Source organism: Psychroflexus montanilacus, assembly GCF_020164535.1.
Classification (GTDB): domain Bacteria; phylum Bacteroidota; class Bacteroidia; order Flavobacteriales; family Flavobacteriaceae; genus Psychroflexus; species Psychroflexus montanilacus.
This window is the reverse complement of record NZ_JAIQZC010000001.1, coordinates 461371-576713: the sequence shown is the minus strand read 5'-3', so window position 1 is coordinate 576713 and position 115343 is coordinate 461371. Positions and strand designations below refer to the sequence as shown.

The window sequence follows — 115343 nt, the reverse complement described above, 5'->3', positions numbered from 1 at the left end:
TATTGATAATTTGTTTTCAACATTGGCTCATGCCCAAAAAGAGAGAGTTATAGGGATTGTGCTTTCTGGTAGTGCTGATGATGGTACGCTTGGTATAAAAAAAATTAAAGAGGAGGGAGGGCTGACATTTGCACAAGATAGCTCTGCAAAATTTACAAGTATGCCAAAGTCTGCCATAGAAACAGGAATGGTTGATTTTATTTTGTCTCCAAAGGAAATAGCCAGCGAATTAATGCGTCTGAGTCAGCATCCCCTAATCGATAGCACTGGCAGTGAGTCTGGTAACAACATGTTTGATCATGCAAAGGTCGAGAAAAATAGTCCAGAGCTAAAAACTATTATTGATAAGTTGGAGACTCGTAAAGGGGTTGACTTTAGTATTTATAAATTAAGCACCATCGTTAGACGTATTTACAGGCGGATGCTTGTTAATAAATCTAGATCTCTCAAAGATTATTCTGACTTAATTTTAACTAAAGAAGCAGAGATCGATATTTTATTCAAAGATTTATTGATTAATGTAACGAGTTTTTTTAGAGAACCTGAAACCTATGATTATCTAGAATCTCATCTCTTTCCTAAACTTCTTAACCAGAAAAAAAACAATGATCCGCTTCGCGTATGGGTGCCCGCTTGTTCTACAGGTGAAGAAGCATATTCCATTGCCATGATCTTGTCTGAGGTATTAGAAAAACAAGCTTCCAACCAGTCTATCCAGATTTTTGCTACAGATTTAAGTAAATCTTCAATTACAAAGGCTCGAATTGGGATTTACACCAAAGAAGAACTTAGAAACGTTTCTGGTAAACGTATAAAGCGATATTTCTCAAGCTCAGACGGTAACTACAGAGTTAATAAAGAGATAAGAGCAATGTGTGTGTTTGCTTATCACAATATTTTACGAGATCCCCCTTTTTCAAGGCTTGATTTTGTAAGTTGTTGTAATTTGTTTATCTACTTTGATACCCTTGCCCAAAAAAAAGCAGTTAATATTTTTCATTATGCACTAAATGATAATGGATTTCTAAAGCTAGGTAAATCAGAAAGTATAAGCCATTCCATTAACTTTTTTGGAGATTATAGTAAGGAGCAAAAAATTTATATCCGTAAACCGGGGACTGAAGCAAGACGACTGCCTGAACTTATCCCAAGTTTTGAGCATCAACGCTTAAAGGTAGGAGATACAGTAGAGCCGAATAAAAATCAGACAAAAAGTAATATTTCAGTTGATGATAAAGGCCTTGAAACCGCTATTGATAGGTTGCTCATCGCCGATTTTATGCCTCCAAGTGTAGTGATCAACCATCAAATGGAGATCATACAATTCCGTGGTAATACCGATTTATTTCTTTCACATCCTAAAGGTAAAGCGACTTTCAATATTTTAAGAATGGCTCGGCCGGAAATTGCATTCGAACTAAGAACTGCTATACCCAAAACTATACGTTCTCAAGAACACACACGTAAACGTGGAATTGAAATGACTACAGGTTCTGTGATCAATGTTATTAGTCTTGAAATTATTCCACTTGAAGTGGAACGAGATGAACCTTTACTGCTCATTCTGTTTAATAAAGAAGGTCAATTAAAAACTTATGCTCAGGAATCTGGAGATGGGGAAGAAAACTCATCGCCCAAAGACCGAAGGATTAAAAAATTAGAACAAGAACTTACTTTAGCCAAAGCAGATGCGCTTTCTTCTATTGAAGAACAAGAGACGTTTACACAGAAATTGCAGAGTGCTCATGAAGAGGTACTGTCTACCAACGAGGAACTGCAGACGGTTAACGAAGAGTTGGAAACCTCTAAGGAGGAACTGGAATCCTCCAATGAAGAGCTTACCATTACTATACAAGAATTGCAAAGCCAAAACGAGCTCCTAAACGAATCCTATGAATTTTCAAAGGCTGTTGTAAACACTATGCACGACCCTCTGCTTATTTTAAGTAATGATTTACGTATAAAATCTGCAAATGATGCTTTTTATAAAAAGTTCACTACTGCCAAAAGCGAAACTGAAGGAGAACTTTTATTCAACTTAGAAAATAAACAGTGGGATATACCAGCACTTAGAAAACTTTTAGAAAATACTATTCCAAAAGATACTCAATCGTTCAATTATGAAGTCAAACAAACATTTTTGGATTTGGGAGAACGGACCATGTCACTCAATGCTAGGCGTATTGTTCAAAAATCACATAGAGAACACTTAATTCTACTTGTTATATCGGATATCACTGAAGTGAGGCAATTACTTGTAGAAAAAGAGCTAAGAGAAACAGAGTTACTCAACAAAGAATTGAACACACGTAAGGAAGAAAAACAGAAGTTAGAAAAAGCTGTTGAAGAAAGAACCCAACAACTCAAAGAGGCGAATATCTCCCTTGAAGATAATAACACAGCCTTGGAAAATATGAATGCAGAATTGGAAGCCTTTGCTTATGTAGCTTCTCACGATTTGCAGGAACCATTAAGGATGGTAAAAAGTTATATGGACCAATTGGTGAGAAAATACGGCGACCAATTGGATGAAAAAGCTCATAAATATATTTATTACGCTGCAGATGGTGCCGAACGAATGAAGCGTATCATCCTTGATTTACTTCAGTATTCCAGAGCCTCCAATCCTACAGAGGAAGTGGAAGAAGTTGACATCAATGAGATAGTTGGTGAGTTCAAACAGTTGAGAAGGAGGCTTATTAGTGAAAAGAAAGCGACTATCAATTCTGATTCACTTCCGCAAATCATTACCCAAAAGGCTTTTGTAAGACAAATATTTCATGCGTTATTGGATAATGCACTTGTGTACACCAAGGCATCTGTTCCGCCTGTAGTCGACATCTCAGTTTTCAAAAAAGAAACCGAATGGGAGTTTCAAATTAAAGATAATGGTATTGGCATTGACCCTAAGTTTCACGATAAAATTTTTATGATTTTTCAAAGACTTCACAACAAAGAACAGTTTGTTGGAACAGGTATCGGCTTGTCGATTGCCAAAAAATTAATAGAAGCTTTAGGAGGAAAGATTTGGCTAACTTCTGATAAAGATGAAGGTTCAATATTTTGTTTCACATTTCCAATAAAAGAATCAGTCTAAGCAAAACGGGGAAATATGAAATTACCAGAAGTTTTATTAGTTGAAGATAATGATGGAGATATTTACCTAATACTTGAAGTACTTTCAGAAAACAAAATTGAAGCACAAATGCGGTTGGTGAAGAATGGACTAGAGGCTCTGGATTATTTGTTTTGCAAGGGCAAATTTGAAAGTGCTTCTAAACCAGATTTAATATTGTTGGACATGAATATTCCTGTGTATAGTGGTCTTGAAGTTCTCTCTGAGATTAAGGAAAGCGATGAACTTAAGAACATACCTGTGGTCATGTTTTCTACTTCAGAATACCATGAAGATATTAAAAAAGCCTATCAAAGGCATTGTAATAGTTACATTGTAAAACCCAGCCAAGTAGAAATATTTCAAGATTTAATCTTAAAAACCTTAGACTACTGGCTTCAATTGTCAACCCTTTCAACTTTAAATAAAGCTGATGAATATTAAAACTGATAAATGTAATTCTGTTTTAGTCATAGAAGATAACCAGAGTGATTTCTTTCTTCTGGAAGACTTTTTGATTGAAAAGTATCACAATATTAAGATTACTCATTCTGATGATTTTCAGGGTGCGGCTGATTTTTTGACGTGCAATACATTTGCCTTAGTCTTACTTGATTTACATCTACCAGATTTAAGTGGGCTTGAGTTGATAAAAAAAGTTTTACATCATAGTTCAAAGACTCCAGTCATTATTCTTACTGGCTACTCGGATATTAATTTAGCACAAAAGAGTTTAAAATTAGGAGTGTTTGACTTTCTGGTAAAAGACGAAATCAACCCTACACTCTTGCATAAAAGTATCGAATTTGCCTTAAGCCGAAGAAGCTATATTGAGCAAATAGAACAGGAAATACATAATTATGAGCGATTGTTCAATTTTAGCCCGCAGCCAACCTGGCTTTTGGATCTCAACAGCTTAAGAATTATTAATGCGAATTTTTCAGCTACTTCACATTACGGTTATTCTTTGGCTAAGTTTAAAAAAATGTCATTCTTGGATTTACATCCGAAATGCGAGAAAGAGATTGTTGAAAAGAAAATGAAAGCTAATGTAAAAGATAAAAGGAATTACGATTACACACATGTGCTTCAAGACGGAGAACACATTGATGTTAAGATTTATTGTGGTGAGGTCAAAAAGATATCTCAGGGAGATGTCATTATTGTCCAAACTAATGATATCACTGAAACCCTAAAATATATTGAGACAATCGAATTGCAAAACGAGAAGTTAAAAAGTATAGCATGGACTCAGTCACACGAGGTAAGAGCGCCATTAGCAAAGATCTTGGGCATTATCGACTTGATAAATTATCAAAATGAAACAGATCCAGAAACTCAATTCTTACTGGAACAATTAAAAGCCTCTTCGTGTGATCTTGATCAAATGATAAAAAAAATTGTCAATAAGATTTGAGAGTCCTAAGATGTAAAGCTTTGGTTGAGATTTTCGATAAGATGAAAATCTAATATTTGATTTTTTTTTTTTAAAATTTTCATTTTTCTTTTGTAATATGTGTTTAAGTCATTTATTATCAATATATTATAAGGTAATAGAGTTTGATTAGATTTTCAAGATAACTTGTTTAATTGACCCTGTTGCCTTGGTATATAGCATTAAATACAGAGGGCTTCAATTTTTTAATCATTAGTAATAAGTTGAATAAGGTTTGTTTAGGTAAGTCTCCAAATACAAGAGTTTGAAAACGGGATAATTCATCGCTTACAGAATAGAATTCTTACTTGAATCGGGTCTCAGGCGTATTATTTTTAAAGGCATTATATGAAAATATTCATCCAAAATATGGTTAGCCGAAGATGTAAGATGATGGTACAATCCAAATTGGAAAAGTTAGGCATTGATTTCAAATCTATAGAACTTGGTGAGGTGGATTTAGTAGAGCCTCTCTCAACAGCATTGAGAAGCAGACTTAAAACTGAATTACACAAGTCTGGCCTGGAGTTGATGGAAGACAAAAAAGCTATATTGATTGAAAGTATCATCAACGTCATAGTAGAATTAGTCCATTATTCAGACGACTTGCCTATAAAGAAATTCTCAGAGTTTCTTCAGGATAAATTGCAACAGGACTATCACAAAATGGCCGAAATCTTTTGTAAAACAAAAGGGACTACTTTAGAGCACTTTATCATACTTCACAAAGTGGAAAGAATAAAGGAATTGATTACTTACGAAGAACTTAACCTGACTGAAATTTCTTACCAACTAAATTATTCAAGTGTTGCTCATCTCTCTAAACAATTTAAGCAAGTTACAGGACTGACGCCTTCATTTTTTAAATCACTCACTAAAAGAGAACGCAACAACTTGGAAGACCTATAAAAAAGCTCGCTTTCTAATTGTATAAGTATTAGCTATAATTATATAAGCACAGTGTTAAAAATAAAATTAAACTTCACGTCATTAATTTAGTAAAATCTTTGATCACTTTTTTTATGAAAAATGAAATCATATGAAAGAGCTGATCATGATAAACAAATTGAAGCGACCATTTCTTTATAAGTGATAGTTATTAAGTTTTCTAAGAATTCCAGGCTAACCTAAGACAAGTAGAGTATAGAAATCTACACGTTAATTAAATTATCAAAAATCTATACCTTTTAAACAAGAAATTAATAACATAATTACAATAAATCAGATATGATGGAAACAACTAATTTGGTGCTTATTAATCGCTTTTGTTCTAATTGTGACTTAGAATATTCCTTTATTAACTCCCTACGTGAATGTGGACTAATCGATATCATCGTTATAGATGATAAAAAATACATTTTGGACAAACATTTTAAAAAAATTGTTCAAGCCATATATTTTCACTTTGAATTAAATATCAATATAGAAGGTATTGATGTGATTCACAACTTACTTGACCAAATCAATAATTTACAGGATGAATTGAAGACCACAAAAAATAAATTGGACTTTTATGAATTTGGGTGAGTAGATAATAGAGTTTGGAACTAAAGTGTAAAGATTGAGCATTTTCTGTTAAACCAATACAGCCATGCCAGTTAGAGACTATTTACTGTCATCAAGTTTGTTTGTGTAAAGTACAACTGAATAATATCTAATCTATCGATTTTTAAAACACATCATAAAAGTAGATCTTAATAATACAAAAACACACAAAGAATTTATTGACAATAACTGATTATAAATTAAACTAATTATGGATTGGATATATAGTAATGACGACCCTCTCGTAAAGACGTTGATAGGATGTGTCGTTATATTCTTAGTCATTATTATTTTAACTAGACTAATCGGTCTTAGAACCTTTGCAAAATTTACGGCCTATGATTTTGCTTTCACTGTAGCTGTAGGTAGCATCATTTCTTCTTCACTCACATCTAATACATCTTTAGTTCATGCTACAGTAGCCATCACTGGGCTTTTGATTGTTAAATATGTCGTTTCTACATTGCAACGAAAATATTGGCATTTGAATGATTTAATTTCTAACTCACCACTTCTTCTTATGGAAGGAAAAACAATCTTCTATGACAATTTGAAACACGGTCGAATTCAAGAGGAGCAACTAGTTGCAAAATTAAGAGAAGCCAATGTTCTTAACTACGATCAAGTCTTTGCTGTCGTTCTTGAAACCACTGGCGATATCTCTGTCTTACATAAATCTAACAGCAATAGCGAGGAGATATTTGATGCCAAATTACTCGCTGGTGTAAGAAGAATACCATGAATAATACCCTTAATTTATCTCCATTATTTAAATGCGCTTTAACCTAACTCAATGTTCAGAAAAATTATAGTTGAATGTAGTCTTCTCATATGGCTTTTTCTTTGATCAGTGGTTTGGACTTAATCTGTTTTAAGTAAAATCCGTGGTAAACTATCTATTTGAGAATACGGCGTGCATCCAGGTACTAATCATTAAACAGAGATTGGTTTAATTTAGTTAATACCTCTTTATTGCTAAATATTCACTTTTAATGTTAAATAATTGATTTATAAAAATAGATTCGTATTTAATTGTATAAATAATGATGATTATTATGTAAATCGTTAGATAATGATATCTCTATCTTTGATTAAAGTTTGAAGTTACTAGCTATTTTTTGACCTTAAAAGAAATTGATAATTGTAAAAACTTCATGAACCTGATCTATCTCTAAAACTCAATTTAAGATTGATTCAAGAATTAAATACTAGTGAATAATTAAATTAAACAAAATGAAAAAAAAGAACTTTTTAAGGGAGCTCTTAGTTTCGGTGAGTATAATTGCGATAATTCTAATCGTCTCATGCGATTTTTCTAAAACATCTCCAGATAGTAAAAAAGTTGCTCAAGAACGCAACGATGAAAAATTTGAAGAAGAGCAACAGGAAAAAGACGCTGATTTTCTTGTGAATGCTTCCGAAATTAATTTAGAAGAAATTCAATTAGGACGTTTGGCTCAAAATAAAGGAACATCCTATGATGTGCGGCAATTAGGAAAATTAACGGAAGAAGCTCACACTAAATCTCAGGATGATTTGAAAGTGCTAGCCAAGAGTAAAATGATAATCATCCCAAACTCATTGACTAGTGATACCAGAACTCATTATAAGAATTTAGAAGAAAAAACTGGGAAGAACTTTGATGAAGCTTATCTCGATAGGGTGGTGAAAAAGCATAAAGACGCGATCGGAACTTTTAAAAACGCATCAGAAGATAGTCATGATATTGATATTAAAAATTGGGCGAAAAATTCCTTACCGGATTGGCAAGAGCATCATAAGCATTCAGTTAAAGTGCAAAAAAAACATTATAAAACATCATGAAGAATATTGTATATAATCGCAGTAATTCTTATCATATTTTGGGTATTTGGTTTTTTTGTCTACAGTGCAGGAGCTATTATACATTTACTTCTAGTAATAGCAGCAATAGTTGTCTTGATAAAAATTATCCCTAGAAATAAATAAATCAAAAAGGAAATAACATTTAAATACAAATAAAATGGAAAACAAGAACACTATCGAAGTATTAAACAGACTCGTCACTATCAATAACGATAGAATTGAGGGCTATAAAAAGGCAGCAGAAGAAACAAAAGATACAGAATTTGAAACTCTATTCTCACGTTTTATTTCTAATAGTCAAAATGCTAAACGAGATTTAGTCGTTGAAGTAAAAAAACTAGGAGGAGAAGAAGCAGAGGGAACTAAAGCCTCTGGGAAGTTTTTTCGAGCTTGGATGGATGTGAAATCTGCACTTACAGGTAAAGATCGTGAAGCCATACTGGGCTCCTGTGAGCATGGTGAAAATCAGGCACTAGATGCTTATAATGATGTTTTAAATAATGATATAAATCATTTAAGTGATCAACAACATAGCATAGTCTCGGGACAAAAACAATTGCTAATGTCTGATCGAGATGATATTGTGACTTTAAAAAAAGCAATTTAGTTTAAGTCAATTGTTGGCTGTAAATCAAACTTCTCCAAGTGAGGATTCGCAAATTCTGACCTGAAATATTATAGAGTAATACAGCAAATTGATTCATCAGCTTAATTCATAATAATTATTCAAGACTTACTAGGACTTCACAACTCCTTTAGGTTGAGCTGTCAAAAGCCATAGAATATTTACTCGGATGTTTTCTTATTAAAGGATAGTAGCATTCAACATGAATTTAATTTTAAACTTAAGAGTTATATAAAATGACTCTTCAATGGTTAAACTTTGAGAAATCAATGAGAAATTGACTCATAAGCTTTGTGCTATTCTCTAATAATAACTCTTAAAAACTTTAGCAATGGATTCTGTAATCAAAAATTTAGCAACTCCACTAAATGGTAAAAACACGAATAAGCAAACCTATTTTTCAAAAAAAATGAAATCTTCACAATTGATGAAATTATTTGAGGATGGATTAAAAGACATGTATTGGGCTGAAATAGCTCTAACTAAAGCTATTCCAAGCATGATTGAAAACTCTACATGTACAGAACTTATTGAAACCTTAACATATCATCTCGGGGAGACTGAAGGACATGTAGGGCGTTTAGAGCAAGTGTTTGAAATGCTTGATGAAAAGGCAGTTGCTGTAAGGTGTGAAGCTATGTCAGGTCTAATAAAAGAAGCCTCTAAAATTATAGAAGATTGTGAAGTAGGAGCCATGCGAGACGCAGGTATAATTTCTGCAGAGCAGAAAATTGTACATTATAAAATTGCTTCTTATGGGTCACTTCGTCAATTTACCGAAACACTAGGATTGAATGATGCTTCAGCTTTATTGAAAAACAATCTTGATGAAGAAATAGTGACCGATGAAAAATTAACAGACGTAGCCTTGTCTGCGGTCAACATAGTCGCCTCGAAATTAGAATTTAAAAATTAAATTTTGTCCCAGATTAAAAAGTGTAGTGCTTAGGCATACTACACTTTTTCCTCTAAAAAAAGTCTTTGATAGAGAAAATACTCATAAACATCAATCCAAATGGAACTCAGTCCTATCTATTTAGTACTCGTATCAGGATTAGCAGCAACACTCGTGATGACGATGGTAATGTATTTGTATGCGAGCTTAAGTCGTAAAAACACAAAAGTTGTTCATATTCTAGGTTCAATGTTAACAGGATTTAGAATGTTCACCCTAAACAGCAAAACTAAAGTACTGATTACAGGTGCAATTGCACATGTATTTATTGGACAATTATTTAGTTTTATTTACTTTATAATGTGGAGTTGCGGACTATTCGACATAACTTTATGCAATTCTTTGATCATAGGAGCTGTGAGTGGAATTGTCGCTATATTTTTCTGGAAAGCCTATTTTATGGTTTATCAAAATCCAATTCAAGTTCCTTTGTTACACTATTTTATCGCTTTATTTATTTCACACATTGTTTTTGGTATCATTGCGATTTATATGTTTAGCTCAATTACTATCAGCACGGCAAATGTCTCCCCTGCTTTTTTTGATACAGCTCTATGATTTACTCATGCTCAAATTGAGACCTCTCAATTAAACTGTGGCCTTATTCAAAACGTATAAAAAACATAGAATCTCAAAACTGATACTGAGTTTTGTTTTTATGTATAGCTTTTTGATCAGTCTAAAGGTTTTAGGTTTTCGAGCATCGTAGGGAGCAGTTCGCTTACAGTAGGATGAATGTGTACAGCGTCCCGGAGTACTTTATAGTCCTGATTAGCATACATCTGGTCCAGTATGAGGTGTATAAATTCATCAGCTCCAACTCCCAAAAAAGTAGCTCCTAAAAACTTATTCGATTTACATTCTATGTAGATGTTGAGCAAACCATGGGTTTCTCCCATTTCTTTAGCTCTGGCTATTTCACTCATAGATTTTGTAGCTATTTTAGCTTTTATCCCTGCAGCTTTTAGGTCTGCTCTATTCATTCCTACTCGTGCTATAGGGGGATCTATAAAAGCAGCGTAGCAGGTGAATCGGTCGGATACATAGCGTTTTCGGTCTTCAAAAAGGTGAGAAATCACAATTTGACAATCATTATATGCCGTATGAGTAAAAGCTCCTTGGCCATTACAATCTCCGAGCGCCCAGATATGCTCAGCAGATGTTTTTAGTTCATCATCCACATCAATGTAGCCTTTATCATTAAGGTTCACGGACGTATGTTCTAAGCCTAAATCTTGCGTGTTTGGTTGTCTTCCAGTTGCCAAAAGAATATGAGAACCGCTTATGACCCTTTCACCAGCATTTACTTTTACTGTAATCTGATGTCCTTGTTGTTCAGTTTTGGTACATTCAGAGTTTAACGCAATGGTGATCCCTTCTTGTTCTAAAATGTTCTGAATGGCCTCTCCAAACTCTGGATCCTCTTTTTTAAGCAATTGACTGCCTCTTTCCAAAATGGTAACTTTACTTCCAAAGCGACTAAACATTTGTCCAAACTCCAAACCAACGTAACCTCCACCTACAATCATAAGATGTTCAGGGACTTCTTCCAATTCGAGAATAGATTCATTAGTCAAGTAATTGATGTTTTCGAAGCCCTTAGGAATACTTGGTTTTGCTCCTACATTGATATAGAATTTATCTGCGTAATACGTTTCTCCATTGACTTCTAATGAAGAATCATCTGTAAAGCTGGCTTTACCTTGAATTAGAGTAATGTGCTCATTACTATCAAACAGTTTTTTTAATCCAGTTTTGGAGTCGTTTACGATGTTGTCTTTTCGGTTCTTAATTATTTTCAAATCGACTTCAACAGATCCTTTTATTCTTACTCCAAGAGGTTCGCTGCTTCTTGCCATAAAAACTCGTCTAGCACTAGCCATATAAGCTTTGGTTGGAGTACAGCCTGTATTCACACAGGTTCCTCCTAAATCTGCTTTTTCAATGATAGCTACTTTTAGGCCATGACTAGCTAGACTTGCCGCTAAAGATGGTCCTGCTTGTCCTGTTCCGATGATGATGGCATCATATTTCATAAGTTGTTGATTTTTGGAAACTATATTTTCTGCTTGGAGGCGTTGTTAAGCTCACCACTGCCATCAAGGCAATTGTATTAATACTGTTTTTATTGGTGCTGTATATCAATAGTTTGAAGCAGTGTTGATTTTTGGAAGCTGTTTTATTTGTTCTAAATTGATAACCAACACCTTAAGTTAGGCATTATTTTTAAAAGACAGACAATGGCTAATCATTTATTAATAAATTTAACAGCAAATTTAGCCTTCAAGGACATTCCTTTTGTACTTTCAAACGATAATCAATCATTATGAAATTATCCAAGGGCAAAATGATTATTCTTTACGGTAGTTTAGGTATTGTAGGACTCTATTTTCTTTTCTTAACATTTGTTGAAATTAAGGGAATTTTAGCCCCATTGCTAACGGCTGTGATTTTATCATTGGTTATTTTACCACTTTCCAATATATTGGAAAAAAAGGGGATGAAAAGAGCGATCTCTTCTCTTATAAGTGTGTTTGTCCTTTTTACAGTATCCCTGGGTTTTTTAGCTCTTATTTCATTTCAAATTCAAAACTTTATCGATAGTTGGCCTAAAATTGAAGACACGATGAAGCCCAAAGTCGGCCAGCTTAAGGACTTTGTTTATCAGCATACCTTTTTTGATGCAGGGGATCTCAAAACTTCTGAAAAAGACAGCAAAGAATTGGTGGAAGGAAACGTTGAAAATGCTGGCAAAAAAGCTTTGGAATTTTTGAGCAGTACACTTGGTTTCTTAAGTAATTATTTACTTACCATGATTTATATTTTCTTTTTATTAAACTACAGGAAACATTTCAAAATATTTATGTTGAAATTATTTCCGTCAAAACAAAAGAAAGAAGTGGGAAAAGTGATACACAAAGTCGGACAAGTTGCACAACAATATCTCGTTGGAAAACTCATGCTCATTACTTTTTTAGGAGTTTTGTATTCGATTGGTTTGGGTATTTCTGGAATTCAAAATTTTATTCTCATCAGTATAATTGCAGCTCTGCTTACCTTGATACCTTATATCGGAAATATCATTGGATTAGCTCTGGCCTTAGTATTTGGCTACCTCATTACAGGTGAACTTAATGTTTTAATCGGTATCATTATTACATTTACAATCGCTCAATTCGTAGAGAGTTATATCTTACAGCCTTATGTCATTGGAAATAAAGTCGATTTACATCCTTTCATAGTTATTTTGTCGGTTATTGTTGGTGGAGCACTTTGGGGAATTACGGGGATGATTCTTGCCATACCGTTCACTGCGATTCTAGGACTTATCTTTCTTCACGTTCCAGCCTTATATCCTTTTGGATTTTTGTTCAGTAAAAATGAAGAAGATAGCTGAACCCTTTTTTTACTTAAAAGAAACGTTCACCTCGTTTTCAATTGTAACAAGCCCTAATAAAGATGATTGATAAAATAGCCAATTCAAAAGCTTAGATCGTCAATTGTAAGAGATTTCATTTCAATTGTCCTTAGCTATCCTTTTAAAAAAAATACACGCCCACTTCATTTTGATGTTTGTGAATGCAGAACATCAAATTTAAACACCCATCATTAAAGTGGGGTATTAAAATTTATTCTTCATTTTTAAAATCTTTGAATTCATAGTGTTCTTTCTTCTCTTCTAAACTCAAGTTCACAGACAACTCAAACAAATGCGCTTGCGTTTCAAAAAAATGCATCATATACCCAGCGGTGTTTACAAATCCTATAACGTCATTAACTTTTGGTAAATGAGGCAAAGTGATTTTTCGTTTGAGAACAATGTCTCGCTCTAAGCAGTATGCTCCAGTAAAATAAGCATCTACTGGATCTTCCTCGGCTATTTCAAACGCGTATATCGGATCTAGTAAAAAGTCGGCGCTTGAACTTTGCAATTGGCTCATATTCATTTCCAAGCCGACTAGCCACCTCCCATACATGTCTTTTTTTCTAAACACTACTCTGGCAAGCGTCAAGCCTACTTGGTCGAGTAGGGAGCGCCCTAGCTCCATGCGGATTTCGATAGCCTTATCTTGAAGTAATTCTGACAGGTTTTGATAGTTAAGTATTTTTTCAATAAAAATAGCACTGTTGTTTTCATTGTAAAAGGGGTAGGTTGCCAAGTCTCCTTCCAATTTGTTTTCTATCATTTGGTATCCCAAACCATCGTTGTTAAAAGTGAGTTCTTCTCGCTCGCCTTTTACTGCTTTTTTCAGTTCTTCTTTGAAGTTGATCCACTCTGTTTTATCGCTTAAATAATTCATCAACACACCACCGCCAATATCGATAAACTCGGTATGAAAACCTTTTGCCTTAAGTTCTTCAGATAATAATAGGCATTGACACAAGGCAGCTCCCCGTTCTTGCGTAGAATAAGCGTTTAAGTGAAAATGCAAGCCGGTATAATTTAAATGCGTTTTGTTCTTAGGCTTACAATTGGAACTTATTATAAACTCAACCTTGTCTATATCAAAACCAAATCGGCTGTAAAGTTTTTTTGAGCCTACAAGAAATCCACTTACTCGAAAGCCTACAGGGGTTTGTTTATTTAGTTTTTTTGCAATGCTGCTCAATAAGTCACATTCGTCTTGATTGTCAAGAATTACAAGGACCTCATTTTCGACAGCTAATTTTAGTAGTTTTTTAGACTTAATAGCTGCCGTCACCACTAAACGTTTTGGGTTGACACCTGCCTCAAGCGCCTGTTGCAATTCCCTAAAACTGGCAGTATCCACACCAATACCGTTTTGTTCAGCTCTTTTGACTAGACTTTTACTCTTATTGGCTTTCCGTGCATAAAACAATTTAAATGGGATGTGATGTCTTTTAAAGACCTCTTGAAAAAGGCTTACATTTTTATCAAAGTTAGGCAGATGATGGATGTTGATGGGAGATCCATAGGTTTCAAAAAGTTTGTCGATCAGTCCTTTATTTCCAATAAGTTGTAACATCCAGTCACTTTGTAGTGGCGATAGTTTTGGTAAGCTGTTGTTTGTTTTCATGTTGACTATTCATTAATTGATTCATGACTTCTTGAGCCCAGGGTGTAGCAAAATTATTACGTGTTCTAGACAATGTATCGTTGTCGTGTACTATTCCTTCTGTAGGTGTGCCATATAGACTAATGTTTTCTTTATGGCCCTCTGTGTTTATCAGATTACCTTTTTTGTTAATTTCAACAGAACCAGGTTCATAAGTGGTTTTGCCATGCATGTTAATATAAGGACGAGACAGGAGGTTTTTACATAAATTTTTATATAAACCAGAAGCCTCTTTTGCTATGTCATTTTTTGGAATTCGAGCATCAATCAACACACTACAATGTGTTTCTGAAGTTGAGCTCTTCAGCTTGTACCCCTTCTCAAATGGGAACACCTCAGGATTTTTTGCATACTGAAAATCAATATACCCTGCATGTGCTAAGGCGAGTATCTTTCTTAAATTAACAGGCGGTGGACCATAAGCGATACGATTCAACTTTTTGAAATAATACTTGTCAAAATCCTTATGAGATTTAGCGTCAAGTCCATTGAAAGCATAAAGCTCATTAAACACAGGGCTTATTTTACGCCAAATGGCACCAGCTCTCAGTTTTGCCTGATCTTCAATTTTCAGTTTTTTAGGATCGGTATAATCTGAAAGTCCAGTTACGATAGTTTGATGAACACTTTTACCTGAATTGAACTCAGGTTCAAAGAAATGCTTTGCTGCAAAAGCCTTATATTTAGGATACTTTTGATGAAAATTCTTGATGTGACACCTAACTACATCGTAATTTGAATGAAAATTTAGGCTTTCATTTTCATGCGTAAATAAAGTTTTATAATAAGCCAATTCCATATCCTGTTCTAAAAGCGGTAGAATATCATTTTTAAAATTCAGCTTTTTAAAAGGGTAGGGGGTGAGGTTTTTTATATAGAGGTGTTGACTATCCTCAAAGCTATATTTTGGCCACATGAGACAACCTGAGGTAGAGAAAGGGAACATACATTTGGGTTCATTACCAGAGGCTTTGTAAGTCAAACCACCTGCTTTAGTTGCGGAAAATTTACCACCTTTACCTTCCGTAAGTGCCAGCGCTGCATCTATAAAAGTTAAGCCCATTCCTTTTATGGCTACGGAATCATTTTTTGTAATGTTTTTCAATTGTTTTTCTATGGGGTAAATGAAGTCAACTTGCGCGCGTCTAACTTTTTCTCTACGGCCTTGGTGTCCCGTGCAGATCAGTATATTTTGAAAATCATTTATTTGAAAAACCCCTTCTTGCTGTTTAAAACTGATGGAATAGCTACCGGCATTTTTCTTTATGGAATTGACTTCAGAAATAAGTTGATTAATACTTACATTATCTGGAAGGTTTTGACAAAGTTGTTCAAATCCATTTTCTAGATATTCTCCTACGACTGCTCTTGAAGAAAATAAGGGGTCAAGCTTCTCTTTGATTTTTTGATTTATTTTGGCGAGGTATTCAGATAAATTCATAGGAAGATCGATGACAGCTTTTGGGCTTTCTTTAGTCCATAGCTGAATATGTTTATTGGAAAAATTCATCAATAAATACTTTGGCTGATCACTTCTGTAAACATCCCCAGAACCCCAAAATTTGGTTTTATTGAAGAGGTATATACTTACTGTCCTGTGAATAGGAGTGGCCTTTAATTCAGCTAAGAGTCGTTCAAAAGCGTATAGCCCCTTAGGGCCACATCCAACTATTGCTATTTTAAATGGTTTACTACTCATAACTTTATTTAACTTTTTCCTGAATTTGTTCCTTTGGAAACACAAAATCAGGAAAGTGTTGCACTATCCATTTTTTGTTAAATATCGTATCTAAATAACGCTCACCTCTGTCGCAAAGAATAGCTACACACTGAGCTCTAGCCTCTATTTTTGGAGCATACCTTTCAATTGCAGAAATAACAGCTCCAGAGGAACCTCCGCAGAGAATTGCTTCTTTTTCCAGCAATTTCCAACAACCTTGAACACTGTCTTCATCTGAAACGTGTACAACATCATGAATATAAGCAAGGTCTAAGAAATTAGAGGGTTTGCCTGAACCATGTCCAGGGATAAGTCTTTTGGACTCCTTTTTACCAAAAGTGATGCTACCCAAAGCATCAACGGCAATGATTTTTGTTTTTAAATTATTTTTATAAATATAAAGTGCACATCCCATGAGTGTACCGCAGGTGCTGGTGCTTATAAATATGTAATCTACATGTTGATTTAGCGCTTCTGTAATTTCCTTCATGGTTTGTAGATGAGTTTGTGGATTGGCAGCATTTTGATACTGATTCAAACAATAACTGTGAGGAAATTTATCTAAGAGTTCATTTACTTTTTGAATACGGCTTTCCAAGTAACCCCCTTTTGTCTTGGGTTGATCTACTTTTACAAGCTTAACCCCATAGGTCAGTAGTATTTTTTTGGAGTGATTATTTAGTTTAGGATCATGGACGATGATAAGATTTATGTTATAAAATTTACAAGCTTGAGCTAGACCTAAAGCCATGTTTCCTGAACTGGACTCAATAATCGTATCACCAGGCTCCACTTCTCCAGACTCCATGGCTTTAGACAACATATTAAGTGCTGTTCTATCCTTTATACTTCCTCCTGGATTAAAACTTTCCATTTTCCCATAGACATGACATTCCATTTGGCTAGAAAATCTTGCCAATCTAATCAATGGCGTGTGACCTATAGATGACAATATGTTGGAGCGATATTTTGGAGTTTTTAATGCAGTTTCAGTTGCTTTCATAAGGTTTAATTAGAAGATTAGAATTATATAAAAAGTTAACCTTAATATGCTTTGATTACTCTAATTATAAGCCAATTGTGATAATTTTCTTTTTTACACCCATATTGTTAAAAAAATAAACAGTAAATTTCAAATTATAAATTTTAAGTTATTCATAGTCAATGAGATAAATTCAATCTGAATAGAGCTTAAGTCGATAGGATCTACATTAGATTAAAGTGATATCCGAGCTGAAAATTGTCATTGATTCAACTCTATAAGCAGTTATCTTTTAGACCGCGAATACTTTAAAACAAGGCTATAAAATAGCATATAAGAAGATGCTTGCTTTGAACTAATTATCTTATAACTCAAAGCAATATGAAAATTATCCTAAGACTTTTTTTAACCATGAGTTCGGTTTCCTTTTTTTTGGTTGTTTTTTTGATTCAAAACGACATCAATCCTTTAAAAGGCCAACTTGGAATTAATGACTGGGTTGTACATCTAGGTTACGCTTTAATTCCATTTATTACTGTATTTATTTCGCTTGGTATATGTAAACTTTTACCAGTCTCAAAAGTCAGTCAGATTAAATCGATCAATCCTTCAGAAAATAATTTTCTCGATAACTATTTTGCTTTCTTTTTTGTTGCTTTAAGCGTCAGAGGCTTAACTGCTTTTTTTGTCATTTTTGGTCTCACCATCATTTTTACTTTTGTTTCTCGAGTGTCCTACTTTAACCCTGTGTTTTTAGTCTTTGGTTATAGATTCTATTACATCGAATCGGATGAAAGAGTGAAAATTATGTTGATCAGTAGAAAAAAAATATTGAGCCCAAAAACCTTTGAATCTATTCCTGTGAGACGAATTAATAATTATGCTTATATAGACATATAGCTTTCAAGGCGAAATCTTGTAAAACGATTTATGTTTACTGAATGTCTTAAAGTATTCAAATCTTTTTCAAAACTGAATCATCCAGAAGGACCTAAAAGATCTTCCAGATCTTTCTAGTATGATTTTTTGAAAATTTATATCGAGCTTACGGATAAGGCTTTGTCTTAAATATATTTTAAAGATAGGTAGGAGCATAGTGATATTTAAACCAAGAGATCACATAATTGTAATAGAACTATATTTAAGCATTTCAAGGGTTCATTTTAGACTAGCCTATTTATATATAATTTAAAAATGCCTCTTTTAAATTGTATTTTAAAAGAGGCATCATTAACAAACTTACTCTAAACTTAAAACTTATCTCTTCATCACGCTTTTGACGTTCACAAATTCTTTCAATCCAAAACCACCGTGTTCTCTTCCATAGCCTGAATCTTTTACTCCGCCAAATGGCATGGCAGGATCAGCTAAGCCAAAGGAATTTATGAAAACCATCCCAGTATCAAAATACTTTTCTGCCATCTCAATTGCAGCATCTTCGTTTTTAGAAAAAATTCCTCCTCCAAGACCAAAACGGCTATCATTGGCAATACGCATCGCATCTTTATTGTCTTTAGCTTTGATGAGTGAAGCTACAGGTCCAAAAAACTCATCGTCGTAAGCTGGCTGGCCAGGCTTTACATTGACCAAAACTGTAGCTGGATAGAAGAATCCTTCTCCACTTGGAATTATTCCTCCGCAGACGATCTCAGCCCCATTTTTGACACTTTCCACCACCTGATTATGTAATTCCTCGCGAAGATCTTCTCTAGCCATAGGTCCTAATTGAGTACTTTCTTGATTAGGATCTCCTGTTTTTACTTCACTCATGGCTTTGACAAATTTATCTCGGAATTCATCATACACCTTTTCAGCGACGATAAAACGTTTCGCAGCAATGCAGGTTTCGCCATTATTATAAATACGTCCACGCACACATGTTTCTACCGCTAGATCCATGTCGGCATCTTCAAATACAAGATAGGCATCATTACTCCCCAGTTCTAAGACTGTTTTTTTCAATTCCGCACTAGCTTTTTGACCAATAGCTCTTCCTGCATCAGGACTTCCTGTAAGGGTAACTCCTCTTACTGATTTGTTTTTGATCACCTTATTCGATTGGTCGTGATCGATGATCAATGTGGTAAATAAACCTTCAGGCAATCCAGCTTTTGAATAAATGCTTTCTAGCAGTTTGCCTGAACCCGTCACATTGGAAGCATGTTTTAAAAGAATAGCATTACCTGCCATTAGATTGGCTATAGAGTAGCGCACTACCTGGTAACTCGGGAAATTCCACGGCTGGATGCCGTAAATCACTCCAATAGGCGCGTAAGACACACGGCCACGTTCTCCGCTAATCATAGCTCGCTCTTCGGTTTCCAACTCTTTAGGACCTATCTTGGCCGTATATTCACAAATCGCCACACACAAGTCTACTTCTTGTAGGCTTTGTTCCAAGGTTTTTCCCATTTCATCGGTCATGAGTTGAGCTAATTCTTGTTTGGCATTGCTCAGCGCTCTACCAACGGCTTTTATCGCTTGTGCCCGATCTTCTGTGGATATGTTTTTCCATTTCTCAAAAGCCTGCTGACATTTAGAAATGGCTTTATTTACCTCTTCTTCGGTCATATAACTGTAATGCTTAAGACATTTTCCTGTTGCAGGGTTGATTGTCTCTATGTCTTTTTTAGTTTTTATATCACTCATGTTGTGTTGCGTTTTTGTAATTATAGTTATCCTTGATCTGTGGGCATTAAGTAAACATCGTTAACGTTGACTCTGTCTGGCTGACTTAGCGCATAGAAGATCGCATTGACGATGTCTTCCGCCTCCAGTTTTGTCATTTCTTTCATATCTTTCAGTTTATCTTTGATGTCTTCATCGGTAATGCTTTCGAACAGACTTGTGTCAACAGCACCTGGTTCTATAGAAGTTACTTTGATGCCATATGCTGACGTCAACTCCTGTCTTAATCCTTCCGAAAACATCTTAACAGCAATTTTGGTAGCACTATACACCGCTCCACCTGGGAAATAGCGATGAGCTGCTGAAGATGATATATTAATAATATGACCGCTTTTGTTTTTTCTCATCGTTGGTAATACGGCGGCCACGCCGTTAAGAACACCTTTGATATTGACATCTATCATTTGGTGCCATTCATCAGTTTTCAGTTTTTCGATGTAAGAAAGCGGCATCAATCCAGCGTTGTTGATCAATACATCTATAGTGCCGTATTTTTCAAGTATTTGAGAAACAGCATTTTTAAAATCATCTGGCTTGGTGACATCAGTTTCAATAATCAGAGCTTTTCCTCCATTTTTTTCAATTTGATCTTTTATTTTATTAAGCTTATCTACACTTCTAGCGCACAATACGACTGAAGCTCCTTTTTCGGATAAAGTCATCGCTGTAGATTCCCCTATGCCACTTGAAGCTCCTGTAATTAGTATAACTTTGTCTTTTAATCTCATTACTTTTCTTTTATAATCTTATGATGATTTGGATTGAAACGCTTTCAATCGCTGTATTGAAGGAATTGAAAACTATACTTTTTTCAAACCGTATTAACTGACGGAATGTTTGGAGTAGTGAGATTTGCCTAACAGATCAATCAGTAGTGAAATAAAACTGCTAATGATCTGAAGTTCTATATATATCGCTCTCGTCTAATAAGTACCAATTAATATTGTAGACTGATAGTTCTACTCCAGTGTTTGAATCCTCATCAAACAGTGACTTAAAGTTTCTTTTGAAATCTATTGTATGAATCTATTGTTTAGCAGCTTCGTTTTCTTCAGATTTAGCACCCATTCTGTTAAAGGTATACATCGGTGCAAATTTTAATTTTAATGCAGCTATTTTTCTATTGTCCTCACCAGTTAACCCCTCATTTTCTACTGTGTTTTTTCTTGAATCGATACCCTCGTACATCAACTTAATCTCATCCCACTGTTCTCTTGTGTAAGAGTCTTTGTTTTCTATAACTGTATTTACAAAATTTTGATAAACACCTAAAATATTGTTTTTATTGATCCAAGTATAACTAATATCAGTGTTATCAAAATCTTTACCTAGTAGAGTTTTACGAATCATCTGTTTTGAATTTGATGCAGATTTTTCAGTGATTTCTTTTTTCATTTTTAATTTGAAATCCTCAAACTTTTTGCTTGTTTTATCAATAGTGTTTTGCATTTCAGAATCATTATTAATCGTTGAAAGGGCATTATTGGCATCCATTTTATAAGTTCTGTGGTTGGCCTTTACAGCTTCCCAATTCATTGCAATATCTTTTGTTTCAACTTTGCTTATTGAATCTACATAAGAACTGTAGTTATCCACTTTTTTTTGTGCAATAGAATCTGGCGATTCATCACATGAAGTCATAACAGCAACCATAACTGTGCTTGCGATTAATATTTTTATTAAATTCATTGTTTTTAGTTTTTAAGTATTGTTTATAGTTTTTTTATGGGTAGTGATTGTATTCAATTTTTTTGAAATAAAGTTTGACACTACAAATTGTAAAGCATATCCTACTAAAGTTCTAGTTAGAGTTTTGGATTTACCAACCACAATTTTCTTTAAAAAATAGCCACCCATTAAACTAATGGGAGTTTCTAAAATATTGTTCTTTTGAATTGCAGACCCTCCGAGGTCCTTGACGACTTCTTTTATAATATTCACCGGTTTATAGTCATCAACAGTTTTAGACAGCTGTTTTTTTAAATCTGTAAATTGGAATTCACTTCTATGCTTTAGACAAGTCACTGTATCATCTAAAGTTTTAATTTGATTTTTAGCTTGGCTCATTTCCATTCCTTTTAAATTTATCAGCCAAAGATGTCCCCGACTTTTTTGACAGTAATAATTTGGAGATAATTAAATTGGCTATGGGCGTTTCTATAAGGTTTTTTCTAAAAGCAAACAATACAATGGCTACTATCAAATAAAAAACAGAAACTATCAAAAAACCTAAATAATAATGATCCAATTGCTCACCAACATATAGACTAATTGCTACGTTAAGAAACAAGGTCAACATGGTCACAGCAAAAGCAATAAAAATCCGAGAGGCAAAGCTTGATAGAACTTCCGCAACTTTGTCAATAACGTTAAGCGTCAGCAAGTTAAGATTTGTTTCTGCGAATATCTTTGCTTTATCAAAAAGCATTTCTATGCTATTTGCTGAGTTGTCCATGTCATTAGGAATTTTGTGACTCTTTTAATCTTGCTTCTGCTTTAGATTTTGCTCTTTTCATTTCTTTCTGAATATATTCATCCCCTTCGTCTAAAATGGATTCTCCATTTTCTACAATTGAATTGTACTTTTTAGAGGCAGCATCGATAAAATCATCAAATTCTTCTTCGATAAGGTCTTTTACATCACGCGATTTGTCCTTAATTTTATTTCTTGTAGTTGTTCCCTTTTCGGGTGCGTACAATATCCCAATTAAGGCTCCAATACCAATTCCGGCTAAAACGTCTAATACATTTGTTTTCATAATTTTTGGATTTAAGATTTATTTTATTGTTGACTCAGTTCGTTATGATTTGTTTTAATAACAATTTTTAAATGTGTGTTCTTACCAAATTCGCTAAGCCTTTTTAATAACATTAAATATTATAGCGATGATTGCAATTACAAGCAAAATGTGAATTAGAGATCCTACGCTATAGACAAAGAATCCAAAAACCCAACCTATTAACAAGATTACGGCTATTATGTACAGTAGATTTCCCATGGTTTATATGTTTTAAATTATTAAAAATTAATGTGTAACAAAGGTGAGGTACTTCTTAACCTCTTATGTTATAGAATTTTGTCAGATTGTTATATAAAAGCATTCTGTGAAGTTTATTTTCTACACTTAATATTAGAAGTAAGCCCACATATCGTAAATAATCAGGTAGGTTTTCTTATTTGTTTAAGGATGGATTGGAATATAAATCGTAAAGACCGCACCTATATTACTTTCCCCTTTAGAAAAAATATAGCCTTTGTGATTTTCAACTATCTTCTTGCAAATGGAAAGCCCAATGCCTGTTCCAGAGTAGTCTTGCTTATTGTGAAGTCTTGTGAAAAGTTCGAATATTTTATTGGAATACTTCTGCTCAAAACCAATACCATTATCAGTAACGGTTATTTTATGGTAACTTCCTTCCACTGCTTTGGATAAGTGAGATTCAGCGGCAGATATTACTTTTGAATAGTTAATTTTTATAATAGGTGAGGTATCTTTTTTACTATACTTAAGGGAATTGCTTAGCAGGTTTGAAAACAATTGCTGTATTTGAAAAGCTATAATCCTTGCCTCTGGTAATTTATCTGTGATTATTTCAGCCTTTTTTTCTTCAATAATTTCAGCTAAATCTTTTTTTGCATTTTCAAAAAGTGTGTTTAAATCCTTACGAACATAGACTTCATGAGGTTTGTTTGCCTTAGAAAAATGAATTAAATCATCTATCAATAAGCGCATTCTAACGACAGCTGATTTTATACCCTCAAAATATTGAATACCTGTAGCAGAGATGTTAAGCATTTCTTTTTCTTGAAGTCTAGATACAAACGTTTGAATTTTCCGCAAGGGTTCTTGCAAATCATGACTAGCAGCATAATTAAAGGCCGTAAGCTCTTTATTATTGCGTTCAAGTTCTAGATTTCGCTCCTCTAACACTAACAAGTTTTTAGTTTCTTCGGTAATATCTGTTGTCGTTCCGAGTACCCTTTTTTGCCCGTCTAATCCATATATCGATTTTGCATAAGCTTTTAAATATTTTATGGAACCATTCTTTTCTATAATTCTATAATTGATAAAGGGTAACTCCTTCGAATCCATCATTTTGTTTAATCCGTCAGTGAGTTTTTGGACATCTTCAGGATGAACGAATTTTAAAAAATTATGAGGAGATGCTTCAAAAGCATTGGGCTCTTCTCCTAACATCCTATAAAGATTGTCAGAATATTGAAATGTATTTGCCTCCACATGCCAGATCCAATTACCGTATTTACCTATAATTTCAGATTGGTTTGAAGATTCTTTGGAGATCAAAAGGAGTTCATTTTTTGCTTTTATTAATTTTAGATCATTACTGATTTTAATGTAAGCCATGACTATGAACATAAGAATAACCAGTAGAGTCAAAAAATAAAACAGTGGTGTAAACTCTATATAATTCGTGTATTCTTCTTCTTTCTGGTATGTCGTAATGAGATGTTCGTTCTCTTTATTGTACATTATATCAGTTTGATTTATAATGTCATTCATTATTAATCTTTCTTCATAATAGAGTGAATTATAGATTTTCGTATCGACTGAATCGTTTTCTGTGAACGTATTGATTTTAGAAAAATGGAGATAAAGATCATTAATCAATTGGTCTAAAGTTTTTAAGTTTTGGCTTTGTTGGTTTGTTGCGCCAATGAGGTTGTTGAGTTCCTGAACTGTCGTGTTTACGCTTTTTTTAGTGTCTAAATAGGTATTGACATAATACGCGTCTTTCGTTAAAATGTAGTTTTTGTGCAAATTTTCAGCTCGCCTTAGTTGAGAAACTAATTGCTTTAATTGAAGATTGACATTATAGGTTTGATTAACCAGTTTCTGCGAATACGTTAAGTTGGTTATATACTTGTATGTAAAGCCACCAATTAAAAGAATAATAAAGACGCTCAAAATGAGGATAGCTTTCAGTGATACTTCAGACTTTAAATAATTTTCAAACCTCATTATAGGCGCAGTAAAAAGCTATTCTTATTCAAATTGTTGGTGTGGTATTGCCAGTTAATCGATACAACTTTTGAAAGTACCTTTTTGAGTTTTATAAAATCAGCTGGTTTTTTTATGTAGATGTTGGCACCGAGTACAAATGTTTTTTCAATATCTTCCTCGGAGGCTGATGTAGAATAAATAGCAACGACAATCTCAGACATTTTTGGATTATCTTTAATTTCAATTAAACACTCTAATCCAGACTTTTTAGGCATATTTAAGTCCAAAAAAAGTATATCAGGCATCAAGGCGTCTTCAGTAGTTAAGTAGTCCATAAGTTCAATTCCATCTTTAAAAACCTTGACCTTAGTTTTAATTTTCAAATTTTCAAAGGCATCGGTGAAAAAAAGAATATCATCATCGTCGTCGTCGGCGAGAATTATATTGATGTAATCGTTATACATAACTTAGGTTTTCATGGTTTAGTTTTTTGTCAAGCATCATTTTTTCTTTTTAAAATGATGCGTTGAAAGGCAGTAGGAGTTAAGCCTGTTACGCTCTTAAACTGTGAACTTAAATGCGCTAGACTAGAATAATTAAGTTTAAAGGCGATTTCGGATAGGTTCAATTCCGTATTTAAAATATGATGTTTGGCATATTCTGTTTTTTGAATTATGGTATACTGCTCAACGCAGGAATGTGTTTCATCAGTAAATATCTTGGAAAGATATCCATAGCTGTGACTTAATTTTTCTGACAAGTACACTGAACTTTTGATATTTAGAGACGAATCTTCATTAAAAATGAGTTCTTTAATAGCATCTTTAATTTTTTGAACCAAAACTACTTTTGGGTTTTCTACAACTTCAATTCCATATTTATTTAAGGCTTGGTTCAAGTCCTTAAATTGCTGAGGTGTTACTTTTTGTAAAAGCTCTATTTCACCTAAGTCTAAAATTTTGTATTTTAAACCTAGCTCTAAAAAGGTATCCTCTATTATCTTATTGCTAATTGAGTAGATGTCAAATTTTAGATAGAGTTTCATATCAGTATAAATTACAATTAATAAGAAGTCAGAAATTTATTAAAGGTAGTGAGGTCTTTCAGTTAAAATGCATTGTAAGGGATATGATTTATATTACAAAAGCTAATACTTAACAAGTATAATTATAAAATGCACGAAATCAATGACTTAAGATGATTTATTTTTAATATTTAGTTAAAATTTGAAAAAAAGTTTTTATTTAAAGTGTTAAATTTCAGTCAATTATATATTTATAAGTCTCTATCTTTATGTATTATCTAACTTCATATTAGCTAATGGATAGAGACCTCCTCGATCTAAATTGTTTAGATCGTAAATATCTGCTTAGATCTGACAGGAAGGAGATTAAGGTTTAATGCTTTATTAGCAGAACGATGGAATGATTTTCAATGGCGCATTATTTTGAAGTTTAAATATTGATACAAACATTTTAAATAAAATGCGGAAGTATCTTTTTAGTTCTTGTTGGATTATATTTTAATACTCACTGGGATACTGCAGTTATATAGCACGGGTTAAATAGATGCTATCTAGTTAAGTGAGTAAGTTTATACAACGATGCTTAATTTTCAACTGCAATCTGACTCTTTCTTTATAGATATTTAGGAATTGATTTAGCATAATGTTTCAACTAGCTACAAAAGAGTTGTTTATAATGTATATTTTTAGTTATTCACAATTTTTTGAATACGCTCAGATTTATCTTGCTTGGTTAATGTTAGTCGAACAATGCTATTTTTTTTTGCTTTTAAGTCGTGAGGCACATTTGATTCTAAGGCGATGAGGTCTCCTTTTGCCATATGTTTAATATCTCCATTGACACCCAAATATATTTCACCATCATAAATTTCAATAACGATGGGAAAAGATGTTTTATGTTCTTTCATTATCGTGCCTTTATGCATGGTAATTCTGATTTCTTTGGTAAATTCAGTTTCAAATAATACTCTGGTTAACGGTTTTTCTTTATTGAATTCGAGGTCTTGAGTCAATGAGGCTGTTTTCATAGTTATTATTATTTAGAATAATTAAAATTAATTAATACTGTGACAGTAAGACATGATTAAAGTCATGTTTTGAAAGCTGAACTACAATAACGGGTATAATTTTAGAATTGAAAATGGAAGCATAACAGTTGATGAACCTGTTGACAATCAGGAAAACTATTTTTTTAATCTGTTAAAGTAGAACTGTCAATTGTTTAATGTAAAAAACCCACTCTATTATTAAAAAAACAAGTCAGAGCAATAAGAATTTACCTTACAATTATAGACATGTCGACGCGTCTTGCATTTGCTTCTAATGAGGTTTTATCTTCACCTCTAAAAGAGATGAGAATGCGTGTCTTGTCTATACTATTATTTATTAAAGCTTGCTCTACAGCTTCAGCCCTGCGCATAGAAAGTGCTTTATTATGATTGACTTTTCCAACAGGACTTGCCCAACCCTCAAGTAAGACCTTAGCTTCTGGATAGTCAATTAAAATCTGGGTAAGGTCTTGAATGTTTGGATAAAATTCAGCTTTTATAGTTTCTGAATTATTGTCGAAATATACCTGTTGTTTAAAATAGGTTTTTTCTTCCCTTAGATCTTCTGTTTTTGATAACTTATTGCCCGCAATGAATTTAGATTCCAAACTATCCAATTGTCGTCTTACTTCAACAAGATTTTCTTTCATAATATTCAAATTATCGTCTGCATTATTCAATCCAACACGTTTCGATTCAGCATTTTTCATTTGAGCATTTTTTAAAGAATCAATTCTACTCTCTAATTCTTTAATCAAATTGCTATTTGATGGAATTACAATTGGAGCGCTGCGCTCATTTGGTTGATTTAAAGAACCAGGGGCTGAATTGTTAGACAGGATAATTGTAGAATCATCTCTACTCTTAGGTGATGCAGTACTATAAGGACTTAAATCATCAATTCTTTGGTTCAGATAACGTAGTTCTTGTAAAATTCGTTGATAGGATGCATTGTCGTATGCACCACTGCTAATCTCAGAATGATCCTGGTGTTTCAACCTAAGCTCGGCTAAATACTTTTTTTGTTGATCACCTTCTCTTTCATTTAACTCTGTGCGTCTTGCATCTCCAATGCTGCTCAGAAACGAAGTCAATTCCGATTCCGTCATTATTACGGTGCTTTTTTTAGAAGCCTTTTCGCTTTGCGAGAAAAGACTAGCTGTAAATAATATGCATATCACAACCAAAAATGACCTTATTTTATTTTTCTCGTTTAATTGTAGCATTTTATTAAAATTTAAATTTATATCCAACAGAGATTCTATGAATATCGATGAAATTATGAGCAGTATAATCTGCAAATAACTGACCGCCTAAAACATTAAAGGATGTTCCTAAGATCAGATTAGGACTAAATGTACTTTCGCCTGCAACATCATTATAACCTAAACCTAGACCAGCATATGGGTTCAAAATCACACCCGAATCAATATTAAAAGGAATCACAACGTTAGCATTTATTCCAAATCCAGTATTCTTACCTGGGGCTAAATAAAAATCTGGCATAAATTTAAATGGTGAATTGGTAAAGGCATAATTCCCTCTTACTCCAATAATCATAGAGGCATCATTCGCCACAGCTACTCCAGTGAAAAGAGATAACCCCTCGTTGATTACTAAACCACTCGCAACACCTCCTGATGCATTTTCAGTTTGAATTATAGTATTATCATCTTTGTCTGTTTGAACTGTAGTTTTTGATGGCTGTGCCGTTGAAAGCGTGCTTGTGGGAGTTTGTTGTCCGCTTGTTATTACAGTTGTTTTACCCTGATTTTGATTCTGATTTTCGAGAGAACCTTGCATTTCTCTAATTCTGTCAGCATTATCATCTATCTTTCTGTCAAGCTCTTTCAGCATATCCATAACTTTTTGTGAGGCATCTTCTTGACGGACTGGTGCAAGATTTTGATTGTAAACCCCAGTGTTAAGCTCTAGTAATAAACGCTCTAATCGATCCATACGATCCTCAATCGTCTGTGGTCTGCGCGATTCTTTATCAACACCTTGTATCACTTTTTCGATTAATTCCTCAAGTTCTTTAGGAGTCATCTCTACTTTAGATTCTTGAATACCCTTCTCTTCAAAAGATTTCATTTTAGGATCAGACTTCTGAATGCGTTCCAGTTCTTTTTTCTCCTCAATAATTTTCACTGCCTTTCTGGTATCGTTATTTTTATAGGCTTCAGACAATTCTGATTCCAACTCATCTATACGATTTTGATATGCTTGAGTTCTGTTTTCTACTTGACGATCTATTTTACTTTCAAGAATTTCGTCTGTGTCATCAGCTTTTTTACCTAACTGAAAACGAAGACCAACTGTATACATAACGTGCTGCCTTAGCTCCTCTGGTGTTACGGTATTTTGTAGATCTGAAGTTCCACGTTCTGAAGTGTACAATAAACTTGCATCACCAAAGGCTTCAAGATTTCTGGTTAAAGGTATATTTAAACCCAAACCACCTTTAGCAAAAAAACTGGAAGTTGCTCCATTAATACCGTCATTACCTGTGTAACTGTTATATGCATTCAGATAACCACCACCAACTGTTATGTAAGGCACTAAACCACGAGAAACATTTAATTTGGCGACAAAATCAGCGCCATATATTGCCAAATTATCCCAGTCTGTAGAAATCTCTTCGTTTTTGGTGGCTTGATAATAAAAACCTCTTATACCAACGTATTGGTTTAAATCAAAACCGACTTTACCACCAATAAAATAAGAATTCGCAAAATTACTGTCGCTATCAAAATTTACAAAAGCACCAACCGGTTCTACGATTAGTTTGAAGCCACTTAGACCTCCTGAATACTTGTTGTAGTATGCTCTATCCAAATCACTATAGTCTTCTGGGCTTCGGCCGCCTAGATATAATTGTAAACCAGCCAATACCGACCAGTTGTACATACGGCTGTTGTTGTCATCACCCAGTAGGTCTTCAAATTCTGAGGGGTCCTGTCCTTCTTGAAATAGCACTGATGCGGGATTCAAATTGAAGACAGTATTCTTTACTTCTAAATTGAAAAATAACCTATCACTTAATTTGATTTGTGTACCAAGTCCTAAATTCCCATAGATTTGCTTCAGCTTTTGATCATTAGAGGGTTCTCCTACTTCGGAAATATCAAATTCTAATGTCTGAACACCTGCACCTACAGTCAAATAAGGTACAAAAGTACCTCGTGTTGGGATGTTGGCTTTAAATTCACCCCCAACACGCTCAATATCTACGCTACGTGAGGTGAAATTATTAACAAAATCATCTGAAAAAGCATCAAAGCCATCTACCGTGTTCTTTAAATCTGCAGACTTTTCATATACCGCTCTTAGTTCAATTGCTTCACCAAAACCAAATCCCACTCTTCCTCCATACATAAGACCATCCTCAATGGCGGCGTTATTGTCGAACCAGTTATAACTTGCGGTAGGTTGCAAGGTTACGGTTACATCTTTCATTTGAGCCTGTGAATTTGCTCCTAGTAGAACTATGACACAGAAAGTAATTATTTTTTTCATGTTCTTAATATTTGTGTAATGATTAATTATTTAGTTTTATTTAGTTTGAGTTGAATAAAAACAATAGTGTGAAGGTCCTTACTTGTCCCAAGTAAACTCTTATACGATTAAAACTATTTCTTATATAATTGAAACATTCTGATAGGCTTTGAGAAAGGAGACATAGAGAGGGAGGCTACAGTTCAATGTTTCAGTTCAAGATGTAAAATTTGTCAGTTTATAAAATGTAACTCCTAAAAAAAACACTTTTTACAAAGCATCTTTTTTTATTATGTAAAGCATGTCCCTATGATTGAAAATTTATTCATGGTTTTAAGCATCTTTTTATATTGCCTATCTCTTAATACTTATTGTGAAACTCTTCAAATTCCTGATCATTTGTCATATCCTAAATACTAGATATAGATTATGCACTTATTATCTTAAATATTTTGCCTAAACGCTCAGCCCATTCCCTTATATTCCGCCAAAGCTCCATGACAGTAAAAGAGCTTCACTAGTGCTCTTGGACCTATCTGTTGTTTTGCTTCCTTCATGTCGCTAACCCAACCGTCCCAAAACCTCGGGACTGGTTGGGACACTCCATTTCGTTACAAAAAACAGACACGTCCGCTTTTTTGAATAGGAACGCCAAGCGCTTGGATGTTCTTAACCAGATGTTCGGTGAGGACTTCTTCTGGCCTCACTTGAACATCTCTAAACATCCAAGCGCTGGCTGGTCCATTTTAAGGGGTTTTTAATGGATCAAGCCTTCTTTGTTTTTCGGGTCGTCGAAAAACAGGTAGCGACTAACCCATTCTAGGTTTATCCCCCTTATTCACCTCGCTTAACTTATCCGTACGCTCTGCTCTTAAGTGGTCTAAAAAGCATGGCTAAGGCGCTTATGGAACTTGTCAAGGCTATACGAGTTTTAGTCCACAAATAAGGTTTCTACTTCCTCGAAAACCATCCTGCCTTTAGTCAGGCTGGTTTTTCCACGTCGCAGACACTCCTGATTTATTTCCTAAAAGCCTTGACAAAACCCACTTGATCCATTGTGCTATGCACGGAAGAAAAGAACAAACACCCCTTAAAATTTAATCTGTTTTAAACCTACAGGGGAATTATTAATCTGCCTGCATACACACAGGCTCTTAAATCTTTTAATTATGAGTACTTTAAAAAATCATGTACAGTTAATTGGAAACCTTGGCGGAGAGCCAAGCATTACGAACCTCGAAAGCGGTAAAAAAGTAGCCCGCTTCTCACTTGCCACCAACGCCTATTACAAAGACAATCAAGGCGACAAACAAACCGACACCAATTGGCATACGGTTGTTGCTTGGGGTAAGACAGCAGACATTGTAGAGAACTACCTCCACAAAGGTAAAGAAGTAGGGATAGCGGGAAAGCTTAAATCGAGAACCTACACCACTGATGAAGGCGCTCAACGCTATGTGACTGAAGTTGTCGCTGATGAGATCCTTTTACTTGGCAGCAACACTGACCAGTAAATAATGAACCTAAACGAGGGCATGGTCTTGACCGGTGTCCTCGTTTTTTCTTTTAAACTTAAACCTTAAATTACAAAACCATGTCATCAAATAATCAACACCAACACCGTTCGTCGTCTTCAGAGAGTACCTCAAAAGCTAAACTGATCCAGGATCAATTGAAGTCTTTTATTGGGACAGAAATGTTCTATCAACTCCCGCTCTTTAAAACCAGATTCACAGATGGAGTAAAGTATCTATCGGAAGTTGCTGACTGTTTTTGGCTGATAACCGATACTTCAGTGATCGCAAAGAGCTTAATCAACAAAAGCGAATTTATTACCATTGACTTTAAACGCTTATCTAAAGCCGAACAAATTGAATCTCATACTGAGGCGATAATTCTCTACAGTGATGGTAATGACAATCTATTAGAAAAACACGGCTATTTTGTTACGGATTTTCCGTTAGATGAATTGCGCTTATTTTTTGTAAATGATACGCTTATGTTACCTAGCGAATATTAATGCAAATCATCCTTTGACGTTCAATTTATTAAAACACCTCTGGTAGTTAGAGGTGTTTTTTTTAAGGCTTGATTTCTGATTTTCAGAAAAATGCATTATCTTTAAAATGCTGAATTAGCAGCATTGAAATTAAATAGGGGTATCTACTTTCCACTTTCGCCGATATCCTTAAAGCGAGAACACTAACATTTCGGAAAAATTAGTTTTCTAAACTGGCAATAGGTTGCTGATGTTAATCAGAAGCCCTATTGTATGGATTTTTGTCCGCCTTGGCGGACGAAAAGGAAAAGCAAGAGGGTAACACGCGATGCGATGTTACGGTTTCTTTTTCGTCTTTAAATGACTGATAATTAGTATTTTATGAAACAAGTAAAATTCTAGAATTCAGGAATTTGCGACAAATACCTTCACAACACCCATGTTTAGGGAAGTTTTTGCGACAAATCGGCGAGATATGAACTCTTTTACTGGCATTAGATTTAAAAAGGATACGGCCAAACGCTTTCAAAACTTTTCACGTCAACACTTCAAATCTCACACTGAAGCTTTGGAAACTATGTTAGACTTTTTCCAGGATAATGAGATCTCTCCTAAAGAAAAATTAGGGCCCTCAGCTAGAACATTAGAGACTAAACTTTTGAAACGTATCAATGCGGTCATTGCCATTATGCGGGATATGGAAAAGAGTCAAACTAAACCTACTCTGGCCATGTTAGAATCTTTATTTCAGGCTGAAGATCATTCTTCAGAGCCTTCTAAACCCCCTTTGATTGTAGAAAAGAAAATCATAGAAGAAAAGAAGGATCTAGGATCTTAAAAATAAGGCATTTAAACCCTTAAATAATTCAACATGTATTTAAGCATTACACCCCAAACATTAGGAGCTAACTATTCTCAAAGCTCTGCAGATTTTGTGGCTTATCTTGAGAAGGAAAACCTAGATTTAACCGATACTACTTTACCAAATGGTGATTCTAACCTAGAGTATTTCTTCAGTCAACATGAAGACAAGGTTTCTGCAAATGAGGTCATCAAAGCTATTGACACAAACACGGCTAAACTCAAGAAAACTGAGCCTAAATTCTATTCGATTACTGTAAGCCCTTCTAAGTATGAGTTAAGAAAACTAGAGCATACTAGTGAAGATTTAAAACGCTATACGCGTGAATTGATGAAGGAATATGCGGCCTCCTTCCACCGAGAAATCAACGGACGCCCCATTCATGTTGATGATATTAAATACTTCGCTAAAATTGAACATCAGCGTCGATTTAAAGGGACGGATTGGCAGATCAAAGAAAATCAACCCTATGCTTCTAAAATCCTTGACCTAAAAACAGAATTAAGACAAATTGAAGAGGGGAGAAGGGATGGTGATCTTAAGGCTGTAAAGCGTAAGATTACAGACCTGGAGGGCCAAGCTCCACATCAACAAAATGGTAAGCGTATTGTTCAAGGTATGCTTAAAGCTGGTGATCAGAGCCACATCCATATCATCGTCAGTCGAAAAGATGCTTCCAACTCCTATAGTCTTTCTCCTGGTAGCAAATACAAAGCTTCTGTTGTTGAAATGCACGGGAAACAAATTAAACGTGGATTTGATCGGGACCGGTTCTATGAACGGGCTGAAAAAACCTTTGACCGGCTCTTTGCCTATCAACGCAACTACGTAGAAACCTACAAAGCAAAAAAGGAATTTGTCCATCATCCCAAACTTTATTTTGCTTCGTTGATGAAATTACCCAGCAACGAAAAAGCCATGGCTTTTAAACTGATGCGGGAGAGGGGAGTGCCCATGTTGCCCAATATCCCCGTAAGTCAGGCTCAACTCGCCCTTAGGGTTTTTAAACGCTTAAGACGAGGTGCAGAGATAGCTATTAAATCAAGTTCTATAGGCATCTAAATCAAATGGAAAATTTAATCTTAATATTTATCATCATCGCTCTAACTACTGCGGTTTTCTATGGCGTATACCGCTTCTCTAACTATGCTTTTCTGATTAATTGTGTAGTTATCGTTCTTGTCTTTATCTATTTATTAGATGATAATTCCTGGGTGCTGGTATCTTTGTATGTAGTCTGTCCGCTTTTGTTGATCAATACTGTTTGGTATGTCTTTTTGCATAAGGAAACTCCTTCTACTTCTACCGAGAAAAGATATCAGGTTCATTTTAATACCGTTAAAGGAGAATTTAAGCTGGACAATATTAAGCGAGGAGCTTCTGTCATAGGCTCTGCTGGTAGTGGTAAAACTGAAAGTGTGGTATATGGCTTATTAAAGCACTTCCAGGCCCACGGCTTTTGTGGTATTATTCACGATTACAAAGATTTTGAATTAACTGAAATGGCTTATCCGCTTTTTAAACATAGTCACATTCCATTTAAAATCATTTCTTTTGATACCATCAATCATCGAGTTAATCCCATTGCTCCGCGTTATTTGGAGAATGAAGAGAGCGTTAATGAAGTCTCAAGGGTGTTGATTGAAAACCTCTTGGAACAACGAGAATCGGGGACCACAGGGACGACTAAATTCTTTAATGATGCTGCCGAAGGTTTGATTGGTGGATTGATTTGGAAGCTTAAAACGGACTATCCTCAATTCTGTACACTGCCTCATCTCATTGCGATCTATCAATACCTCGATACCGATAGCTTAGTCCAATTTCTGAAAACCAATACAACCTCAAGAGCTATGGCTGATGCGTTTATCAGTGGCAAGGATTCAGAACGCCAAACGGCTGGTGTTAAAAGTACCCTTGCCAACGCCCTCAAGCGTATTAGCACTCAACGTATTTTTATGACCTTGTCTGCTGATGAAGTGCCACTAAACATCAATAATGAAGCGAATCCTGCCATCATCTCCATTGTTAATAATCCCAAGTTTGAAACCTCTTATTCTCCTGTGATTGCAACCCTGGTGCATACCATCACTAAACAAATGAGTGTACGCCACTCAAAGCCATCCTTTCTGCTGATGGAGGAAGCGCCCACCCTACGCTTACTGAATATGCATCGCATTCCGGCGACGCTTCGGAGCTATAATATCTCAACGGTATATGTGATGCAGGACAAGATCCAAAACGATATGATGTATGGGGATAAGGCGAGCAAAGCCATTTTAAGTAATCTGTCCTATCAGTTCTTTGGAAAAGTAAATGATCCAGATACTGCCAAATACTACGAACGCTTTTTTGAAATCATCAAAGACCCCACTAAAAGTGTAAGCAGGGGACATAACCTTGATTTTGATACCAGAGTGACCACGGGTGAAAAGGAAATTCCAAAAATTCGAGCGGATGTGTTCTTTCGGTTGAAGCAAGGGGAATTTATTACGTATGCAGATGGAATCGATAAAAAAGTTCAATTTACACTAGAGCATATTAATCGAGAATTACCCTCAAGATCTAAACAGGTTTCTCAGAAAGAATTGGAAAAGAACTTTGAAAGGATTTATAGAGAAGCGAAATCTATATTTAACTAATATGAAGTCCAATTTACTACAAATGTCGCTTATTTGCAACAATTATGTTATATTTGTTGCAAATAAACGATAATATGAATTCTAAAAAGGCTATAGTTCTTCCTAAATATTTTAAAATATTTGAGCAAATAGGTGAAAATATAAAGCTTGCGCGTAAGCGTAGAAAGCTGACTGCTGAACAAGTTTCTGAACGTGCAGGTATTCATAGAGCTACCTTATATCGTATGGAGAAAGGTGACCCTTCTGTAGCAATTGGTTTATATTTTAATGTATTTAGAGTGTTCAATCTTCAAGATGACTTTCTAAAGTTAGGCCTAGATGATAAATTTGGTAGAAAATTACAAGATCTTAATTTATTATAAGTTAAATGGCAACAGGAAAATTCGACATATACGTATTTGCAGATTGGGAAACTTTAAAGAAACCAACATTGGTAGGCCTACTTTCAGCTCAATTCGCTAAAGGTAAAAAAGCATTCAGTTTTGAATATGATAAGGATTGGTTAAAGGCCGATGCGAAACGATTACTGGATCCTGACATTGATTTTTATTCAGGTCCACAATATCCTGATAACAAAGAGAATTTCGGTATTTTCTTAGATAGTATGCCTGATACCTGGGGTAAGACTTTAATGAAGCGAAGGGCTGCCCAAGATGCTAGAGCAAAGAATGAAAAGGCTCGTACACTTTATGAAATAGACTACTTACTTGGGGTTTATGACGAGAGTAGAATGGGAGCCTTAAGGTTCAAAACTGAATTGGAAGGTCCTTTTTTAGATAATAATACAGACACTCCAACACCACCTTGGTCATCATTAGGAGATTTGCAAGAAGCTGCTTACCAGCTGGAAAGTGATGATCAAAGTGAAGCCTTTAGAAAATGGATTGCCGTATTGATAGCACCAGGTTCTTCTTTAGGTGGAGCTCGACCTAAGGCAAATATCTTTGACTCAAAAAAAGACCTTTGGATAGCAAAATTCCCCTCAAAATCGGATACTATTGATAAGGCTGCTTGGGAATTTTTAGCCTATAAACTAGCTACTGCTGCAGGAATTCAGATGTCAGATTCTAAAATACAAAAGATTAGTGGTCAGCACCATACTTTTCTGACCAGACGTTTTGATAGAGATGGTAAAAGCCGTATCCATTTTGCTTCAGCAATGACAATGACTGGAAATACAGAAGACATTATAAAGGAATCTGTACCAAGTTATCTTGAAATTGTAGAGTTTATAGAAAATTATGGAGTAGATGTGGAATCTAATTTACATCAACTTTGGCGACGCATTGTATTTAATATTGGGATTTCCAATACTGATGACCATCTACGTAATCATGGTTTTATACTTACCAAAAAAGGTTGGACTTTATCACCAGCCTATGATTTAAACCCTTCAATAGAAAAAGACGGTTTATCGTTAAATATTGATATGGATGATAATGCTTTAAACTTTGATTTAGCTAAAAGTGTTGGCAAGTATTTTAGGCTAAATGAGGCTTATATGGAAACGATTTTGAATGAGGTGTTGACCGTTATTAAAGATTGGAGATCAGAGGCAAAGCGTATTGGTATAAAAAAATCTGAGATGGACCTCATGGCTTCAGCGTTTAAAGGGTAATTAAACGATAAGGATTTATTTACACGACTGTATTATACAGATATAGATTGAATATTTTCTTTATTGTTCAGATGTTTAAAAGATTTTTTAAGCTCAAATTAAAGTACGTCCTTATTAATATTACTGAAAACCTAGATTAACATTTAAGTAGTATGTGAAAAAGAAAAGGTAATTCAAGTTATGAAGCCCAGACAAAATTATCTGATGCTCTAAGGATTAAATTAATTTTAAACTTAAGAATTCTAAAAGTATTGAAAAGGAATCAAAGTGAGTTTTATTATAAACTCGAGAATAAAGTGACGAGGCCAGCTAATTAGTAAAAAATAATATCGCCAAAAGGGCATTGTTATGCATTATTTGATTTTGCTTTTTTAATTTCAGGCATTAGTTCAATGGAAAGTGTATTTTAAAACACTATTTAACCTAGTTATCATTTTATGATGTATATTTGCTTTCAAAAGAGCTTTTTAATGCACTACGATAAAATTATAAAACAGCTTAAAACTAGGAGGGAAACTCTTCAGGTGACTCAGTCTTTACTTTCAGAATTATCTGGGGTCTCTCTAAGAGCCCTTAAACAATTTGAAAGTGGTAAAGGAAACCCAACATTGGAAACCTTGACTAAACTTTCAGAGGCTTTAGGAATGGAAGTGAGTTTGCAGGTAAAAACCCCAAAAGTTATTAAATGAGAAGGGCGAAGGTTATCTATAAAAATGAATGGGCTGGCACACTTTTTCAACTTGATGATGGGAGCTTTGAATTTAGGTATGAAAAAGATTGGTTAGATAACCAATCCAAGCCACCAGTAAGCTTGACCCTCCCCAAACATAAGGAGGTATTTCGGTCATCTTATTTATTTCCCTTTTTCTACAATATGTTACCAGAGGGGACCAATAAACAAGTGGTTTGCTACAACTTGAGAATAGATGAAAAGGACCATTTTGGTATTTTAATGGCAACTGCAAAATTTGATGCCATTGGAGCCGTAAGAATCTTAAAATATTAAAGACTGATGAAGACGCCTTCGATAAATTTTTGTCCTGGTACGCTGACTAAGGGACACAGTACTTACAGTAGAACTGCGATGAAGCGTGTTTTTTATAATAAAAAAGTGAGTCATATCTTACCCTATACTGCACCGAATTCTGATGAAGAAACAGATCAACTTTTTGTGGATAATCGCAAACGACTTTCCATCTCTGGTGTACAAGAAAAGTTTTCTGTCTTACTGGAGAAGAATAAACTACGACTTATTCAAGAAGGGGAGCAAGGCACTTACATTTTAAAACCTGTTCCAAATGCTGGTAAAAATGCAGATCAAATGCCAGCTAATGAACATTTGACCATGCAGATAGCACGTCAGGTTTTTGAAATTGAAACGGCTGAAAATGCCATGATCTTTTTTGAAAATGGAGCGCCAGCTTATATCACTAAGCGATTTGATGTTCGAGAAGATGGCAGCAAGTGGGCCCAGGAAGATTTTGCTACTATAGCTGAATTGACACCTCAAACCCACGGCGAAAACTATAAATACGATGGAAATTATTTGGACCTATTTAAATTGATGAAAGAGTATGTTCCTGCTTACCCTGTAGAAGCTCCCAAACTATTTAGGCTTATTTTATTTAATTACTTAATGTCCAATGGAGATGCCCATTACAAGAATGTTTCACTGATAGAAACTTCTTTTGGAGATTTTAAATTGAGTCCAGCTTACGATCTTCTAAACAGTCGCATGCATATTGATGATAGAGATTTCGCTCTCAGTAATGGCTTACTTCCACCTAAAGATGCACACGGAAAAGTTCATGAACAATTTAATAAACTTGGGTTGATGGCTGGGCTATCTCAAAGGCTAATTGATCAAAACTTCAAATTGCTGACCAGTCATACAGAAGAAGTCAAAAAGCTTATCCAAAGTTCTTTTCTGAAAGATAAATTTAAAAGGAATTATGAACAGGCTTATCTAACTCGATTGAAAAAAATAACAAGAGAATACAACATGATTGACCAATGAACTGCCAGTTTGATAAGAAACAATTCATGTCCTTACTTTAGCTAGGATTGTTAATCTGTCTATGCGTCATGTTGACGTTCAAATTTTGCTCAACATGGCGCTCGTTGAGTTCTAAAACCGCTCTGCGATCTTTTATGAGCTAGAATTTAGGAAGTTCATAAACCAAGATATACCATACAGAAATTCGAAAATGGTAAAAATGCCACTTTAGATACCGTTTTATAAATTGCCAATCACATTGATTTATTAAGGAATTTATACCAGACCCTTAAAGACTTAGAAAAAGTAGCGATATAAATTCATTGTATTAAGATGGCTAAAAATAAATTATTGATGTTATGTTGTTTGGACATGAATAGGAAAAGTCGGTATGAAATAGATATACAGACTTCTTGCTTTTCAGTACAATCTGGCCTATTTGGAGTCCTGTCCATAGTCAAATACCCTTCATACTTAAATAAATCAACAGGTTCAGGTATATTCTATTAGTTTGAAGGAGAAATCTTCAGAGGACTATCTCCAATGATTACAGATTCTTTATCAGAGATGTTTGGGCATATAATTTTTAAGAATAGTTCTAGCCGTTTAAAGGATCTGTTTTATGTTTTTATAGTTTTCAATTTAATTACTTCAGAAATAGAGGTGAAAAATAACGAGGGTAAATTTTACTACTGAATTTTAAACAAAGGTAAAATTTATATATATTTACCCTCGTTTAGATCACGTGAGTAATCATTACCCTTGTTGCAAATGAAAGATTTTAATAAAAGCACACCCTATAATAACTTACCCCTGTTACCTCCTAAAGCGATTTTAGAAACCACTAGAGTATTGCGTAAAACTATTGAAGCCAGTAGAGCTCTAGCCCAGCTTAATGGTATGTTGACTAACTTGCCAAACCCCACATTGTTTTTAGATACGATTCATTTACAGGAAGCAAAAGCAAGTTCTGAAATAGAGAATATCATTACAACCAATGATGATTTATATAAAAGCTTGGTTGCCGATAAAAAATTTGAGAATCCTGCAACTAAAGAAGTCATCAGTTATAAAGAAGCGCTTTGGAACGGATTACAACTCATTGAAAACCGACCTTTTATTTCAACCAATTTATGTATTGAAATTGTACAAAGTATTAAAAAAAATACGGCAGGCATTAGAACAACTCCTGGTACGTCCTTAAAAAATACCAAAGGAGAAATTATTTATACCCCTCCGACAGGTGAAGCCATTATTAGAGAAAAATTAGCCAATCTTGAGACTTTTGTAAACGGTGAAGATGATATGGATCCATTGATCAAAATGGCTATTATGCACTATCAATTTGAAGCCATACATCCTTTTAGTGATGGCAATGGCAGGACTGGACGTATTTTATTATTACTTTATTTGAAACTCGAGAAATTGCTAGACTCACCTGCTATTTATTTAAGTGATTATATTATCAGGAACAAAGCAGACTATTATATCAAATTACGAAAGGTTACCGAAAACAAAGATTGGGAAGGGTGGATACTTTATATGCTTGAAATGGTAGAGTATACAGCTAATAAAGGATTAGAACGCTTGAAAGATATCACTAGGTTAATGCAGGAAATGGCTGCAGAGATTAAAGAAAAATTACCAAAGGTATATTCTAAAGAACTTGTTGAAATACTCTTTCGATTACCATACACCAAAAGAAAGTTTTTAGTCGATGCCAAATTAGGTACACCAAAAACTGTAGGGATTTACCTCATGGAATTAGAAAATACTGGATTTTTGATTTCTGAAAAGGTGGGTAAAGAAAAACTTTATCTCAATCACAGATTAATGGCTATTTTGGAAGCTTCATAAATTAACCTACAGCAAATCATTATACCTGTTTTTGATATTGAGAAGTGCGGTTTATAAAAACGAAAAATTTTAATTTAGTTGATTTGATAATGAAACAAAATTGTGTATTATAATAAACACTTTAAGCTTAATCCTTATATTTGTGTATTATAATAAACATAAGGATGATAGACGCAGTGACTATAAAGGAGGTGAAACTACAGCTTGGGGAGCTTTGTAAGCAGAAAAGACAAAGCTACGACATGTCTCAGCAAGACTTGGCTGAGGCGTTGAAATTATCAAGATATACCATACAGAAATTCGAAAATGGTAAAAATGCAACCTTAGATACTGTCTTAAAAATCGCGAACCACTTCGATTTGTTAGGGAATTTATACCAGGCCCTTAAAGACCTGGAACAGAATAACGACATAAATTCATTGTATTAAGATGGCTAAAAATAAAATCTTAGAAGTCATATTGTTTGGTCAGGAAATAGGTAAAGTCGGTTACGATATCGATAAACAGGTCTCTTATTTTCAATACAACCCGGCCTATTTGGAGTCTGGTCAATACGCTGATATATTCCCTTACATAGTTAAACGAATAAAACCGGTTCAGGTATTCCATCAGTTTGAAGGAGAAACCTTCAGAGGATTACCGCCAATGATTGCAGACTCTCTGCCGGACATGTTTGGAAATATTATTTTTAAAGAGTGGTTTGAAGCCAAAAATAAAGCGTTGAGGAAAATTACTCCACTGGAACAGCTAACTTATGTAGCCAATAGGGGGATGGGGGCGATCGAATACCAACCTTCCGCAAAAATCCCAAAAACATCAACGATTCATATCGATGAGATCGTGGAGGTACTAAAAAAAGTGTTGGATGTAAAAAATGATACGACTGCAGAGGCTTTAAATGATGCTGCCTTGCTAAATATTTTCAAAATAGGAACTTCGGCCGGGGGAGCACGTCCCAAAATATTGATTTCAGAGCATAAAGAAACGGGGAAAATAATTCCTGGAGATATAGAGTATTCTCAGGCATATAATCATTACCTGGTCAAGTTGTCTATGAATGAAGACTGGGGCTACAACAGAGAAAAAATAGAGTACGCTTATTACCTCATGGCTCAGGAAGTAGGGATAAACATGATGCCCTCCAAGTTGATAGATAATAAACACTTCGCCACCTTACGTTACGATAGACAAAATGGAGAAAAACGTCATGTACTTACCGTATCTGGCCTGACTGGCTGGGATTTTAAAAAGCCAGAGAACAGTACCTATGAAAATGTATTTAGGCTAGCTTTAGATATGAAAGTACCACATAAAGATATTATCGAGCTGTTCAGGCGTATGGTGTTCAATGTGATCTATTATAACATAGATGACCATTTGAAAAACCATTCATTTATTTACGATAAACAAACGAATACCTGGTCTTTATCGCCGGCTTACGACATTACGTATCCACTAAATATTAACGCCAATTACACCAATATTTCCAGAGCCTTATCGATCAACAATAAGAGAGCAGACATCACCCTGGAAGATGTGCTGACCATAGCCGAAGCCTATGCCATCAAAAATCCCAAAGCCATTATCAGCGATGTGCAAAAAGCAACACAAAGTTGGGATGAAATGACCAGCCAGTTAGACATTCCACAAAAAGTAACTAGGTCTATAAAACGAGAATTTAAAGAACTTATTTAAAAAGAGACAAAAGCCCTGAAAAGGGCTTTTGTCTCTTTCGCTAAGTTAGTTTTACGCTAAATACAAAGGATTTCTCTCAAAGTCAATCACATTTATATCATGTCAAAATTAAAGACAAACTGTTCTCGATATTCTAATTCGGGTTATTGATAAATCGATGTGATATGTTGACTTTCAAATTCCTCTCGCCATTGCGTTCGTTGAGTTCTAAAACGGCTCTGCGATCCTTTCCAAGTGAGAATTTAGGAAGGACGTAGATCAACTTGACGGTTTCATGGGCCTTTACTTTTGACGGTAAATTATATTTGAAAACTGGCTCTTTATACAAGTCTTGTAAGGACTTCTTTTTTCCTTTTTTTCTGGTTTCCACAGAAAATCTCAGGAAATTTAAATCATAATCCAAGCTGGATTTGTTTTTAATTTCAACTACAAAATAAAGCTCTTCCTGATCAAAAACGATATTCTCAACCTTCAAAACAATATCTTGTTTTCGTTTTCTGATTCGACCTATTCGTTGATTTCTTTTGATCAAATAGGAGCAGAAATTCTTATAGTAATAAGTTCGATTGTTTAATCGGTCTTTTTCCTTTGCTTTAGCAATCCTGCTTAGGACTGTGGACGTCTCATGACCGATACTGCTAGATGCTAGAATAAAGTAATTGAGTTGGTTAAGGTCTTTTTTATATCTAATAATGTAGGAAAACACAGCGCCATTTCTGCTGACAACCAAGAGGTTACTTTCCTTTCCTGGCTTTGCTTGTAGTAGTCCAAAGTATTGACCCTTTTCGCGATTATAGGTAAAGACAAAGTTTTCGGATCCTGTTATTCCCTGCCGGATGGGATCAGGAAAAAACAGAGTAACATTTTTGGTATCATTGGCATAAATGGTATCAAGCACTTTTTCTGTCTGATAATCAGTCTGTGATGTGCTATGCTTTGTTAGTAAGATGAAAAGTATAAATAGTACTGAAGTGATCATATTCGTTTTCATAGGTGTGGATTTTAAGTGTTAGTGTGATTTATAATTAAGGTTTTAGAATGACCTGGTAATTGTTGAGTACGGTAACTTTCACGTTTCGGTTATTGCGCTGAAATATGTTTTTAAACCCACTGACTTGTGGCATACCAGCAATATTGATATCATCTACCATATCTCCGATAACTTCAGTCGACACTTGAGCTCTAAAATTGTTTTCTACATAGACTCCTTCACTTCCGTCCTCAAGATCAAAGGCCTTAAGTTCCACAGGATGATTCTTGATACTATGAATATCAATCATGACTCTATTCGGCTGAAATTTTACAAATCCATAAACAGGAGTGTTTCTAGGGATGTATTCATTATGTAGTGTTACAGCCTTAGTCAGACGCATTCGTAATCGTGAATCAGCTTTAACCACCTGGTCACCGTCGACAACCGCATGAAGGATATCATCCATACTTCCAGATAGCTCAAACTCATTATTTTTAGGATCTGATGCAAAAAATAATTGGTGTTCCAATCCCATTTCTTTACCTGCTATTTTGAGTTCTTCTTTAAGTTCTACAGAATCAATTTGAGTGGAATTATCAACTCTCCGATCTCCTAAATTCTGATAGTTGATTCTAGAATATCTATTCTCCTCAGCATTAGAAATGCTATCCAGGAGTCGATCTTTTTGAAGATTAGCCAAATCTGAATTATAAAACCCAAGAGAGTCGATTAGCTTTTCATCATACACACTAGGAGCGTCACTTTCACGTTCCTCTTTTATGTCATTGATGGCCTCTAGTTTGGAATCGTATTTTTTTTGTTCTTCTTTCAATTCAGGGACAGCGGTTTCCTTAAGATTTAGATCCTGAGATTCATCATCACCCATGACCATGATAGAGTAGGAGATGATGAAAATGACAACTGTCATTAGGACGGCTGTAAATACGATTTTGTTTTTTTCTATTTTCATAAGCGTTGATTTTGATAGGTTATCTTGATTTATATTGTTTTATGGTTGAATCCTTTTCAGAGATTTTTCGAAATAATCGGTAATCAATAAACCGTGTGGATTATTTGGAAAATTTCGATCTATCTTCTTTAGCCGGCCAGTAGATACTAACTCATAACGATCTATCGTAGAGCCGCGATTGATCTCAAATACTGTGGTTGTCTGAAACGTATAGTCATCGTTTTGTTCTTCTATTTTGGAGTTGATGCTCATGACTTCTTGAACTAAGGAAAATTGCAATAGCCGATTATAAACTCCATTTGCTTTTTTTTGACGGTAAAGGTTGTCTACAGAACTATTGCCTAACCAAAGCGCCTTCCCTAAATTTTTCTCGTAATTGCTTGCATTTATATTATAGAAGTACCTATGAAAAAGCTCAAGATGCGCCAAGGCTTCCACTTTAAAATTTTCCTTTTGAGCGACTAATTTTAAGGGAATAATGCTTCCGTCTGTGTTGATTGCAAAAGCATTGTTCATTGCGCTTTTGTGAATTGAAAATGCTGTGTAAAGTGAAAATGAACTTGATATAAACGCAAAAGCAACGACAGCTATGACTATGAATCGATTCGTTTTTAAGACGGTATAAATATCTTTATAAGAAACTTTCATGCTTGATAGGATTAATTGGTGAATAGCCTAAGGGTGAATGAAGTAGCTCTTAGGTAGAGTTTGAACTTTAGAAAAACAATAAAGCCTACCGAACCTAATTGAACTACAGGAGCAAAAAAACCTTGCCCGACATCAGTTCCGAATAGATTTGACCAAAAATTTGTATTGATCTCAGTATAGAGTGCATTGACAAATACATTGACCAGGAAAAAGGCGGGCACTAACATGTAAACCGCTGCATATAACTTAAAAAAGGTATAGCCCAAGGATCTGAATTTTTCAAATACAGCCAGGCTGAGTACCAGCGGAAAAAAGGTTTGCATGATGCCTAAAAGAAAAAAGCGTTCTGCTAAAAAAAGAGGGTAAATGAATAAATCAAGAATCCATAACAAGATGCCTCCTACAAATGCTACTATTTTAAACCCGTATAAAGGAGTGACTAGAGCTTCATATAATAGTGTCATCGCGTTTTTGGCGGCATCTATCAAGTTGACATCTTCTTCAATTGGAATCTCCTGCATCTGGAGTGGGAGCAATGCTGGAGCAGTATCCCGAAATTGGGCTTCAATGGATACAAGGATGCTATCGAAAAATCCCAGCACCTGCGTGGAGAAAATAACTAAAATCACAACAGCAAAGTTTTTAACCAGTTCTGTTGGGCTTAAACCCCAAGTATACCCTTCTTTTTCAGTGACACCTTCATTGTATTTTTTAAGAATATTGATGAGGAAAAAGAGAACAGCAAGGGCTTTCATTCCTCCAATCGTGTATTGTGAGAAATCACTGTCTTTAATGGTCTGAAAAACAGCATCAACATATTCTAAACCAATCCCTAAAAATATTGCAGCAGTCATTTTAATAGGCGGTTTCTCTGTTATTGATTTTATCCTGCATTTTCCGAAAGGAAATAATATCTCGGTAACGTTTCGTTTTTAAGGTGATGTTCGACACCATTTCGACAGACTCTAATTCTTTTTGTTTTAAGACTCGTGCCCGTTCTGCATCACTCATTTTTAAGAAATCACTAGACAATACTTGATCTATAAAATCCATAGTCTCCAGAGAATTGTCTATGATGCTGTTGAATGAATTTGTGACCCTATTGATTTCTTCGGGCTTGATGTACGGTGAACTTAAGATGTCTTGCAGATCGCCTTGCATCACATTTATGAGACGCTGATTGTTTTGTCCAATTTCTCTTACAGCTCTTAATTGTCTGACTACCGTATTGACTTTCTCCAAGTTTTCTTTTTGTTGCTTTAAAAATTTGACTGTTTTAACGAGTTGTGTCGTTTGCTTGGCAGATTCTACTAGCGACTTTACTAAACTGACAAAGTTGGTGTTATCATAGACGGGCATTCCTTGAGCGGCTCCTTTTTCTGGCATTAAAAAAAAGAAGGCGATGGCGATAATTAGGAGTTTTGATTTCATGAGATTATAGTTTAGAAGTGAATACTTTTATGGCTTGCTCCATATCATTTGTCTTTTCGTAAAGCTTCATGATTTCTTCGTTTTCTTGTCCATCGGTTAAGTATGCAGCATATACCTCTTTGGGGACTTCAAGACGAAATACATTGCTTTCTTTACCGATTTTGATGAACATTTCCGTATACTTTCTTTTCCCAGAAAGCTGGTTTTTTATCGATTTCAATTGGTTCAAATCGTGACTGGTTAAATGAAGTCGTTTGACTAATTCTTCATAGCCTTTTTCATTGTTCAGACTATAAATGACTTGTGTGTTTTCAAGTATGCTCGATGAAGTAGAATTGTTAGGAAGTTGATTGATGGACTGTAGAATGATGCCTATGGCTCCATTTTGCTTTCGTATGGCTTGGTAGTAAAATTCAACGCTTTCTAATACGTTTTCAAATTTGAGCTGTTTGGCAAATTCATCAAATAAAATAATGCCTTTTTCAGCTCTATTTTTCCATATGGTCCTTTGTATGGCTGTCTTGATAAGCTTAAGCATCACGGATAATATCTCTTTGTTGTCTTTGACTTCGTCCAACTCAAAAACAATTAATCGCTTATCTTCTATTTTATAGGTTTGATCTTCGCTGACTTCAAACAAAAAACTATATATGCCATCTCCCACGTACTCTGACATGACGTGTAAAAAGCTGGTGATATTGAAATAATCTGGATGGATGTTGAGCCTACTTAGAAGGTCTTTCCTGTGTTGATCTATAAATCGATAAAACCCGTCTAAGGAGTGATTGTCCGCCGTATTTTCGTAATAATGACGTAAAATCTTTTTGATCGAAACCGATTCTGCTTTGGTTACTTTTAAATCAGAAGCAAACAGTTCAAAGAGGAAAACGGATAATTCCTCTAAACGCTCCGGAGTGAGATCCTTTGCTTCATTGATGTAGAACGGATTGATCCCCAGATTTTTTCCGCTTTCGTAGCGAAGCACAGTGTACTGCTCAGGATATAATTTAGCAAATTTGGTATAAGATCCCCCTAAATCAATAATAACCAGACGCACTCCACTCTCGAAATACTGCCGAAGGATATTATTGGCTAAAAAGGATTTCCCTTCACCTGTTGGCGCGAAAATGGCAAAATTCCTGGCCTTGATTCTTTTTTTATGCTCATCCCAGACGTCTTTTAAGACAGGAATGTTGTATTCTCTGTCATTGAAGATGATTCCTGTTTTATCAGATCTATAATTGCTATTATTGATATACAGACATAGAGCATGCTTTAAATCTGTTACGTATACATCATCATTAGAAAAATTAGATGAAAAACAGAAGTAACTGTTCAGGATGTAATTTTTTCTTTCTTTGCCTCTGGGGTAATAGGGGATAATGTCCAAGTCTTTGAATTCTGTTTTAATTTTTGAACTTATTCGATTGAGATCCTCAGGGCTTTTATCCCAGAAAATGATGTTGAAATGTCCTCTTATAATTCGGGCATTATCATCTGCATTGATTTGATCCAAAATGTGTTGAATCTTTTCAAGAACTATTTTATTATGTGATCCAAAATTGGAGCTTTTATGCAGCTCTTCTACTTTTTTGTCAAGCAGCTTGCGCCACTTATGCTTATCGTCCAAGTATAGTATTTGATTCACAATATGGTTCTCATTAAGCGTAAGCCCTAAGCCATCAACATAGCCTTGATGAAATATAAAATCATCTGAGGTGAATTTTTCATTAGGCTTGCTACTTTGTACACTTTCGCCAAAGCACAGTTCGCTGTTGATCGCCAGGGCATCAAAATAATTTTCTCCTATAGTCACGTGGTTATTATCAAGTATAATGTCAGTGTCAAAACCTTCATTGAAACCATTAAAATAGGTGTTTGTCAATTCTAGAATCTGCTCCTCTTTAAGAGCGGTAAAATTTAATTTTCGACTGTTGTTGATAAATGAAATGGAGTCATTGACAGAATTGATAAAACTCTTCAAGTTGCTTTCTAGCTCTATAACTTGATTATTTGAGACTTTGCAAAGGGGGTTGACATATTTAGGGTTATTGAGCGTTTTGTTTTTTGTGACTATGAAAAACAAATAACACTGATGATCGATATAGTCTCTTCCTCTAAAGTAGTCTCGTGTAGCTTTCTCTAAAAAAGTCTGATGCGGAAGTTGATCCGACGAAAAGGATGTTTTTTGATAAACATCTTGTTTATGGATAACCGTTCTAACCGGTAAAGATTTAAAGGCTTGAAACCAGGATCCGTGAATATCCTCGAAGTCTTTTTCAGATAGAGAATACACTTCCGGAAGATGTCCTTTATAGCAGAGTACTATATTACCATTGTTGGCAAAGACAATATTGTCCTGGATGTCAATTATTGGGTGAGCTGCTGATAAATTAATCTTATTCATAACTTAAGTTGGAGTTTCTTTTGTTGCTTATTGTTTTTGGAAAAGCCTTTCCTAGATGTAATAGCTGAGGTTTGTGAGCTATTTTAGTTAATACAACATATAAAGTAGTGTTCATAAGCAGGACACCGCTTAGGATGCCTAAACTAAATGAGAAGATGATTATCAGTAAGGATGCAATGATGGAAATCATCATTAAAGCAAATAGGGATAAAGGCAAACCAAAAATGACTGCTTTTTTTCTGATGTTTTTATATACTTTATATTTCTTCATTAGACGACTATTGTTACTAGGTAGGTGAAAATGCCAACAACAGCTCCAGCAATGAGGACAAAAACAAGTACGCGGGTTATCCCTTTCTTTAAATCCGCATTCTCTCCAAAAAAGTGTCCTGCATTAAATAGAAATCCTACCAGAAAAATGATACCTAGCAGAATAGGAAACACATTTCTAATCGTATTGGAAACATCTTGAACTGAGTTTTCAATTCCTCCAATTTGAGCAAAGAGAGCAGGGGAAAGCATCAACAAAATAATTGAGAAATAAACTGAATTTTTCATAGCGTTAAAGTTTAAAGTTATGATGTTTTTTAGCTTCTGAAATTTACATATATTTGAACATAAAACATTGAAAACCAATATTTTAAATAAAAAATAATAGTTAAGCTTAATTGAATTTATTTGATGGTATTTTGCATCAAATTCTATGGCTTTTTGGAGTTGGAATGATCAGAATTGATAATTTGAAGATCAAAAAAGAGCTCGAAAACGTCAATTTTTTGGTTGTGACCTATCAAAAATGATTCATTTTCTAGTAAGGATAGGATTAAATATAGGTAGAGGCTTTAAAATTTATTCTCTTTAAAGAAAAATTAAAATTCAGGTTTATATGAAAGAACTAGGAATAGAAATTATTAAAATTTTAAAATCAATATTGATTGAGTTTTACAAGACTTTAATTCAGAATATTAATAGGTTTTGAACAATTTATGATACAGTTGTCTTTTTGAATTAATATTTTATTCAATTAAACACCTTGACTTTAAAAAAATAAGGATCGTTTACAACTTGTATTGTCACAAATACATCAATGGAACCCTTAAACGTAAATACAACCCATAAAATCATTCACTTACTTTTTTAAAGTTCATAGAAAAGTAAAATGAGCTTACTCAAAATAGAAAACAAAGTTTTTCGATGCTTTAAAAATGTACGGTTTTCCCGTAGTAAAAGTAAGGTCAAACCGTAACTGTGAAAGAATTATTAAATCTATATTTATAATATTAATTCACAGATCATTAAAGTTGTTCAATCTTATTATAATCAAAAAACACTACGTCATGAAAAAGAAACTTTATACACTATTACTTTTATTCTCCGCCCTGGCTGGACTAGGGAGCTTATTTCTTTCCTGCGATAGCGACGACGACTCTACCAACTGCCAAGGCATTGATTGCCTACCACCAGCCACCACAACAGGAGAAGGTACTTTTGGTTGTTTGGTAAATGGTGAACCTTTTGTTGACAATTCTGGTGCCTTTAACTGCTTTTACCAATTGGTAGATGGGGAGTATTTTTTTAGCATATCTCCAAATTTTGAAGGTAAAAAACTTGTGGAACTTGATTTAGGGTCTAATGCTATTAACTTTTCTAACTCTCCAAATTTTATCATATCCGATTATTCAATAGGTAATGGAGGTGCTGCATTTTTTATTTCTGGAGAGGGTAGAAATATTCAAACGAATATGGAAAGAACAGGAATTTGTGACATTAATTATTTTAATAATGAAAATAACATTATTTCAGGCACTTTTGAATTTGAAATATTCGACGAGGTGACTCAGACCTTATACATAGTAACAGAAGGTCGTTTCGATGCAATATTTACACAATAATTCTAACCAAATACATTTAATTATGAAAAATCTTACTTACCTAGTTCTATTACTGCCATGTGTTTTGTTTTCTCAAATTAATGTTGACAATCAATGGAAAAACTCAATTAATCCAATTTTTCAAGATCTTGACAAAAGCAAGATATCATCTGGAATGTTGTTAGATTACGCTATGGAATTTACCGATGTAACCGCCTATAATGGTGTAATTACAGATACTACTGATGTAAACATCAATGTTGTTGGTGATATTTATAAAACCTTGTTTATGAGTAAATTGGTAGCAGATACAATGCATACGCCTTTATTCGATAGGTACGCCTATAATTGGGCTAGAGAACGCTTTAGTGCCACACAAGATAGTAGTGGTGTCTATATACTTACAGGTTTGCTTTATGAATACCAAAAGTTGAATCAAAATGCCTTATCACAAAATAAAATTAGCGTAATCAACAACAAGTATTATGATAGATATATCAATGGTAATTGGCAAAATCCTTGTAAAACTTAATCTTATAATAACATAAAAATTCTCACTTTTAAAAAAAGCATAAAACTAAAATGTTATGAAAAACATATCTATACTCTTTTTACTTTCTTCTCTTCTCTTTATTTGTTCCTGCGACAACGACGACGACTCACCCAACTGCCAAGGCATAGACTGCCTACCCGAAGCCACCCAAACCGGTGCTGGAACTTTTGGGTGTTTGGTAAATGGTGAACCTTTTTATGCTTTTGGTGGTGTTCAGTGTCAATATCAACTTATTGATGGTGAATATTATTTTGCAGTTGGCTTTGCCAGAGGAGATGGCTTCCCGGAATTAGTTTCAATTGAATCCAATCAAAAAGAAATACAAATGGGCATAAATCAATTAGCTGAAAGTGGTGAAGGTAAAATTTACGGAAAGGTGATATTTAATAGTAATGAAGAATTTTTAAATCGCACAGATGAACAAAATAACGGTTTTTTAGAAATTACAAATTTCGATATAAATAATAATATTATTTCTGGTGTCTTCGAATTTTCAATTCTTAATCAAGAAAATGGTGTAATTTATAATATTACCGATGGGCGTTTTGATAGTTTCTATGCGCAATAATTAATCAAGATAAAATCATATAACCATGAAAAAACTTTACCTACTTACCTTAATGTTATTTCCTAGTTTAATCTTTGCTCAATTAGAAATTGATACCGACTGGAAAACTGAAATCAACAACATCTTTCAATATTTAGACAAATCTAAAGTCAGCTCTGGCCATTTATTAGATTATGCTATGGAGTTTACGGATATTACTGCTTATGACGGTGTAGCACGAGACACCAACTATGTAGATTTGAATGTGGTGGGTAACATCTACAAAACTCTGTATATGGCAAAAACCAGTACAGACACCACCCACACCCCACAGTATCAAAAATTTGCATACGATATAGCACAACATGTCTATCAAAAAAACCTGATGGAAAAGAATAACATAGTGCTTTCAGGCTTACTTTTTGAATACCAACACCTGGACACCCTTGCCTTGAGCCAGAATAGAATTAGGGTCATCAATAACCGCTACTACGATAAATTTATCAATGGTGTATGGCAAAACCCTTATAAAACCAAGCGTACTATGGCGGTAGCACCATCTACCAACCAATCCAGTAGTAATACTTTAAATTTTATAATGCCAAGCAATTTATTCTTGAGTAATATTTCTAGTCAAATAGCCACTATAGAAATCAATTTTGATAATGGCCAAGGCTGGAAGCTCATTAACTTAGACCAGTACATTACTGTAAACTTTAGCGCAAAGAAACCTCAAGAATTTACAATTCGGATCATTTTGACCAATGGAGAAGAATTGATTTCAAAAACTAAATTCAAAATTAATAACCCAAATACCCTTGTGAGTCATACTATATCAAGGTCTTCTAATTCCCAACAAAAAGTACGTATAGATGAGGGTCTCCCTTTTACCAGTAGTTATATAGGGGCAGATTTAAGCATACGCAGAATGACAAGTAGCCAAATTACCAGACCACTAATTATTGTAGAAGGCTTTGATTCTGGACATATCACCGACCCAGCCGATGAGGATGGGGATACAAGTTTTAGTAGTTTTCGTAATGAGTTGGGTTTTGCAGGAGCTAATTTAGAGGAATTATTAATTGGAGAAACTCAACAATACGACATCATCTACGTCGATTGGATAAAAGGGACAGCCTCAATGGAAGACAACAGTCGTATCCTTAAACAAGTGATAGAATGGGTAAATAACGAAAAAACAGGTCTAGAACCCAATGTTATCCTTGGTCAAAGTATGGGTGGGGTAATCAGCCGTTATACCTTAGCCAAATGGGAGCAAGACGACCCTAACTTTAATCCAGCTAACCCAGAAGACACATCACCGCACGATGTACGTCTGTTCATTGCCCACGACAGCCCTATGCAAGGGGCAAATACACCATTGAGCATTCAGCATTTTACCAGACATGTTAAATTACAATACGTGCAAACGCCCTTAGCTTTTGCAACAGGAGAAGTGCTTTTACCCATAGCCTTTAATCTTGCAGAAGGCGTGAGTGATTTTATCAATTTACTTGGTGCTAACACTTCTGTAGATCCTTATAGCACTCCTTTAGCTGGCTTAGGCATACAAGACACACCTGCCGCAAGGGAATTAAATTACTGGTCTTTAGAAACTTGGAATCATACCCAAACACAAGATTATTACGACGTTTGGCAAACCAAATTAAACAATGTAGGTTATCCTCTCGCAAGCCGAAATGTAGCCATCAGTAACGGTAATGAGTGTGCAGAAGACCATGGCTTTAACCCAGGCGACTTACTTTTTAAAATTGACGATGTAGATAACCCAGACTTCTTTGGAGATTTACTCAACATGATAGGTGTCCCTCTCTTAAATGTTACACGACCACTCGATTTTGGTCTAGCTATTGTAGGTGCTATACCGGGCAGTTCAAAGTGGCGGTATAATTTTGATTTTTACGCAACGCCATTGCAAGGCACACAAGGTCAAATTTATAGAGGACGTATTAGGTATGAAAAAAGAGTGTTATGGATAGGTCCAAAAATAGAATATGACTTAACTAATAGGTCATTTGATTCTCCTTCATCAGCATTACCCTATGATTCTTATGCAGGAGGTTATTTTGATGTAAACCCTTATAAATGTTTCAATGTTAATGGTCAACTAGAATGCGATTTTGATTTTGCAATAGATTTACCTAGTCAAGTACCACCCATAGAAATTATCCATCGCCAATATGGTTTTATACCTACGGTAAGTGCTTTAGACATTGTAAAGACAAATGGAAATAATCCTGACCCCATAGATTATCTAAAAACTACTTCTGGAGGAATGATCCAAGACAATAATCTGGTTAGCAATTTTGATTCCTTTGTTGTTGATTATTTACCTAACAATAGAGATAACGATAATACAGATCCTAATAATCCGAATAATTATGATAACTCAAACAATAAACATATTTCGTTTCAGGTAAGAAACGGAAATTGGTTAGCAGATGAGCTAGAAGCTCAATCCCCGGCAGATTATCCTGTTTTAGAGAATTGTGGCTTTGGATGTACAGGAGTTAATATAACTGCACCATCACTACTTTGTACTTCAGCCACTTTCAGTGTTCCAGAAGGAGCAGATTCAGTGGAATGGACTGTGTCACCTTCCAATAGTGGTGTCTCTGTAACTTCTGGTCAGGGAACTAATATAGCTGTTTTAACTTTAACTGGGGGTTATTCTGGACAAGTTACTGTAACAGCCAATATGATGTCAGATGAATGTGGTGATGTGTTATCAAATCCGCTCATAATTTGGACGGGAAAGCCTGCAATGCCTAATCCAATAGAAGGTCCTACCTCAGTAAATACTGGTGCTTTGGTAAACTATCAAAGTGGAGGATCCACTGGGGCTACTTCTTATGAATGGTGGCTTCCATTTCCTTATGAGTCCGTTCCCGTTTTTAATCTCTTTGGACAAAACTGGCAAAAATTGTCGGGAGCAAGTTCATCTTCATCTATTCAAGTCTTTACGGGTTATGCTGGTACTAGTGGAAATGTTCAAGTGATGGGCAGAAATAGTTGTGGGATTGGAGGTGCCAGAATATTAAGCGTTAGTCATGGTGGTAGTGGCGGACATATACCAAGACCTGCTGGAGAAGAAGAATATAACTTTGTTGCTTACCCTAATCCTTCTAGAGATTTACTAAATGTTAATGCGATAGACACATCTAAAAATAATGGAATTTATACCTCTCTAAGTGGTGGCCTTTATGATTTAAATGGAAAAGAAGTACGCTCAGTGAAATTTTATAATGATAAATCTATGATTGACACTAATGGGTTAAATAAAGGCGTCTATGTATTAAAAGTGTATTATGACAATAAAGTTGAAACTCATCAAATTATTGTGGAATAAGATATTGAAAGAGTTGGATAAAGCGTAGTTTATTAAGAGCTTTACAATAATTAATCATTTCCTTTTATCCCTGGCTTCTTGATCAAAAGCAATTAAATTGAACAGCTCTCGCATTCGGCTTCGTACTCGATTACCATAACGGTCTTCAAGTTCTTCTGCATTAAGATTAGTTGTGGCGTGTGTTTTAATCTTTTTTCTGGATTTTAAATACAAATCGTAGCGCGACAGAAGGACTTCACCCATAACGTTTAAATCTTTTCCATAAAACCTACCCGAGGGTTCTACGCCTAAGTCATCAAAACAATACAGCTTAGAATTACCGAAGTCCTCCACAGTTTTAAAGCCTAAATGATTAAATCCAAATGTGACATTACGACAAGGGATGACTTCATAAGGGCGTTGCAATGGAACAATGTACCGTACTAATTTCATCAAACTGGTTTTACCACAGCCTACTGGACCCGATAACAGTATCCCTTTAGTTGGATCAATGCCGTATTTATCACAATTGGTTTTATCACGGATAAAGTAATTACAGAGTTTGATAAGAATAGCCTCGTCGTCTTTGTAAATTTTAAATTTCTCACCGAAGAGGAGTTTGCCTTTTGCGTTCAAGTAGATGAGAATTTTATCAAAATCATAGCGAACATGTTTCCCGTCAAATTCGCCCAGAGAATATTCTTTATCTCCTTCCATTATTTTAGAGGGGTTGTCCATAATTTTTGTGTTTAGTAGTCCGTAAGTTGTCCTCAATTTGGGACGCTTGCTTTTTGTTTGTTTCGTTTTTTTCTGCAAGTAATTCGGTTCTATCCATCCAATTAATCGCTAGGCCATGCCAGTCTCTAATGGGTTCCCCGTCACTGGTCTTCCAATGCTTAGCTTCATAATGGTTGAAGAATTTTTTTGCTTCATCGATTTCAAATCCATTTTTTTTAAAAAAAAGAAAAACAGCCTGCCTGCCTTTTGGCTGTTTATTAATATTTACTTGTTTGTTATTGTTTATATTAGATACCAATGCTTGTCCACTGATGGGACGGTGTGGGTCCACTACTTGTCCAGTAGTGGGACACTGGTGTCCCAGTCGTGGTTCATTTTTGGGACTGTAGTGTTCCGCAAGTAGTTCTAGTTTGGGATCGTAGTGTCCCATATCTGTACCACTATTAGTATCAAGAACAGACATCTTAATCTTACTGCCTTTGAAAGGATTATTCGAGGGAAAATACCAGAGGTAACTCCAGGCATCTAAATCGGTCACACATCTGTGATAGGTTGATTTTGAACCTAATTTGGCTAGTCTCATGATTTCATGTCTACTGACGTAAAATTCATTTGCAAAACGACAGCTGTTCCACTCCTGAAACAAGGCCATGTATAAACTGATATGGGAAGGATTTAGGCGATCGTCAGAGTGGAATTTTTCAAAAGCTGCATTGAGAAGCTTTATGTAATTCATAGCCTTAAGAATTAAAGTCGTGATGAACTCGATTGGCTTCCATAACGCTTTGAATTTCTGTGGCATCATAGTAAATAATTCCTCCTACTTTGGTATAGGGTAATGTCCCATTAATCCTCAAATTTTGTAAGGTTCCCGGACTTATCTGTAATAAATCCATCACTTCTGAAGATTTCAGGTATTTTTTTAATTGTCCCTTACTTTGTTTTGTAAGAAGGATCTTGAGTTCTTCAAGTAGTTCTGTTTTAAAATCTCGAAGATCGTCTGAGGTGATAATTGATGTTGGCATGATAAAACAAATTTTATGGCTAACACATTCTAATTGATAGTGTCTAGCCTGGTTTAACTTTTGTTCTATAAAATTGATGCTTTTTAACTGGCATCTTTCACCACATCACACGTAGTACGTTAGAATTTAACTTTTCATTGAATTTGATGGAGAATACTAATGTTTGTTGAGTTTGAATGGATCTGGGCTGATAAGATCTAGTTGGGGTTTGAAGAGTAACTGTTTTTCGTAGTTACGATATACTACGGTAACTTATTTTTCATCGTCTTGCCGCATTTTGGCTTCTAAATCACTAGCAATTTGGTATAAATATTTAGTCCTGGGATCTTTTCTGGCCTTCATTTCACTGTAGGTTTTATAGTAGTTATCAAGTTTGATATTAAAGAAATCTTCAAAAGCTGAAACGATGGTTTTTAGGTCAACTGTTCCGTGGTTAATATCGCCTTGTTGATAAAGTCCGTAGATGATTTCTACCAACGATACTTTAGAGCCAGACCAGACCAGTAATTTAGGTTGGCGCTCACGAAAGTTACTACTGCTGCCAGGCTGAATCCGTTCTAATTTTTCTCTGATGTAATGAATAAAACGATACAAGGCTTGGATCTTAGCCCATAACATGTCGTGACTTGTTGAAAATTCTGGATTTTGATAGTAATTAATGCTTGGGCTAAACGAGAAGTCTCGTTTTCCTTCCCGGCTGAAAAATTCATGATCTAAATAATTATGGTTTTGCTCCATATAGTTGACGAAGCTGTTATTGGCCGAAAAAAACTTGTTGATTTTTTTGATCTCCTTTTTTAAAAACCGGACTTTGAATGAATTTCCAGCTTTAGGGAGTGATAATTCACAAGACCTGACCTCAGTGAAATAGATCAGATAACTCATAGGGAAAGGCTTGATATTTCTAAAAAAATCAATTTCAGAAGTAGCATCCTCAAAATCTTCTTTATCAACTTGTTTTTGAAGAGCCGATAAGGTCTTTATACATAAGTTGATGCCGTCATCAGCTTTCTTTAAATCAGGTTTATCTGACTTAATGATAGTTTCGATCTTCTCTCCAAATGTCGACATAGCCTTCTCAAACATGAGATTCGTTTTAAATGAAAACAAATAATACCGTTGCTGCGCTTTTTTCAATAGGGTGTTTTAATTGGGCACTATTAAAATCTGTATTTATTCTAATCTTTCCTTAACCAGTCTAAGGCTTCCAGTGCAAAATTGTCACGGGCTTGTATATAAGCACATTTCTCAATAACTTCTGCACCTACTTTACGCTTTTCAAATCCAGCAGTTAATCCAAAATCAATTCTGGACTGGTCTAAGTCTTTGGCCCTGAGTATGGTTTGGAATAATAACTGCCTGTACACATTGTAGGTTCTTGCATAATTATAATCCATGCCTACTATGGCTGGCGCATAGATAGCATTTGAATTTTTGTAGCAGAACATAACTCCTGCTAATGTTCGCTCAGTGTCTTTTAAATACAATGAGATAAATTCCCATTGAGGGGATGAATTCATATGGTCAAATAAAGCATAAGGATAACTAAAGGTGTTTAATCCAATGTTATTAGCTTTTACAGCTTGGTAAAGTTGAAAGCTTTTGTCCAATTCAGTTTTTGATAGCTTCTGATGGATCTGGAGTTCAACTAGATCACTATAAGCTTCGATATCATCTCGAAAATGCTTTCGTGATCGCTTGCTAAGGGTATCCACATATTCCTCTTGGCTGTTCCAATTAAAATTAACGTACACAGCAGACTCTGGCATTGCCACGTGAACAAACCCCTTTTTTTGCAAAAAGGTTTTGACCGACTCATTTTTGGTTGGGAAGTCTCTGAGGATGACATATTGAGCATTTAGGCGCTTTTCTAATTTTTCTAAATGGTCTAAGAATAAATTGAAGGCCTCTTTCCAGTAAGTAGAATCTTGACGTAGATACAGATGATCTCCTTCGGTGATCATTGAGCCTAAGCAAAGACAGGTACTTGTATGGTAGTACGGCTTGTCTTTTCTGATTTTTTCGAGTGCCAAGGATACCGATGGAGGCGCGAGCATATCTTCTTTCCAAAGTCCAAAGGAGACGAAGGTGGCTAACACGCATTTTTGGTTCTCATCTTTGACCACATAATAATAAAATTGATTGTTGTGCTCTCGATACTTTTGATCGCTCATGATCTTCTCTAAATCTCTTAACCCATTCCAATCGTAAAAGCCATTTTTTCCGACTGTACTGTTCCATAATTTAGGTTCGATTTCAGTTATAGACGAGAAGCTTTGTAAGTTGAGCTTTGAAGATTGAACCTTAGATCGGTAAGTAGGTTTTGTCCTTTTTCCAAAGGCAAAATGTACGCGTTCTAAGGTGGTGCCTGTCTCTTTTAAGGCTTTAGGAAACTCTTCAGACAAAGCATCCACTAGACCTTTGATTTCCTCTTTTTGATTATGCCTGGAGATGGTAATTCGCATTCCCGTATTCTTAACCGGAACCGCAGGAAAAAAGCCGATATTGACATAGAAGCCTAATCTCATAAGTCTGTTCATTAGATTAAACCCTGTTTCTGGCATACCTGCTCCAATATAAAAGACGGGGGAATCATTATCGACGATTAAAGGCAAGTCTGTTTGGCTAAGACACTGATTGAAATACGAAATGCGTTCTGCAAGTTCATCTTGCAGCGCATAGATCTCATCGCTAAGATGGATTTTTGCAGAGGCTATTGCAGCCCCTACCGATCCAGGTTCCAGTTGAACGGAGAAGGTGAGGGGGCCACCAAAATTTTTGACGCGTTGTTGCAAGTTTTTATCCTTACAAACCATGACAGCTCCACTGGCTCCAAAGGTTTTACTCATAGTGCCAAATAAAATCACCCGATCAGGTAATTTTTCTAAGATACTCATCACATAGCCGCTACCGTGTTTTCCCTTCCAGCTCATGCCATGCACATCATCAAAATAGATATGGAGTTGAGGGTATTTATCACAAAGCATCATTAATTCTTCGATTGGAGCATAGTCCCCATACATAGAATACATGCCATCGGCCATATACCAAATCTTATGACATTTGGATTGAAGTTTTTTTAATTTATCCTCAAGCATATCCAAGTTGTTATGCCGGATCATTTCAACGGGTACTGAGCGCAATTTTAAAGGCGCAACTGCACTTTGCACACTCCAATGGACCTGGTGATCCAGGATGACCCCATCGCCGTCGTTTACAACTGACGGTATGACCCCGAAATGTCCAAGCGTACTGTTTTTTGTTATGACTACCGGGTGACCGTATATATCAGTCATCAAAGACTCCAGTTCTGCATACAAGGGATGCGATATATAAGACTTAGAGAGAGGGAATTCTGTTCCATAATTTTGTATAGCCTCTATGGCACCTTGCTTTAATCGTTGATCTTGTTCAAGCCCTAAATAACCTGTTGTCCCAAAGTGGAACAGTTTTTTGCCTTTGATTTGTACTTGACGACCATTCATTTGCTTTCCTTCTGCGTAGAGATGTATAGCTCCCGATTCTTTTGCATTGGTCATTACCGATACCACTGTATCGAGTAAATTGTTGTGTTTAATTTTTGCCATCTTTTAAAGAATTATAAAGATGAAACTATAAAAAGATTCTGATAATCAGAAGTTTAAGAAAAAATATGCCCTCGAAGTCAAATTGTATATTTTAAAGTCAAATGCTTTCAAATGCTACCAAAATATGCGGTGTGCCACGATATCTTCATGTATATATTAAGTAATCGTTATTATTTTTTTATTTAAATTGTAGCAATAATAGGGCACATTCCATGAAAAGAGGAGAAAAGTATGCACACTTCTGGATAGAAGAGGGCATTCTGAATTTTGTTTATAAACCAAATGCTGTAATTGATCTCGAAGCAGCTAAGGCCGTTGTAAAAGCGAGAATTCGTTTTCAAAACGAAATCTCTTATCCCATACTTTGTGACATCAGACAATTAAAATCAGCAAGCAAGGCTGCTAGAGAATACTTAGCCGAAAGCGGGTGTCTCAAAGCTCTTGCCGTGGCTATTGTGATGGAGAGTGCGTATTCAGGAACATTATATAAAGCTTATGTCAATATCAGTAATCCCTCAGTACCCACTCAGGGATTTAATACTATTTCAGAAGCTTTAAATTTCTTAAATCAATTCAAATAGACTCCTTTAAACTTGTGCAGTTATGTCTACTACTGATTTCAAAACTAGAGTTCATCAAATTTTAGAGTTTATAACTGAAATCACTCTTGGCAATTATACGTATACGTTACCCCTAAGAAATCAAAAAGATGAATTAGAACAAATCGCAGTATCTCTGAATACGATGGTTGAAGAAATTGATACAGCAGTTCATCAAATTAACCATGAAAAAAGCAAAGAGGTTATAGAAAATATAGTTTTTATCCTCGATTGTAACTTTCACATTACCTCTTATTCAACAAATATCAAAGATATTCTTGGGTACTCTGATCTGGAGATTTTAAATAGGCCTGTCAAATTTTTAATCAACGGCGACTCCAACTTACCTGAAGATTTGCATGAGCTTTTAGAACATGAACTTGATAACGAACATTCATTTAGGGTCGACTTAAAACACCACAGCGACTTTTACTGGAGTGGACAAGGCCGTCTTCATAAACTGGTCTCCGAAGGAAAAATTACATACGCCTTATCAGTGTTTAAGGCGGTTTACACTAATGACAAATTAAGTTCTTCACTTCAAGACAAGTTTCGGTCATCTACATATCCTAGTGAGTACCGTAGTTTATTATTACAAGACCAACGTATCTTGGTGAGAAAACTGCATCAATATGTCATGGAACGTTTAGATAAAACCCTGCCGAAAATTTCTGTAATTGGTAGAGATATAGGTTGTAGTGTTAGTAAGATCAAGACCATTTTTAAGCGCTTTTATGGAGATACTATATATGCTTACCATAGAAAAAAGCGTTTAGAAAAAGCCCGAACTTTGATTGAAGATACAAGTACTCCATTAAATGAAATTTCAGAAGAATGTGGGTTCTTAAGTCAGGCTCATTTTTCCAGAACCTTTAAAAAAATGTACGGTATACCTCCTTCTCAAATTAGAAAGTTTTAAATCAAAAACCTATCCAGACAAATTCAAATCCTTTAAAATCAAATCAAAAGCTATTATAAGTTTGATCTTTATGCTCTCGAAATAGGGCATCAATGAAATATAAAGGCTACATATATCAATTTATCAGGTTCGCATTTATCGTGTTGATGTTTTATGCAGCTATCCATAAATTGATGGATTTTACTCAATTCTACAATGATCTTTTAAATAGTCCAGTCTTTGGAAATAAACACCTTGCTCGATTCGTTTCAGCTTTTGTTCCGATAATAGAGTTGGGGATTGCTGGGCTATTGATAAGTGCAAAGTATAAAGAATTTGCGATGTATTTAGCCTCTGGTCTCATGCTTATTTTCTCGATTTACATCATCTGGATCATGGAGTTTAGTGCGGATGTACCTTGTTCCTGTGGTGGGATTATTAATAACTTAACCTGGCAGGAGCATCTCCTTTTCAATACTGGATTTCTGCTTTTAGGAATTCTGGGAATTTACATTCAAACTAAAAAGCATAGGAAGTTTTATAAAGAATAGTATTGCGCAATACTTAGAGCGCCTAAAGCCTTAAAGTAAGGTCTAGGCATATTGTTTAATTTAATATTTAATATGATGAAAAATTCAAAATTTTTAATGCCCATGTTGGCATTCGTTATGGCCGTAGGAATGGCATTTGCTAATACAGCAAATGATCAAGCTTCAGCTTGGATCAATTTGAATGGCGTAGCCACTCAATTGAGTTCAGATCCATGTCAGCCACAAGGAAATTTTAACTGTAAAGTTATTTTTGAAGAGGATGAACAAGAGGAAATTTTCGAAGTTTATACCGATCAAAGTTTACAGACTTTAAAACGGTCACCTATAAACAATCCTTACGTTGTTCCTGGAATGCCACAGTAGGTTAAGTGAAGCCCCGAGTCGTCGGGGCTTTTTTAATTGATCTATGTTGATGGTAACGCAATAAACTTACGTTTGTTAGCATCTTTAAAAAATTCTTTAGCCGTTGCCTTAATATCTTTAGGGCTTATAGATTCTAGATAGTCTTCAAATTCCTTTTTCTGGGGTGTTAGTAAATTAAAATTATGATAGTTGTAAAGCACTTTCGTTGTTAACGATGAATTACTCTCCCAGTCGATTCCAAACTTAGTTTTTGGAACCTTGTTTTTAATTTCGTCTAACTCTTCCTGGCTTATTGTTCTTCTTTTTAATTCTCTTGTAATTTTCTTTATTTCTTTAGTGATCTCTTCAACTTGCTCTTCTAAAGTTGGAAAGTAAAGTGAAATGTCAGCCTGTTCAGACTCTTTATGGTAGTAATAGGTGACTTTCCAGAAATACAAAGCTTTGTTTTCGAAATATCTAATAGGTGATATTCTGTTACTTAAGGATTTTTCTAAAATGTAGCTTTTAAGTTGGGTTTTCCAATCTGATGCATCAACTTTTTTTAAATATTTTAAAGCTAGCATAGCATTAGCCTTGGGAATAGATGATACAGGAATAACTTTAGTTTGATGTTTTTGCGCTGAAGTATCTTTTGAATTAAACCTTTCCGGAACCGCATCTTTTTTCAAAGTTCCATCAAAGAGTTTTGTAATTAATGGAAGAAGTTGTTCTGCCTTATAATTAGTGCTTATTGCAATTGTAAAATCTTGTTGACTGCCAAAAATGAGGTCATATGTTTTATAAACATCATTCATAGACAATTTTTTGGATGCTTTGTATTGTTCTGATATTCCAAGCTCACTTCTCGATAACCCGATCCTCTGATCGACTTCAGCTTTGGTGTCAGGAAAAATCCTGCTTATGCCAGGGCTCAAATATCTTCTCCACTGGATATGTTGCCAATCTATAAAGGCTAAACTATCCTTTCTTGGTGAGTCTATGTAATCCTGAAGTAGATCAAAGAATATAGTTAGGCCATGCCCATTCAATTTTCCTTCAATACCGCTTTCGGTGTCCGTGACATAAGGAGCTATCTTTTGAATGGAATTTATAGTCATGACCTCTTTCAATTCGTACTTATTCAATTGACCAACACCGGCATTTTGAATTACTTCTGGTGCAAGCATAGCTGTATAGTAATTTTCAGAATTGAAGTGTTTAGCTCCAAAATTTTGAAACGCATGAAAATCTAAAAACTTATTTCCATGATCTTCTTTTGTTATTTCATTAATAATAACCTTTTGACCATTTGTCAATTGAAATACTCTAGATCCAAGAGGATCTTTAGGCAGTTCTTTATAAAGGGCCTTTGCATGGTCTTGATCCTTGGCAAGAAAATTCGGATCGTATTGCGTTAGCCATGCTTTTGTGTTTTCTTTCCAGTAGGCTTCATCAAAGTCAGAAGAGAAGGGTGCAAGGACTACAAAATCTTTGGTGTTCTGATCTAGTAATGTTCTTAAGGCTGTATTGAAATCCTCTATTGTAAATCCTTGCCACCACTCTAAAAGTTCTTTTTTTTCTTTTATAGTTAAAGGTTTTTTTCCTAGACTCTGATTTTTGAGAACCTTAAGCCATTCGTTGGCTGATTTAGTTTTTGAAAGATCTAAGGTTTCGAGCCCTTCATTATAGATAGAAGTCCAAGTCTCTTTTGAAATACCTTTATAGTAAAGTAAGTCTAAGTTTTTAAAGGTTCGTTCTATGGATTCCTTCTCTCTACCAAGTTTGGTGTTTATAGTTATATCTAATACGGGAAAATCAAAAGTCCAATTCACTGCTGTTTTGGTTGGTGAATTATAATATTCATCCCTTTTCAAAAGGAACATACTTATTCTATGACTTAATAGAGGCTTCAAGTAATTCCATTGATTTTCAGAAAATTTAGATTTTAAATGTTTCTCTTTTTTAAATAGATGTATATTCACTTCAGATCCAAAATCTGAACCTTTCATCTGATGATCAATGACCGTGAATTTTGGAGAACCCGTAGAGAGTGACTTTTTACAAGGTTTCTGCTGAATGGGTAAAGATTTACCTGGTGATGTAAATTTTTTCTGAATTTCAGCTCTGATTTGATCGACATCCTCTATTTCACCAACGACCACTAAAGAGCTTAATTCTGGGCGATACCATTTTTTTATAAAGTCTTTAGCGTCTGATATCTTATAATTTTGAGTATGGTTCCAAAATGAATCAGGAAATACAACTTCAGACGCGCATTCATTGAACTGACTACGAAATATATCATCTTTGGAGAGCCTATCTCCTAAATGAGCACTTGCAATTTCTTGATACATTGCTCCTTTCTCTGCTTCAAAATTTTCTTTAGTCGGGAACATTTCCCCGAATAAAGTCTTTGCTAAGAAACTAAGACCTTGATCCTGTAAAAAAGCATTGGAAGCTGGAAAATGAAAAGAGTAACCCGTCTGATCATAAAGAGTTATTCCATTGAGAGTAAAAGATTGAGATCTTATGGCTTCTTCCAACTTTTTATTTTCCTTTTTAGCTTTAGAACGAAACGCTGTAAAGGGGAGATGCTCTATAAAATGTGCAAAGTTAAATTGATCCTTTTTTTGTTGATTACTTCCAGACCGTATAACCAAGTCCATGTAGATTTTACCATTAGCCTTATCCATAGGCTTTAGATAATAGGTAAACCCATTATCTAAAGTATCTACAATAACAGTTGCATCGGCTTGACCACAACTCAGACTGAATTTTAAAGTAAAGCATAATATTACTACTAATTTCATCAATTTATTGTTGTGTTTAATAACCTTCATTTTGTTCTAGATTTGGGTTTTTCATGCGTTCGTCTTCAGGAATAGGATAGAAACTATCCGTATTGTTCCATTGTGGTTTTTTAGGACTTAAAACCTCGTTAGCTCTAGCTGTGCGCTTAAGGTCTAGCCACCGATGTCCCCATTCAGCAAAAAATTCTTTTCGTTTTTCAATGAGAATCAGATCTATTAAGTTATTTGCAGATATGCCTGGATTAGAATCAGAGACTAAAGCAACATTGGCTCTGCTTCTTATTTGGTCTACATCGTCTATGGCTCCTGAAACATTTCCTAGTCTAGCTCTTGCCTCCGCGCGAATTAAATATTGTTCTGCAAACCTCATTACAGTTGAGTATTCTGTTAGTTCTCCACCTGAATTATCAAATTGAATTTTGTACTTGAAAGGGTAATTAAAGTCTCCTGTATCATCGCTAAATAAACCTATCCAACTCATGAACCTGAGGTCATTAGCCTCCCAGATCTCCATGAAATCATCAGAAAGTTTTACGGGGCTATTAAATGCAGATATACGTACAAACAAATTGCCCTCTCGGGTATGTTGAAATGTTCCTCCCCAGCCTTCGGGAGAAATTTGCCAAAGGGCTTCAGAACTGTTTTTGAGAAATACATTATCTAAATTTTGATTCAACTCATAGAGATTTGATGACGAAATCACTTCAGAACTAAAATTTTCTGCCAGTGTCCAGTCCCCTAAGAATAAATGAACTCTAGCTAGCAAAGCTCTAACGACACTAGCATTGATATAAACCCTAGAATCTTCTGGATAGGTTTCATCAGTTAATTCGAGGGCTTCATTGAGATCGACTAGGATTTGCGCATAGGTTTCTTCTGGAGATACATTGGGGAGTTGTGCATTGATTTGATAATCTGTTCCTAAAACCAGAGGAACTCTGTTGTACAGGTTGACTAAGTAAAAGTAAGTGAAGCCCCTGATGAATTTAGCTTCACCTATAAGTCTATCCCTGATTGCATCATCGATCTGACTTGTATTTTCAGCACCTTCTATTAAAGCATTTGCCATATAAATGCTACTATAGGCTCCAGACCATAGACTTAGATTGTAATCATTTGGAGGGAATATCTCATTTTCTGAAAATTCTAAGACTTCTGGAATAGGTGTGGTCACTTCAAAATTATCTGCAGAAAGGCCTGATAGAAAGGTGACCGATCTATTTCCTCCAGCGGCGAAAGCGGTATTGAAAAGCTGACTATACAGCCCATCTAGAGCGCTTAAGGCCGACCTGTCATCGGTGAATACGGTTTCTCCTGTGATGCGATCATTAGGGACTTCTATATCCACAAAGGACTCGCAGGACGCTAATGTTAACACTAAAGCGAATACGCTTAGTGTTCTGACTATTATTTTTATACTGAACATGAGTTTAGTTTTTAAAAGTTAATTTCTAGTCCGGCTGTTATCGTGGCAAGCTCAGGGAGTTGATCACTACCAGGGGATTGTGGATCTAATCCCTTATAATCGCTAATGGTTAATAGATTTTGGCCTGTAACAATAATACGGGATGATCTTATCAGACTCGATTTAACAGGAAGCTGGTAGCTTAAAGCCAGTGTTCGTAACCTCACAAAAGAGGCATCAGTAATTAAATACTCGCTACTAAAAGCATTCGAATGCGTAAACGTATTAAATATGGATTGAGAGGCTCGTTGAGTTACACCAGTATCCCCCGGATTACGCCAACGGTTATCAAAATCACTCTGAAACACATTAGACATTCTACCTGCCGCTTGCCTAAAGAATTTTACACCATCTTGCCCTACAAACTCAAAGAGAAAAGAGAGGCTCAAATTTTTATAATTGACTTGATTTTGAAGTCCAGCAAAGTATTGACGTCCTACATCTGCATTGACGACTTGATCTTCAAAATTGATCGAACCATCTTCATTCACGTCCTCTACTTCAAATAATCCTGTCTCTGGATCTACACCATTGTATCTGTAAAGTTTGATGATACTTAAAGGTTCACCAACCTCATAAATATTGGCGTAAGGCGAGTCCTCGATATTTGGATAGGAAACCAGTTTGTTTCTTGGTAGAGTGAGATTGAAATTGGTTTCCCAACGCCAATTTGGTGTTTGAATACTGATAAAGGATCCATCTAGCTCCAAACCTGTATTTTGAACGGTTGCTGGTAAATTCGCTTGTACGCTTGTAAACCCAGAAATTGAGGGTAAGGGAAAGCCTACCAATTGATTGGATGACCTATTTCTAAAATAACTGGCTTGAATTCTTATGCGATCGTCTAAAAATCCTAATTCTACAGCTGCTTCCAGTTTATTATTGGTTTCCCATGAGTAATCTGGATTGACCAGCTGGGTAGGGAATAAGCCTCCTGGAGCAGGTGTAGGGGAGTAGGTAGCTAAATAGCCGTAATCCTGAATTTGATCGTTGCCTGTTATACCATAGCTCCCTCTCAACTTTCCAAAACTGAGCCAGGGAAGATTTTCGAAGAGGTTTTCTTCTGTAAATATCCAGGCGGCTCCAATAGCTCCAAAATTGGCAAATTGTTTCCCAGGACCAAACCGTGAGGACCCATCTCGTCTTCCTGTGAAATTAAGGAGATAGCGTTCTTTTAAATTTAGTCCTAACCTCGCAAATATGGCATTATACCTATACTGAATTTCTTGATTATTGGAGACAAATACAGATCCGGCTGCTGCTAGATTACCCACCAGTTGCTCGTTAGAATATCCCACAGCACTTGCCCTAAGGTTTTTGGATCTCTGTTCCTGGAAAGTAGCGCCTACAAGCGCTTCAATGTTAAGATCACCAGTAGTTGTCTGAAAGTCTATCTGGGGCTCAATGATCCAGGAATTGCGATTGGTGAAGGAATGACTGGATCTGGCTTGTGCATTATCCCTAAACGAAGGATCTAAAGCCTCTATAGGGTTCTTTACCAGCTCTTCATTGTTTAAAGCGGTATAGCCTGCATTAACTTTGACTAATAATCCGTTGACGACTTCATAACTTAAGCCTAGGTTACTGACCAGTTGTTGAGTTTTGGCATTACTTCGATTTAAGGTCTCTGCTAGGGGATTGGTCCAGGTGGAATCTTCCCAGTTTAAACTGCCATCTTCATTATACAAAGCTGGGGCATTTGGCGGAAGCAGTAAAGCATTAGACACAAAGCTTGCACTGTTAAACTGATTATTCACATCTACCCCATAGTTCACAGATACTCTAGCCTTGAATTTGTTATCATCCGATCTATGATTTAAAGACAGACCAGAAGACCATTTTTGATAGCCAAAATCTCCAGGAAACACAGTGCCTGTTTTAAAATAGCCATTGGACATTTGGAAAGACGTGTTTTTGCCACCTCCAGAAAGCATCACATTGGCATTTGTCGTTTCTGCAGTGCCCCCAAAGATGTTCTCTTGCCAATCGGTATAGCGCTCTCTGTCCCACAGCAGTAGATCTTCGGCTCTCACAGGAGTTGGCTCCGCCCCATCATTGGCAAAGGCTTCTTCTCTGAGTTGGATGTAATCTGCTGTGTTGAGTAAATCCAAACGTTGGCTTACCTGACTTACTCCAGAGTAAATCCTGGCGCTTACTCGTGTTTTTTGATTGAAATTTTCGCCGTTTTTGGTGGTGATTAAAATGACTCCGTTAGCGCCTCTAGAACCGTAAATGGCCGTTGCATCTGCATCTTTTAAAATTTCAATGCTTTGTATATTAGAAAGGTTTAGCGTACTTAAAGGATCAAGACGGGAGGCGGCGCTGGTCATGCCACTGAAACTGTTAATGGGACTGGAGTCTACAGGCACCCCGTCTATAATGTAGAGCGGTAAATTTCCGTTGTTCTCGAAACCAGTGCGTAGACTGCTTTGCCCACGAATCTGAATTTGGGGCGCTGTGCCAGGAATCCCCGTATTTTGTACTACAGACACCCCAGCCATTCTGCCAGCCAAAGCCTGGATAGGACTTACCACGGGCTGCAATTCTATGTCCTCTGCGGTAACTCTTGAAATATTTCCCGTACTGTTACGCTTGGTGGTGTTATAATAGCCTGCATTGATTTTGACTTCATCAAGGGCAGCAACATCTTCTTCGAGCTGTATGTTGATTTCTCGTTGGCCGTTAATGTCCTGTTCCAGGCTTTTAAAGCCCACATAGGAAAACACCAAGGTGCCATCAGATGGCGCTGTGATGCTATATTCACCATCCTGGTTGGTGACAGTGCCTGTTATGGTATTCTTTAAAGAGACGCTAACTCCAGGAATGGGGAGTCCATTGGGATCTTCTACTACCCCAGTGATGTCATTTTGTTGAAAGGGCAGGGGAGTAGTTCTGGTTTCTGCATGTGCAGATACCGATAGGAAGAGAAATATCCCTCCAATATAAATGAGCGCCACCCGTTTGAGGCGCGAATACTTATTTTTCATAATTTTACGTGAGTTATTAAGTGAAACAATGTTTTACTTAAGCCCAAGCCCTCCCCGCTAGACTGCAATCCTAGGGGAGGGTATTATGGCTTAATTCAAATCCCCCACTCCCGAAGGAGAGTGATTGATCACTACAAGGGGGCATCTCGACACCCTACCGCCGAAATGAAAATGGATTTTACATAGTTCCCAGCAAGCTCCCTGTGTTCCCCTTTTGGGGTTAGGGGCTTGTCCCACCCAAAGCTGTTACAAATAATAGGGCTGATCACAGCTACCCACGGGTTTGTAAAAAATTTGGTTCGCCCCGCAACGAACTTAAGGTTAGACTTCGTTTTAGAGGACCACAACAGGGGTCCTGACCTTGCGAGACTTATTTAGAAAATTTAGAAAAGTACTTTGAAACTGAAGAAGAGTATACCTGCAATTTTGGCCAAAAAAATAGGCGTGAAAACTCAACTTACCGACTTGGGATACTGGTATACCTGACAACGATAAGTGAGATGTTCACGCCCGGGTCGTGAGCATCCTTGCTTATCATCTCGTTGTCTAAAAATTACCAGTTTTCAAGTCGAGATTCAAAGCGAATGCTTCTAATATTTTACTTTAAGAAGTTTCGCAAATATATTAATATCAGGTAAATATAATAAAAAATTTTAAAAAGTGTCAAACTTGACAATTTTTTTCAAATGTTTGAATTGATATTGTGCTTGTGGATAATTGGAGAAAAGAATATCGAAAAAGATTTAGTCAGCATTTGAGAATGCTAATTGATAAAAGCGATCGAGATATTACTACTATTACTTCAATTGGGAATATTGAGAATAAGGCAATTTATAGAGTTCTCGCTGAGGAAAATGAACCCAAAATAACTACACTTTTACCTATAGCCAAAGGTTTAGGCATTCATCCAAAGGAACTGTATAATTTCGATTTTCCTACTCAAGAAATTGAGAAATAATTGCTAATTTTCTGACTACTTGTCGATATGCGAGAATGTTAGCGATAAGCTCAAGAAAACCGTGCATACAAAAATGGAAGAGGATAAAAAGAAATTTGTGACTTTTAGGCAAAATCCAAACATTGACTTTCTGTTCGGATATTTTAAAGGTATGGAAATTCCAACAAAACAAGATGCTTACAAACCGAATGATGTGGTCGAAATTGATGAAAATGGAGCTGAAACAATTTTGAAAGAATTTTATCAAAGAAAACCAGAAAAAGCTTCAATTCAAAACTTTAAGAATTTTATTAAAGAACTTACAGCCGATAGATTTAAGGAAAAAGATAGAATTAAAATGCCTGATAAAGTTCAAGTCAGTTTATCCTTTTCGATCAAAGAAAAAAGATTTTTTGAAGTTGATGTAGATAATTTATCCAAAACTGTGTTGGACTCACTAAATGGAATTGCTTTTGACGATGATCGCCAAGTAACTTCACTAATAGTCGACAAGCATATTCACAAAATGAAAGTAAACGGGATATTGATTGCAATTACCAAACTGACCGAAAAAAGGAAAGGATTACAATACAAATGGGATGAATAAAAGCTAGTTCACAACACAGTATCCTATGAAAAGCAATTATCCTGATTTTGTTCAAGTTTATGATATGGACTTTTTGGTTTTTAACGATGTTAATAAAAATGAGTAGTTTTCATGCTGAAATGCGAGTTTTGTGTAGTTTTAGAAATTAAAAAGTTTAACCCAAAAACTTGCGCATATTAAGTCGTCACTTTCGTTATGCGCGGACCGTTGGCAACAATATAAGTGAAATGAATAGATGTCCTAAATGTGATAGTTCTGAAGTTATTAATTTAAATGAGAGGTATAAATATTTTGATGTTTTAAGGTGCATAAAATGCACCTACATAAAGTATATTCCGATAAAAAATTGTTGTAAAAATCCTAATCCAAAATGTAAATTAAGAGTAACTGACAATGGACAAAGATTTATATATGAGCAATGCGAAAATTGTGGCGGAAGAATTAAAACACCACCTTTAAGTTTTAAAAAATTTGAGTTTAAAATAAGTGGATTATTTGATATTAACTTGATCAATAAATATCATGAAAATAGAAATATTGAACTAGAAGAATTAAGGACTCAAAAAAAAATGTATGATCTTAATAATTCTAGATATGCATTATATCATATATACCTTGCATCTGAGGAATGGAAAGAAAAAAGAGAATTAGTGTTGAAAAGAGATAACAATTTATGTCAAAAATGTAAAAAGGAAGATGCTGAGGATGTACATCACTTAACTTACGAGAATTTTGGTAATGAAAAATTGACTGAATTAATTAGTGTTTGTAGGAAATGTCATATTGAAATTCATAAAGATGATTAATATCTGAATCTATAAAAACTGAATCTAATTAATAGTTTTATAAAATTAAGTATACCTACTTAATTTGGGAATTTGAATACTATTGCCAAAACGAGTTGGCATTAATACGAAATGAACGAAGAAATAACCAATAGAATTGAACAGTATCTCGACTTAGATACAAATTATGCCATCATAATTAATGGAGATTATGGTATTGGAAAAACTCACTACATAAAAAATCAACTCTTCCCTAAAATTTCTAAATTAAAAATACCACATTCGGAGGATGAAGAAACTTATATTCCTGTCTTAATATCTCTATTCGGAGCTAAATCAATAGAAGACATCCAAAATCAAATTTTTGTTGAACTATATCCTATTTTTAAAAAAAGAGGAGTAAAAATAGTTGCAGGTTTAGGTAATACAGTTTTAAAATATTTTGGTAGTAATCTTAAAGATTTATTGTCAGAAACAGGAACGTCAAGTGGAAGTCTGACAGACTATGGAAAAATTCTAATTTGTATTGATGATATTGATAGGAAAAGCTCAGAACTTGACTTAAAAGAGGTTTTCGGCTTTGTAAACAATCTTGTAGAAAATCTCAATGCAAAAATTTTATTAATTGCGAATGAAGATGAACTTAGAAAAGAAATAAACACTGACGAAATTGATAATTATTCACTTTTAAGAGAAAAAGTAATTGGGATATCTATAAACTTTAGTACCAATGTCTCGCTAACCTTTGACAGGATTATTGAGTCAAAATATAAAATTGAAAACAAATCATATTTTGACTTTTTATCTTATCATAAAAAAACTATTGTCAATAGGGTTTCACAAAATAAAGACAATATTAGAAATCTCTTATTTTTCTTGGAACATTTCAAGATAGTCTTCAAAGAAACATCTGAATTTCTTTCTTCAGAAACAAAGTTCGACAGTATAAAAAGTGAAATACTTGAAACAATTTTGGACTTCACATTGCCGATATCAATAGAGTACAAATTAGGCAAATTGAACACTACTAATTTCTCTGATATAATAGAAATTTATCAAGGTTTTTCATTCAATCTATCAAGATTTATGGGAGAATCTAATAAAGAAGACAAACCAAAAACTTATCCTGAATTATTCAAAGAAAAATACCTGCCTGACGACAATATTCGCAGAAAGCACTTTGATTCAATTTTTAATTATATAACTGGGAAAACTTCTTTTAAAATAAAACAATTATCAAGTGAATTGAATTCAATATACAAGTTTGAAGATAACATAATTCCAGAGCGAGAGAAATTGATTACTAAATTAAACTATTGGGATTGTGTAGATTTAAAACATTCAGAATATCGTTCTCTTACATCTTCACTTTTAAAATATGTTGATAAAGGAGAGTTTTCTTTAGAACAATATCCAACAGTTTTCCACTACGCTACAAGATTTGACAACTTATTAAATTATAATATTGAAAACCTAACGAAAAGATTTAAAAAAGGAATACAAAAAGGTAAAGATAATTACAGTTATGTAAGAAGTATTCATTTTCGGTTATCAGTTGATAGAGCAAGTGAGTTTTATGAAGACTTGAAAGAAATTGTTGAATATTGTATAGAAACAAACAAAGGAATTAAAGAGAATCAAGAGTTAAAGGAACTAACTGATATTTTTAGTCTATTCTCATCTGATTTCAACTCTTTCATAGAAAAAGTTGAGGAAATGAACAACGAGTTTATGTTCACACCATATTTTATAAATTTTGACTTTAACAAAACGTGGAGAATAATTAAAAAACTGGATAATTCACAAATCATAAATCTTGCTTTCTATTTTCAAAGTAGATATCGAATAAATGTTTACGAAAAGATTTACCCAGAAAAAGAGTTTTTAGAAAACTTGAATAAAAAAGTTGAGGATTTAATCTCAAATAAAAGTACAAACAAATTAAAAAAAGTGACTTTAAAATTCTTTAGAGAAAAAATAGTGGAATCAATAAATAATTTTCCTGAATAAAGTACTAATGCCAACAATGGTAACCGTTGCACTCATCCGAATGGAACGGGCGGGCAAGACACTACAACTCTAAAAAATGCGTTGTTTTAGGCCCTTTTTAAGGCTTATGTGGTTTTGTTTAAGTTGGGTTTAGGCTTTTACGTTATTTGACTAATTTTATAAAATATGGGTTTGTGCTATAGATATTTGATATGAACTTATATTTTTAGGGATGTATAATGAGTTGGCAACATACCGAACATGTTCTAGGAACGGTTTTTGCTACAAAATAAAAGGCTCTTTAAAATCTTAGTGAATTAAATAGTTGGGGTTATAGTTTAACTCAAGGAGTTATTGTTCGATTAATCTGTGATTGTGTAATTAAAAAAATAAATCATATGAGAAAAAGATTCAATAATATCGTAGAAAGCTTGGCTTTCGTTATAATTCTAATAATGTTATTTCTATTTGGTGGGCAGACCTTCCCAACCAGCAGACTTGTCCAAACAGAAATTCTTTGAAACTACCAACATTTATGAAACTTAGCGATGGGTTAGAGGTTCGAATCCTCGGTCTGCTACAAATTTTAGGCTGTCTAAATGACAGCCTATTTTATTTTAAAACAAATTAAAATTGAGAAGAATATATTCATACGTATTAAGATTTGATGACGGAGCTGCACCAAATCCTTTCTGGAAAATTTGCACTTTAACTATTTGTAAACCTGCAATAAGAAGAACTGCACGAATTGGAGATTGGGTTATCGGAACAGGTTCTAAAAATTCAAAACTTAAAGATGGCAAAAAATACGATTTGTCCGATAGCTTGGTTTATGCAATGCGAATTACAGATAAATTGACTCTTTCAGAATATGATAAATTTTGCTCTGAGAAATTGACCGAAAAAAATCCGTCTTGGTTTAGCAAAGATTGGCGGAAAAGAATGGGGGATTGTATTTACGACTATTCTAAATCGGACGAGCCAACAATTAGAAAAGGAGTTCATAATGAATTAAACGTAAAGAGAGACTTGAGCGGTTATAATGCCTTATTATCAACCGAATTTTATTATTTTGGGGAGGAACCAAGAGTCATTCCCCAAAATCTAAAACGGATTATAAAGAAAAATCAAGCACACTTGAAAATTGAGGACTTGAAGATACTTGCGGATTTTGAAAATTGGATAAACAAGTTCGAGAAAAATAAGGTTTACGCTGAACCACAACTAGGATTTGAATTTAAGCTTGAACCGAGTGAAGAGCAAATAAACAAGTGTTCAAAAAGACATTATGAAACTGAAAAAGACGAAATCGAGGAAACAATATGCTGAAAAAGTAAGTTGCCTATTAACTAAGCCTTTAGCGCGCCCATAGGCCAGCGCTAAAAATCAAAAGAGTTGTTTGGCCTTTGCGCTTGAAAAAATTGTGAATAAAAAAGCATGAAAATGGGCAATTGCAATATCAAACTTTAGTAAATTGTACTGCGAATTAGGATGTTATGATATTAGAAAAAATTGATTTAGAAAACATTGATGGACAACTATTTGAGATAAAAGTAGTAGATCAAGAAAGTCCTAAACCTGCATCATTTACACACTATTTGAATAATCATAAAAATGGCGTTTCTCAATTTTATAAGAAAGATGCGCTTTTGTATGTAAAAGAAATTCTTGAAAAAGAATATCCAACAGAAAAAGTTACGGATAAAGTTGCTGAGGAAGCACTTCAATATTTAATTTTTGATTTAAATAAATCTATTCCTTTCCCAGAACCTAAGAACCCAACATTTAAATTTATTGACCTTTTTGCTGGGATAGGTGGCTTTCGTTTAGCACTTCAAAATCTTGATGGAAAATGTGTCTTTACAAGCGAATGGGATAAGTATTCTAAGCAAACTTACAAAGCAAACTTTGGAGAAATTCCGTTTGGCGATATTACAAAACCAGAAACTAAAACATATATTCCTGATGATTTTGATGTACTTTGTGCTGGTTTTCCTTGTCAAGCATTTTCAATTGCTGGCAGACGTGGTGGATTTGAAGACACAAGAGGGACTTTGTTTTTTGAGGTTGCTAAAATTATAAACGATAAAAAGCCAAAAGCCATATTTCTTGAAAATGTTAAGGGTCTAAGAAATCACGATAAAGGCAAAACACTTGCTACAATTTTAAATGTTTTACGCAATGAATTAAATTATTACGTTCCTGAACCAAAAATATTAAATGCCAAAAATTTTGGAGTTCCTCAAAACCGAGAAAGAATTTTTATTGTAGGATTCAGGAAAGATTTAGGAATTAACGAGTTTGAATATCCTAAACCAATTGATGAAATAAGAATTTTAGATGATATTCTAGAAGAGCAAGAAGTTTCTGTAAAGTATTATCTTTCTACAACTTATTTACAAACCTTAAAGAATCATAGAGCAAGACACGAAAGTAAAGGGAATGGATTTGGCTATGAAATAATTCCAAATGATGGAACCGCAAATGCTGTTGTATGCGGTGGAATGGGCAGAGAGCGAAATTTAGTTTTTGATGAAAGATTGACTAATTTCAAGCCAATTACAAATATCTCAGGAAAAGTGAACCGAGAAGGAATTAGAAAAATGACACCACGTGAATGGGCAAGATTGCAAGGCTTTCCAGATAATTTTAAAATTGTAGTTTCAGACGCACAAGCATATAAGCAATTCGGAAATTCAGTTGCAGTTCCTGCTATTCAAGCAACTGCAGATAAAATAATAGAAAAACTTAACTGCAGATGATTACAGGAAATAAGGGAGAATGGAGCGAAATTTATGCGCTTTTCAAGCTACTAGGCGACAAACAATTATTTCTTGGGAACAAAGACATTGAAAAATTAGAAGGTTTAGTTTATCCAATTATCAAAATACTTCGCACCGAAAACAACGGCAATTTTGAATATTCAATCCAAGATGAGATTATTTTAGTTTCAGGAAATGAAGAAGTTTTAAAAATCCCTATTTCACACTTTAAAGACAAAGCCCTTTTCCTTTTAAATGCAATTAAGCAAAACAAAGAAAGGACTTTTTCAGTTCCAGAAATTGAGAAATTTATGCAATCCATAAATTGTGTTTCCTTAAAAGCTAGTTCTACTGCAAAAACTGATATTACGATTGTTGTTCACGATCAAAGAACGAATCAACAACCTACATTAGGATTTAGTATAAAATCTCAACTTGGTAGTCCTTCAACTCTTTTAAATGCTGGTAAAACAACTAATTTTATTTTTAAAATAGAAGGGATTACAATATCTGAAAAAGAAATTGAGAAAATCAATTCAATTGCTTCAAGAAGCAAAATAATGGATAGAATTGTTCAAATTCAAAATAAAGGCGGAGCTTTAAAATTTGTAAAAACAGAACGAAAAATATTTTCAAACAACCTTGTATTAATCGACAGTTTATTGCCTGAAATTTTATCTCAAATTGTTTATGAATTTTATACAAGTGAGCTTTCTAATACAACTGATTTATTAAATAAAACTGCTAATGAGAATCCATTAAACTTTGACATTGAAGACGAGCATAAGTTTTATGAATACAAGATCAAAAGATTCTTAACTGACGTAGCACTTGGAATGATGCCTTCTAAGGTTTGGACTGGACAATATGATGCGACAGGTGGATATTTAATTGTTAAAAAAAATGGTGATGTTCTATGCTATCATATTTACAATAGAAATGAATTTGAAAATTATTTGCTAAATAATACTAAACTGGAAACTGCAAGTTCTTCTCGACACGGATTTGGAGAAATATATGAGGACAACGGTAACTTATATTTTAATTTGAATCTGCAAATCAGGTTTACGAAATAGCCAAGGTTAAAAGCCATACACATTTGCAATTCGCACCAGCCAACTCTGCAACTAAATATTGCAAAAAAGTATGTCTCTGCAGCACTCACTTCCGAACTAAATTATAAGCAACGGAAAACCAAGCAGAACTTGAAAAGCACTATGCCCAATTTCGGTAGCCCTTGCTCAAGCCACTACAATTCTAAACAATGAGTGGTTTTAAGTCCTTTCAGGGCTTCTGTGGTATTGCCTAAGTTGGATTTATGCTTTTACGTTATTTGGCTAATTTTATAAAATATGGGTTTGTGGTGTGTGTATTTGCTATGAACTTGTATTTTTAGAGATGTATAATGAGTGGTAACAAGCTCAAAAAATCGTTTAACCAAGAAAGATATTGATTGAATTTGATAATTTAGTATCTTTGATTAAAAGAAACTCGAAATGAATATTGAAGCTCGAAAAATAGAATTTATTCAAGAATTCTTAAAACTTCAAAGCGAGGAGGCAATTTCCAAGCTTGAGAACATATTGAAAAAGGAAAAAGACACTTCTGACGAAAGGATTTTTGATCCAATGACCATTGATGAGTTAAATAAACGAATTGACAAATCAGAATCGGATTTCAAAAACAATCGATTTAAAACAAGTTCTGAACTTTTAGCCAAATACGAATAATGAATTTTAAAATTATTTGGTCAGAATTTTCGGAAACTCAACTCGACGAAATTTATGAGTATTACGAAAAGAAAGCCAATTTAAAAATTGCTAATAAAATTGTAACTGGAATAATCAAAGAATCGGAAAAATTAATCAAAGCCTCTTTCATTGGACAAGAAGAAGAGTTACTTAAAGATAGAGAAATTCATTATCGTTATTTGATTTTCAAAAACTACAAAATAATATATTCGGTTGATGAACAAAACAGATTCATAAAAATTGCTGATGTATTTGATACTCGACAAAATCCACCGAAAATAAAACGAACAAAATAAAGCCTGATTACCAACAACCCTAAGCCTTGTACTCGTCCGTATGGAACGGGCGGGCAAGCCACTACAGCTCTAACAATGAGTTGTTTTAAGCTCTTCTTAGGGTTTTTGTTTTTTTAATAGAGTAGGGTTTATGCTTTTACGTTATTTGGCTCATTTTATAAAAATGTGGGAGGAGGTCAATATGAAGGCAAAATAAAAAATAATGGAAGATATAATTTCTGGATTTGTATTTGGATTATCAATGTCATTTATCTCTTGGATAGTTGGAATGATAGTTAACAGTATTCTGATGAAGACAGATTTCTATAATAAACTATCAAATCTGAATTTTATAAAAAGTAAAGATTTAAACAAAAAAATCGGAATGAAACCTTTTAAGTGGATAGTTAAGAATTCATTTTTCAAATTTTTTAATCAGAAAATTAAGGTGGAAAACCAAAATGACGACTTGACTGAAATACGTAAAGAAATGACCTTATCTGAAATAAGTCATTTAATCGGATTTATTTTTGTGACAGTAGTTGCAATATATTTTAGTTTTACCAAAAGCCCTATAGTTGGAATAACAATGATGGTTCCTAATATTTTCATGAATTTATATCCTTCTTTATTGCAACAAGAGAACAAGAGACGAATAGATATTTTACTAAAGAGAAAGAAAACTCTAGCTAACAGCGCATCCAATGAAAACCAATCCTTTTGATCTTCATTTAATTTATAATATTTTCTTTTAAGCCCTATCTTATTCATTACTAGTTTTTTAAATCAAATTTTCTATACTACTTAAATTTAATTTAGTAATTTAGGTTTATTAAGTATCCGAATTATGGAGAATTCACTAAACCTTCCAGAGCTAACCTATATTGGTAATGAAGACAAGAAAATGACCCTTCATTTGTTCTTGCAGATCATGGGTAAAATTCGGTTAAAAATGACCTCCAGAAAAAACCACTGGTGGTACGTGACCGAGTATGTCAATACTCAGGGGTTAACAACTGGTGCTATTCCCTATAATTCAGGTCTCGAAAAATTCAGCATGACTTTAAATGTCATTCATCATAAATTGGAGGTCAGCACCAGTAAAGGAGAACTTGAGAGTTTTTCCTTGCACGAAAGTCTTACAGTGGCAGATTTTTACAATAAGTTGCTCGGTATTACCCAGAAACTCAATATTCCAGTCTCAATTTTGGATGTTCCTTTTGGTTTGGGAATCGATAAATCTTTTGGGGAGATTAACGAATACCAGCATTATGATAAGAAGTATACCGAAAATCTATGGCGAAGTTTACTTTGGGTTGATGATGTTTTTACAGAGTTCAGTGGTCGTTTTTACGGAAAAACCTGTCCCGTGCATCTCTATTGGCATTCCATGGATTTAGCGGTAACTCGTTTTTCTGGGAATGAAGCGCCCCCAATGGGGGTTGATGCTCGACTATCTGACAAAGATGCTTATTCGCATGAATGCATCAGTTTTGGTTTTTGGGCGGGTGATGATAATATAAAAGAACCTGCATTTTATTCCTATACCTACCCATCTCCTAAAGGCTTAGATAAAGAAGTTTTATTTCCATCCTCAGCGGAGTGGGTGAGTAGTAACGGAAGTGCTATGGCGATTTTGAAATATAATAATTTGCTGGCAGAGCATGATCCAAGAAAGACATTGCTGGATTTTATGGAATCAGCCTATCAGGCAGGAGCCAAAAAAGCCAATTGGGATCTTGAAAAACTCCATGTGCCTCCACTAGACCATCTGTAAAACCTTAAAAGAATAACTAATGAAAACCAAGGCCTATTCAAACGGAGAGATTACCATTTTATGGAAACCTGAGAAATGTATACATACTGGTATATGTGTTAACACATTACCTAAAGTCTATAATCCAAAATCAAAACCATGGATAACCCCTGAAAATGCCACTTCCAAGGAATTAATTGACCAAGTAGAGAAATGCCCTTCAGGTGCATTGAGTATCAAGGAGATGCAGGGTAATGTTAAAATAGAACGTGAAGACAACGGTAAAAAAGGACGTTATGTGATTTACTACAATGAAGAATTTGCGGGAGAGATGACCTTCACTTGGGCAGGAAAAACAAAGTTTATTATAGACCATACAGGGGTAGAGGACAAATTTTCAGGAAAAGGACTCGGAAAAAAATTAGTGATGAAATCAGTTGACTTTGCTAGAGAAAACAATGTGAAAATCATACCGCTTTGTCCTTTTGGCTATTTCGGAGTGATGGTGCCACCTGTTTCGGTCAAACAGTGCCACTTTGAAAGATACTGCAATTATATAAAAAATTAATATTACTCGTTCTTTAATGCTCCTTTTCTTAATGATTCTCCTTTGAGGTCGATCCGATGTGAGGAGTTCACGATCCTGTCCAGAATTGCATCTGCTATAGTTCCTTCTCCAATTATATCATACCAGGCCGATACGGGTATTTGTGATGATATAATTGTGGAGGCTTTGTTGTACCGGTCATCTATTATATCCATAAGGGTTTCCCTGGCGTGATTATCAAAACTCTGCAGGCCAAAGTCATCGAGGATCAGTACATCCGCTTTGATGAGTTTCCCCAGCTCCTTAAGGTAAGTACCATCTACTTTACTAAGTTTTAATTTCTTAAAAAGGCGGGCGGTGTTGGTGTAAATGGTTTTGTATTCCATCATACACCCCTGATGTCCTAAAGCCTGGGCTAAATAACTTTTACCTACGCCGGACGCCCCAGTAAGGATAATATTCTCCTTTCTGGTGATAAAATCCAGTGTCCCCAGACGGGTAAACATGTTCTTGTCCAGGTTGCGTTGCTGAGTGTAATTTACATCGGCCAGGTTCGCCTCTTGTTTAAAGCTAGCCTGTTTTAAGAGTCGCTCTATCTTGCGGTTCTGCCGGTCTTCCCATTGGTGATCGATCAGCAGTGCCAGATATTCGTCGGCAGTAATATTCTCTATGCGGTTGTCCTTTATGTGCTGCAGGTGCAACTGAGCCATAGCCTCCAAGCGCATTTGTTTTAATTTTTCAATAGTCTGATTATTGTTCATATTTATTAAATTTTAATGGTTTATTATTGATATGCAGAAGCACCCCGCAAGTTATCGTGCTTGGGGATGTGTGGTTTATCTTCTTCGAGGTCTTTGTAAAACAGGGAGCTTTTGTCCAGGTTATTTTTCAGGATATTTTTAATGCGCAGGTAAGTAACTGCCTCTGCTTGCAAAGCTCTTTTACAGGCGTTGTCCAATCGCTGGGAGCCATAGGATTTATGAAGCTGGATGACCCCCATAGCCCGTTTGTATCCTATTTCAGGATAGTCCACTGCGGTGATTATTTTCTCGATACAGCCCAGCACGTGCTTGCCATGTATGGCCGCTTTCTTTTTAAAAAATTCAGGGCTCCAGTCGCTATAGTATTTATGGGTACTGCTTAAATGATCTTTGTTGGTATTGTAACTGCCTTTTGATGGGTTGCGCTGGTGTAGGGCGATCCGCTGATGATAGTAATATACTTCTACCACGGAACTGGTATAATGGATGGTGGTTTCCTTACCTATGTAACGATAGGGTGCGCTGTAATAGCTTTTATCTGGGGAGAAGTATACATAGCCTATTTTCTGAACCTTGGCCCTTCGGTACCCTTTCAGTTCGTAGCCTATCTCTGGCAGTGGTTTTAGGTATTCCCGCTCCACCGATTGGAAGAGTTCTCTGCGACTGGCTTCTTTGCGGGAGAACAACAGATCATTGTACCGCTCCAGCAAGCGTTTTATCTCCTGGTTCAGATCTTCTAAAGAGAAGAAGCTTATCTCCCGAAGGGGATAATAGATCCGCTGATAGGCAAGGTTTACGGCATTCTCCACCAAGGCTTTATCTTGTGGGGCATAGCCCCGGGCAGGATTGATCACACAGCCGTAATGCCTTGCGAAGTCTTTAAAACTCCTGTTGATGTCAGCCTCATACCTGCTGGCACGGGTAACCGCTGATTTTAGGTTGTCGGAGACAATTGCTTTAGGGACGCCCCCGTAAAAGTTCAAGGCATTACAGCAAGAGAGGCAATCAGGTCCTCTCGTTTCTGACTCCTGCAGGCTTCCACGTAGGTGTACTGGCTACTGGGAAGGATGGCCACAAATACTTCTACAGGGATCACTTCCCCGGTTTCCTTATCAATAATGTGGAGCTTTTTGCCGGCATAGTCGATAAAGACTTCATTCCCAGGATCATGTTCAAGTTTCATCGAACCTTTAACCTTCGCATATTTGCGTCGGTAGTGTTCCATAAACTGGGTATAGCCATAAGGATCTTTGGCCTGCGCTACATATTCCTGATAATGGTATAAAAAAGTAAATCCTGGATGATTCCTGGCTTTATTGATCCCCTCAAAATACAACATCAGTTCCTCATAGCGAGGGTTGTCAATAGTAGTGTGAGGTGGAAAAAGCTTTTCTAAGCCAGCATTATTAAGGTTCAATAATTCTTTCAGAGAAAAGCCGCTGGCCTTGAACAGGCGCATATAAGCATTTACCGTATTACGGGAGATCCCAAGGGTGGCGCCTATTTTACGGTTGCTAAATCCATCGAGATGTAAGGATATAATTTGTTTTAAGTCCATTGGATCAAGTGTATTGGCCATATCGCTTGTTTTTAAGCGACAAGGTATTATTTACTTGATCTTTCAAAGTGGCACAAAACGAACCGATATAGGCTTAACTTAAAACCAAAAGTGGCACAATTTGAACCGAAATGCCTGGCACTAACCGACCGAAATCACTGGCACAAATCGATCCGAGTTATCCATCCTTTTGCTAAAAGAATATTTGACACTACTACAGAAATTCAAGATGTAAAGAGTTGAAATTCACTATTGCTTTAGAGCAATTGCACGAGTTCAAGCCAATGTAGCTCTAAACGCGATTTGTTTTAGAAGTACATACACAAATTAAAGCATAAAAAACCCTGAAGAATGAAAGTCTAAACTTCATTCTCCAGGGTTTTGGTTTACTATTCCCCTAATTAGTTATTCGCAGCTAGCTTTTAACCCTAACGACTCAGCGATTTCAGTCCAGGATATAGCAGTTACGCTTCCATCGTCATGTACTGGAAAAAATGCTCCATTATCAAAATCACCGAAGCTTTTTTGAGTCAATGCAACCCCATCTGTATTACTCGTGATCTCTCCACTGAAACTGCCTAAATGTTTAAGTGTTTTTCTATCAAATACTTCAAACTTATTATTCTCATAATCTTGATCTGTTGTTATGTAATAGCCTGTTGTATCTTTTTTACATTCAAATAGTGCAATGCCTTCTGGTTCACTATCAAAATAATCGCTACTAATTATTTCTCCTGTAAACTCACCTTCTGGCGAGTATATCTTAATGTTTCTTTGTTCGCTGTATTCATCAGCAATGAGTAAACGTTCCAGGTCTTCATCTATCAAAATAGACTCAACTTTATGCAAAACTCCATTTCCTTCAGTATCGCCGAAGGCTTTTTTGTGTTTGGAAGTTAGTTGATTTTCTTTAACCTCAAAACTGAACATGTGTACTCTTTCATTTAGTTCATCAACTGGAGGAATTTGCTCATCTTTAGTCTCATAATTATCTGTTACATAGGCAATAAAATTATTATCTGATTTTTTCATTACACTAATTCCGTAGGGTTTTTTTAGTGATTCTTGTCCGAAAAAACCCAAAGGCTCAAAGTTTGGTAAGTTGAAAACCTGTACACGATGATTGTCTCGTTCCACAATAAGTAAAAGGTTTTCAAATACAGTTATTCCATTAGGACGGCTAAACGCTCCTTCGCCTTCGCCAGATTCTCCAAATCTTTTTATAAATGAACCATCTTCTGCACTGTATACAATGATAGCATTTCCTTCTTTGGCAGTTGCCAATAACCAATGCTCACCATTTCCACCATGCCAAACCGCAGGGCTATCTACATTGTCTCCAGCATCTCTGTCGGTTTGAAATGCTTCTTTAATAACTGCAATGTCTTTGTTCTTAAGTGTATCTTGTGCTGATTGTTCTTTTTCTGCTTTCTTATCTTCAAGCGTATTTTTACAAGAGGTCAGTGATAAAATTAATAGCATGAATATGAAAGCAGTATAAAAAATTGGTTGAATTGAGGTTTTCATTAGTTGTATGTTTTGGATTATTAAATTCAGTTTCATTTATTTTTTGATTTCAGTTTGGTAAACAACGTCACCTTTCCAGTTTATTACTTGTACCCACATTTTCTCTTTCAAAAGTGAAACGACCATAAAGCCAGATTCAGAATTAGAAAATTTGGTATAAGGTAATTTGCCTGTGGGTCTTGTTTCGGCTCCTGCACCAGAAACAAAATGATGCGTTGTAATCCCTTCTGGTTTTTGATGCTGTAAGTCATGCTCATGTCCAGCAAAATAGGCGTCAACTTTGTACTTTTCTAGTATAGGTTCCAGATGTTTTTTCACATAGGGGATATCATCTTTGCGTTTACCAGAAGAATAAAACGGATGATGACCTATCACAATATTCCAGTCTGCAGTAGAGCTTTGTAGTGTTTTTTGGAGCCATTTTTTTTGTGCTAAGCTATCTTGATGAGTTACATTTTTGTATTTCTCTCTGTTATAATATGAATCTTCAAAAGGTGAAGTGTCTAGAAAAATAAAGCGGGCTTTACTATTAGCATCTTCGAGATCTATGTCTTTATAGTAGTAGCGATCTGGCATTTTCCAGCGTTGGCTAATTTCCGAATAATCGATTATGGCTTGAGAATTTCCGCGGTATTCGTGATTGCCCAGAGTGATGTACCAGGGACAAAACAGATTGAATCCTTCGTAAATATCTTCAAAACTTGATTTGAAAAAGGGGTCATGAACGCTTGCAACTCCATCTGGGTAAAAGTTATCGCCAGTTGAAATAATGAACTCTGGTTCCAGGACAAATCCTGTTTGATGCATTATATCAGCCACTTCTTTTTGATGGAAATAGCCGTTCTTCCCCCAATCTCCAATGACAAAGAAATGCAAACCCTCTTCGTCCTGCTGTAGCTTATTTAAGCTTTCAGTTTCGTTTGAATTTACATAGGTTTTTGACAAGTCTTGCGAAGACAACTCTCCGATTAAGAAACCGTAAACCAGACATCCTATAATTTTAAGAATCATGGTTCTCATATTATAAGTCTAATCGGATTCCTACATTCATCCACCAAGAATAAAATTCCTGTTGCTCTGGTCTAGAGCTTACTCCGTTATAATATCTCAAAGGCGCATCTGTCAGATTCAAACCTTCAGCAAAAACGCTTAGATTCTTTCCTATTTTTTGGCTTACTGAGATATCGAGTTGTAATCTGTCATCATAAAAACGATCATTACTTGAATTGTCACGAAGTTCGTCTACAAAGGCTCCGTTATAGTTGGCTGCTATTCGACCGCTGAATCCACCTCTTTGATAAGAAAGCGCAGCATTACCAGAATTTTTACTTTGTCCGGGGAGAGTTACTTTTCTTACCTCTTCACTTGTTTCTCCCAGAACTTCAGCCTCGGACCAGGTGTAGGTATAGTTGAGAAAAATCCCGAAGTATTGAGCAAAGCCAGGCAAGAAATCGAGTTGTTGCTGTAGACTCAGTTCAAATCCAGCTAATTGAGCAGTGTCTCCATTCACAGGCTGCTCTGCTTCAAAACCTGCAAACTCTGGATCTTGAAAAATATATAATCTATTGTACCTAAAGTCTCTTATCTGCTTGAAAAAAGCACCTGCTGAAACTATTCCTAAAGAGGGTAAGTAATGCTCTCCCATGATATCAAAATTCAGCGATCGTGTTGGCTTCAAATCTGGATTTCCAAATTCAATTTCATTATCTTCACGATTGACGATTCTATAGGGCGCTAAGTCAAAATAATTTGGTTTTGCAAAAGTGCTGGTATGAGCAAAACGTAATACCGTCATATTATCAAAACGATAATTCACATGAAGCATCGGTAAGAAAAATTCAAAATTTCTTTCGGTGTTAATTTCTACAGCTTCAGGAATCAATTCACCATCTACATCAAATTCAACAGTATTTCCAAAGTAAGACGTCGCAGTATTTTCATAACGGAAACCTCCTATTATATTTAACTTATCCTTAGTCAGTTTTGTCATAACATAACCTGCATAAGTGTCTTCTGTAGAACGATAGTCTTCAGATTCGCTGTCTACAAAGGTATCTTCTTCTTCAAGCTCAAAATCAGCAGAATTGTTTCTAAAGAGACTGCTTATTTCCGATGGGTCTACAGACTGTCCAAAATCGTAACGACCTTCTAAAAAATCATTATCAACAAAATCTCCTAGTAAGTCTGTATAACCTAAATCACCTTCATATGAAAAGAACCTTTTGTTTGGATCCAGCATTTTTTCTTTCATCCTAAGAAGACCCCCAAATTTGAAATTTCCTTTAAAACTTCCTACCTGATAATTTGTAGAAAGATTGACTCTGCTGGTAAAGTGCTTATCGGTTGTGATTTCGCTAGAAGATTCGAATTCATCAAATGTATACTGTTGGTAATTTAGAACACCAGCACCACTAGGTGCGTCAGAAGACACATTAAATCGTGGGTAATCACTATCTGTGGTATCAAATTCCATAAAATCTATGCTTTCGCCATCATTATCTTCATATTCTTGTCCGAAGATGGTGACATATTCTGTTGGGGTGTCATTTTCTGCATAGGAATAAGAAAGCATATAGTCAATATCAAAATTATCACCAAGCGGATGTTCGCCCCCTAATGAAGCATTAAAGATGGACTGGACTTCGTATCGGTCTTTAAGTTCCCGTTCTACGGCATCAGTAGTGACGTTGACGCTTCTTCTAAATTCCTGATCTCCAAAACGGTTATAAATGGCATTGAGATAGATCTTAGAATAAGGAGAAAATTTATAGTCAAATGAAGAGGTAATCCCTAATCGTTCTCTTGTCAATTCATAATCTCTGAGTTCTACTTCTTCCACCTCCCCATCATCATACTCCATTTCATTATTGTTGGAAGCGCGATTGTCTAAGTCATAACTTCCAGCAACTAAAAACCCAAATTTTTCATCCTTTCCAAAACGTTTCCCATAAGTTATGGCACCTTGAGCTAGAACAGGGCTTAGGTCTTGTACTTGGTTGTTATAACCACTGGCTGCAGTTACATTAAAAATAGTCTGGCCTTCAATTGGTGTAAGCGTTTTTAGATTTACTGATCCTCCAACAGCATCACCATCCATATCAGGAGTAATTGCTTTATTCACCTCTATACTCGAAAGTACATTGGAGGGAATGACATCTAAAGCTATAAAACGTGCATCTCCTTCTGGAGAAGGAATTTGTTCACCATTAATACTTATAGAGTTAAGATTAGGATTTGTTCCTCGTATTTGAACAAAACGACCTTCACCTTGATCTCTAGTAATTGTAATCCCGGGAACGCGTTGTAATGCTTCAGCTACATTTTGATCTGGAAATCTACCGATTTGATCTGAAGATATCACGTTCATGATATTATCAGCATTTTTTTGTTCATTTAATGCTTTGGCTTGTCCATATCTATTCACATTGATCGTCACTTCATTGATCATGGAAATATCACTTTTAAGATCTACCGTGTCTATAATTTTATCCTGGTTCAAATCGATAGAAAGTGTTTCTTTTTTAAAGCCTAAATAATTAAAAGAAAGCTCGTGTTTACCTTCAGGAATTCGCAAAACATAGTTACCGTTCCGATCGGTTACTGTTCCTATAGACATGTCTACAACAATAACGTTTACTCCCATTAAAGGTCTGCCGTTTGATACATCAATTACTTTTCCTGATAACCTATGGTTTTGAGATTGAGAAAAGCCATAAAATGTTGTGAAAAAGAGAAAAAAGAGAAGCATCATTTTCCTAAATTCTACTGGTGTTTTGTGTTTCATTTTAGAAATATTTTAAGTTAGAACTAGTGTGCAAACCTATGATAGATAGAAACTTATTTATAAAATGGGTAGGCAACAAAGAGTGAACAAAGCAGTATTTTTATGGCTACAAGAAGGCAACAATTAAGATTAATTAACATTGAGTATACTTTGCCTAAACAATGACCGATTTTACTTTAATTCTTGGAGGAATTGAACGAGTTTTATTTCTGATTCTATGGGAAGTTTTTTTCTCAATCTGTAACGAGCTACTCGAACACTATCAGGGGTAATCCTTAAAATTGAAGCGATTTCTTTTGAAGACATTTTTAGACGAAGTAACATGGCAAGACGATATTCAGTAGTTGTGAGATTTTCGTTAATTATAGAGTTCAATTGCTTAAAAAAACGTGGATTTATTTCTTTAAAATAATTCATGAACTCATCCCATTCTTCGGATTGATTTAGTTCTCTATTTAAATCTTTGGCTAGCATTTTAATTTTTTGATGGACTTCCATTCCTGGTCTACTAGCTATATTGGTTAATGTACTGGATAGGTCTGCTATAAGTTTGTTTTTCTGCGCAATGTTCAAACTGTATTTGGTAAGTGAAGCTGTTTTAAGGTGTATTATGTCATTTAGCTTTTTTTCGATAATCGCTTTTTTGTCTAGCTCTGTTTTTAATAGCTTTTGTTCATAAGCTTGAACTCTATTTTTATCTCGTCGTTTTCGTTGCAAATGGATATAAAACACACCAGACACTAAGATAAAAGCAAAGGTTCCTCCAATTAGTAAATTTTGATTAGCATTTGTTATTTCATTTTGCTTGGTCAGCAATTCAATTTGAGCTTCTTTTTCTCGAGTCTCATAAACGGTCTGAAGTGTATTGATTTGCTTTAAATTTTTTGAAGAGAGGACCTCTTTTTCGATCTCATCGTATTTTTGAAAATACATATAAGCTTTTTCAAAGTCTTTTGTGTCTACAAAAATTTCTGATAAATCTTTATAAGCACTTTCCTGCTCATCTAGGTCCTTATAAGCTTTAGCAAGATTTAAGGCTTTTGTAGTAAACTCAACAGCTTCTTGATAGCTGCCAGTTTTTCTGTAGATATCCCCTAAATTATTCAAGACACTTATTCGATCTTTACTTTTATGCTCTTGAAAATAGGCATCGGATTTTTTGAAATATAGCAGAGCTTTATCAAACTGATTCAAATCTTCGTAAATGCTTCCAATGTTTTCGTTTACAATGGCTATCTGATGTTTATTGCCCAAATCTTCAAATATCAAAACGCTTTTTTGCTGATGTTCTAAAGCCTTTAAATAGTCCCCTTCTTTTTCAAAACAGGTTCCTAAAGCACTTTCAGCCATTCCAAGACCTTTCAAATAGTTTATCTTCTTTGAAACTGTGATTGATTTATCCAAATAATCCTTAGCCTTCTCAAAGTTTTTGTGAGTGATATATATGGAAGCAATTGTATTGGTGAGGTCCACCCTCAAAGCGTCTCGCTCTGGAACTATCCTTAAACTTTCGTAGTATTGTTCTATAGCTTCAGAATATAGTAAAGCTGTACGGTAGTATTCACCAAGTTCATAATGCTTTAAAGCAATGTTTTGTGGGGATTCATTTTTGTATGCTTTTTCAAGTTGTTTTTTCTTGAGCATATAAACAGAGTCCCCCTGGAAAATCTCATTTTCAGTAGAAATTGATGATAAGGGATAGCTTAAAGCAATATAGAATAAGAGAATTGAAACGACTTTCATGAATTGAAAAATTGAAAACCACTAAGGTTTATAATTTTTCATCAACCAGGTTTAAGCAAAAATCATCTTAATATCATTTCAATGTAAAAAATGTAATGGATATGATGTGTAATTTTAAATACAAATACTGTTTGAATTTGCATTAAAATTGATTGTGAAAGTTGTAGATATTAATTACGAATAGCAGAGAAATCAATAAAAAGGCTTTAAAAAAATTTCTTTAAAAATAGTATAGCTCCTGAATCTAAGTTATTTATTTTCCAGTTTCTCTTTTAATATTTTCATGTCATCACTGATTTTGCGATCAACAATTTTTGCATAATGTTGGGTTGTTCTAAGATCTTTATGGCCGAGCATTTTGCTTACAGATTCAATGGGAACTCCATTGGTGAGAGTAACGGTAGTTGCAAAAGTATGACGGGCTAGGTGAGTAGTAAGGGTTTTTGTAATTCCACATAATGTTGCGATCTCTTTTAGAAATGCATTAGATTTTTGATTGCTTAAAACTGGTAGAATACAATCTCCTTTTTGAACTTCAGGGTGTGTCTTATAACGTTCAATTATTTCTTCTGCAATTGGTAGTAAAGGAATACTACTTAGTGATTTTGTCTTTGTTCGCCTGATGCGTATCCACTTTTCCCCATCTATGCCAGTGGTGATATCATTTGAATTTAATTTTTTTACATCAGAATAGGCTAGACCAGTATAACAACTAAATACAAACATATCACGAACTAATTTCAGCCTTTCAAAATGCAAGTCTTTTTCAATCAAAGTCTTTATTTCTTTTTCATTCAAGAATTCTCGCTCAACGGATTCAAACTGTACTTTGTAATTATAAAAAGGATCTCTATCCATCCATTGATTGGCCAATGCTATCCTGATAATTTTTTTAAAATTATTGACGTATTTAAGTGCCGAATTATGATTGCACCCTCTTTTTGTTTTTAAGAAGTATTCAAATTTAGTAATGAATTGAGGGTTAATGTCATTCATAACCCAATCATCTGATTTAAATTCTTCATTGATGAACTGTTCTACATGATTATAACAGGTCCAATAACGCTTAGCAGTGCTTTCTGAGATGCTTTTGCCTGAAAGCCGATCCATTTGTTGATTATGTTCTTTAAAGGCCTCTAAAGTCATTTTAGGCTTCTTTTTATTTTCGCCCTTCAATATACTTACCATTACTTCAGCTGTAATCGGCTGGTCATTATCTGACAATATCTGGTGAATTTTATTAAGCTTATGCCGAATATTATTAATGTGGGTATTGATCTCTTTTGCAGTTTGGTTATTTCCCATAACCTTCTGCATTTTAGAATGCCAGAATTCCGGTTGTATTCTTCGGGAAATACTAAATTCTTTTCTTTTACTGTCGACTGTAATGCGTAGATAAATAGGTGCAAGACCACGTTTATTTATCTTCTTATTTAGAAGGTGAAAGTGGGTGTGAAAATCGGTTCTCATAGGAAATTAAAATTTTAGGTCTCGATTGGTCACCTAAACTACCTAAAAAGAAGATAAAAAATAAAATTTTAACCTTATGTAAAGAATTGAAAAACAATGCTTTGAAGGCTTAGCGAGACCCCCTTTTGTAGTTGTACAATAGGTCACCGTATTGGTATCGCTTAAGATGATATTATTTGATATTAAATGATATTAGTAAAAACAAAAAACCCTGTAAATCATAGACTTACAGGGTTTATGTATGAGTTTAATACTCAAAAAGTGGAGTCGGGGAGACTCGAACTCCCGTCCAAACAAGCAATTCAATAGTTTTCTACACGCTTAGTTTTCTCTTGAGTTTTCGAGACAAAGCTGGCTGAAAACCACCTACTTTATCCTTATCCTTGATTAAGTTTCACCAAAGCATCAAGGCCCTGCTTTAGCTATATTTACTTTACCGGTGCCTCTGTTGCAAACGCCGTAAATCAAGGCTTTTGCGAGACATCTTAGCTCCCAACCTTGTTGGGATTAAGCATATCCTACTGTGATTCGGATTATGCAGCCAAGGCGTAGTTATCTTCGCCGTTTAAAAAAGTGTGAAACATGAGATTTACGAGCTATATCCCAGCGCTCGGCGTGCTTACCATTCAATTGGTCTTGCTGTCAAAACCAAATCGACCCCAATTAAATAAGTGAAGCTGTATAACTGCTTTCACGTCAATGAACATGTTTTGGGCGTTGCCCTTCCCTCCCAAAGCCTTGAGAGGGAAGGGTCGGGCTATCCGCTGTATCCCCGATCCCCAATGCTTTGGGGATCGGGGGATGCCGCTTCTATCCCTTACGCAGATTTCCCGTTAATTTAAATCTTACAGACTAAAGCCAGCGTTTCGTTTCCAAAACAGGAATGTAAAAATAGATATTAATCCTATCTTTGAAGCAAAAATCATCTTAAAATACGAGGCATGACCATAGGACTTATCAAAGAAAGAAAAACACCACCAGATCGAAGGGTTGTCTTTTCACTTCTAAAAGCAGCCGAAGTTCAAAGTCAATTCAATGACCTTAAATTTATAGTAGAACCTTCCAGTATTCGCATATTTTCAGATGAAGCCTACGCCAAAGCAGGCCTTGAGGTTTCAGAAAATCTATCAGCTTGTGATGTACTTTTAGGGGTCAAGGAAGTACCTATAGAGGCACTCATCCCAAATAAATCCTATTTTTTCTTCTCCCATACCATCAAAAAACAACCTTACAACAGAGACTTACTCAAAGCGGTTTTAGATAAAAACATTGAACTGTTTGATCATGAGGTCATCACAGGACCCAATGGCAACCGTTTGATAGGTTTTGGTCGATATGCAGGCTTAGTTGGGGCTTACAACGGGTTCAGAGCCTTAGGTTTACGCGATCAACTCTTTGATTTACCTAAAGTGGAGAACCTTCCAGATTTAGAAGCCCTAAAGCACGAACTCAACCACATAAAAATACCAAAACTTAAGATTTGTCTTTCAGGTTTAGGGAAAGTCGCCAGAGGTGCCAAAGAGATTTTAGACCATTTACAGATCAAAGAAGTGGGAGTAGAGGACTACCTCCATTCTACATTCGATGAACCCGTTTATACAGTGATTGATGTGATGGATTATAACAAAAGAAAGGATGGAAAACCTGGAAAGATTTCAGAATTCTTTTTAGATCCAACACCTTACGAATCTAATTTTATGCGTTTTGCCAAAGTCACCGATTTCTTTATTGCTGGGCATTTTTATGGTGATAATGCCCCGTATTTGTTTACCAGAGAAGATGCAAAACAGCTTGATTTCAAAATTAACTTGATTGCCGATATTAGTTGTGATATAGATGGGCCTGTGGCCTCTACCATAAGACCCTCAACAATCGCCGATCCATTTTATGGTTACGATCCTCAAACAGAAGAGGAGGTCGGCTTTGATGCCAAAGATGCCATCACAGTAATGGCTGTTGATAATTTGCCTTGCGAATTGCCCAAAGATGCCAGTGAAGGCTTCGGCGATATGTTTGCCGAACATGTGATTCCTGCATTTTTCAATGGAGATTTAGACGGAATCTTGGAACGTGCCAGAATGACAAAGAATGGTAAACTAACTCCCAGATATGACTATTTACAAGATTTTGTAGAGGGGAAGGAATAATGTTTAATTATTGGAATTTAAAATCAAGAATTATGAATTAAGAGTCAAGAAACAGGACCATTAGAATCAAGACTGTTGATTAAAAAATCTATTAATCGTCTATGTCTTAATCTTATATTCTAATGTTGTCGTTATTCTTGTTTTTTGGTTTGTAAACAGAAAACTTAAGTCTTTTCGAATAATTTAATAAGATGAATTGAGCCTAAACTATTAAAAAAAGAACATTGGGTAAGGTCATTTCTTTGACAAGTAAAGGCAGTAGAGCTTGACAATAACAAATCCCTAATTTCTATTCACTAACAACTATCGACGATTTGACTCAGAACTCAAAACTACCTTACTCAAGAACTAATATTCTATAATCGTCTCTTCCTGCGGACGTCTCACTTTTTTGAAATCAGCAAACTTATCATCTTCTGCTCTATAGCCAATCGGTAGGACTAAGGCTGAGGAAATTCCTTTGTCGTGAAGATTTAAAATATCATCGTAAGCCTTGTTTTCAAAACCTTCCATAGGGCAGGCATCAATTTTTTCTGCTGCACAAATCGTCAGTAAATTTCCCATAGCTAAATAGGCTTGATTTATGCCCCAGGCTTTGATCTGTTGGTCATTTCTGTTGGTGAAATCTTTGATCAAAAAATCTCTAAAAGGTTTTACGATTTCATCTTCCGCTTTTCGAATTTCTTTTTGCAGTTCAAAATTATGATTAATGAATTTTTCGTCTACTGTGTTTTCAATGCAAATCACCAGAATATGTGAAGCTGTTTTTACCTGAATTTGATTGTAACTATGCTCAAACAAGCGGTCTTTTAAATTCTGATCCTTAATTATAACCAATCTTATAGGTTGTAAACCATAAGAGGTTGGCGTGAGGTTGAAGCCTTTTTTTAAAAGTTCAATTTTATCAGAATCTATTTTTCTGGAATCGTCAAATTTCTTTGTTGCGTACCTCCATTTTAAAGCATCAATCATGTCCAAAATTAATTTTGGAAGCAAATATATGATTATGCTTTAGATTGTGTTTAACTATTGAAATAATTAACTCAACTTTTGTTAAAATTAGGCAGAGATAATTTCTTCAATTCGTTCTGCAAATTCAAAATCTTTATTGGTAACTCCACCCGCATCGTGTGTTGATAACGAGATTTCAAGATTATTGTATACATTAAACCAATTTGGATGGTGCTGCAAAGCTTCTGCTTCAAAAGCAATTCTTGTCATCGCAGCAAAGGCTTCTTTAAAATTTTCAAACTCTAATTTGGTATGTATGGCGTTTTCATTGAACGTCCAGCCTTCAAACTTTTCTAAACGTGCTTCTATCTCTGCGTCTTGTAATGGTTTCATATCTATTACTTTTTATTTCAATTTACGATTTTGAACACAGACTGAGTAGAGATTAGGAAACTTTTACAGAGTTTTGTATCACTTCCTCTATGGTGATCTGTAAATTTTTTGGTAAGATATTTTCTTTAGGGATCACGGCTATGTAGCGATCTTCATTAGAATTATATACATTCTTGAAAATAGGTTCTTCCAAATCAAGACCCTTTAGGATGTCGTAAACCAATTCTTTGTGATGAATCAAATCCCTGCTGCCCAAATGGTAGACACCTTCCAGTTCTCTATTGATGATATAGTGCATCTGCTGAGCAAATTTATCATGAGTGGTTGCATTGATGACTACATTGGGAAACACTTCAATCGGTTCTTTCAAGTCGTGCATTAATTTCAACTCTTTCACTCTTGGAGAATTATGACCATAAATCATTGGTAATCTTACGATATTGTACAAATGATTAGGAAGTCTAAGCAGTGCATTTTCAATTTTGATTTTGAATCTGCCATAAACACTTTCAGAAAGTGTTTTGTCATATTCGTATGATGGGTAGTTAGTAAATACATCAAACACATTGGCAGACGAAATGAAAATTAATTTCTTTTGAAATTTGATGAGGTAAGCAATAATTTCAAAATGAATATGAGTTTGAGCAGAGAAATCTCCTCTTATCGCTGAAATAATGAGATCAGGCGCCAATTCATCTAGTAAAAGACTGATGGTTTCGGTTTCTGCATCCCATTGAAACATACGCTGATTTTCTTCCAAAACAGGATTATCTCTGGAGTAGGTGCCATAGACATCATAATAAGGAGATAATTCTTTATAAAGAACATTTCCTAAAAAGCCGCTAGCGCCAAGAATCAATATTTTTTTGGTGTGTTTGATAATGTTTTTTTTAAATAAGCATTTTATAATGTCATTTCGAGAACAGTCGAGAAGTCATTAGGTCTCTATTTTAAAATGTTTTATTTGAAGCCAAAAAGCTTTATAAGGCTAGCTATAATCTAACCAGGCTTATTAACAATTAATTTTTTTAAATAAAGTGAGCCATTTCTAAACTAGAAACGGCTCAATGGTCTAGCTTATTATATGATTAAGCCTTGTAAAATGGTGGTTTTACAATAACTGCTTTTATTTGTTTCTTTCGGATTTGTATTAAAATTTCTGTTCCAAATTTGGCATATTCAGTTTTGACATAACCCATGCCGATGGCTTTTTTGAGACTAGGAGACATGGTGCCCGAAGTAACGTGCCCAATATTATCACCTTCAGTAGTCAACAAGTCATATCCATGTCTTGGAATACCTTTTTCAATAACTTCAAAGGCAACAAGTTTCCTGGAAGGACCCTTTTCCTTTTCTTCTTTTAAAGCTTCAGCATTGATAAAGTCTTTGGTAAATTTTGTAATCCATCCAAGTTTAGCTTCAATTGGAGAAGTAGTTTCATCTATATCGTTCCCATACAAACACATGCCCATTTCTAGTCTTAAAGTATCTCGGGCTGCAAGTCCGATGGGCTGTATGCCAAAATCTTTTCCTGCTTCAAGAACAGCCGTCCAGATATGCTCGGCATCTTTATTTTTAAAATAAATTTCAAAACCACCGCTCCCGGTATAGCCCGTGGCCGAAATGATGACGTCTTGAGCTCCTGCAAATTCTCCAACTTCAAAATGGTAAAATTTGATAGCTGTAAGGTCGAGCGGTGAAATGCTTTGCATAGCCTCTACTGCTTTAGGTCCTTGTATGGCCAAAAGTGAATAGTCATCAGACAAATCTGAAAGTTTGGCGTCAAAACTATTGTGGGAGTTGATCCATTCCCAGTCTTTTTCGATATTGGATGCATTCACGACCATCATGAACTTCTCATCATGAAATTTATAGATGATCAGATCATCTACAATGCCACCGGTTGAATTTGGCATACAGGTATACTGAGCCTGTCCATCAACAAGTTTGGAGGCATCGTTTGTAGTGACTTTTTGTATAAGATCCAGTGCCTGTTTTCCTTCTACAAAAAATTCTCCCATGTGAGATACATCAAAAACACCAAGATGTTGCCGAACTGTCTCGTGTTCTTCGTTGACGCCTTTGTAAGAAACAGGCATTTCGTAGCCCGCAAAAGGAACCATCTTGGCTCCCAGCTGGTGATGAATATGGTTAAGTGCAGTTGATTTCATAGAGTCTTTTTTTCGTCTGCAAATTTAAGATTAAAATCAGGATTGAAGCCCAATCCATTTTATTTAGTTCCAAAATGAACCTCCCCTAAAACTTTATCGTAGATATAAAAAATAATTTTGTAGTATTAGAACTACTTTTTGTACTTTAGTTAAATATTTAACTGATATATCTTGAAAAAAATTAACAAAATCATTTTAGCAGATGATCATGATGTGGTGAAGCACGGAGTTGAAGCTATTTTACGTCAAAATATCCTTAATCCAGAAATCATCAAAGTGTCATCTACCAATGAGTTACGCAACCAACTTTTGGCGCATAAAAATGTCGATCTCGTTATTTTGGATATCAAAATGCCAGGCGGTAATACCGTAGATATTGTAAAAGACATTAAAGCCAACTATGTTGAAACTAAAATATTGATGTACTCTGCGCATGAGGAACCTCAATATGCTGTTAATTTTATAAGAAATGGTGCTGACGGATATTTGAGTAAATCTCAGCCTCTGCAAAAAATTGCTTTAGCCATCAAAGTGCTTGAGAATGATAAGCGATTTATAGATGAAAATATCGATGATGGCTTCTTCGATAACAAGAGCGATAAAGACTTGTCCTTATCTAATATTCTTTCTCACAGAGAGTTTCAGATTTTATCTTTACTAGCAGAGGGTAAAACCAATATTGATATTTCAGATGAACTCAACTTGCAAAAGTCTACAGTAAGTACGTATAAGAAAAGAATTATGCAAAAGCTAAATATCAACAACAATATTGGCCTTGTTGATGCGTACAGAACAGATTATAAAATATCTGCCAGTTAATCAAAGAGCAGATTTACTTTGATATTCTTCTCATTTTCTACTGAAGAAATAATTTTTAAATTCAAATATTCTGTAACTGAAGCGTAAAGTGGTTGACTATCTAGCTTCAGAATTTCATTTTTCAACTTCGTTAATTCTATATTGGAATGTTCATGAAAATTGAGGCTTAGTTTGTAGCCCTTTTTATGTTTTTCTGTCTCTATAGACTCCAATTGTAGCTCTAATTTTGCTGCAATGCTTAACAAGGAACTCACGATATACTTTTGAAGTTCAACTTCATCTTTCATTGGAATCTCCAGATTTCCTTTTAGCACTCCTGAAATAGGTTGAAAACCACTATAATCTAAACTTTCCTGTAACACATCTTTAAGAGAAACAGTTGCTAAATAATTACTGTTTAACTGTGTCTTCCCATTTTCTACAATCTGTTTGGCTTCCGCAGTAAGTTTGGATGTTGAAGATGAAATCACACGTGCTGTTTCTTTGAGATCCTCATTAGCAGCATCATCTATTTGATTCACAAGTATATCTGTTGAAAATTTCAAATATCCAAGCGGTGAAGCCAAATCGTGAGAAACTTCAGAAAGTAAGGCTTTATAATTTTGTTTTAGTCTCAAATACTGTAATGAAAGCTTGACTTTGTCTTCCAAATGCTGAAAGTTTTTGAATTTTTTTGAAATCAAAATGAAATTGTATTTGGATCTATATACATGCGCTGATAGACCGGAGAATCCATTTGACTCTCTCCCAAAAGCTCAGCTTGTCTCATGGATTTTTTTTCAGACGAGGCGGAAGGAGCGAATCCTGGGCTTATTTGCTGTAAAGCAACATTAAGTAGGGTTTCACTAGGATCGCCAAGAACTCTAAGATCATTAAAAACTTCCTGCTGCAGGATATCTGGTTCCAATCCATCAAAGAAGTCGGTAAAACCATCTTTATTTGCGGTTCTTAAAATCAAAGGCTGGATAGCATAAGTGTGTTCTAAATTTACATTTCTTCGAGTGAAATTTTCAGAATCGTACAGCGTAGCGGAACCTTCAAATTTTCCTTCAGTAAAATCTCCAATTTGTATCACCTCTATATAAGGATTTAAAGCATTGATAAGAAGCTCACTAGCTGAGGCAGATGATCTTGATGTTAACACATAAAGTCGAGATAAATTTAAACTAGTAATGGTTTCGCCAGTAGAAATCTCGTTATCGAAGATTAAATTTTCAGTCTCAAAATTATTATTAAAAAACTGCTGAGCAAAAACTTCGCCTTCAAACTGCCCCGTGATCATACTTGATAAGTCCTTACAGGTTTCTATACTTCCACCAGAATTGTATCTTAAATCCAAAACTAACTCTGAAATTCCTTCAGAAGCAAAATTTGCAAAAACAGAATTCAGTTCAGAATTGAAAGGCGTTCTAAAATTATTGTACATTAAGTAACCTACTTTCTGTCCATCTACATCGATTATTCTCTGCTCATGAATTGGATTTTCTGTGAGCTGAATTTTATTAAGGCTGATTTCTTCATCTACACTAACCAGATTTTCATTCTGAAATTCAGCTAAACCAATGGTGTAATTATTTGGTGACAGAAGTTGATTGAAATTAGTTTGCGTTGTGAATTCATTACCGTCAATCCTATTGAAAATGTCGCCACGCTCAATTCCTGCAGCATCAGCTGGTGATCCTGGTACAACATATCTTACAAATCCAAACACAGTTTCAGTGCCAGTAAACCGGATTAAACCAAATGACATACCGTTGGACAAGGAAATACCAGCTTGATTTTGTTCCAATGTGACAAAATCTGGCACAATAAAACTAAATCTGTCCTGACTGGCAAGAAGCGAATTGAAAAAATCAATAGGTGAATCAATACTGTTTAGAAATTCTCTGTAATCTGGAGTATTGTCAAAACTTTCATCTGCAAGGTCTGGAGCATCACTCTTATAGACATAAAAAACATTCATGGCTTTCCAGATGTAGTCCTTAATGTTTTCTTGGTTAGCAAGATCATTTACGTTTGTAATATTATCATCTCTATCCTCCTGGCAGGAAGAAAATATGATAAGAAATAACGCAGATGTTACTAGGAATCTAAATACCTTCATATTCAATAAAAATTTAGATAAAAATAATCAAATTTACGATAGTAATGAGAACGATGTAACAAATCCTTTGTTGCCTCGTCTTCTTAAAAACAGGCTGTTTTATGGCTTCTGAATTATATTCAAGACACGTACTTACTCTACAAGATAGGATCTTTAGGTTTTCTCGTCGTCTTTTGTCTTCAGAAGCAGCAGCTCAGGATGCAACTCAGGAAGTTTTGCTCAAGTTGTGGAAGCTTAGAGACCAATTAAAAAACGTAAACAATATTGAAGCTTATGTTATGATAACTACTAAAAATCTTTGTTATGATGTTTTAAAATCCAAACACAGCAAAACGCTGGAACTTGTGCACAGTAATTATTCCAGAGAAGGTTCTTGTCTTTCTTCTGAAATAGATGCAAAAGATGAAGCAAGTCTTGTATCAAAATTTATAAACGACTTGCCAGAGCAGCAGCGAGCTGTGATACAACTGAGAGATGTTGAACAATTTACAAATAAGGAAATAGAAGAAATTATGAACATGAACTCTACATCGGTGAGAGTTGCTCTTTCTAGAGCCAGGAAGAAAATTATTAGTGAATTAAAAAAATCGTCAGATTATGGAATCAAATAAAAAATACATCAGTAAGCTTTTAAGCTTGTATGAAGAAGGAGAAAGTACGTTGGAACAGGAGCAGGAGTTGAAAGCCTATTTTTCTTCTGAAGCATATGATAGTGATTTTGAGATTTACGCTATGATGTTCAAGAGTTTTGAAGAAGAATCTAAAACAAAGTATCAAGGTAATCTAAAAACGACTAAAAAATCTTCCAACTATTTTTGGATCAACACAGCAGCGAGTATTTGTATAGTTTTGGGAGGCCTTTGGTATTTCAAGTATCAGAGCGACCAACAAAAGATGGAAGATGCCAAAATTGCTTTTGAAAAAACTCAGAATGCCCTAAATCTTTTGTCTCAAAATATGAATAAAGGTTTGGAAAAATTGGAATATGTAGAAGTATTCAGCGAACAAAAAAATAAAATTATAAAATAAAGCTATGAAACGAATTAAATTAATTGGGCTTGTAATGGCCATCGCTTGCATGAGCTCAACAACAGTGGCTCAGGATTTTAGTAAATATGATGAAGTAAGGGAAATTAATGCTTTTGTGATAAGTAAAAGTATGTTCAAACTTATGAGTAAACTAGATCTGGACAGTGAAGATGAAGATGTGAAAGTTTATCTGGATATAGTTGATAATTTGGATGACATCCGGATATACACTACAGAAAGTATCAAATATGGAAAGCAATTAGAAACAGATTTTAACGCCTTAAAATCTAAAAGTAACATCGAAGAATTGATGCGTGTCAAAAGCGATGGTAATGATGTAAGTTTTTACATCAAGCCAGGAAAATCAGATGATTACGTTGATCAACTACTCATGTTTATTAATGCATCAGAGAAAAATGAAAACCAATCTGTGTTAATGGTCATCAACGGCAACATCGATTTGAAAAACATTTCAAAAATTACGAGTCAGATGAATATTCCAGGAGGAAAATCCCTGGAGAACCTTAAAAATCAATAATCATGTATAAAATCATTTTTTTACTGGTAGGTGTTATTTCCCTTATCTCTTGTAATAATCAACAAAGCCTTCAGGAGTATCTCGTAGAAAAAGAGAATTCAACAGAGTTTATTACAGCTAGTGTTCCTACAAGTTTACTATTTCAAAACCTGGATAGCTTATCTTCCAAAGAAAAAAGCAGTCTTCAAAAAATTGAAAAGATAAATTTACTGGCATTGACTAAGAAAAAAGGGGGAGAAATCCTGGAGAAAGAGCGTAAAGCGATACGTCAAATTCTGGCTAATTCCAACTATGAGTCCTTGATTAATTTTAATGGTGGGGCAAGAGAAGCAAGGTTTGTCTTCTCAGGAACCGAAAGTAAAATTGATGAACTTATCTTTTTTGGTTTTGACGAAGAAATGGGTTTGATTGTATTACGGATGCGGGGAAGTTCGGTAGATGTAAATGATATTTATCAAATATCTCAATCTGCTCAGCAAATGGATATGAGTACAATATCTGAAGGTTTTGGAGATCTTATGGGTGAATTCAATTAATATCACGATTTTCTCATTAAAATTATGTTAGAGTCCCTTCAGCTTTGATTATTTTTAAGATATTTAAACAAAAAACAATCAGCTATGAGTACTTTAATAATAATATTCAAAGTCATAATTGCCTTAGGTATTCTAAACGTTTGGCTATTACGATTTAATAAGAAAACAGAATGGAGAGGAGCAGGTGCTGGAAATATGAATGAAGAATTTGCAAGTTATGGTTTGCCAAGCTGGTTTGTGCCCGTCATAGGATTTTTGAAACTAGGTTTTGCAGCTCTTTTAGTGATTAGTATTTTTCAGGCAGGTTACAATCTTGCCTTTATTGGTGCTGTAGGCATGGGTATATTAATGATTGGAGCTATTGGAATGCACTTTAAAATAGGAGATGCTCCAAAAAAATCTTTACCTGCGTTTTTAATGCTTGTGATGTCGGCAGTTATAGCTTTTGCTTAAAAGTCAACTTCCAGATTTGTAATTTCTACAGGAACCCCAAATACAGTTTTTCTTGTAGACAAAATCATTCCAGATTCGGTTTCGACCCAATCTTTCCAATAGGCTTCAAGGCCGCCAACAGGAATAATTGAGACCCACATATTGAACGATGTGGGTCTTTTATTTTGATCTACTTTCCATAGATAAGAATCACCTGGCGTAGAACCACCAGATGTATAGGTCACTAGTAGGCTCTCATCGTTATCTTCTTTTACCAATCTTCTTTCTACATTTTCTTCCATTATTTTATATGGAGCTATCAACCAGAAAGAATCATTATTGAAATTTTTTATACAAGTTTTTATCAAGTCGTCATCTTCTATATCAATTGATGACAGAACCTCACTCTTGTCATAATTATCCAGGTCTATTTTGACTTTATAGTCTTCAGATTTGACAATGACATAATTATCGTTTTTATACCAGTCGTAAGAATGAATACCGGCAAATGTCCAGCTTATTCGTTTTGTAGTTTTGAAGGCTTCATAATTTAATTCCTCCAGGATCTCTTCAGCCAACTCATCAGCTTCAGGTCCCTGTTGGCCTTTTGGTATGTCTTTGGATATTAAAAACCCAGCTATTGTTATAATGATGAGCAAGCTGAGGATAGCAATGCCCAAAATCTTTAATATTTTATAAAAACGCTTCATTTTTGTGTATTTAATTCTTCAATCTTTGACTTACAGAACTTCTGAATGTCTTCAAAAAATTGAGTGAATTCCTCTTCAAAATTAGATTGGTTGTCTAAGTAAATATCCACTCCTTTATGAAGTTCAGTTTCATGTTTGGTCTTATGGTTCATCTGTTTTAAGATGTTTTTTAAATCTTCCAGACTGGAGTAACTAAGCAGCCAATTATGCTCAATCATGTAAGGAACTACTTTGCTTATCTTTTTAGGCAAAATATGCTCATTACTCTCCAGTAACATATAAAATGATTCTGCATAAACAGGAAGCTCGATGTCGCAATAGTCATTCCAGCGTCTGGCCAAAATATGATCATAGATCATATCTATCACCACCCCGTTGTAATGCCCGACTTCTTCAAAAAATCGATGAGCACCTTTGGACACCAAAGGATGATGATCTGTAAAATCGTCTATCGCTCTGTGAAGCAAAATTCCTTTTTGAATCTCTTCAGGATAAGTTTTGTAAGATTTACCTTTAATCTCATCGGCCATGAAGTTCCCAAGTTTGAGAAAATCATCGTTACCAGACAGGAAAATGTGTGCCAAATAATTCATTGCTCTAAAGTATATTATTAAGCAGTTTTAGCAAATTATTTATGAGTTAAATCTTTGGACTTGTATATTTACACCCAAAAAACTTCATCAAACCAAATCTTATGACACTTATCAAATCAATTTCTGGAATTCGAGGTACCATTGGCGGGCGCGTTGGCGATAATCTTACGCCGCTGGATGTGGTAAAATTTTCTGCTGCATACGGTCAATGGATTAAAACTCAACGTAACAAAGATAATTATAAAGTTGTAGTAGGGCGGGATGCAAGAATTTCTGGAAAAATGGTTCAGTCGCTGGTGATGCAAACGCTTTCGGGTATGGGTATTCATGTAGTTGATCTTGAGCTTTCAACCACGCCAACTGTTGAAATGGCAGTGACTTTGGAACATGCAGACGGAGGGATAATTCTTACAGCGAGTCACAACCCTAAACAATGGAATGCTCTAAAACTTTTAAATAAGCATGGAGAATTTCTCAATGCTGAGGAAGGAGAGCAAATTTTGAAATTTGTCGAAGAAGAAAATTTTGAGTTTTCTGAAGTAGATGATCTTGGGAAAATCACCTATCATAATGCTTATATAGATCTTCATATCGAAGAGGTGTTAAAGTTGGATCTAGTAGAAGTTGAAAGAATTAAGGATGCTAAATTCAAAGTTGTGGTTGATGCGGTCAATTCTACTGGAGGAATTTCTATTCCACCTTTGCTGGATATGCTGGGCGTAGAAGTTGTTAAACTTTATTGTGAACCTAATGGAAACTTCCCTCACAACCCAGAGCCTCTGGCTAAACATTTGACAGAATTGTCCCAGAAAGTCAAAGATGAACAAGCAGATTTTGGAATTGCAGTAGATCCTGATGTTGACCGATTGGCACTGGTAGATGAAAAAGGCAATATGTTTGGAGAAGAATATACTTTGGTGAGCATCGCCGATTATGTCCTGAGTCGTAAAAAGGGGTCAACGGTGAGTAATTTATCCTCATCTCGTGCCCTCAGAGATGTCACACAAAAGCATGGTTGTACTTATCATGCCAGCGCTGTTGGTGAAGTGAATGTTGTTGCAAAAATGAAAGAGGTAAATGCAGTGATAGGCGGGGAAGGCAATGGAGGTGTGATTTACCCGGAATTGCATTATGGAAGAGATAGTTTGGTAGGAGTTGCTTTGTTTTTGAGTTTGCTAGAAGAAAAACAAATGAAAGTTTCAGAACTAAGACAAACCTACACCTCTTACTTTATGGCTAAAGAGAAAATTGAATTAACACCCACTCTAGACGTTGATTCCCTTTTGAATCAAATTCAGGAAAAATATAAAGGGGAAGATATGACGACAATTGACGGGGTGAAAATCGATTTTGAACACAATTGGGTGCATTTGAGAAAATCAAATACCGAGCCCATCGTGAGAATTTATACAGAAGCTAAAAGTCAGGAAGAAGCAGATGCTTTGGCTCAGCGATTCATTTTTGAACTTAAAGAATTGACCAACAGTTAAAAACTTACTAAGTTCTCCTGTGTTTCCAGCGTTTATGTGTCCAAAGGTAATATTCTGGAGCTTCTTTGATCTGACTTTCCAGTCGTCTCAAAAAGTCTTCGGTAATCTCAAAATTGTCTAACTCTTTTGGGTTTCTTGTGATAATTTCAAATGTTGCTGTGTAGTAACCTCGTTTTACTTTTTCAATTCGGCAGTAGGAAACTGCATAATTCAATTTTTTGGCCAAGGTTTCAGCCCCCACAAAAACAGGGACTTCGTGTCCCATAAAACTAGACCAATATTGGTTTTTTTGGATCTTTGGGGATTGATCGGCAATAAAACCGCTTAAAGAAATTTCACCTTTGGCCCGCGAGCGAATAAGCTTTGGGACGGTTTCTTTGGTGTGAATGAGTTCAGTGCCAAATTTAGCTCTAATATCTCTCACTAGTTTGTCGAAATGCTTGTTTTTTAGACGTTTGTAAATCCCGAAGCCTTTGGCGTTGGTGAATAATTGAATGACATATGTCCACTCCCAGCTTGCATAGTGCCCAAGCATAACAATGGTGCTTTGGTTTTCCTGTTCTATAGCATTGATGATTTCAGGATTGAGCGGTACAAATCGTTTTTTGATTTCTTTTTTGGAGATGCTTATTGATTTTAAAGATTCAAAAAGGATATCGCAAAGGTGCTGGTAAAATTTCGAAGCGATTTCTTTTTTTTCATCCCTGGTTTTCTCTGGAAATACCAGGTTGAGGTTTTCAAAAACGACTTTTTTTCGGTAACCTAACACATGGTAAATCAGAAGATAGCTCATATCAGATAGGGTATAAAGCATTCGAAATGGTAGTAAAGAAATCAACCAAATGAAGGGATATATGATATAGAAAACGAGAGCTTGCATCAACGAAAATTTCGCCAAAGATAGGTATATTTGGCCTTTTGAGATTTACAAATTATGGGTGGACTTGATTTAGTAGTAATAGCGATTATAGGTTTAAATGTATTGATGTCTTTTAAGGGCTTTAATGATTATGACTTTTTCAACCGCTATAAATTTGAAGTGTCATCCATCAAAGCTGGAGATAAAATTAGAATATTGAGTTCTGCTTTTCTTCATGTAGATACCACACATCTTTTTGTGAATATGCTTACTTTGTATTTCTTTGCTTCTAGTGTCGTGAGTTTCGTTGGAGTAGGAGGGTTTTTGATGGTATATTTTGGGAGTTTGGTGCTGGGTAATCTTCTATCCCTTCAATTTCATAAAGATGAGTACAATTACACGGCTGTTGGGGCAAGTGGTGCGGTAGTAGGTGTTTTGTATGCTGCTATTTTACTCCAGCCCGATATGATGCTGGGTTTGTTCTTCATCATTCCTATTCCAGCTTATGTATTTGGTATTGGATATTTGTTTTATTCGATTTGGGCCATGAAGGCCAGAAGAGACAATGTAGGCCATGATGCGCATTTTGGCGGAGCTATGGGAGGTTATTTTATTACGTTGTTGCTATCTCCCTGGGTATTGCAGGAACATCTATTGATGGTGGTTTTACTTGCTATACCTATTGTTGTTCTATTTGTACTTCAAAAGATGGGAAAACTATAATTTTTTATAATCTGTCACGTTAATTTTATTCTAGGTTTACCATAACCTATATTTGCATATATATTTATTTATGAAACTCTTCAAATTCATTTTTAGTAAAGTTTTTTTACTCCAGTTAATTTTGGCTGTTGTGATTTTAGTTGCATTAATTTTTGGCGCACTCAAATATCTGGATGTGACTACCAACCATAACGAAACTATTATAGTACCGGACCTATCAAAGTTTGAACTAGATATTGTAGATAAGAAATTGGAGGAAATGAACTTGAGACGAGAGGTTTTAGATTCTGCCAATTATAATCCGAATTACCCGCCTTATTCTGTTTTGGATCAAGTTCCAAAACCTGGAAAAGCTGTAAAGGAAAATCGTAAAATTTATCTTACACTGAATCCTTCAGGCTATATTGATGTTGAAATTCCTAAGAATCTCAAGAGAAAGACCAGAAGACAAGTTGAGCCTACACTTATTGCCTTAGGTTTTAAAATTGGAGAAATTATAGAAAGACCTGATATAGCTAAAGGAGCGGTTCTCGAGTTAAGACATAAAGGAGAAAAATTAGAAGCCGGAGATTTCCTTCCCAAAACCAGTACCATAGATTTAGTAGTCGGTGACGGCAGCCTTTAAGCTGTCTTTATTTTTTACTGAATTTCAAATCATTACCTACCATGCAAGAACACGATAATTTAGATGAGAATGATGACCTTTATGAACATCATAGCTTTACAGCAACCAAAGGACAGGAACCTTTACGCGTAGATAAGTTTTTAATGAATTTTATTGAAAATGCCACTCGTAATAAGGTTCAGCAAGCTGCCAAAGACGGAAATATCTATGTCAATGGTATTCCTGTAAAGCAGAATTATAAAGTAAAAGCTGGTGATGAAGTAAAAGTCCTTTTAGCTTATCCACCTTATGAAAATCTACTTACTCCAGAAGATATTCCGTTAGATATTGTGTACGAAGATGATGCTCTGCTAGTGGTGAACAAGCCTGCAGGAATGGTTGTGCATCCTGGACATGGGAATTACTCTGGTACGCTTATCAATGCTTTGATTTATCATTTTGATAATCTCCCAAACAACAGCAGTGACAGACCAGGTTTAGTTCATAGAATAGACAAAGATACAAGCGGACTCCTGGTGATTGCCAAGACCGAATCGGCTATGGCTTACCTTACCAACCAGTTTTTTCATAAAACCAGCAAACGTGAGTATGTTGCTCTGGTATGGGGGAATATGAACGATGAAGAAGGAACGATAGAAGGCAACATAGGAAGAAATCCTAAAAACAGACTTCAAAATATCGTTTACCTTGGTGATGAAGCCGATCAAGGAAAACCAGCTGTGACTCACTATAAAGTTTTAGAGCGTTTAGGCTACGTGACTTTGATTTCTTGTCAGTTGGAAACTGGAAGAACCCATCAAATTCGTGTGCATTTGAAGCACATTGGTCATACCTTATTTAATGATGAGCGCTATGGTGGCGATAAGATTTTAAAAGGCACCACCTTTACAAAGTATAAGCAGTTTGTTGACAATTGTTTTAAAATCCTTCCAAGACAAGCGCTTCACGCCAAAACTCTAGCTTTTGAACATCCAGTCACCAAAGAGTGGATGGAATTCGATTCTGAAATTCCGACTGATATTTCTGACTGTATTGAGCGCTGGAGGAACTATGCTAAAAATAGCAAAGAAAATATTTAGCATAAGATAAGATGATAGTGCTATCTTTAATTATTAGTTAACTTGATATTCTCCTTATAGAATTTCTATTATTTTTAAAATAAAAAATGAAATTAATAGTATCGCCTGCCAAATCACTCAATCAAAAAGATCAACTGCCAACAGATCAATACACTCAGCCTGTTTTTGAAGATTTAGCTGCACAGGTCAACCGTAAATTAGCTAGGATGACCAAAGATGAAATAGCAGACCTCATGAGCATTAGTGATAAGTTAGCTGACCTTAATTACGGTAGGTATCAAGATTTCAAAGAACAGCATACACCCGAAAATTCTAGACCTGCAATTTATATGTTTGATGGAGATGTGTATTCAGGCATTGATGCCTATAGCATTCCAAAAGATAAAATTGAAAATTTACAAAATTCACTTAGAATATTGTCTGGAATGTATGGTGTCCTAAGACCATTAGATCTTATACAACCTTATCGGTTAGAAATGGGAACCAAACTCCCTATTGAATCCAATAATGATTTATATGAGTTATGGCAGGAAAAAGTGACAGCACAACTCAATTCAGAATTAAAAGAAGATGAGCTATTTATCAATTTAGCCAGTCAGGAGTATTTTAAAGCAGTAGATTCTAAAAAATTAAATGCTAAAATTATTTCTCCAGTCTTCAAGGACTTTAAAAATGGTAAATTAAAGATCATCAGTTTTTATGCAAAAAAAGCAAGAGGCCTGATGGTAAGATATATTCTCGATCATGATGTTGAAACTTTAGATGGTCTTAAAGGTTTTGATTACGAAAATTACCATTATTCTGAAGAGCATACAGAGAAAGATGACGAACCTGTTTTCATAAGATAACTATGAAATTTAGAACACGTAGGGATAACACCTTCAAATTAATTTTCTTGGGTATTTCTATACTTTTCGCACTGCTTATTGGTGAAAGTTTTTTATTTGTAAACTTTTCTGTCAGTTACATATTTCTCTTTGATTCAATTATGGTAGTACTCTGGTTGTTTGTCATTTGGATTTTTCTGGATACCAGTTACGAACTAACTGATAAAGAAATATCTGCAAGAAGCGGTCCTTTGTTTAGATCTGTATCACTAGAAAATATAGACAAAGTAATAGTAGGACAAACGTCCTGGGACGGAATTAAATTTGCGTTAGCAAAAGGCGGTTTGCTTATCAAATATAAAAAAGCAAAGCATTTGTACATTTCTCCAAAAAGCAACGACGATTTTATTGAGGCATTGAAAAGCAAAGCTCCATCAATCGAAATTGAATATTATAAACGTCATTTATTGAAATGATGTTCTTCTTCTTTGGATAACAAACGGGATTTAATTAAAAATCGATAACCTTCAGGGATTTCTAGGGAAAAACTAGAGCCACGTCCCTCAGTAATGTCTACGGTGAGATGGGTGTGTTTCCAATACTCGAACTGAGCCTCGTTCATATAGAATTTTACACCACCTATTTCTCCCATAAAAATGTCAGACTCATCAAGATAAAAGTCTTCCTCAGGAAGAAGCATGGGTGAAGAACCATCGCAACAGCCACCACTTTGATGAAAAATAACCTTTCCGTGCTTTGTCTTCAATTCTTGTAATACTTTTTCTGCTCTTTCAGTAATGTCTACTCGTGTATACGCCATATTAATAGTCTTATAAGGTTAAAAGCCAAACATCTTAATCTTTTAAGTCGTGAAAATCTAATTCAACTTAAATTAAAAAATTAAGATGTATGGAACTTATGATTTTGAATTAACTTAACTACTAAAAGAAGCCAAGTTTGTTTTTATCATATGAAATCAGCATATTTTTAGCCTGACGATAATGGTTGAGCATCATCAAGTGATTTTCTCTTCCAAATCCGGATTTCTTGTAACCACCAAAGGGGGCGTGAGCTGGATAATCGTGGTAGCAATTCACCCAAACTCTACCTGCCTTAATTGCTCTTGGGATTTGATACAATTGGTGAGCATCTCTGGTCCAAACACCGGCGCCAAGTCCGTAAAGTGTATCGTTAGCAATTTCTAAAGCTTCCGCTTCATCTTTGAATTTGCATACAGCTAACACCGGCCCAAAAATTTCTTCCTGAAATACGCGCATCTTGTTGTGTCCTTCCATAATGGTAGGCTGAATGTAGAAACCTTCAGCGTATTCTCCGCTGGCTTTAAAGGCCTCACCACCGCAAAGGATTTTAGCACCTTCTTCTCTTCCTATATCCATATAGGACAGGATTTTTTCATATTGGTCGTTGGAAGCTTGAGCACCAACCTGCGTATTCATGTCGAATGGATCGCCCTGAATGATAGCCTTGGTTCTTTCGACAACGCGTTCCATGAACTTATCGTAAATATCTTCCTGTACCAAAAGACGAGACGGGCAGGTACATACTTCACCTTGATTGAAGGCGAAAAGGACAGCACCTTCGATACATTTATCTAAAAAGGCATCATCGTGGTCCATCACAGAATTGAAAAATATATTAGGAGATTTACCACCAAGTTCCATGGTTACCGGGTTTAAATTTTTGGAAGCATACTGCATAATAAGCTGTCCGGTTGTGGTTTCTCCTGTGAAGGCTACCTTGTTAACTTTGGAACTTGAGGCTAATGGTTTGCCTGCTTCCGGACCAAAACCATGAATTACATTCAAAACGCCTGGGGGAAGTAAATGTCCAATTTTCTCCATCAAGAAAGTCGCAGAACTTGGCGTCTGCTCGGCAGGTTTTAGAACTACACAGTTCCCAGAGGCCAGGGCAGGGGCTACTTTCCACGCAAGCATCAACATTGGGAAATTCCAGGGGATAATTTGTGCAACCACACCGAGAGGTTCCTTGATAATCAAAGAAAGGGTGTTTTCATTGAGTTCAGTCGCACTTCCTTCCTCTGCTCTTATGGCAGATGCAAAATATCTAAAATGGTCTACAGCAAGAGGAATGTCCGCATTTACAGTTTCTCTTATGGCTTTACCATTATCGTAAGTGTCGATGGCCGCAAAATCGTTTAAGTTTTCTTCAATAACATCTGCAATCTTTTGCAGAATGGAGGCACGGTGAGCAGCAGAAGTACTTCCCCAGGCCTCTTTGGCAGCATTGGCAGCTTCAATAGCTTTTTCTACATCTTCTTTTTGAGACCTTGGATATTTAGCAATCAATTGATTATTGGTAGGTGAAGTATTTTCAAAATACTCACCACCAATGGGATCTACAAACTCTCCATTGATATAGTTTCCATACTTTTCTTTGAATTTCGGTTTTGTGTGATTCATAATATTATGTATTTAAAAATTAGAATTAGTTAAAATTAGAGTATTACAATTGATTATAATATAATAATCCTATTTTTAAATATCATTATTCTCTTTTGTTTAAGAATATCTATGAATTCTACTTTACAAACCCATGAAAGTCTCAGGAAGATTGAAACTTTAGTTGAAAACAGAACCCTATATTCAGCTGATTTTGCAGAAATGAATATTTATGAAACTCATCAAAAAGCAGATCAGGTTTATTTGGAATTTGATTTTCCAATCATTGCCAGTATGATCTCTGGTAAGAAAATCATGCACTTGGAAAACAAGGCCACTTTTGATTTTTTGCCTGGTGAGTCGGTTGTTCTACCTGCCAAAAAGAAAATGATCATCGATTTTCCTGAAGCCACTATGGACACTCCAACACGCTGTATGGCTTTGGGTATAGACGCCCAGAAAATCCAGGAAACCATAGACGCCTATCAAAATGCTACTGAAATTGAAGAAAGCTTTGCGATGAGTTCCAGTTTGAATCTTTCCCCTTTACATCTGAATAATAATTCTCAAGTACAACATCTGGTGGACAGGCTTTTGCAAACCTTTACCAGCGGTCATAAATCCAAAGACGCTCTCCTGGATGTCATGATAAAGGAATTAATTCTTCGTCTTCTCCAAACCAATGCTCGGGCTGCTTTGCTGGATGAGACCTCCTATTTGTTTGATAATAACAGAATGGCTTTCGTCCTAAAATACATTAGAGAACATTACAGAGAAGACATCAGTGTTGAAAATCTTGCCGACAAAGCTTGTATGAGCACGTCTCACTTTTATAAAACCTTCAAAAACACACTTGGAGAAACACCAATGGAATATCTTAATGGTGAACGACTGAAACAGGCTAAAAAACTCATAAGAACTTCGAATTCCAAGCTATCTGAAATTGCCTTTTCCTGTGGGTTTAATAGTTCGAGTTACTTCAATACACAGTTCAAAAAATACGAAGGCATGACTCCTAGCCAATTTAGAAAATCAATTATTGGTTAGCCTCCCTAAAAACTGATATTTATCATATTCGTCTCATTTTGAGACCCTTTTGTAACTTTTGTTTCTTAATAACTTCCGCATTGAGATTAATTTAGCTTCATAATTTTAAAATAACAGTTATGAAAGTTGAACAAATTTATACAGGATGTATTGCTCACGCTGCTTATTATGTAGAAAGCAAAGGTGAAGCCGCTATTTTTGATCCCCTAAGAGAAGTCCAGCCTTATATCGATAAAGCCAATGATGATCAAGCTAAGATTAAGTATGTGTTTGAAACGCACTTCCATGCTGATTTTGTAAGCGGTCACTTAGATTTAGCCAAAAAGACTGGAGCAAGTATTGTTTTTGGGCCCACTGCCAAGCCAAGTTTTGAAGCTACAATAGCTGAAGATCATGAGGAATTTAAAGTTGGCGATTATACTATAAAAGTGATTCATACCCCTGGTCATACCATGGAGTCAACGACTTATTTGTTGATCGATGAACATGGTAAGGAACACGGCATCATTACAGGAGATACCTTATTTATCGGGGATGTAGGGCGGCCAGATCTTGCTCAGCATGTCATCGCAGATCTTACTGAAGAAAAACTTGCTGCTCATTTGTATGATTCATTAAGAAATAAAATCATGCCTTTGTCAGATGACCTTATAGT

General features: G+C 35.2%; 113 protein-coding genes, 1 other RNA gene and 1 pseudogene (2 of these 115 only partly in view). 62 read left to right on the top strand and 53 right to left on the bottom strand.

What is annotated here, in order from left to right; translation table 11 throughout:
- The 11 genes from LB454_RS02735 to LB454_RS02685 all read left to right on the top strand — a co-directional run.
- On the top strand, nt 1-3097 hold the 3' portion of the coding sequence (locus LB454_RS02735) for a CheR family methyltransferase (protein ID WP_224462889.1). It extends 359 nt beyond the left edge of the window; the window shows 3097 of its 3456 coding nt (coding positions 360-3456); its start codon lies off the left edge, out of view; the stop codon is at nt 3095-3097.
- A gap of 15 nt (nt 3098-3112) precedes the next feature.
- Entirely contained in the window at nt 3113-3559 is a 447-nt protein-coding gene (locus LB454_RS02730) for a response regulator (protein WP_224462887.1), read from the top strand.
- The gene (locus LB454_RS02725; protein ID WP_224462885.1) at nt 3549-4532 is read left to right on the top strand and encodes a response regulator; all 984 of its coding nucleotides are present in this window, start codon (nt 3549-3551) and stop codon (nt 4530-4532) included. The genes LB454_RS02730 and LB454_RS02725 overlap by 11 nt, the downstream gene beginning before the upstream one ends.
- Nucleotides 4533-4898: 366 nt before the next feature.
- Nucleotides 4899-5459: a helix-turn-helix domain-containing protein gene (locus tag LB454_RS02720; RefSeq protein ID WP_224462873.1), complete on the top strand. Its 561-nt coding sequence runs from the start codon at nt 4899-4901 to the stop codon at nt 5457-5459.
- A gap of 321 nt (nt 5460-5780) precedes the next feature.
- Nucleotides 5781-6077, top strand: coding sequence for a chaperone modulator CbpM (locus tag LB454_RS02715; RefSeq protein ID WP_224462872.1), 297 nt, complete (start codon nt 5781-5783; stop codon nt 6075-6077).
- 229 nt (nt 6078-6306) lie between these two features.
- A complete protein-coding gene (locus LB454_RS02710; RefSeq protein WP_224462871.1) occupies nt 6307-6837 on the top strand; it encodes a DUF421 domain-containing protein in 531 nt (176 codons plus the stop codon).
- A gap of 491 nt (nt 6838-7328) precedes the next feature.
- On the top strand, nt 7329-7919 hold the full coding sequence (locus tag LB454_RS02705; protein ID WP_224462866.1) for a DUF4142 domain-containing protein: 591 nt from the start codon (nt 7329-7331) through the stop codon (nt 7917-7919).
- 6 nt (nt 7920-7925) lie between these two features.
- Nucleotides 7926-8063 (top strand): lmo0937 family membrane protein, encoded by a 138-nt coding sequence (locus LB454_RS14095; protein WP_262902755.1) that lies wholly within the window; start codon nt 7926-7928, stop codon nt 8061-8063.
- A 34-nt stretch (nt 8064-8097) separates the two neighbouring features.
- Complete coding sequence (locus LB454_RS02695; protein ID WP_224462863.1) at nt 8098-8547, top strand: ferritin-like domain-containing protein; 450 nt, start codon at nt 8098-8100, stop codon at nt 8545-8547.
- A 349-nt stretch (nt 8548-8896) separates the two neighbouring features.
- On the top strand, nt 8897-9481 hold the full coding sequence (locus tag LB454_RS02690; RefSeq protein ID WP_224462861.1) for a YciE/YciF ferroxidase family protein: 585 nt from the start codon (nt 8897-8899) through the stop codon (nt 9479-9481).
- Between the two features lie 99 nt (nt 9482-9580).
- Nucleotides 9581-10078 carry a hypothetical protein gene (locus LB454_RS02685; RefSeq protein WP_224462859.1) on the top strand — a complete coding sequence of 166 codons (498 nt, stop codon included), beginning with the start codon at nt 9581-9583 and terminating at the stop codon, nt 10076-10078.
- 116 nt (nt 10079-10194) lie between these two features.
- Here LB454_RS02685 and LB454_RS02680 read toward each other — a convergent pair whose 3' ends face one another.
- The gene (locus LB454_RS02680; RefSeq protein ID WP_224462857.1) at nt 10195-11556 is read right to left on the bottom strand and encodes a mercuric reductase; all 1362 of its coding nucleotides are present in this window, start codon (nt 11554-11556) and stop codon (nt 10195-10197) included.
- Nucleotides 11557-11846: 290 nt separating this feature from the next.
- Between LB454_RS02680 and LB454_RS02675 the strand changes: the two genes are divergently transcribed.
- Nucleotides 11847-12917, top strand: a complete 1071-nt coding sequence (locus tag LB454_RS02675) for an AI-2E family transporter (RefSeq protein ID WP_224462855.1) — start codon at nt 11847-11849, stop codon at nt 12915-12917.
- 232 nt (nt 12918-13149) lie between these two features.
- Here the strand turns inward: LB454_RS02675 and LB454_RS02670 are convergent, their stop codons facing one another.
- Genes LB454_RS02670 through sbnA form a run of 3 tightly spaced genes read right to left on the bottom strand, consistent with a single transcriptional unit; the run spans nt 13150 to nt 17321 of the window.
- Nucleotides 13150-14559, bottom strand: coding sequence for a type III PLP-dependent enzyme domain-containing protein (locus LB454_RS02670; protein WP_224462852.1), 1410 nt, complete (start codon nt 14557-14559; stop codon nt 13150-13152).
- Nucleotides 14513-16297 carry an FAD/NAD(P)-binding protein gene (locus LB454_RS02665; RefSeq protein WP_224462850.1) on the bottom strand — a complete coding sequence of 595 codons (1785 nt, stop codon included), beginning with the start codon at nt 16295-16297 and terminating at the stop codon, nt 14513-14515. Before LB454_RS02665 ends, LB454_RS02670 begins: the two co-directional genes overlap by 47 nt.
- A gap of 4 nt (nt 16298-16301) precedes the next feature.
- Entirely contained in the window at nt 16302-17321 is a 1020-nt protein-coding gene (sbnA, locus tag LB454_RS02660; RefSeq protein ID WP_224462848.1) for a 2,3-diaminopropionate biosynthesis protein SbnA, read from the bottom strand.
- A 360-nt stretch (nt 17322-17681) separates the two neighbouring features.
- Here sbnA and LB454_RS02655 point away from each other — a divergent pair, with 360 nt between their 5' ends.
- Nucleotides 17682-18200 carry a hypothetical protein gene (locus LB454_RS02655; RefSeq protein ID WP_224462845.1) on the top strand — a complete coding sequence of 173 codons (519 nt, stop codon included), beginning with the start codon at nt 17682-17684 and terminating at the stop codon, nt 18198-18200.
- Nucleotides 18201-18557: 357 nt separating this feature from the next.
- Here the strand turns inward: LB454_RS02655 and LB454_RS02650 are convergent, their stop codons facing one another.
- From LB454_RS02650 to LB454_RS02590, 13 genes are all read right to left on the bottom strand, one after another.
- Nucleotides 18558-19949, bottom strand: a complete 1392-nt coding sequence (locus tag LB454_RS02650; protein WP_224462843.1) for an NAD-dependent succinate-semialdehyde dehydrogenase — start codon at nt 19947-19949, stop codon at nt 18558-18560.
- Between the two features lie 26 nt (nt 19950-19975).
- Nucleotides 19976-20716: an SDR family oxidoreductase gene (locus tag LB454_RS02645; RefSeq protein ID WP_224462841.1), complete on the bottom strand. Its 741-nt coding sequence runs from the start codon at nt 20714-20716 to the stop codon at nt 19976-19978.
- 298 nt (nt 20717-21014) lie between these two features.
- On the bottom strand, nt 21015-21677 hold the full coding sequence (locus tag LB454_RS02640; protein WP_224462839.1) for a hypothetical protein: 663 nt from the start codon (nt 21675-21677) through the stop codon (nt 21015-21017).
- Nucleotides 21678-21689: 12 nt separating this feature from the next.
- On the bottom strand, nt 21690-22055 hold the full coding sequence (locus LB454_RS02635) for a hypothetical protein (RefSeq protein WP_224462836.1): 366 nt from the start codon (nt 22053-22055) through the stop codon (nt 21690-21692).
- On the bottom strand, nt 22042-22443 hold the full coding sequence (locus LB454_RS02630) for a hypothetical protein (RefSeq protein ID WP_224462834.1): 402 nt from the start codon (nt 22441-22443) through the stop codon (nt 22042-22044). The genes LB454_RS02635 and LB454_RS02630 overlap by 14 nt, the downstream gene beginning before the upstream one ends.
- A gap of 4 nt (nt 22444-22447) precedes the next feature.
- The gene (locus LB454_RS02625) at nt 22448-22747 is read right to left on the bottom strand and encodes a YtxH domain-containing protein (RefSeq protein ID WP_224462832.1); all 300 of its coding nucleotides are present in this window, start codon (nt 22745-22747) and stop codon (nt 22448-22450) included.
- Between the two features lie 93 nt (nt 22748-22840).
- Complete coding sequence (locus LB454_RS14090) at nt 22841-22987, bottom strand: lmo0937 family membrane protein (RefSeq protein WP_224462830.1); 147 nt, start codon at nt 22985-22987, stop codon at nt 22841-22843.
- A 183-nt stretch (nt 22988-23170) separates the two neighbouring features.
- On the bottom strand, nt 23171-24970 hold the full coding sequence (locus LB454_RS02615) for an ATP-binding protein (protein ID WP_224462827.1): 1800 nt from the start codon (nt 24968-24970) through the stop codon (nt 23171-23173).
- Entirely contained in the window at nt 24970-25416 is a 447-nt protein-coding gene (locus tag LB454_RS02610) for a response regulator (RefSeq protein ID WP_224462825.1), read from the bottom strand. Before LB454_RS02610 ends, LB454_RS02615 begins: the two co-directional genes overlap by 1 nt.
- Before the next feature lie 29 nt (nt 25417-25445).
- Nucleotides 25446-25997, bottom strand: coding sequence for a helix-turn-helix domain-containing protein (locus LB454_RS02605; RefSeq protein WP_224462823.1), 552 nt, complete (start codon nt 25995-25997; stop codon nt 25446-25448).
- A gap of 665 nt (nt 25998-26662) precedes the next feature.
- Nucleotides 26663-27004, bottom strand: coding sequence for a cupin domain-containing protein (locus LB454_RS02600; RefSeq protein WP_224462821.1), 342 nt, complete (start codon nt 27002-27004; stop codon nt 26663-26665).
- 248 nt (nt 27005-27252) lie between these two features.
- Nucleotides 27253-28134 carry an OmpA family protein gene (locus LB454_RS02595; RefSeq protein ID WP_224462819.1) on the bottom strand — a complete coding sequence of 294 codons (882 nt, stop codon included), beginning with the start codon at nt 28132-28134 and terminating at the stop codon, nt 27253-27255.
- A gap of 121 nt (nt 28135-28255) precedes the next feature.
- Entirely contained in the window at nt 28256-30544 is a 2289-nt protein-coding gene (locus LB454_RS02590; RefSeq protein ID WP_224462817.1) for an outer membrane beta-barrel protein, read from the bottom strand.
- Nucleotides 30545-31692: 1148 nt separating this feature from the next.
- Here LB454_RS02590 and LB454_RS02585 point away from each other — a divergent pair.
- The 13 genes from LB454_RS02585 to LB454_RS02525 all read left to right on the top strand — a co-directional run bounded on the left by LB454_RS02585 (nt 31693) and on the right by LB454_RS02525 (nt 43192).
- Entirely contained in the window at nt 31693-32037 is a 345-nt protein-coding gene (locus tag LB454_RS02585; protein ID WP_224462815.1) for a single-stranded DNA-binding protein, read from the top strand.
- Nucleotides 32038-32117: 80 nt separating this feature from the next.
- Complete coding sequence (locus LB454_RS02580) at nt 32118-32543, top strand: DUF6876 family protein (RefSeq protein WP_224462813.1); 426 nt, start codon at nt 32118-32120, stop codon at nt 32541-32543.
- A 454-nt stretch (nt 32544-32997) separates the two neighbouring features.
- Nucleotides 32998-33360: a BfmA/BtgA family mobilization protein gene (locus LB454_RS02575; protein WP_224462811.1), complete on the top strand. Its 363-nt coding sequence runs from the start codon at nt 32998-33000 to the stop codon at nt 33358-33360.
- Between the two features lie 33 nt (nt 33361-33393).
- The gene (gene mobB / locus LB454_RS02570) at nt 33394-34446 is read left to right on the top strand and encodes a MobB family relaxase (protein ID WP_224462808.1); all 1053 of its coding nucleotides are present in this window, start codon (nt 33394-33396) and stop codon (nt 34444-34446) included.
- Between the two features lie 5 nt (nt 34447-34451).
- A complete protein-coding gene (locus LB454_RS02565; protein ID WP_224462806.1) occupies nt 34452-36026 on the top strand; it encodes a type IV secretory system conjugative DNA transfer family protein in 1575 nt (524 codons plus the stop codon).
- A gap of 74 nt (nt 36027-36100) precedes the next feature.
- Nucleotides 36101-36388 (top strand): helix-turn-helix domain-containing protein, encoded by a 288-nt coding sequence (locus tag LB454_RS02560; RefSeq protein ID WP_224462804.1) that lies wholly within the window; start codon nt 36101-36103, stop codon nt 36386-36388.
- Nucleotides 36389-36393: 5 nt separating this feature from the next.
- On the top strand, nt 36394-37644 hold the full coding sequence (locus LB454_RS02555; protein ID WP_224462801.1) for a type II toxin-antitoxin system HipA family toxin: 1251 nt from the start codon (nt 36394-36396) through the stop codon (nt 37642-37644).
- Between the two features lie 470 nt (nt 37645-38114).
- On the top strand, nt 38115-38333 hold the full coding sequence (locus LB454_RS02550; protein ID WP_224462799.1) for a helix-turn-helix domain-containing protein: 219 nt from the start codon (nt 38115-38117) through the stop codon (nt 38331-38333).
- Entirely contained in the window at nt 38330-38650 is a 321-nt protein-coding gene (locus tag LB454_RS02545; protein ID WP_224462797.1) for a HipA N-terminal domain-containing protein, read from the top strand. The genes LB454_RS02550 and LB454_RS02545 overlap by 4 nt, the downstream gene beginning before the upstream one ends.
- A gap of 6 nt (nt 38651-38656) precedes the next feature.
- Nucleotides 38657-39661, top strand: coding sequence for a type II toxin-antitoxin system HipA family toxin (locus tag LB454_RS02540; protein ID WP_224462795.1), 1005 nt, complete (start codon nt 38657-38659; stop codon nt 39659-39661).
- A gap of 750 nt (nt 39662-40411) precedes the next feature.
- On the top strand, nt 40412-41497 hold the full coding sequence (locus tag LB454_RS02535) for a Fic family protein (RefSeq protein WP_224462793.1): 1086 nt from the start codon (nt 40412-40414) through the stop codon (nt 41495-41497).
- Between the two features lie 164 nt (nt 41498-41661).
- On the top strand, nt 41662-41925 hold the full coding sequence (locus tag LB454_RS02530; protein WP_224462790.1) for a helix-turn-helix domain-containing protein: 264 nt from the start codon (nt 41662-41664) through the stop codon (nt 41923-41925).
- Between the two features lies 1 nt (nt 41926).
- Entirely contained in the window at nt 41927-43192 is a 1266-nt protein-coding gene (locus LB454_RS02525) for a type II toxin-antitoxin system HipA family toxin (RefSeq protein WP_224462788.1), read from the top strand.
- Nucleotides 43193-43325: 133 nt separating this feature from the next.
- Here the strand turns inward: LB454_RS02525 and LB454_RS02520 are convergent, their stop codons facing one another.
- From LB454_RS02520 to LB454_RS02485, 8 genes are read right to left on the bottom strand one after another with little or no spacing between them, the layout of a single operon-like run.
- Complete coding sequence (locus LB454_RS02520; RefSeq protein WP_224462786.1) at nt 43326-44183, bottom strand: DUF4138 domain-containing protein; 858 nt, start codon at nt 44181-44183, stop codon at nt 43326-43328.
- A 34-nt stretch (nt 44184-44217) separates the two neighbouring features.
- On the bottom strand, nt 44218-45135 hold the full coding sequence (gene traM / locus LB454_RS02515; RefSeq protein ID WP_224462784.1) for a conjugative transposon protein TraM: 918 nt from the start codon (nt 45133-45135) through the stop codon (nt 44218-44220).
- A 39-nt stretch (nt 45136-45174) separates the two neighbouring features.
- The gene (locus LB454_RS02510; RefSeq protein ID WP_224462781.1) at nt 45175-45783 is read right to left on the bottom strand and encodes a conjugal transfer protein TraK; all 609 of its coding nucleotides are present in this window, start codon (nt 45781-45783) and stop codon (nt 45175-45177) included.
- 11 nt (nt 45784-45794) lie between these two features.
- Complete coding sequence (locus tag LB454_RS02505; protein ID WP_224462779.1) at nt 45795-46637, bottom strand: hypothetical protein; 843 nt, start codon at nt 46635-46637, stop codon at nt 45795-45797.
- A 1-nt stretch (nt 46638) separates the two neighbouring features.
- Nucleotides 46639-47214 (bottom strand): type IV secretion system protein, encoded by a 576-nt coding sequence (locus LB454_RS02500; RefSeq protein ID WP_224462776.1) that lies wholly within the window; start codon nt 47212-47214, stop codon nt 46639-46641.
- 4 nt (nt 47215-47218) lie between these two features.
- Entirely contained in the window at nt 47219-49621 is a 2403-nt protein-coding gene (locus LB454_RS02495; protein WP_224462774.1) for a TraG family conjugative transposon ATPase, read from the bottom strand.
- Nucleotides 49614-49892, bottom strand: coding sequence for a hypothetical protein (locus LB454_RS02490; RefSeq protein ID WP_224462771.1), 279 nt, complete (start codon nt 49890-49892; stop codon nt 49614-49616). Before LB454_RS02490 ends, LB454_RS02495 begins: the two co-directional genes overlap by 8 nt.
- Nucleotides 49892-50179 (bottom strand): hypothetical protein, encoded by a 288-nt coding sequence (locus LB454_RS02485; RefSeq protein ID WP_224462769.1) that lies wholly within the window; start codon nt 50177-50179, stop codon nt 49892-49894. The genes LB454_RS02490 and LB454_RS02485 overlap by 1 nt, the downstream gene beginning before the upstream one ends.
- A 779-nt stretch (nt 50180-50958) precedes the next feature.
- Between LB454_RS02485 and LB454_RS02480 the strand changes: the two genes are divergently transcribed.
- The 4 genes from LB454_RS02480 (at nt 50959) to LB454_RS02465 (ending at nt 55962) form a co-directional block, all read left to right on the top strand.
- Nucleotides 50959-51513: a hypothetical protein gene (locus tag LB454_RS02480; RefSeq protein WP_224462767.1), complete on the top strand. Its 555-nt coding sequence runs from the start codon at nt 50959-50961 to the stop codon at nt 51511-51513.
- Between the two features lie 154 nt (nt 51514-51667).
- Nucleotides 51668-52024: a hypothetical protein gene (locus LB454_RS02475; protein WP_224462765.1), complete on the top strand. Its 357-nt coding sequence runs from the start codon at nt 51668-51670 to the stop codon at nt 52022-52024.
- A gap of 55 nt (nt 52025-52079) precedes the next feature.
- The gene (locus LB454_RS02470; protein WP_224462762.1) at nt 52080-52613 is read left to right on the top strand and encodes a hypothetical protein; all 534 of its coding nucleotides are present in this window, start codon (nt 52080-52082) and stop codon (nt 52611-52613) included.
- A gap of 25 nt (nt 52614-52638) precedes the next feature.
- Nucleotides 52639-55962, top strand: coding sequence for a T9SS type A sorting domain-containing protein (locus LB454_RS02465; protein WP_224462760.1), 3324 nt, complete (start codon nt 52639-52641; stop codon nt 55960-55962).
- A 54-nt stretch (nt 55963-56016) separates the two neighbouring features.
- Here LB454_RS02465 and LB454_RS02460 read toward each other — a convergent pair whose 3' ends face one another.
- The 5 genes from LB454_RS02460 to LB454_RS02440 form a co-directional block, all read right to left on the bottom strand.
- Complete coding sequence (locus LB454_RS02460) at nt 56017-56679, bottom strand: P-loop NTPase family protein (protein WP_224462758.1); 663 nt, start codon at nt 56677-56679, stop codon at nt 56017-56019.
- On the bottom strand, nt 56663-57415 hold the full coding sequence (locus tag LB454_RS02455; RefSeq protein ID WP_224462755.1) for a hypothetical protein: 753 nt from the start codon (nt 57413-57415) through the stop codon (nt 56663-56665). The genes LB454_RS02460 and LB454_RS02455 overlap by 17 nt, the downstream gene beginning before the upstream one ends.
- Nucleotides 57416-57419: 4 nt before the next feature.
- Complete coding sequence (locus tag LB454_RS02450) at nt 57420-57704, bottom strand: helix-turn-helix domain-containing protein (RefSeq protein WP_019038335.1); 285 nt, start codon at nt 57702-57704, stop codon at nt 57420-57422.
- A 252-nt stretch (nt 57705-57956) separates the two neighbouring features.
- On the bottom strand, nt 57957-58790 hold the full coding sequence (locus LB454_RS02445; RefSeq protein ID WP_224462753.1) for an RteC domain-containing protein: 834 nt from the start codon (nt 58788-58790) through the stop codon (nt 57957-57959).
- 92 nt (nt 58791-58882) lie between these two features.
- Entirely contained in the window at nt 58883-61291 is a 2409-nt protein-coding gene (locus tag LB454_RS02440) for an aminotransferase class I/II-fold pyridoxal phosphate-dependent enzyme (RefSeq protein ID WP_224462751.1), read from the bottom strand.
- A gap of 212 nt (nt 61292-61503) precedes the next feature.
- Here LB454_RS02440 and LB454_RS02435 point away from each other — a divergent pair, with 212 nt between their 5' ends.
- The 4 genes from LB454_RS02435 (at nt 61504) to LB454_RS02420 (ending at nt 63702) form a co-directional block, all read left to right on the top strand.
- On the top strand, nt 61504-61872 hold the full coding sequence (locus tag LB454_RS02435) for a DUF7793 family protein (protein WP_019038338.1): 369 nt from the start codon (nt 61504-61506) through the stop codon (nt 61870-61872).
- A 22-nt stretch (nt 61873-61894) separates the two neighbouring features.
- Complete coding sequence (locus tag LB454_RS02430; RefSeq protein ID WP_224462749.1) at nt 61895-62809, top strand: helix-turn-helix domain-containing protein; 915 nt, start codon at nt 61895-61897, stop codon at nt 62807-62809.
- A gap of 92 nt (nt 62810-62901) precedes the next feature.
- On the top strand, nt 62902-63339 hold the full coding sequence (locus LB454_RS02425) for a MauE/DoxX family redox-associated membrane protein (RefSeq protein WP_224462747.1): 438 nt from the start codon (nt 62902-62904) through the stop codon (nt 63337-63339).
- 75 nt (nt 63340-63414) lie between these two features.
- Complete coding sequence (locus LB454_RS02420) at nt 63415-63702, top strand: DUF6520 family protein (RefSeq protein WP_224462745.1); 288 nt, start codon at nt 63415-63417, stop codon at nt 63700-63702.
- A 41-nt stretch (nt 63703-63743) separates the two neighbouring features.
- On the opposite strand, the gene LB454_RS02415 is transcribed toward LB454_RS02420, so the two are convergent.
- The 3 genes from LB454_RS02415 to LB454_RS02405 are packed head-to-tail and all read right to left on the bottom strand — an operon-like array spanning nt 63744 to nt 70943.
- The gene (locus tag LB454_RS02415; protein WP_224462743.1) at nt 63744-66521 is read right to left on the bottom strand and encodes a M16 family metallopeptidase; all 2778 of its coding nucleotides are present in this window, start codon (nt 66519-66521) and stop codon (nt 63744-63746) included.
- On the bottom strand, nt 66508-67917 hold the full coding sequence (locus LB454_RS02410) for a RagB/SusD family nutrient uptake outer membrane protein (protein WP_224462741.1): 1410 nt from the start codon (nt 67915-67917) through the stop codon (nt 66508-66510). The genes LB454_RS02415 and LB454_RS02410 overlap by 14 nt, the downstream gene beginning before the upstream one ends.
- A gap of 11 nt (nt 67918-67928) precedes the next feature.
- A complete protein-coding gene (locus tag LB454_RS02405) occupies nt 67929-70943 on the bottom strand; it encodes a SusC/RagA family TonB-linked outer membrane protein (protein ID WP_224462739.1) in 3015 nt (1004 codons plus the stop codon).
- Nucleotides 70944-71646: 703 nt separating this feature from the next.
- On the opposite strand from LB454_RS02405, the gene LB454_RS02400 reads away from it, so the two are divergent.
- The 13 genes and pseudogenes from LB454_RS02400 (at nt 71647) to LB454_RS14080 (ending at nt 82373) form a co-directional block, all read left to right on the top strand.
- Entirely contained in the window at nt 71647-71901 is a 255-nt protein-coding gene (locus LB454_RS02400; protein ID WP_224462736.1) for a hypothetical protein, read from the top strand.
- Between the two features lie 73 nt (nt 71902-71974).
- Nucleotides 71975-72487: a RusA family crossover junction endodeoxyribonuclease gene (locus tag LB454_RS02395; protein WP_224462734.1), complete on the top strand. Its 513-nt coding sequence runs from the start codon at nt 71975-71977 to the stop codon at nt 72485-72487.
- A gap of 227 nt (nt 72488-72714) precedes the next feature.
- Nucleotides 72715-73293, top strand: a complete 579-nt coding sequence (locus LB454_RS02390) for an HNH endonuclease (protein WP_224462732.1) — start codon at nt 72715-72717, stop codon at nt 73291-73293.
- A 111-nt stretch (nt 73294-73404) separates the two neighbouring features.
- Nucleotides 73405-75282, top strand: coding sequence for a KAP family NTPase (locus LB454_RS02385; protein ID WP_224462729.1), 1878 nt, complete (start codon nt 73405-73407; stop codon nt 75280-75282).
- A gap of 612 nt (nt 75283-75894) precedes the next feature.
- Nucleotides 75895-76590 (top strand): Nmad2 family putative nucleotide modification protein, encoded by a 696-nt coding sequence (locus LB454_RS02380; protein WP_224462727.1) that lies wholly within the window; start codon nt 75895-75897, stop codon nt 76588-76590.
- A gap of 167 nt (nt 76591-76757) precedes the next feature.
- Nucleotides 76758-78023 carry a DNA cytosine methyltransferase gene (locus LB454_RS02375; protein WP_224462725.1) on the top strand — a complete coding sequence of 422 codons (1266 nt, stop codon included), beginning with the start codon at nt 76758-76760 and terminating at the stop codon, nt 78021-78023.
- Nucleotides 78020-79099 carry an HpaII family restriction endonuclease gene (locus LB454_RS02370; protein WP_224462723.1) on the top strand — a complete coding sequence of 360 codons (1080 nt, stop codon included), beginning with the start codon at nt 78020-78022 and terminating at the stop codon, nt 79097-79099. The genes LB454_RS02375 and LB454_RS02370 overlap by 4 nt, the downstream gene beginning before the upstream one ends.
- A 420-nt stretch (nt 79100-79519) precedes the next feature.
- The gene (locus LB454_RS02365; protein WP_224462721.1) at nt 79520-79753 is read left to right on the top strand and encodes a hypothetical protein; all 234 of its coding nucleotides are present in this window, start codon (nt 79520-79522) and stop codon (nt 79751-79753) included.
- Nucleotides 79753-80070, top strand: coding sequence for a type II toxin-antitoxin system RelE/ParE family toxin (locus tag LB454_RS02360; RefSeq protein ID WP_224462720.1), 318 nt, complete (start codon nt 79753-79755; stop codon nt 80068-80070). Before LB454_RS02365 ends, LB454_RS02360 begins: the two co-directional genes overlap by 1 nt.
- Nucleotides 80071-80272: 202 nt before the next feature.
- The gene (locus tag LB454_RS02355) at nt 80273-80773 is read left to right on the top strand and encodes a glycosyl-4,4'-diaponeurosporenoate acyltransferase CrtO family protein (RefSeq protein ID WP_224462719.1); all 501 of its coding nucleotides are present in this window, start codon (nt 80273-80275) and stop codon (nt 80771-80773) included.
- A gap of 123 nt (nt 80774-80896) precedes the next feature.
- The gene (locus tag LB454_RS02350) at nt 80897-81826 is read left to right on the top strand and encodes a DUF5996 family protein (RefSeq protein WP_224462718.1); all 930 of its coding nucleotides are present in this window, start codon (nt 80897-80899) and stop codon (nt 81824-81826) included.
- Between the two features lie 19 nt (nt 81827-81845).
- A pseudogene (locus LB454_RS14085) lies at nt 81846-82046 on the top strand ((4Fe-4S)-binding protein); the annotation flags it as partial.
- 3 nt (nt 82047-82049) lie between these two features.
- Nucleotides 82050-82373, top strand: a complete 324-nt coding sequence (locus LB454_RS14080; RefSeq protein WP_224463859.1) for a GNAT family N-acetyltransferase — start codon at nt 82050-82052, stop codon at nt 82371-82373.
- Between the two features lie 2 nt (nt 82374-82375).
- Here LB454_RS14080 and istB read toward each other — a convergent pair whose 3' ends face one another.
- From istB to ssrA, 9 genes are all read right to left on the bottom strand, one after another.
- Complete coding sequence (istB, locus tag LB454_RS02335; protein ID WP_224462717.1) at nt 82376-83113, bottom strand: IS21-like element helper ATPase IstB; 738 nt, start codon at nt 83111-83113, stop codon at nt 82376-82378.
- A 23-nt stretch (nt 83114-83136) separates the two neighbouring features.
- Complete coding sequence (locus LB454_RS02330) at nt 83137-84096, bottom strand: Mu transposase domain-containing protein (RefSeq protein WP_224462716.1); 960 nt, start codon at nt 84094-84096, stop codon at nt 83137-83139.
- Nucleotides 84093-84692: a helix-turn-helix domain-containing protein gene (locus tag LB454_RS02325; RefSeq protein WP_224462715.1), complete on the bottom strand. Its 600-nt coding sequence runs from the start codon at nt 84690-84692 to the stop codon at nt 84093-84095. Before LB454_RS02325 ends, LB454_RS02330 begins: the two co-directional genes overlap by 4 nt.
- Nucleotides 84693-85076: 384 nt before the next feature.
- Complete coding sequence (locus LB454_RS02320) at nt 85077-86198, bottom strand: 6-bladed beta-propeller (RefSeq protein ID WP_224462713.1); 1122 nt, start codon at nt 86196-86198, stop codon at nt 85077-85079.
- A gap of 36 nt (nt 86199-86234) precedes the next feature.
- Nucleotides 86235-87218 carry a purple acid phosphatase family protein gene (locus tag LB454_RS02315; RefSeq protein ID WP_224462711.1) on the bottom strand — a complete coding sequence of 328 codons (984 nt, stop codon included), beginning with the start codon at nt 87216-87218 and terminating at the stop codon, nt 86235-86237.
- A gap of 1 nt (nt 87219) precedes the next feature.
- A complete protein-coding gene (locus LB454_RS02310) occupies nt 87220-89982 on the bottom strand; it encodes a TonB-dependent receptor (RefSeq protein WP_224462709.1) in 2763 nt (920 codons plus the stop codon).
- Nucleotides 89983-90153: 171 nt separating this feature from the next.
- The gene (locus LB454_RS02305) at nt 90154-91725 is read right to left on the bottom strand and encodes a tetratricopeptide repeat protein (RefSeq protein ID WP_224462707.1); all 1572 of its coding nucleotides are present in this window, start codon (nt 91723-91725) and stop codon (nt 90154-90156) included.
- Between the two features lie 249 nt (nt 91726-91974).
- Nucleotides 91975-93195, bottom strand: coding sequence for a site-specific integrase (locus LB454_RS02300; protein WP_224462704.1), 1221 nt, complete (start codon nt 93193-93195; stop codon nt 91975-91977).
- 259 nt (nt 93196-93454) lie between these two features.
- Nucleotides 93455-93856: a transfer-messenger RNA gene (ssrA, locus tag LB454_RS02295) on the bottom strand.
- 280 nt (nt 93857-94136) lie between these two features.
- On the opposite strand from ssrA, the gene LB454_RS02290 reads away from it, so the two are divergent.
- Complete coding sequence (locus LB454_RS02290) at nt 94137-95342, top strand: NAD(P)-dependent oxidoreductase (RefSeq protein WP_224462702.1); 1206 nt, start codon at nt 94137-94139, stop codon at nt 95340-95342.
- Between the two features lie 348 nt (nt 95343-95690).
- On the opposite strand, the gene LB454_RS02285 is transcribed toward LB454_RS02290, so the two are convergent.
- The 4 genes from LB454_RS02285 to gcvT form a co-directional block, all read right to left on the bottom strand.
- Complete coding sequence (locus LB454_RS02285; RefSeq protein ID WP_224463858.1) at nt 95691-96314, bottom strand: NAD(P)H-dependent oxidoreductase; 624 nt, start codon at nt 96312-96314, stop codon at nt 95691-95693.
- Between the two features lie 87 nt (nt 96315-96401).
- Entirely contained in the window at nt 96402-96686 is a 285-nt protein-coding gene (locus tag LB454_RS02280; RefSeq protein WP_224462700.1) for a 4a-hydroxytetrahydrobiopterin dehydratase, read from the bottom strand.
- Between the two features lie 52 nt (nt 96687-96738).
- The gene (locus tag LB454_RS02275; RefSeq protein WP_262902754.1) at nt 96739-97545 is read right to left on the bottom strand and encodes a sugar nucleotide-binding protein; all 807 of its coding nucleotides are present in this window, start codon (nt 97543-97545) and stop codon (nt 96739-96741) included.
- Between the two features lie 229 nt (nt 97546-97774).
- Entirely contained in the window at nt 97775-98857 is a 1083-nt protein-coding gene (gene gcvT, locus LB454_RS02270; RefSeq protein ID WP_224462698.1) for a glycine cleavage system aminomethyltransferase GcvT, read from the bottom strand.
- Between the two features lie 171 nt (nt 98858-99028).
- Here gcvT and LB454_RS02265 point away from each other — a divergent pair, with 171 nt between their 5' ends.
- Nucleotides 99029-99676 (top strand): response regulator, encoded by a 648-nt coding sequence (locus tag LB454_RS02265; RefSeq protein WP_224462697.1) that lies wholly within the window; start codon nt 99029-99031, stop codon nt 99674-99676.
- On the opposite strand, the gene LB454_RS02260 is transcribed toward LB454_RS02265, so the two are convergent.
- Complete coding sequence (locus LB454_RS02260; protein ID WP_224462696.1) at nt 99673-100326, bottom strand: histidine kinase; 654 nt, start codon at nt 100324-100326, stop codon at nt 99673-99675. The genes LB454_RS02265 and LB454_RS02260 overlap by 4 nt on opposite strands.
- Before the next feature lie 29 nt (nt 100327-100355).
- Complete coding sequence (locus tag LB454_RS02255; RefSeq protein ID WP_224462691.1) at nt 100356-101780, bottom strand: S41 family peptidase; 1425 nt, start codon at nt 101778-101780, stop codon at nt 100356-100358.
- A gap of 101 nt (nt 101781-101881) precedes the next feature.
- Here LB454_RS02255 and LB454_RS02250 point away from each other — a divergent pair, with 101 nt between their 5' ends.
- The 5 genes from LB454_RS02250 to LB454_RS02230 all read left to right on the top strand — a co-directional run bounded on the left by LB454_RS02250 (nt 101882) and on the right by LB454_RS02230 (nt 104336).
- Entirely contained in the window at nt 101882-102391 is a 510-nt protein-coding gene (locus tag LB454_RS02250; RefSeq protein WP_224462688.1) for an RNA polymerase sigma factor, read from the top strand.
- Nucleotides 102378-102809: a hypothetical protein gene (locus tag LB454_RS02245; RefSeq protein ID WP_224462686.1), complete on the top strand. Its 432-nt coding sequence runs from the start codon at nt 102378-102380 to the stop codon at nt 102807-102809. Before LB454_RS02250 ends, LB454_RS02245 begins: the two co-directional genes overlap by 14 nt.
- A gap of 4 nt (nt 102810-102813) precedes the next feature.
- Nucleotides 102814-103347 (top strand): DUF4252 domain-containing protein, encoded by a 534-nt coding sequence (locus LB454_RS02240; protein WP_224462685.1) that lies wholly within the window; start codon nt 102814-102816, stop codon nt 103345-103347.
- A 2-nt stretch (nt 103348-103349) separates the two neighbouring features.
- On the top strand, nt 103350-103883 hold the full coding sequence (locus LB454_RS02235; protein WP_224462684.1) for a DUF4252 domain-containing protein: 534 nt from the start codon (nt 103350-103352) through the stop codon (nt 103881-103883).
- An 84-nt stretch (nt 103884-103967) separates the two neighbouring features.
- On the top strand, nt 103968-104336 hold the full coding sequence (locus LB454_RS02230; RefSeq protein ID WP_224462683.1) for a DoxX family protein: 369 nt from the start codon (nt 103968-103970) through the stop codon (nt 104334-104336).
- Here LB454_RS02230 and LB454_RS02225 read toward each other — a convergent pair.
- Both LB454_RS02225 and LB454_RS02220 read right to left on the bottom strand, forming a co-directional pair.
- Nucleotides 104333-105025: a hypothetical protein gene (locus LB454_RS02225; protein WP_224462682.1), complete on the bottom strand. Its 693-nt coding sequence runs from the start codon at nt 105023-105025 to the stop codon at nt 104333-104335. The two genes, LB454_RS02230 and LB454_RS02225, sit on opposite strands and share 4 nt — an antisense overlap.
- The gene (locus LB454_RS02220) at nt 105022-105618 is read right to left on the bottom strand and encodes an acyl carrier protein phosphodiesterase (protein WP_224462681.1); all 597 of its coding nucleotides are present in this window, start codon (nt 105616-105618) and stop codon (nt 105022-105024) included. The genes LB454_RS02225 and LB454_RS02220 overlap by 4 nt, the downstream gene beginning before the upstream one ends.
- Nucleotides 105619-105719: 101 nt before the next feature.
- Here LB454_RS02220 and glmM point away from each other — a divergent pair, with 101 nt between their 5' ends.
- Complete coding sequence (gene glmM, locus LB454_RS02215; protein ID WP_224462680.1) at nt 105720-107108, top strand: phosphoglucosamine mutase; 1389 nt, start codon at nt 105720-105722, stop codon at nt 107106-107108.
- Nucleotides 107109-107115: 7 nt separating this feature from the next.
- On the opposite strand, the gene LB454_RS02210 is transcribed toward glmM, so the two are convergent.
- The gene (locus LB454_RS02210) at nt 107116-107988 is read right to left on the bottom strand and encodes a lysophospholipid acyltransferase family protein (protein WP_224462679.1); all 873 of its coding nucleotides are present in this window, start codon (nt 107986-107988) and stop codon (nt 107116-107118) included.
- A 54-nt stretch (nt 107989-108042) separates the two neighbouring features.
- On the opposite strand from LB454_RS02210, the gene LB454_RS02205 reads away from it, so the two are divergent.
- The 5 genes from LB454_RS02205 (at nt 108043) to LB454_RS02185 (ending at nt 111697) form a co-directional block, all read left to right on the top strand.
- Nucleotides 108043-108690 carry a rhomboid family intramembrane serine protease gene (locus LB454_RS02205; protein ID WP_224462678.1) on the top strand — a complete coding sequence of 216 codons (648 nt, stop codon included), beginning with the start codon at nt 108043-108045 and terminating at the stop codon, nt 108688-108690.
- A gap of 70 nt (nt 108691-108760) precedes the next feature.
- Nucleotides 108761-109315, top strand: a complete 555-nt coding sequence (locus LB454_RS02200) for a PASTA domain-containing protein (RefSeq protein ID WP_224462677.1) — start codon at nt 108761-108763, stop codon at nt 109313-109315.
- A 41-nt stretch (nt 109316-109356) separates the two neighbouring features.
- Complete coding sequence (locus LB454_RS02195; RefSeq protein WP_224462676.1) at nt 109357-110394, top strand: RluA family pseudouridine synthase; 1038 nt, start codon at nt 109357-109359, stop codon at nt 110392-110394.
- Nucleotides 110395-110480: 86 nt separating this feature from the next.
- Nucleotides 110481-111242, top strand: coding sequence for a peroxide stress protein YaaA (yaaA, locus tag LB454_RS02190; protein WP_224462675.1), 762 nt, complete (start codon nt 110481-110483; stop codon nt 111240-111242).
- Between the two features lie 2 nt (nt 111243-111244).
- The gene (locus tag LB454_RS02185) at nt 111245-111697 is read left to right on the top strand and encodes a PH domain-containing protein (protein WP_224462674.1); all 453 of its coding nucleotides are present in this window, start codon (nt 111245-111247) and stop codon (nt 111695-111697) included.
- On the opposite strand, the gene LB454_RS02180 is transcribed toward LB454_RS02185, so the two are convergent.
- Entirely contained in the window at nt 111682-112041 is a 360-nt protein-coding gene (locus tag LB454_RS02180; protein WP_224462673.1) for a DUF779 domain-containing protein, read from the bottom strand. The genes LB454_RS02185 and LB454_RS02180 overlap by 16 nt on opposite strands.
- 121 nt (nt 112042-112162) lie before the next feature.
- Complete coding sequence (locus LB454_RS02175) at nt 112163-113662, bottom strand: aldehyde dehydrogenase family protein (protein WP_224462672.1); 1500 nt, start codon at nt 113660-113662, stop codon at nt 112163-112165.
- A gap of 111 nt (nt 113663-113773) precedes the next feature.
- Between LB454_RS02175 and LB454_RS02170 the strand changes: the two genes are divergently transcribed.
- Nucleotides 113774-114688 carry an AraC family transcriptional regulator gene (locus LB454_RS02170; RefSeq protein WP_262902753.1) on the top strand — a complete coding sequence of 305 codons (915 nt, stop codon included), beginning with the start codon at nt 113774-113776 and terminating at the stop codon, nt 114686-114688.
- Nucleotides 114689-114807: 119 nt separating this feature from the next.
- On the top strand, nt 114808-115343 hold the start of the coding sequence (locus LB454_RS02165) for an MBL fold metallo-hydrolase (RefSeq protein ID WP_224462671.1). Its footprint extends 880 nt past the window's final position; the window shows 536 of its 1416 coding nt (coding positions 1-536); the start codon lies at nt 114808-114810; its stop codon lies beyond the right edge, outside the window.

Coding starts and splice junctions, on each gene's coding strand:
- LB454_RS02445 (WP_224462753.1), bottom strand. CDS start 58,790: ATGTTTGAGAAGGCTATGTCGACATTTGGAGAGAAGATCGAAACTATC.
- LB454_RS02315 (WP_224462711.1), bottom strand. CDS start 87,218: ATGAGAACCATGATTCTTAAAATTATAGGATGTCTGGTTTACGGTTTC.
- LB454_RS02300 (WP_224462704.1), bottom strand. CDS start 93,195: ATGAGAACCGATTTTCACACCCACTTTCACCTTCTAAATAAGAAGATA.
- LB454_RS14080 (WP_224463859.1), top strand. CDS start 82,050: ATGCAGGGTAATGTTAAAATAGAACGTGAAGACAACGGTAAAAAAGGA.
- LB454_RS14090 (WP_224462830.1), bottom strand. CDS start 22,987: ATGGGAAATCTACTGTACATAATAGCCGTAATCTTGTTAATAGGTTGG.
- LB454_RS02435 (WP_019038338.1), top strand. CDS start 61,504: ATGAAAAGAGGAGAAAAGTATGCACACTTCTGGATAGAAGAGGGCATT.
- LB454_RS02460 (WP_224462758.1), bottom strand. CDS start 56,679: ATGGACAACCCCTCTAAAATAATGGAAGGAGATAAAGAATATTCTCTG.
- LB454_RS02680 (WP_224462857.1), bottom strand. CDS start 11,556: ATGAAATATGATGCCATCATCATCGGAACAGGACAAGCAGGACCATCT.
- LB454_RS02595 (WP_224462819.1), bottom strand. CDS start 28,134: ATGACGGAATCGGAATTGACTTCGTTTCTGAGCAGCATTGGAGATGCA.
- LB454_RS02640 (WP_224462839.1), bottom strand. CDS start 21,677: ATGAATTTAATAAAAATATTAATCGCAAGCACAGTTATGGTTGCTGTT.
- LB454_RS02415 (WP_224462743.1), bottom strand. CDS start 66,521: ATGAAGGTTATTAAACACAACAATAAATTGATGAAATTAGTAGTAATA.
- LB454_RS02470 (WP_224462762.1), top strand. CDS start 52,080: ATGAAAAACATATCTATACTCTTTTTACTTTCTTCTCTTCTCTTTATT.
- LB454_RS02320 (WP_224462713.1), bottom strand. CDS start 86,198: ATGAAAACCTCAATTCAACCAATTTTTTATACTGCTTTCATATTCATG.
- LB454_RS02540 (WP_224462795.1), top strand. CDS start 38,657: ATGAAGACGCCTTCGATAAATTTTTGTCCTGGTACGCTGACTAAGGGA.
- glmM (WP_224462680.1), top strand. CDS start 105,720: ATGACACTTATCAAATCAATTTCTGGAATTCGAGGTACCATTGGCGGG.
- LB454_RS02615 (WP_224462827.1), bottom strand. CDS start 24,970: ATGAGGTTTGAAAATTATTTAAAGTCTGAAGTATCACTGAAAGCTATC.
- LB454_RS02255 (WP_224462691.1), bottom strand. CDS start 101,780: ATGAAGGTATTTAGATTCCTAGTAACATCTGCGTTATTTCTTATCATA.
- LB454_RS02200 (WP_224462677.1), top strand. CDS start 108,761: ATGAAACTCTTCAAATTCATTTTTAGTAAAGTTTTTTTACTCCAGTTA.
- LB454_RS02360 (WP_224462720.1), top strand. CDS start 79,753: ATGAATTTTAAAATTATTTGGTCAGAATTTTCGGAAACTCAACTCGAC.
- yaaA (WP_224462675.1), top strand. CDS start 110,481: ATGAAATTAATAGTATCGCCTGCCAAATCACTCAATCAAAAAGATCAA.
- LB454_RS02530 (WP_224462790.1), top strand. CDS start 41,662: ATGATAGACGCAGTGACTATAAAGGAGGTGAAACTACAGCTTGGGGAG.
- LB454_RS02395 (WP_224462734.1), top strand. CDS start 71,975: ATGGAAGAGGATAAAAAGAAATTTGTGACTTTTAGGCAAAATCCAAAC.
- LB454_RS02310 (WP_224462709.1), bottom strand. CDS start 89,982: ATGAAACACAAAACACCAGTAGAATTTAGGAAAATGATGCTTCTCTTT.
- LB454_RS02670 (WP_224462852.1), bottom strand. CDS start 14,559: ATGAAAACAAACAACAGCTTACCAAAACTATCGCCACTACAAAGTGAC.
- LB454_RS02450 (WP_019038335.1), bottom strand. CDS start 57,704: ATGCCAACATCAATTATCACCTCAGACGATCTTCGAGATTTTAAAACA.
- LB454_RS02495 (WP_224462774.1), bottom strand. CDS start 49,621: ATGAATAAGATTAATTTATCAGCAGCTCACCCAATAATTGACATCCAG.
- LB454_RS02475 (WP_224462765.1), top strand. CDS start 51,668: ATGTTGTTAGATTACGCTATGGAATTTACCGATGTAACCGCCTATAAT.
- LB454_RS02410 (WP_224462741.1), bottom strand. CDS start 67,917: ATGTTCAGTATAAAAATAATAGTCAGAACACTAAGCGTATTCGCTTTA.
- LB454_RS02665 (WP_224462850.1), bottom strand. CDS start 16,297: ATGAGTAGTAAACCATTTAAAATAGCAATAGTTGGATGTGGCCCTAAG.
- istB (WP_224462717.1), bottom strand. CDS start 83,113: ATGAACAATAATCAGACTATTGAAAAATTAAAACAAATGCGCTTGGAG.
- mobB (WP_224462808.1), top strand. CDS start 33,394: ATGTATTTAAGCATTACACCCCAAACATTAGGAGCTAACTATTCTCAA.
- LB454_RS02210 (WP_224462679.1), bottom strand. CDS start 107,988: ATGCAAGCTCTCGTTTTCTATATCATATATCCCTTCATTTGGTTGATT.
- LB454_RS02365 (WP_224462721.1), top strand. CDS start 79,520: ATGAATATTGAAGCTCGAAAAATAGAATTTATTCAAGAATTCTTAAAA.
- LB454_RS02420 (WP_224462745.1), top strand. CDS start 63,415: ATGAAAAATTCAAAATTTTTAATGCCCATGTTGGCATTCGTTATGGCC.
- LB454_RS02245 (WP_224462686.1), top strand. CDS start 102,378: ATGGAATCAAATAAAAAATACATCAGTAAGCTTTTAAGCTTGTATGAA.
- LB454_RS02695 (WP_224462863.1), top strand. CDS start 8,098: ATGGAAAACAAGAACACTATCGAAGTATTAAACAGACTCGTCACTATC.
- LB454_RS02350 (WP_224462718.1), top strand. CDS start 80,897: ATGGAGAATTCACTAAACCTTCCAGAGCTAACCTATATTGGTAATGAA.
- LB454_RS02500 (WP_224462776.1), bottom strand. CDS start 47,214: ATGAAATCAAAACTCCTAATTATCGCCATCGCCTTCTTTTTTTTAATG.
- LB454_RS02465 (WP_224462760.1), top strand. CDS start 52,639: ATGAAAAAACTTTACCTACTTACCTTAATGTTATTTCCTAGTTTAATC.
- LB454_RS02645 (WP_224462841.1), bottom strand. CDS start 20,716: ATGAGATTAAAAGACAAAGTTATACTAATTACAGGAGCTTCAAGTGGC.
- LB454_RS02545 (WP_224462797.1), top strand. CDS start 38,330: ATGAGAAGGGCGAAGGTTATCTATAAAAATGAATGGGCTGGCACACTT.
- LB454_RS02290 (WP_224462702.1), top strand. CDS start 94,137: ATGACCATAGGACTTATCAAAGAAAGAAAAACACCACCAGATCGAAGG.
- LB454_RS02600 (WP_224462821.1), bottom strand. CDS start 27,004: ATGAAAACAGCCTCATTGACTCAAGACCTCGAATTCAATAAAGAAAAA.
- LB454_RS02485 (WP_224462769.1), bottom strand. CDS start 50,179: ATGAAAAATTCAGTTTATTTCTCAATTATTTTGTTGATGCTTTCCCCT.
- LB454_RS02555 (WP_224462801.1), top strand. CDS start 36,394: ATGGCAACAGGAAAATTCGACATATACGTATTTGCAGATTGGGAAACT.
- LB454_RS02440 (WP_224462751.1), bottom strand. CDS start 61,291: ATGGCAAAAATTAAACACAACAATTTACTCGATACAGTGGTATCGGTA.
- LB454_RS02605 (WP_224462823.1), bottom strand. CDS start 25,997: ATGAAACTCTATCTAAAATTTGACATCTACTCAATTAGCAATAAGATA.
- LB454_RS02185 (WP_224462674.1), top strand. CDS start 111,245: ATGAAATTTAGAACACGTAGGGATAACACCTTCAAATTAATTTTCTTG.
- LB454_RS02705 (WP_224462866.1), top strand. CDS start 7,329: ATGAAAAAAAAGAACTTTTTAAGGGAGCTCTTAGTTTCGGTGAGTATA.
- LB454_RS02535 (WP_224462793.1), top strand. CDS start 40,412: ATGAAAGATTTTAATAAAAGCACACCCTATAATAACTTACCCCTGTTA.
- LB454_RS02390 (WP_224462732.1), top strand. CDS start 72,715: ATGAATAGATGTCCTAAATGTGATAGTTCTGAAGTTATTAATTTAAAT.
- LB454_RS02685 (WP_224462859.1), top strand. CDS start 9,581: ATGGAACTCAGTCCTATCTATTTAGTACTCGTATCAGGATTAGCAGCA.
- LB454_RS02710 (WP_224462871.1), top strand. CDS start 6,307: ATGGATTGGATATATAGTAATGACGACCCTCTCGTAAAGACGTTGATA.
- LB454_RS02235 (WP_224462684.1), top strand. CDS start 103,350: ATGTATAAAATCATTTTTTTACTGGTAGGTGTTATTTCCCTTATCTCT.
- LB454_RS02355 (WP_224462719.1), top strand. CDS start 80,273: ATGGAAGATATAATTTCTGGATTTGTATTTGGATTATCAATGTCATTT.
- LB454_RS02525 (WP_224462788.1), top strand. CDS start 41,927: ATGGCTAAAAATAAAATCTTAGAAGTCATATTGTTTGGTCAGGAAATA.
- LB454_RS02230 (WP_224462683.1), top strand. CDS start 103,968: ATGAGTACTTTAATAATAATATTCAAAGTCATAATTGCCTTAGGTATT.
- LB454_RS02560 (WP_224462804.1), top strand. CDS start 36,101: ATGAATTCTAAAAAGGCTATAGTTCTTCCTAAATATTTTAAAATATTT.
- LB454_RS02375 (WP_224462725.1), top strand. CDS start 76,758: ATGATATTAGAAAAAATTGATTTAGAAAACATTGATGGACAACTATTT.
- LB454_RS02425 (WP_224462747.1), top strand. CDS start 62,902: ATGAAATATAAAGGCTACATATATCAATTTATCAGGTTCGCATTTATC.
- gcvT (WP_224462698.1), bottom strand. CDS start 98,857: ATGAAATCAACTGCACTTAACCATATTCATCACCAGCTGGGAGCCAAG.
- LB454_RS02205 (WP_224462678.1), top strand. CDS start 108,043: ATGGGTGGACTTGATTTAGTAGTAATAGCGATTATAGGTTTAAATGTA.
- LB454_RS02225 (WP_224462682.1), bottom strand. CDS start 105,025: ATGAAGCGTTTTTATAAAATATTAAAGATTTTGGGCATTGCTATCCTC.
- LB454_RS02675 (WP_224462855.1), top strand. CDS start 11,847: ATGAAATTATCCAAGGGCAAAATGATTATTCTTTACGGTAGTTTAGGT.
- LB454_RS02240 (WP_224462685.1), top strand. CDS start 102,814: ATGAAACGAATTAAATTAATTGGGCTTGTAATGGCCATCGCTTGCATG.
- LB454_RS02585 (WP_224462815.1), top strand. CDS start 31,693: ATGAGTACTTTAAAAAATCATGTACAGTTAATTGGAAACCTTGGCGGA.
- LB454_RS02590 (WP_224462817.1), bottom strand. CDS start 30,544: ATGAAAAAAATAATTACTTTCTGTGTCATAGTTCTACTAGGAGCAAAT.
- LB454_RS02650 (WP_224462843.1), bottom strand. CDS start 19,949: ATGAGTGATATAAAAACTAAAAAAGACATAGAGACAATCAACCCTGCA.
- LB454_RS02285 (WP_224463858.1), bottom strand. CDS start 96,314: ATGATTGATGCTTTAAAATGGAGGTACGCAACAAAGAAATTTGACGAT.
- traM (WP_224462784.1), bottom strand. CDS start 45,135: ATGAAAATAGAAAAAAACAAAATCGTATTTACAGCCGTCCTAATGACA.
- LB454_RS02430 (WP_224462749.1), top strand. CDS start 61,895: ATGTCTACTACTGATTTCAAAACTAGAGTTCATCAAATTTTAGAGTTT.
- LB454_RS02170 (WP_262902753.1), top strand. CDS start 113,774: ATGAATTCTACTTTACAAACCCATGAAAGTCTCAGGAAGATTGAAACT.
- LB454_RS02305 (WP_224462707.1), bottom strand. CDS start 91,725: ATGAAAGTCGTTTCAATTCTCTTATTCTATATTGCTTTAAGCTATCCC.
- LB454_RS02195 (WP_224462676.1), top strand. CDS start 109,357: ATGCAAGAACACGATAATTTAGATGAGAATGATGACCTTTATGAACAT.
- LB454_RS02575 (WP_224462811.1), top strand. CDS start 32,998: ATGAACTCTTTTACTGGCATTAGATTTAAAAAGGATACGGCCAAACGC.
- LB454_RS02580 (WP_224462813.1), top strand. CDS start 32,118: ATGTCATCAAATAATCAACACCAACACCGTTCGTCGTCTTCAGAGAGT.
- LB454_RS02610 (WP_224462825.1), bottom strand. CDS start 25,416: ATGTATAACGATTACATCAATATAATTCTCGCCGACGACGACGATGAT.
- LB454_RS02655 (WP_224462845.1), top strand. CDS start 17,682: ATGAAAATTATCCTAAGACTTTTTTTAACCATGAGTTCGGTTTCCTTT.
- LB454_RS02250 (WP_224462688.1), top strand. CDS start 101,882: ATGGCTTCTGAATTATATTCAAGACACGTACTTACTCTACAAGATAGG.
- LB454_RS02280 (WP_224462700.1), bottom strand. CDS start 96,686: ATGAAACCATTACAAGACGCAGAGATAGAAGCACGTTTAGAAAAGTTT.
- LB454_RS02635 (WP_224462836.1), bottom strand. CDS start 22,055: ATGAGCCAAGCTAAAAATCAAATTAAAACTTTAGATGATACAGTGACT.
- LB454_RS02520 (WP_224462786.1), bottom strand. CDS start 44,183: ATGAAAACGAATATGATCACTTCAGTACTATTTATACTTTTCATCTTA.
- LB454_RS02480 (WP_224462767.1), top strand. CDS start 50,959: ATGAAAAAGAAACTTTATACACTATTACTTTTATTCTCCGCCCTGGCT.
- LB454_RS02370 (WP_224462723.1), top strand. CDS start 78,020: ATGATTACAGGAAATAAGGGAGAATGGAGCGAAATTTATGCGCTTTTC.
- LB454_RS02625 (WP_224462832.1), bottom strand. CDS start 22,747: ATGAAAACAAATGTATTAGACGTTTTAGCCGGAATTGGTATTGGAGCC.
- LB454_RS02715 (WP_224462872.1), top strand. CDS start 5,781: ATGGAAACAACTAATTTGGTGCTTATTAATCGCTTTTGTTCTAATTGT.
- LB454_RS02180 (WP_224462673.1), bottom strand. CDS start 112,041: ATGGCGTATACACGAGTAGACATTACTGAAAGAGCAGAAAAAGTATTA.
- LB454_RS02550 (WP_224462799.1), top strand. CDS start 38,115: ATGCACTACGATAAAATTATAAAACAGCTTAAAACTAGGAGGGAAACT.
- LB454_RS02690 (WP_224462861.1), top strand. CDS start 8,897: ATGGATTCTGTAATCAAAAATTTAGCAACTCCACTAAATGGTAAAAAC.
- LB454_RS02505 (WP_224462779.1), bottom strand. CDS start 46,637: ATGACTGCTGCAATATTTTTAGGGATTGGTTTAGAATATGTTGATGCT.
- LB454_RS02455 (WP_224462755.1), bottom strand. CDS start 57,415: ATGAATTACATAAAGCTTCTCAATGCAGCTTTTGAAAAATTCCACTCT.
- LB454_RS02720 (WP_224462873.1), top strand. CDS start 4,899: ATGAAAATATTCATCCAAAATATGGTTAGCCGAAGATGTAAGATGATG.
- LB454_RS02175 (WP_224462672.1), bottom strand. CDS start 113,662: ATGAATCACACAAAACCGAAATTCAAAGAAAAGTATGGAAACTATATC.
- LB454_RS02325 (WP_224462715.1), bottom strand. CDS start 84,692: ATGGCCAATACACTTGATCCAATGGACTTAAAACAAATTATATCCTTA.
- LB454_RS02405 (WP_224462739.1), bottom strand. CDS start 70,943: ATGAAAAATAAGTATTCGCGCCTCAAACGGGTGGCGCTCATTTATATT.
- LB454_RS02490 (WP_224462771.1), bottom strand. CDS start 49,892: ATGAAGAAATATAAAGTATATAAAAACATCAGAAAAAAAGCAGTCATT.
- LB454_RS02510 (WP_224462781.1), bottom strand. CDS start 45,783: ATGAAAGTTTCTTATAAAGATATTTATACCGTCTTAAAAACGAATCGA.
- LB454_RS02730 (WP_224462887.1), top strand. CDS start 3,113: ATGAAATTACCAGAAGTTTTATTAGTTGAAGATAATGATGGAGATATT.
- sbnA (WP_224462848.1), bottom strand. CDS start 17,321: ATGAAAGCAACTGAAACTGCATTAAAAACTCCAAAATATCGCTCCAAC.
- LB454_RS02565 (WP_224462806.1), top strand. CDS start 34,452: ATGGAAAATTTAATCTTAATATTTATCATCATCGCTCTAACTACTGCG.
- LB454_RS02220 (WP_224462681.1), bottom strand. CDS start 105,618: ATGAATTATTTGGCACACATTTTCCTGTCTGGTAACGATGATTTTCTC.
- LB454_RS02725 (WP_224462885.1), top strand. CDS start 3,549: ATGAATATTAAAACTGATAAATGTAATTCTGTTTTAGTCATAGAAGAT.
- LB454_RS02385 (WP_224462729.1), top strand. CDS start 73,405: ATGAACGAAGAAATAACCAATAGAATTGAACAGTATCTCGACTTAGAT.
- LB454_RS02630 (WP_224462834.1), bottom strand. CDS start 22,443: ATGGACAACTCAGCAAATAGCATAGAAATGCTTTTTGATAAAGCAAAG.